This is a genomic window from Psychrobacter sp. UBA2769, assembly GCF_002352555.1.
Classification (GTDB): Bacteria; Pseudomonadota; Gammaproteobacteria; order Pseudomonadales; family Moraxellaceae; genus Psychrobacter; species Psychrobacter maritimus.
This window is the reverse complement of record NZ_DEIR01000022.1, coordinates 115,344-230,686: the sequence shown is the minus strand read 5'-3', so window position 1 is coordinate 230,686 and position 115,343 is coordinate 115,344. Positions and strand designations below refer to the sequence as shown.

The 115,343-nt window shown below is 43.5% G+C and carries 99 protein-coding genes, 2 tRNA genes and 1 riboswitch (2 of these 102 cut by a window edge); of the genes, 40 read left to right on the top strand and 61 right to left on the bottom strand.

From position 1 onward, the window contains the following. The 4 genes from B3Q63_RS11555 to ubiG all read right to left on the bottom strand — a co-directional run. On the bottom strand, positions 1-114 hold the 5' portion of the coding sequence (locus B3Q63_RS11555; protein ID WP_183619498.1) for a DksA/TraR family C4-type zinc finger protein. Its footprint begins 153 nt before the window's first position; the window shows 114 of its 267 coding nt (coding positions 1-114); the start codon lies at positions 112-114; the stop codon falls past the left edge of the window. 162 nt (positions 115-276) lie between these two features. Further along, positions 277-1,074 carry a YciK family oxidoreductase gene (locus B3Q63_RS11550; protein WP_296177053.1) on the bottom strand — a complete coding sequence of 266 codons (798 nt, stop codon included), beginning with the start codon at positions 1,072-1,074 and terminating at the stop codon, positions 277-279. Positions 1,075-1,202: 128 nt separating this feature from the next. Then, positions 1,203-1,913, bottom strand: a complete 711-nt coding sequence (locus B3Q63_RS11545; RefSeq protein WP_201629253.1) for an HAD family hydrolase — start codon at positions 1,911-1,913, stop codon at positions 1,203-1,205. Between the two features lie 74 nt (positions 1,914-1,987). Beyond that, positions 1,988-2,860 carry a bifunctional 2-polyprenyl-6-hydroxyphenol methylase/3-demethylubiquinol 3-O-methyltransferase UbiG gene (ubiG, locus tag B3Q63_RS11540; RefSeq protein WP_296176863.1) on the bottom strand — a complete coding sequence of 291 codons (873 nt, stop codon included), beginning with the start codon at positions 2,858-2,860 and terminating at the stop codon, positions 1,988-1,990. A 580-nt stretch (positions 2,861-3,440) separates the two neighbouring features. On the opposite strand from ubiG, the gene B3Q63_RS11535 reads away from it, so the two are divergent. Continuing rightward, positions 3,441-4,061 (top strand): thiol:disulfide interchange protein DsbA/DsbL, encoded by a 621-nt coding sequence (locus B3Q63_RS11535; RefSeq protein ID WP_183619492.1) that lies wholly within the window; start codon positions 3,441-3,443, stop codon positions 4,059-4,061. 132 nt (positions 4,062-4,193) lie between these two features. Here the strand turns inward: B3Q63_RS11535 and yjgA are convergent, their stop codons facing one another. The 8 genes from yjgA to mazG all read right to left on the bottom strand — a co-directional run bounded on the left by yjgA (position 4,194) and on the right by mazG (position 12,130). Continuing rightward, positions 4,194-4,706 (bottom strand): ribosome biogenesis factor YjgA, encoded by a 513-nt coding sequence (gene yjgA / locus B3Q63_RS11530; protein ID WP_201564375.1) that lies wholly within the window; start codon positions 4,704-4,706, stop codon positions 4,194-4,196. 111 nt (positions 4,707-4,817) lie between these two features. Beyond that, a complete protein-coding gene (gene rapZ, locus B3Q63_RS11525) occupies positions 4,818-5,795 on the bottom strand; it encodes an RNase adapter RapZ (RefSeq protein WP_227670385.1) in 978 nt (325 codons plus the stop codon). A 40-nt stretch (positions 5,796-5,835) separates the two neighbouring features. Further along, the gene (gene panC / locus B3Q63_RS11520) at positions 5,836-6,738 is read right to left on the bottom strand and encodes a pantoate--beta-alanine ligase (protein WP_296176854.1); all 903 of its coding nucleotides are present in this window, start codon (positions 6,736-6,738) and stop codon (positions 5,836-5,838) included. Between the two features lie 107 nt (positions 6,739-6,845). Further along, the gene (gene panB / locus B3Q63_RS11515; RefSeq protein ID WP_296176851.1) at positions 6,846-7,646 is read right to left on the bottom strand and encodes a 3-methyl-2-oxobutanoate hydroxymethyltransferase; all 801 of its coding nucleotides are present in this window, start codon (positions 7,644-7,646) and stop codon (positions 6,846-6,848) included. A 111-nt stretch (positions 7,647-7,757) separates the two neighbouring features. Then, positions 7,758-8,321 carry a 2-amino-4-hydroxy-6-hydroxymethyldihydropteridine diphosphokinase gene (folK, locus tag B3Q63_RS11510; RefSeq protein ID WP_296176848.1) on the bottom strand — a complete coding sequence of 188 codons (564 nt, stop codon included), beginning with the start codon at positions 8,319-8,321 and terminating at the stop codon, positions 7,758-7,760. A 34-nt stretch (positions 8,322-8,355) separates the two neighbouring features. Then, positions 8,356-10,671, bottom strand: coding sequence for a polynucleotide adenylyltransferase PcnB (gene pcnB / locus B3Q63_RS11505; RefSeq protein ID WP_296176845.1), 2,316 nt, complete (start codon positions 10,669-10,671; stop codon positions 8,356-8,358). 177 nt (positions 10,672-10,848) lie between these two features. Next, complete coding sequence (locus B3Q63_RS11500; RefSeq protein WP_296176842.1) at positions 10,849-11,157, bottom strand: ComEA family DNA-binding protein; 309 nt, start codon at positions 11,155-11,157, stop codon at positions 10,849-10,851. A 109-nt stretch (positions 11,158-11,266) separates the two neighbouring features. Further along, positions 11,267-12,130 carry a nucleoside triphosphate pyrophosphohydrolase gene (gene mazG / locus B3Q63_RS11495; protein ID WP_296176840.1) on the bottom strand — a complete coding sequence of 288 codons (864 nt, stop codon included), beginning with the start codon at positions 12,128-12,130 and terminating at the stop codon, positions 11,267-11,269. 155 nt (positions 12,131-12,285) lie between these two features. On the opposite strand from mazG, the gene B3Q63_RS11490 reads away from it, so the two are divergent. After that, positions 12,286-13,779 (top strand): phosphomannomutase CpsG, encoded by a 1,494-nt coding sequence (locus B3Q63_RS11490; RefSeq protein ID WP_296176838.1) that lies wholly within the window; start codon positions 12,286-12,288, stop codon positions 13,777-13,779. 145 nt (positions 13,780-13,924) lie between these two features. Here the strand turns inward: B3Q63_RS11490 and B3Q63_RS11485 are convergent, their stop codons facing one another. The 12 genes from B3Q63_RS11485 to sdhC all read right to left on the bottom strand — a co-directional run bounded on the left by B3Q63_RS11485 (position 13,925) and on the right by sdhC (position 31,359). Further along, on the bottom strand, positions 13,925-15,304 hold the full coding sequence (locus B3Q63_RS11485; RefSeq protein WP_296176836.1) for a UDP-glucose/GDP-mannose dehydrogenase family protein: 1,380 nt from the start codon (positions 15,302-15,304) through the stop codon (positions 13,925-13,927). A 58-nt stretch (positions 15,305-15,362) separates the two neighbouring features. Further along, a complete protein-coding gene (gene pgi, locus B3Q63_RS11480; RefSeq protein WP_296176834.1) occupies positions 15,363-17,030 on the bottom strand; it encodes a glucose-6-phosphate isomerase in 1,668 nt (555 codons plus the stop codon). A gap of 3 nt (positions 17,031-17,033) precedes the next feature. Then, positions 17,034-17,918 (bottom strand): UTP--glucose-1-phosphate uridylyltransferase, encoded by an 885-nt coding sequence (locus B3Q63_RS11475; RefSeq protein WP_296176832.1) that lies wholly within the window; start codon positions 17,916-17,918, stop codon positions 17,034-17,036. 233 nt (positions 17,919-18,151) lie between these two features. Continuing rightward, positions 18,152-19,027 carry a succinate--CoA ligase subunit alpha gene (sucD, locus tag B3Q63_RS11470; RefSeq protein WP_201629265.1) on the bottom strand — a complete coding sequence of 292 codons (876 nt, stop codon included), beginning with the start codon at positions 19,025-19,027 and terminating at the stop codon, positions 18,152-18,154. Between the two features lie 177 nt (positions 19,028-19,204). Further along, positions 19,205-20,371, bottom strand: a complete 1,167-nt coding sequence (sucC, locus tag B3Q63_RS11465; RefSeq protein ID WP_296176830.1) for an ADP-forming succinate--CoA ligase subunit beta — start codon at positions 20,369-20,371, stop codon at positions 19,205-19,207. 193 nt (positions 20,372-20,564) lie between these two features. Then, entirely contained in the window at positions 20,565-22,016 is a 1,452-nt protein-coding gene (lpdA, locus tag B3Q63_RS11460; RefSeq protein WP_296176827.1) for a dihydrolipoyl dehydrogenase, read from the bottom strand. Between the two features lie 199 nt (positions 22,017-22,215). After that, positions 22,216-23,478: a 2-oxoglutarate dehydrogenase complex dihydrolipoyllysine-residue succinyltransferase gene (gene odhB / locus B3Q63_RS11455; RefSeq protein ID WP_296176823.1), complete on the bottom strand. Its 1,263-nt coding sequence runs from the start codon at positions 23,476-23,478 to the stop codon at positions 22,216-22,218. Positions 23,479-23,634: 156 nt separating this feature from the next. Further along, complete coding sequence (locus B3Q63_RS11450; protein WP_296176820.1) at positions 23,635-26,520, bottom strand: 2-oxoglutarate dehydrogenase E1 component; 2,886 nt, start codon at positions 26,518-26,520, stop codon at positions 23,635-23,637. 850 nt (positions 26,521-27,370) lie between these two features. Then, positions 27,371-28,081 (bottom strand): succinate dehydrogenase iron-sulfur subunit, encoded by a 711-nt coding sequence (locus tag B3Q63_RS11445; RefSeq protein WP_183619461.1) that lies wholly within the window; start codon positions 28,079-28,081, stop codon positions 27,371-27,373. Between the two features lie 193 nt (positions 28,082-28,274). Further along, on the bottom strand, positions 28,275-30,125 hold the full coding sequence (sdhA, locus tag B3Q63_RS11440; RefSeq protein ID WP_201564341.1) for a succinate dehydrogenase flavoprotein subunit: 1,851 nt from the start codon (positions 30,123-30,125) through the stop codon (positions 28,275-28,277). A gap of 443 nt (positions 30,126-30,568) precedes the next feature. Next, positions 30,569-30,955, bottom strand: coding sequence for a succinate dehydrogenase, hydrophobic membrane anchor protein (gene sdhD / locus B3Q63_RS11435; protein ID WP_227670405.1), 387 nt, complete (start codon positions 30,953-30,955; stop codon positions 30,569-30,571). 17 nt (positions 30,956-30,972) lie between these two features. Then, entirely contained in the window at positions 30,973-31,359 is a 387-nt protein-coding gene (sdhC, locus tag B3Q63_RS11430) for a succinate dehydrogenase, cytochrome b556 subunit (RefSeq protein ID WP_191691306.1), read from the bottom strand. Between the two features lie 1,120 nt (positions 31,360-32,479). Here sdhC and gltA point away from each other — a divergent pair. Continuing rightward, positions 32,480-33,760 carry a citrate synthase gene (gene gltA / locus B3Q63_RS11425; RefSeq protein ID WP_201564339.1) on the top strand — a complete coding sequence of 427 codons (1,281 nt, stop codon included), beginning with the start codon at positions 32,480-32,482 and terminating at the stop codon, positions 33,758-33,760. Between the two features lie 122 nt (positions 33,761-33,882). On the opposite strand, the gene B3Q63_RS11420 is transcribed toward gltA, so the two are convergent. Further along, positions 33,883-34,887: a hypothetical protein gene (locus tag B3Q63_RS11420; protein ID WP_296176806.1), complete on the bottom strand. Its 1,005-nt coding sequence runs from the start codon at positions 34,885-34,887 to the stop codon at positions 33,883-33,885. 271 nt (positions 34,888-35,158) lie between these two features. Then, entirely contained in the window at positions 35,159-35,692 is a 534-nt protein-coding gene (locus B3Q63_RS11415; RefSeq protein WP_296176803.1) for a type IV secretion protein Rhs, read from the bottom strand. 271 nt (positions 35,693-35,963) lie between these two features. Between B3Q63_RS11415 and B3Q63_RS11410 the strand changes: the two genes are divergently transcribed. Together B3Q63_RS11410 and ribBA are read left to right on the top strand one after the other, a co-directional pair. Continuing rightward, complete coding sequence (locus B3Q63_RS11410) at positions 35,964-37,253, top strand: replication-associated recombination protein A (RefSeq protein WP_296176801.1); 1,290 nt, start codon at positions 35,964-35,966, stop codon at positions 37,251-37,253. A gap of 299 nt (positions 37,254-37,552) precedes the next feature. After that, on the top strand, positions 37,553-38,665 hold the full coding sequence (gene ribBA, locus B3Q63_RS11405) for a bifunctional 3,4-dihydroxy-2-butanone-4-phosphate synthase/GTP cyclohydrolase II (protein ID WP_201564333.1): 1,113 nt from the start codon (positions 37,553-37,555) through the stop codon (positions 38,663-38,665). Positions 38,666-38,814: 149 nt separating this feature from the next. On the opposite strand, the gene B3Q63_RS11400 is transcribed toward ribBA, so the two are convergent. The 6 genes from B3Q63_RS11400 to B3Q63_RS11375 form a co-directional block, all read right to left on the bottom strand. Further along, the gene (locus B3Q63_RS11400) at positions 38,815-39,306 is read right to left on the bottom strand and encodes an acyl-CoA thioesterase (protein ID WP_296176798.1); all 492 of its coding nucleotides are present in this window, start codon (positions 39,304-39,306) and stop codon (positions 38,815-38,817) included. Between the two features lie 47 nt (positions 39,307-39,353). Continuing rightward, complete coding sequence (locus tag B3Q63_RS11395) at positions 39,354-40,316, bottom strand: hypothetical protein (RefSeq protein ID WP_296176796.1); 963 nt, start codon at positions 40,314-40,316, stop codon at positions 39,354-39,356. A 93-nt stretch (positions 40,317-40,409) separates the two neighbouring features. Then, a complete protein-coding gene (locus B3Q63_RS11390) occupies positions 40,410-41,393 on the bottom strand; it encodes a uroporphyrinogen-III synthase (RefSeq protein ID WP_296176793.1) in 984 nt (327 codons plus the stop codon). A 117-nt stretch (positions 41,394-41,510) separates the two neighbouring features. After that, positions 41,511-42,560 (bottom strand): hydroxymethylbilane synthase, encoded by a 1,050-nt coding sequence (gene hemC, locus B3Q63_RS11385; RefSeq protein WP_296176791.1) that lies wholly within the window; start codon positions 42,558-42,560, stop codon positions 41,511-41,513. A 183-nt stretch (positions 42,561-42,743) separates the two neighbouring features. Continuing rightward, positions 42,744-43,481, bottom strand: a complete 738-nt coding sequence (locus B3Q63_RS11380) for a LytR/AlgR family response regulator transcription factor (RefSeq protein WP_296176788.1) — start codon at positions 43,479-43,481, stop codon at positions 42,744-42,746. A gap of 417 nt (positions 43,482-43,898) precedes the next feature. After that, a complete protein-coding gene (locus tag B3Q63_RS11375; RefSeq protein ID WP_296176786.1) occupies positions 43,899-44,945 on the bottom strand; it encodes a sensor histidine kinase in 1,047 nt (348 codons plus the stop codon). Positions 44,946-45,163: 218 nt separating this feature from the next. Between B3Q63_RS11375 and argH the strand changes: the two genes are divergently transcribed. The 3 genes from argH to thiC all read left to right on the top strand — a co-directional run bounded on the left by argH (position 45,164) and on the right by thiC (position 49,632). After that, on the top strand, positions 45,164-46,537 hold the full coding sequence (gene argH, locus B3Q63_RS11370; protein ID WP_201624014.1) for an argininosuccinate lyase: 1,374 nt from the start codon (positions 45,164-45,166) through the stop codon (positions 46,535-46,537). 253 nt (positions 46,538-46,790) lie between these two features. Next, on the top strand, positions 46,791-47,081 hold the full coding sequence (locus B3Q63_RS11365) for an oxidative damage protection protein (protein WP_201564319.1): 291 nt from the start codon (positions 46,791-46,793) through the stop codon (positions 47,079-47,081). Between the two features lie 81 nt (positions 47,082-47,162). Next, a riboswitch (TPP riboswitch) is annotated at positions 47,163-47,287 on the top strand. Positions 47,288-47,553: 266 nt separating this feature from the next. Next, positions 47,554-49,632 carry a phosphomethylpyrimidine synthase ThiC gene (gene thiC, locus B3Q63_RS11360; RefSeq protein WP_296176782.1) on the top strand — a complete coding sequence of 693 codons (2,079 nt, stop codon included), beginning with the start codon at positions 47,554-47,556 and terminating at the stop codon, positions 49,630-49,632. A 93-nt stretch (positions 49,633-49,725) separates the two neighbouring features. On the opposite strand, the gene B3Q63_RS11355 is transcribed toward thiC, so the two are convergent. After that, a complete protein-coding gene (locus tag B3Q63_RS11355; RefSeq protein WP_296176779.1) occupies positions 49,726-50,616 on the bottom strand; it encodes a fructose bisphosphate aldolase in 891 nt (296 codons plus the stop codon). 161 nt (positions 50,617-50,777) lie between these two features. After that, positions 50,778-51,626 carry a DMT family transporter gene (locus B3Q63_RS11350; protein ID WP_296176776.1) on the bottom strand — a complete coding sequence of 283 codons (849 nt, stop codon included), beginning with the start codon at positions 51,624-51,626 and terminating at the stop codon, positions 50,778-50,780. Between the two features lie 474 nt (positions 51,627-52,100). Here B3Q63_RS11350 and B3Q63_RS11345 point away from each other — a divergent pair, with 474 nt between their 5' ends. The 3 genes from B3Q63_RS11345 to B3Q63_RS11335 all read left to right on the top strand — a co-directional run bounded on the left by B3Q63_RS11345 (position 52,101) and on the right by B3Q63_RS11335 (position 55,661). Then, positions 52,101-54,038, top strand: coding sequence for an ABC transporter ATP-binding protein (locus B3Q63_RS11345; RefSeq protein WP_296176773.1), 1,938 nt, complete (start codon positions 52,101-52,103; stop codon positions 54,036-54,038). A gap of 78 nt (positions 54,039-54,116) precedes the next feature. Continuing rightward, the gene (locus B3Q63_RS11340; RefSeq protein ID WP_296176770.1) at positions 54,117-55,019 is read left to right on the top strand and encodes an alpha/beta fold hydrolase; all 903 of its coding nucleotides are present in this window, start codon (positions 54,117-54,119) and stop codon (positions 55,017-55,019) included. Positions 55,020-55,043: 24 nt separating this feature from the next. After that, complete coding sequence (locus B3Q63_RS11335; RefSeq protein ID WP_296176767.1) at positions 55,044-55,661, top strand: alpha-ketoglutarate-dependent dioxygenase AlkB family protein; 618 nt, start codon at positions 55,044-55,046, stop codon at positions 55,659-55,661. A gap of 31 nt (positions 55,662-55,692) precedes the next feature. Here the strand turns inward: B3Q63_RS11335 and B3Q63_RS11330 are convergent, their stop codons facing one another. From B3Q63_RS11330 to B3Q63_RS11320, 3 genes are all read right to left on the bottom strand, one after another. After that, a complete protein-coding gene (locus tag B3Q63_RS11330; protein ID WP_296176766.1) occupies positions 55,693-56,688 on the bottom strand; it encodes an NADP-dependent oxidoreductase in 996 nt (331 codons plus the stop codon). 140 nt (positions 56,689-56,828) lie between these two features. Next, positions 56,829-57,602, bottom strand: a complete 774-nt coding sequence (locus B3Q63_RS11325; RefSeq protein WP_414706350.1) for an endonuclease/exonuclease/phosphatase family protein — start codon at positions 57,600-57,602, stop codon at positions 56,829-56,831. A gap of 262 nt (positions 57,603-57,864) precedes the next feature. Further along, entirely contained in the window at positions 57,865-58,977 is a 1,113-nt protein-coding gene (locus B3Q63_RS11320; protein ID WP_201564308.1) for a hypothetical protein, read from the bottom strand. Between the two features lie 572 nt (positions 58,978-59,549). Between B3Q63_RS11320 and B3Q63_RS11315 the strand changes: the two genes are divergently transcribed. From B3Q63_RS11315 to B3Q63_RS11300, 4 genes are all read left to right on the top strand, one after another. Beyond that, a complete protein-coding gene (locus tag B3Q63_RS11315) occupies positions 59,550-61,727 on the top strand; it encodes a M3 family metallopeptidase (protein WP_296176762.1) in 2,178 nt (725 codons plus the stop codon). Then, positions 61,728-61,985, top strand: coding sequence for a YheV family putative metal-binding protein (locus tag B3Q63_RS11310; RefSeq protein ID WP_296176760.1), 258 nt, complete (start codon positions 61,728-61,730; stop codon positions 61,983-61,985). It begins immediately after the preceding gene. Positions 61,986-62,118: 133 nt separating this feature from the next. Beyond that, on the top strand, positions 62,119-62,643 hold the full coding sequence (locus B3Q63_RS11305) for a hypothetical protein (protein WP_296176757.1): 525 nt from the start codon (positions 62,119-62,121) through the stop codon (positions 62,641-62,643). 26 nt (positions 62,644-62,669) lie between these two features. After that, complete coding sequence (locus B3Q63_RS11300; protein ID WP_296176754.1) at positions 62,670-63,248, top strand: hypothetical protein; 579 nt, start codon at positions 62,670-62,672, stop codon at positions 63,246-63,248. A gap of 122 nt (positions 63,249-63,370) precedes the next feature. Here B3Q63_RS11300 and pnp read toward each other — a convergent pair whose 3' ends face one another. The 15 genes from pnp to tpiA all read right to left on the bottom strand — a co-directional run bounded on the left by pnp (position 63,371) and on the right by tpiA (position 78,307). Further along, a complete protein-coding gene (gene pnp / locus B3Q63_RS11295) occupies positions 63,371-65,473 on the bottom strand; it encodes a polyribonucleotide nucleotidyltransferase (RefSeq protein WP_296176751.1) in 2,103 nt (700 codons plus the stop codon). A gap of 774 nt (positions 65,474-66,247) precedes the next feature. Then, a complete protein-coding gene (rpsO, locus tag B3Q63_RS11290) occupies positions 66,248-66,514 on the bottom strand; it encodes a 30S ribosomal protein S15 (protein WP_045443035.1) in 267 nt (88 codons plus the stop codon). Between the two features lie 365 nt (positions 66,515-66,879). Continuing rightward, on the bottom strand, positions 66,880-67,053 hold the full coding sequence (locus B3Q63_RS11285) for a hypothetical protein (RefSeq protein ID WP_296176749.1): 174 nt from the start codon (positions 67,051-67,053) through the stop codon (positions 66,880-66,882). 43 nt (positions 67,054-67,096) lie between these two features. Further along, a complete protein-coding gene (locus tag B3Q63_RS11280) occupies positions 67,097-67,747 on the bottom strand; it encodes an IS1595 family transposase (RefSeq protein WP_068325289.1) in 651 nt (216 codons plus the stop codon). A 146-nt stretch (positions 67,748-67,893) separates the two neighbouring features. Further along, positions 67,894-68,055 (bottom strand): hypothetical protein, encoded by a 162-nt coding sequence (locus B3Q63_RS11275; RefSeq protein WP_201564294.1) that lies wholly within the window; start codon positions 68,053-68,055, stop codon positions 67,894-67,896. Positions 68,056-68,175: 120 nt separating this feature from the next. After that, the gene (locus B3Q63_RS11270; protein ID WP_296176744.1) at positions 68,176-68,700 is read right to left on the bottom strand and encodes a type 1 glutamine amidotransferase domain-containing protein; all 525 of its coding nucleotides are present in this window, start codon (positions 68,698-68,700) and stop codon (positions 68,176-68,178) included. 332 nt (positions 68,701-69,032) lie between these two features. Continuing rightward, positions 69,033-70,127 (bottom strand): tRNA pseudouridine(55) synthase TruB, encoded by a 1,095-nt coding sequence (gene truB, locus B3Q63_RS11265; RefSeq protein ID WP_296176742.1) that lies wholly within the window; start codon positions 70,125-70,127, stop codon positions 69,033-69,035. A gap of 8 nt (positions 70,128-70,135) precedes the next feature. After that, complete coding sequence (locus B3Q63_RS11260; RefSeq protein WP_201564288.1) at positions 70,136-70,540, bottom strand: ribosome-binding factor A; 405 nt, start codon at positions 70,538-70,540, stop codon at positions 70,136-70,138. Positions 70,541-70,790: 250 nt separating this feature from the next. Beyond that, on the bottom strand, positions 70,791-73,517 hold the full coding sequence (gene infB, locus B3Q63_RS11255; RefSeq protein WP_201564286.1) for a translation initiation factor IF-2: 2,727 nt from the start codon (positions 73,515-73,517) through the stop codon (positions 70,791-70,793). Positions 73,518-73,679: 162 nt separating this feature from the next. Continuing rightward, positions 73,680-75,164, bottom strand: a complete 1,485-nt coding sequence (gene nusA, locus B3Q63_RS11250; RefSeq protein WP_149490341.1) for a transcription termination factor NusA — start codon at positions 75,162-75,164, stop codon at positions 73,680-73,682. 157 nt (positions 75,165-75,321) lie between these two features. Further along, positions 75,322-75,822, bottom strand: coding sequence for a ribosome maturation factor RimP (gene rimP / locus B3Q63_RS11245; RefSeq protein ID WP_201564284.1), 501 nt, complete (start codon positions 75,820-75,822; stop codon positions 75,322-75,324). 572 nt (positions 75,823-76,394) lie between these two features. Then, positions 76,395-76,471, bottom strand: a tRNA-Met gene (locus tag B3Q63_RS11240). A 134-nt stretch (positions 76,472-76,605) separates the two neighbouring features. Further along, positions 76,606-76,690 (bottom strand) — tRNA-Leu (locus B3Q63_RS11235). A gap of 250 nt (positions 76,691-76,940) precedes the next feature. After that, positions 76,941-77,249: a preprotein translocase subunit SecG gene (gene secG, locus B3Q63_RS11230; protein ID WP_025652589.1), complete on the bottom strand. Its 309-nt coding sequence runs from the start codon at positions 77,247-77,249 to the stop codon at positions 76,941-76,943. Positions 77,250-77,506: 257 nt separating this feature from the next. Continuing rightward, entirely contained in the window at positions 77,507-78,307 is an 801-nt protein-coding gene (gene tpiA, locus B3Q63_RS11225; protein WP_296176732.1) for a triose-phosphate isomerase, read from the bottom strand. 516 nt (positions 78,308-78,823) lie between these two features. On the opposite strand from tpiA, the gene pilB reads away from it, so the two are divergent. The 4 genes from pilB to coaE all read left to right on the top strand — a co-directional run bounded on the left by pilB (position 78,824) and on the right by coaE (position 83,740). After that, positions 78,824-80,533: a type IV-A pilus assembly ATPase PilB gene (pilB, locus tag B3Q63_RS11220; protein WP_296176729.1), complete on the top strand. Its 1,710-nt coding sequence runs from the start codon at positions 78,824-78,826 to the stop codon at positions 80,531-80,533. A gap of 228 nt (positions 80,534-80,761) precedes the next feature. Further along, a complete protein-coding gene (locus B3Q63_RS11215) occupies positions 80,762-81,985 on the top strand; it encodes a type II secretion system F family protein (RefSeq protein ID WP_296176727.1) in 1,224 nt (407 codons plus the stop codon). Positions 81,986-82,010: 25 nt separating this feature from the next. Next, positions 82,011-82,910, top strand: coding sequence for a prepilin peptidase (locus B3Q63_RS11210; RefSeq protein WP_296176724.1), 900 nt, complete (start codon positions 82,011-82,013; stop codon positions 82,908-82,910). A 140-nt stretch (positions 82,911-83,050) separates the two neighbouring features. Further along, positions 83,051-83,740 (top strand): dephospho-CoA kinase, encoded by a 690-nt coding sequence (coaE, locus tag B3Q63_RS11205; protein ID WP_201620042.1) that lies wholly within the window; start codon positions 83,051-83,053, stop codon positions 83,738-83,740. Here the strand turns inward: coaE and rlmB are convergent. Both rlmB and B3Q63_RS11195 read right to left on the bottom strand, forming a co-directional pair. After that, the gene (gene rlmB, locus B3Q63_RS11200; protein ID WP_296176720.1) at positions 83,703-84,473 is read right to left on the bottom strand and encodes a 23S rRNA (guanosine(2251)-2'-O)-methyltransferase RlmB; all 771 of its coding nucleotides are present in this window, start codon (positions 84,471-84,473) and stop codon (positions 83,703-83,705) included. The genes coaE and rlmB overlap by 38 nt on opposite strands. 274 nt (positions 84,474-84,747) lie before the next feature. Next, positions 84,748-85,083 (bottom strand): pyrimidine/purine nucleoside phosphorylase, encoded by a 336-nt coding sequence (locus B3Q63_RS11195; protein WP_068407914.1) that lies wholly within the window; start codon positions 85,081-85,083, stop codon positions 84,748-84,750. Between the two features lie 457 nt (positions 85,084-85,540). Here B3Q63_RS11195 and recN point away from each other — a divergent pair, with 457 nt between their 5' ends. The 8 genes from recN (at position 85,541) to B3Q63_RS11155 (ending at position 92,180) form a co-directional block, all read left to right on the top strand. Next, positions 85,541-87,220: a DNA repair protein RecN gene (gene recN, locus B3Q63_RS11190; RefSeq protein ID WP_296176711.1), complete on the top strand. Its 1,680-nt coding sequence runs from the start codon at positions 85,541-85,543 to the stop codon at positions 87,218-87,220. Positions 87,221-87,352: 132 nt separating this feature from the next. Next, entirely contained in the window at positions 87,353-87,916 is a 564-nt protein-coding gene (locus B3Q63_RS11185; RefSeq protein WP_201620045.1) for a YqgE/AlgH family protein, read from the top strand. A gap of 72 nt (positions 87,917-87,988) precedes the next feature. Then, positions 87,989-88,501, top strand: a complete 513-nt coding sequence (gene ruvX, locus B3Q63_RS11180; RefSeq protein ID WP_201564270.1) for a Holliday junction resolvase RuvX — start codon at positions 87,989-87,991, stop codon at positions 88,499-88,501. Positions 88,502-88,575: 74 nt separating this feature from the next. Further along, the gene (locus tag B3Q63_RS11175; RefSeq protein ID WP_201564268.1) at positions 88,576-89,055 is read left to right on the top strand and encodes a hypothetical protein; all 480 of its coding nucleotides are present in this window, start codon (positions 88,576-88,578) and stop codon (positions 89,053-89,055) included. Positions 89,056-89,132: 77 nt separating this feature from the next. Beyond that, positions 89,133-89,459 carry a sulfurtransferase TusA gene (gene tusA / locus B3Q63_RS11170; RefSeq protein WP_296176705.1) on the top strand — a complete coding sequence of 109 codons (327 nt, stop codon included), beginning with the start codon at positions 89,133-89,135 and terminating at the stop codon, positions 89,457-89,459. Between the two features lie 140 nt (positions 89,460-89,599). Further along, positions 89,600-90,820, top strand: coding sequence for a class I SAM-dependent methyltransferase (locus B3Q63_RS11165; protein ID WP_296176702.1), 1,221 nt, complete (start codon positions 89,600-89,602; stop codon positions 90,818-90,820). 38 nt (positions 90,821-90,858) lie between these two features. After that, positions 90,859-91,797, top strand: a complete 939-nt coding sequence (gene xerD / locus B3Q63_RS11160; RefSeq protein WP_296176700.1) for a site-specific tyrosine recombinase XerD — start codon at positions 90,859-90,861, stop codon at positions 91,795-91,797. A gap of 44 nt (positions 91,798-91,841) precedes the next feature. After that, a complete protein-coding gene (locus tag B3Q63_RS11155; protein WP_296176697.1) occupies positions 91,842-92,180 on the top strand; it encodes a DUF3817 domain-containing protein in 339 nt (112 codons plus the stop codon). 104 nt (positions 92,181-92,284) lie between these two features. On the opposite strand, the gene B3Q63_RS11150 is transcribed toward B3Q63_RS11155, so the two are convergent. After that, positions 92,285-93,541 (bottom strand): ImmA/IrrE family metallo-endopeptidase, encoded by a 1,257-nt coding sequence (locus B3Q63_RS11150; protein ID WP_296176694.1) that lies wholly within the window; start codon positions 93,539-93,541, stop codon positions 92,285-92,287. A 269-nt stretch (positions 93,542-93,810) separates the two neighbouring features. Here B3Q63_RS11150 and B3Q63_RS11145 point away from each other — a divergent pair, with 269 nt between their 5' ends. Then, positions 93,811-94,419: a class I SAM-dependent methyltransferase gene (locus B3Q63_RS11145; RefSeq protein WP_296176692.1), complete on the top strand. Its 609-nt coding sequence runs from the start codon at positions 93,811-93,813 to the stop codon at positions 94,417-94,419. A 115-nt stretch (positions 94,420-94,534) separates the two neighbouring features. Here the strand turns inward: B3Q63_RS11145 and lptG are convergent, their stop codons facing one another. Next, positions 94,535-95,776, bottom strand: coding sequence for an LPS export ABC transporter permease LptG (lptG, locus tag B3Q63_RS11140; RefSeq protein WP_296176690.1), 1,242 nt, complete (start codon positions 95,774-95,776; stop codon positions 94,535-94,537). After that, a complete protein-coding gene (locus B3Q63_RS11135) occupies positions 95,776-97,065 on the bottom strand; it encodes an LPS export ABC transporter permease LptF (RefSeq protein WP_296176688.1) in 1,290 nt (429 codons plus the stop codon). Before B3Q63_RS11135 ends, lptG begins: the two co-directional genes overlap by 1 nt. A 514-nt stretch (positions 97,066-97,579) precedes the next feature. Between B3Q63_RS11135 and B3Q63_RS11130 the strand changes: the two genes are divergently transcribed. From B3Q63_RS11130 to sstT, 3 genes are all read left to right on the top strand, one after another. Next, positions 97,580-99,241 carry a leucyl aminopeptidase gene (locus B3Q63_RS11130; RefSeq protein WP_296176686.1) on the top strand — a complete coding sequence of 554 codons (1,662 nt, stop codon included), beginning with the start codon at positions 97,580-97,582 and terminating at the stop codon, positions 99,239-99,241. A gap of 35 nt (positions 99,242-99,276) precedes the next feature. Next, positions 99,277-99,771 carry a DNA polymerase III subunit chi gene (locus B3Q63_RS11125; protein ID WP_296176684.1) on the top strand — a complete coding sequence of 165 codons (495 nt, stop codon included), beginning with the start codon at positions 99,277-99,279 and terminating at the stop codon, positions 99,769-99,771. A gap of 193 nt (positions 99,772-99,964) precedes the next feature. Next, complete coding sequence (gene sstT / locus B3Q63_RS11120) at positions 99,965-101,167, top strand: serine/threonine transporter SstT (protein WP_296176681.1); 1,203 nt, start codon at positions 99,965-99,967, stop codon at positions 101,165-101,167. 100 nt (positions 101,168-101,267) lie between these two features. On the opposite strand, the gene B3Q63_RS11115 is transcribed toward sstT, so the two are convergent. From B3Q63_RS11115 to B3Q63_RS11105, 3 genes are all read right to left on the bottom strand, one after another. Continuing rightward, a complete protein-coding gene (locus tag B3Q63_RS11115) occupies positions 101,268-101,591 on the bottom strand; it encodes a chaperone modulator CbpM (protein WP_201564015.1) in 324 nt (107 codons plus the stop codon). Positions 101,592-101,709: 118 nt separating this feature from the next. Next, positions 101,710-102,690 carry a DnaJ C-terminal domain-containing protein gene (locus B3Q63_RS11110; protein ID WP_296176678.1) on the bottom strand — a complete coding sequence of 327 codons (981 nt, stop codon included), beginning with the start codon at positions 102,688-102,690 and terminating at the stop codon, positions 101,710-101,712. A gap of 37 nt (positions 102,691-102,727) precedes the next feature. Further along, on the bottom strand, positions 102,728-103,072 hold the full coding sequence (locus tag B3Q63_RS11105) for a hypothetical protein (RefSeq protein WP_296176675.1): 345 nt from the start codon (positions 103,070-103,072) through the stop codon (positions 102,728-102,730). Between the two features lie 680 nt (positions 103,073-103,752). On the opposite strand from B3Q63_RS11105, the gene B3Q63_RS11100 reads away from it, so the two are divergent. Then, positions 103,753-104,115, top strand: a complete 363-nt coding sequence (locus tag B3Q63_RS11100) for a septal ring lytic transglycosylase RlpA family protein (RefSeq protein WP_201564246.1) — start codon at positions 103,753-103,755, stop codon at positions 104,113-104,115. Between the two features lie 271 nt (positions 104,116-104,386). Here B3Q63_RS11100 and B3Q63_RS11095 read toward each other — a convergent pair whose 3' ends face one another. Beyond that, the gene (locus B3Q63_RS11095) at positions 104,387-106,414 is read right to left on the bottom strand and encodes an ATP-binding cassette domain-containing protein (RefSeq protein ID WP_296176672.1); all 2,028 of its coding nucleotides are present in this window, start codon (positions 106,412-106,414) and stop codon (positions 104,387-104,389) included. 567 nt (positions 106,415-106,981) lie between these two features. On the opposite strand from B3Q63_RS11095, the gene erpA reads away from it, so the two are divergent. The 8 genes from erpA to B3Q63_RS11055 form a co-directional block, all read left to right on the top strand. Further along, entirely contained in the window at positions 106,982-107,362 is a 381-nt protein-coding gene (erpA, locus tag B3Q63_RS11090; RefSeq protein WP_296176670.1) for an iron-sulfur cluster insertion protein ErpA, read from the top strand. Positions 107,363-107,750: 388 nt separating this feature from the next. Further along, positions 107,751-109,325, top strand: coding sequence for a glutamate--cysteine ligase (gene gshA / locus B3Q63_RS11085; protein ID WP_296176669.1), 1,575 nt, complete (start codon positions 107,751-107,753; stop codon positions 109,323-109,325). A gap of 53 nt (positions 109,326-109,378) precedes the next feature. Continuing rightward, positions 109,379-109,900: a disulfide bond formation protein B gene (locus tag B3Q63_RS11080; RefSeq protein ID WP_296176667.1), complete on the top strand. Its 522-nt coding sequence runs from the start codon at positions 109,379-109,381 to the stop codon at positions 109,898-109,900. A 483-nt stretch (positions 109,901-110,383) separates the two neighbouring features. Then, positions 110,384-111,007 (top strand): copper resistance protein NlpE N-terminal domain-containing protein, encoded by a 624-nt coding sequence (locus B3Q63_RS11075; protein ID WP_296176663.1) that lies wholly within the window; start codon positions 110,384-110,386, stop codon positions 111,005-111,007. Positions 111,008-111,306: 299 nt separating this feature from the next. Then, positions 111,307-112,794 (top strand): UDP-N-acetylmuramate:L-alanyl-gamma-D-glutamyl-meso-diaminopimelate ligase, encoded by a 1,488-nt coding sequence (mpl, locus tag B3Q63_RS11070; protein ID WP_296176660.1) that lies wholly within the window; start codon positions 111,307-111,309, stop codon positions 112,792-112,794. 437 nt (positions 112,795-113,231) lie between these two features. After that, positions 113,232-113,486, top strand: coding sequence for a GlsB/YeaQ/YmgE family stress response membrane protein (locus tag B3Q63_RS11065; RefSeq protein ID WP_201564232.1), 255 nt, complete (start codon positions 113,232-113,234; stop codon positions 113,484-113,486). 298 nt (positions 113,487-113,784) lie between these two features. Then, the gene (def, locus tag B3Q63_RS11060) at positions 113,785-114,339 is read left to right on the top strand and encodes a peptide deformylase (RefSeq protein WP_201629540.1); all 555 of its coding nucleotides are present in this window, start codon (positions 113,785-113,787) and stop codon (positions 114,337-114,339) included. Between the two features lie 198 nt (positions 114,340-114,537). Further along, positions 114,538-115,343, top strand: the 5' portion of a protein-coding gene (locus B3Q63_RS11055) for a type III PLP-dependent enzyme (RefSeq protein ID WP_201620081.1). 370 nt of this gene lie beyond the right edge of the window; 806 of the gene's 1,176 nt are visible here — the first part of the coding sequence; the start codon lies at positions 114,538-114,540; its stop codon lies beyond the right edge, outside the window.

The window sequence follows — 115,343 nt, the reverse complement described above, 5'->3', positions numbered from 1 at the left end:
GAACTCAGCACTTTTACCCGTTGGCAGCGCACGCCGTGCCCGCTCTAACGCATCGTTGACAGTCGCATCCATTTGCTCATGCTCTGCCCCATCTCTTGACCAGCCACCTGCCATAATCCCATCCTATTTTTTATTCATGATATTTAGATCATAATTTATAAAAGTCTTTAATAACAAATAGATGGGGTTATAAGTCGCTTATTTCAATAAATACGCAATTTTATAAATACTATTAAGAGTTATAAAAATTCTAAGCAATAGGAGTACAGGTGATTATTAGTCTTTTGGTTGGAGCTCAACCACTTGACCGCGCACACCGATGCTCTCATCACTCATTAAAAACACATAACCGCCCATAATATCTTCCGGGGTTTTTAGGCTCATCGGATTTTCACCGGGAAAGGCATGGGCGCGCATATTGGTACGGGTACCACCAGGATTGATACAGTTAAAGCGCAAGTTAGTGGTATTCTGCGTTTCTTGGGTAAAGATATCGCTCATGCCTTCTACCGCTTGCTTAGAGAGTGCATACGCGCCCCAAAACGCGCGAGGGTGAGTACCAACGCTACTAGAAGTAAAGACAATCGAACCATGTGCTGCGTCTTTAAGCAAAGGTAAGAGTGCTTGTGTGAGCATAAAGGTGGAGGTAAAGTTGACCTTCATCACTTGGGCAAACATATCGACATCGTACATTTCAAGGGGCGTCAAAGCCCCAAGCATGCCCGCATTATGCAAGATACCATCAAGCTGACCGACTTCTTTAGCAATCAAGTTCTCTAACTTTTGCATCTCAGCATAGGTTGCGCCCTCTAGATTCATCGGTAGCATCGCAGGCTGCTTACCGCCAAAGCTCTCAATTTCATCATAAACGTATTCAAGCTTACTGCTAGTACGCCCCAACAATAATACCGTCGCGCCATAGCGCGCATAGGTTAAGGCGGCGATACGCCCGATACCATCACCGGCACCCGTTACCAAGATAGTTTTACCATCTAAACAGTCAGCAGGCGGTATGAAATTACGAATATCGTCGTGCGATACAGCTGGCACAGAAGCTTGCGCAGCTGATGGCATCTGTTGTTGGCTAGTAGGCTGATTAGTATTGTCACTCATGGCATTACTCACTGCTTATTATTTAATAGGTAGGGTGCTTAATAGCTATTTCGTTAAATGGTGTATTCGCTTTATAAAGCTTATTTGCTTTATAAATAGTCAAACTTGCCAGAAGAAAGCAATAATTTATTCAAGTCTGCAGGAGTTTCGGTAATATAATCTGCACCCCATTTCTTCAGGTTTTTTTGATCTTCAGGCGGAATATAACCGTAAGCGGCTAAGATAGTCGGCATACCCGCAGCCTTGCCAGCTTCAATGTCGCGTATATGATCGCCGACATAAAGCACGCTTTCAGCGGCACCGCGCGGTATAGAGAGTCTTTCTAATGCTGCATACATTGGCTCTGGATCGGGTTTAGAGCGCGATACATCATCTGGACACACCAGTACCGAACAGCGCTCGTCTAACTGCATTTTTTCTAATAACTGCTCAGCGAGATAACGCGGCTTATTAGTCACAATACCCCATGGCACGCTTTTTTCTTCTAATGCGCGCAGCACCTCTTCAAGCTCATCAAAAACACAACTATCGACACAGATTTCCGCTTCATAATCGTCTAAGAACTGCTGACGAAACTCCAGTAACTCAGATTCGCTGACCTCAAGTTGATCGTTGTGGCGCAGCATCAGCTGTACCATCGCCGAGGCACCGGCAGAAACTTGCTCACGAATTTCGGCTTCAGGTGGCGCTTGCCAATCATTTTCGCCGCTCATTTTACCAATAATGCGGACAAAGTCAGCGGCAGTATCGATTAATGTGCCATCAAGGTCAAACAAGACAGCTTTTACAAATTGGCTCATAACAGGCGCTCTTAATATTAATTTAAAACATTGATTTAAAAAGTCGTCAAAAAGGAATACTTATAAAAGGCGATTTACGCCAGTGGCTTTTGTACCGCCATCATATAATTAACATCGACGTTTTGTGCCAACCAATAACGCTTGGTCAACGGATTATAATGCAGTCCGATGATGTCTTGACGGGTAAAGCCTGCCGTTATCGCCATTTTATCCAATTCAGCTGGGGTGATAAATTTGGCGTAATCATGGGTGCCGCGATCAAGCAGGCGCAATACATACTCTGCCCCAACGATGGCAAACAGGTAAGATTTAGGATTGCGGTTAATCGTCGATAGCACGCAAACGCCGCCCGGTGCCAATAGTGTAAAGCACGCCTCGACAATGGCAGCTGGGTCTGGCACATGCTCAAGCATCTCCATACACGTCACGACATCGAACTGACCAGCATGGGTAGCCGCTAACTGCTCAATAGGAATATGCTGATAACGCAAGGTATCATTTAAGTTGCTTTGCTCAGCATGTAAGGCTGCCGCTTTGAGGTTTTCTGTACCGAGATCGATACCGGTGACATCTGCACCGCGACGTGCCATTGATTCTGCCAAGATACCGCCGCCGCAACCGACATCAAGGACTTTTTTAGCCGCCAAGCCCATCTCTGCCGTTTTACTGCTATCAGCACTCATAAAGCCGCGCTTAACGTTTTCTTCTATCCAGTTAAGACGTAACGGATTAATTTCGTGCAAGGTAGCAAAAGCGCCAGTTTTATTCCACCACTCGCTTGCCAAGTTATTGAATTTTTCCACTTCGCTGGCATCGACATTGATAGCAGTATTTTGGTTAAAGTCACTAGTAGCAGTATTGGTAGCTGGCTCGTTATTTGCGTAATCGTTTGAATCGTTGTTTGACTGATGATTCACAGGCTGTGCAGAAGAGAAAGCTTGGCTCATAGGGTTTTTCCTTTATGGGTATTATAGTTATTATCGTTTATAGGCATGCTGACATGCTCAATAGCAGTATGCCCAATATTAGCATGAGAGCGGCGACTTTGTCGTGAGTACATCGTCACCGATTGTGAATCGCGGCAGTAAATACTTAAATTTTAATAAACACTTACGCGCTATGATTATTATTAAGCAGCAGACCTTTATACAAGCGAAAAATTTGAAACCGTTTTATAACTTTGAATGTTTTTAATAAGTCTTTCTTAACAAGCCTTAGTGAATAAATACCTTTCTCTGTGAAAAAAATTAATGGCTGTCAGCTTAAAACTAGCAGCTTAAAAATGATAAGTAAGATACCTTAAATAATAGCTCACAGCTTTACAACCGTTAGTTAAGAATCGGGTTCACAAGTGCGGGCATTTTACGCTATTATAGTCCGTACTCTATTATAGGTCGATTTAGCGAAGACAATTTAGATAATGCATTGTCGTTTATCTACTTTCAAACCTATATAAATGCGCTAAGCAACTTTTGATCTGAAAATTTGCACCAAACATTTTAAATTTTGACACCTCAAGGAACAAGTATGAAACGTATCATCGCATTGACTGGTCTGGCTTGTGCTATTGGGCTGGCCAATATGGGCGCACAAGCCGCCAATTATGTCGCAGGAAAAGATTACCGTGTGCTAGACAATCCAGAAAAAATCAGCGGTGATGCTATCATTGTGCGTGAATTTTTCTGGTATGGCTGCCCGCATTGTAACGTCCTAAATCCGCACATGGAAAAATGGGCAAAAACCAAAGATAAAGACGTGGCATTCTTTAAAACCCCAGCAGCGCTTAACCCAGTTTGGGAAGCCAGTGCCCGTGGTTTTTATGCCGCGCAATTATTAGGTTATGAAAACAAAACCCATGATGCGCTATTTGATGCGGTACATAAAGACGGCAAGCAATTATTTGACCAAGCGTCACTGAGCAAATGGTATGCCTCACAAGGCGTCAACGAAAAGAAATTTAACAGCCTATATAACTCATTTGCGGTTGGAACAAAAATTGGTCGCTCACAAGCAGGCGCTAAGCGTTATCAGCTCTCAGGTGTCCCAGCGGTTGTTGTCCATGGTAAATATGTGGTGACCGGCGAAAGCGCCACTGTCCCTAAAGTAGTAGATTATCTGGTCGATAAAGTACGTGCAGAGAAAAAATAAGTCAGTCTGTATGATTTATTTATTAATCAGTATTAGTTTATAGAAAAATATAAAAAGCCAATCATCACTGATTGGCTTTTTTATGGGTCGTTATTATGAACGGCAACGCCGCCTCATAGCCAGTATAATTGGCTACATTTTTAGCTGCGACAATATCGCCACTTCCCGAATATAACTGGCCAAATCCTCTTTAGACTCTGCCATCAGCTCATCGTCTTGCATATGCTTGGCATACTCAATCCAAAGCAACAGCTGATACATACTATTGCGCTCAGAGGCTTTGTACTGTTTAACAAACTGTTTAAGCGTGCCTTCATCATTGATATTTAAGCGCTCAAACCAACTCTCGATTTTAGAAACTTGCTCCTTTGGGAAAAAGGCATCAAACAAGGCTTTGACCAACTCATGGCGGTTTTCTTCACTGATAAGTTTACCGACACGCTTGGTTTGGCGATTACGCGCATTAGCACTGGTAATATCAGCAAGCGCCATCAGCTCTGCCATAAAATAATCACTTGCTGGCAGGTTTTTGAGCTGTTTTTTCGATAAGCTGGCAAGCGGTATCGACAATGCTTGCAAGCGCTCATGAGCTTTTTTGAGCTCTGTGCGCGAGACGCGCATATCATGTTCTGACCAGTCAATCATAAAAGCTTTCCATTTTTCGAGATAATAAATAATAGATAGTAAATAATAAAGTTAATCGCATTTTTGCCATTTATACTTTGCAGCTTATAAGTTTTAGCTACAAAAAAAGCATCACCAACGATTCTTTTCGCGGTGTTTAGCAACAACGGTCAAACCTTCAGGCAGGCCAGCGGTCAGCTTATCTTGCAAATGCTTGGTGATAAATACCGAGCGATGTTTGCCGCCCGTACATCCAATAGCGACCGTGACCGTATGGCGATTGTTATGCAGAAAATCAGGCAGCCAACGATTAAGAAATTTTGCGATATCTTCAGTCATTTCAGACACTTCTGGATAATCGGCAAAAAATTCAGCAACCTCAGCGTCAAGACCGGTCGCAGCTCGTAGCGTTGGGTTCCAATGCGGATTGGGCAAAATGCGCACGTCAAAAACAAAATCTGCATCAATTGGGCTGCCGTATTTAAAGCCAAACGATAGCAGGTTAATCACTATTTGATTATCAACCCCAACATAATCACGCAAGCGCTCTTTCAACTGATGGATATTCAGCATAGTGGTATCGATTTTGACATCCGCATGCTTAAATATCGGCTGCAAAAGCTGAATTTCTCTTTCAATCGCTGCTGGCAGATTATAAGTGGTATTTTCTATGCCTTTAGTATCTTGCACCATCAGTGGATGAATTCGGCGGGTAGCATTAAAGCGCGCAACCAACGTTTCTTCTTGCGCCGTCACATATACCACGGTGACCGCCTCTTCGCCATATCTCTGCTTTAACGCATCATGTGTTTCAGCAAAATTGGACAAATCCGCACGTGGCGTGCGAATATCGACACCCAGCGCGATGCGTTTAATCCCACTATCACAGACCAGTTTTTGCGCTGCTTCAGGAACCAATGACAAAGGCAAATTATCAATAGAATAATAGCCTAAATCTTCTAAGATATTAAGTACTGAAGTTTTACCCGAGCCTGAGCGCCCTGACACCACCAAGATACTTAGTCTATCTTTATTTTCTACTTTCGCGTTTATAGGCTTTGCTAAATTGTCATTTGCCTGTGCTTGCTTGTCATCCTTACTTGCACTCATGATCCGTCATCCTAATAATTGCGTCTGGCGAATTACTCTGTCAGCACGGCAGCTTGACCGTCACTAACTGATAGTCTAATAAACGTGCTCTACCCAACCAAGCCGCAACCAAAATCACCAAATCCTGCTGATTTGCATTGAAAGTTGCAGATGTAGCATCTGTCTCTAAAGAATCGAGCTGAGCCGTTTTAACTTCTAAATAATCAATCTTAAAGCCCGCCTCAGTGATGTGTGCCCGTGTTTCTGTTAATAAAGGCGCAAGACCTTGTTCGAGATGCTGACCCTGCATTAACTGCTCAGCTAAGCGGAGCAATTCTTTATGCAGCACAGGAGCAACATTACGCTCAGCTTCAGTTAGATACTGATTGCGCGAAGATAATGCTAAACCATCAGCAGCACGTACAATAGGCGCACCTATAATTTCAATTGGATAGCTTAAATCACGCACAATTTGCTGGATAATTGCCAATTGCTGATAGTCTTTTTGGCCAAATACGGCCACCTCAGGCTGGACGATATTAAAGAGCTTAGAGACAACGATGCCGACACCATCAAAGTGATTGGGGCGCGATTGACCACATAGCTGGGTGGTAATTTCTCCCGCTCGGACTGACGTTGGTGGCGGTAATACTGGATACATCTCATCAATACTTGGGGCAAATACATAATCAGCACCAACAGTAGCAAGCTTGGCAACATCTGCATCTAAGGTACGTGGATAGCTGTCAAAATCTTCACCGACGCCAAATTGGGTAGGATTGACAAAGATACTCACCACGACAATATCGGCATGCTGCTTGGCAAGCTTTACCAGCTCAAGATGACCGTCATGTAGATTGCCCATGGTTGGTACTAACGCAATACGCTGCTGGCTATCTTGCTGACCACGATAAGGGTTTAAGGCGGCGCGCAGTGTTGAGATATGATGGTGAATAATTGGCATGGTAAATACTCTTATCCTGATAGCTTTTTCTACTGATAATCGTCAAAGCATTAAATTTAAAGCGCTAAATACTAAGCACCAAATTCAAAGTTTTAAATTAAAGACCACTAGCTAAATTGGTGCTGCTCAGTCGGAAAGCTGCCATCGCGTACGGCTTGCTGATATAGGGCAAATGCGCCTTCAATACTACGCTCACTATTACGCTCATCGGTTAAAAAGTCATGAACAAAGCGTGGCACACGACCGTGCACCATACCAAGCATGTCATGCATGACTAAGACTTGACCATCAGTATCGGCACCAGCACCAATACCAATTACCGGCACGGCAACCGCTTGGGTCACAGCTTTTGCAAGTTCAGCAGGTACGCACTCTAGTACCAAAAGTGCCGCACTGGCAGCAACCACCGCTTTGGCATCAGTAAGCAGCTTATCCGCCGCTGCATCACCGCGTCCTTGGATTTTATAGCCGCCAAAGACATTAACCGACTGTGGGGTTAAGCCAAGATGTACGCAAGTGGGTGTACCTGCTTGCGCCAAAGTCGTGACTAAATCGCAAAGCTCACTACCGCCTTCAATCTTAATCACATGCGCGCCCGCCTGCATCAGCTTACGGCTATTGGCAACCGCTTCTGGGAGCGTCACATAACTCATAAACGGCAAGTCGGCTAAAATCAGTGCGTGCTTATTACTACGGGCAATATTGGCCGTATGATAAGCCATATCATCGACGCTGACCGGTAAGGTTGAATCATGACCTTGCACCACCATACCCAGACTATCACCAATCAATATCGTATCGATTTGTGCTTTATCCATCATGCGCGCAAACATCGCATCATAGCAGGTCAGACAGGTAAATTTGGTGCCGTCTTTTTTAAATTTATTTAAAGTCGATAACGTCGTCATATCGTTACATCATCCTCAATGCTTTCAATCATCAATACGTTTAACAATCAATGACTGAAAATGCTGCTAAATACCAATTTGCTGCTACTTTTTAGTAGTTAATAAATCTATTTAACGGTTAATACATCCATCATCTGATAGCAACTTTAACCCTGTCCAATCGTTACTAAGCGGATAATCCGTTATAGATTTACCTTTAACAATCAACTCTGGCGCTAGCTCTCGCAGCGGTATCAAAACAAAATTACGTTCAGGCAAGCCAGCATGCGGTATGGTTAATTGCGGCTCTGCTATTTGCGCGTCACCATATAATAAAATATCGACATCAAGGCTACGCTCGCCCCAACGGCGCAAACGGGCGCGTTTGGCTTGTTGCTCTAGCATTTGGCAAAAAGCAAGCAGCTCAGACGCAGTCAAAGTGGTCTCAAAACCTGCGACCGCATTGATAAAATCAGATTGGTCTTGCGGTCCCATCGGTACTGAAGCATAAAAGGAAGACACCCGTACCGCGCGTATCTGCTCGTGCTTTTGCATAGCTGCAACGGCTTGCTGCAAATGCTCGACAGGTGAACCTAACTCATTTGTCAGATTGCTACCTAAGCCCACATAGCAGGTAACCCAAGTTACATCGCCATGGCTCTCATTGTCATCGTTAGCATCAAAGTGCGTGTTCATAGTTATCACTTTACTCTATTGTCCGCTCATAAGCTTAAACGTTATTAACGCTTGGCTGACGGCGGCGACGCTTTGATGGTACAGGGCCTTTTTGCTCATTCATTTTACTAGCAGCTGTTTGATGCTTAGCTGACTGACTTTGACTGGTCTGGCTCTTAGTATCTTGACTGGTTTTAGTAGGTTTTGCTGCTGTAGCTTTGGTTGCCTTCTTAGCCTTACTTTCAACGTCACTAGTTTCAGTTTTACTAACAGCTTCAGTCGCTAACTTCGGCGCTTTTTTTGCGTATCTCGCCGCTTTTTGCGCTTTGCTATCGACTGCTTTAGCCTCTACGCTATTGCTATTAGCTGAGCTATTTCCATTGTCATTTTCTACAACAGTAGGCTGACGGCGGCGACGCTTATGCGGTATCGGCTCGTTATTCATACTGACTAGCGCCGGTGTTCTGGCTACCGTGCGCGTAGCATACTCTGTCGTATGCGCTTTAGCAGAAACTGAGTCAGTATTAGCCTCAACATTGGCATCAGCTTGCTTTGGTTTTGTATGATGCTTTGCTGCTTGATTGCCAGACTGCTCTTTAGGCGCTGCGTTGTCAGTAACGGTGTTTTTTTCTACAAACGCTTGGCTAGCCGGTTTAGATTTAGAAGGCGACTTAGATGACGATTGTGACTGTGGATCACTTGGCAATTGCTTGCGTAATGGCGGTACAACCTTCTCATGCTCTATGACAAATAACGGTGCAGGCTTGGCATTATGGCGTTTAGTTGCCGCTTGATGGCCTATGTTAGCAAGTGATAACTGCTGCAATTGCGCAAGCTCATTATTATCTTGTGTCGCTTGCTGCTTATCATAGCTATTATTACGACCATTCTCATTACGACTGAAATTGCTGCTACTATTACTGACACTGTTATTAGCATGCTGAGCCGACTGACTGGCAGCGCGGCGGCGGCGTGATGGCACGTTTGAGGCATCATTAACCACTTGCTTGGTATGACCATTGCCGTTTACTTTATCTTGCTGATCGTTTTGTATGTGATTCACCTTGCCATTATCGTTCGAGGTTTGCTGTTTTTGACGATTACGTCCGCGACCGCGCTGCGCTTGCTTATAAGCACCGCGACGAATATTTTCATCAAAGTCATCAATCGCCTGTTGCTGCTGCTGTTCGGTCAAGGTTTGATAGTTGTGCCACCACTCGCCCATACCATTGGTCGATTCTGATAGCGGATGTTCGGCATCGCCGCACTGCTCGCGCAATAACAAGAAATCAAAACCGGCGCGGAAACGTGGGTGCTCAGACAGCTGGACAATTTGTTTACTACGTGGCGCGGCCAATTTTGGCTGCAATATCCAAATATCACGAATAAACTGTTCGGCAAATTTTGGAATGGCGGTTTTGATACGCTGACGGTCGATGACTTTGCCCGCTGCATGCATTTGTGCATCCGCAAAAGGCATATTGCGCTTTTTGGCTTTTTCCAATTGATGTAGATAGTTTTCCCACAGCAACGCTGCGTAAAAGAAGGCAGGGTTAATGCTTTTGCCAGCGCCGATACGTTTGTCGGTATTAATAGCGACTTGTTTCACTAAAGCACTTGGCTCAGCAGGTGGGTAAATGATTAAACTATCAATCGCACCCGACTCAAATAATAGCGGCAATAATGGCACTAAATAGCCACCAGTAAACATCTTTTGCGTTTCATCATATAGACGATGCGGAGAGATTTGCTCAAGTAGCGCCCAATTACCATCATGGAACTGTGCGGCTAGTTCGCTATCAAAATCAAAGCCCAACTTGGCTTTAAAACGTAAGGCGCGCAGCAATCTGACCGGATCTTCTTCGATACGAGTCGGCGCATTGCCTAACAGGCGAATAATTTTATTATCAATATCTTCAAGTGCACCGCAAAAATCATGCACCACGCCTTTAAGCGGCTGATAATAAAGGGCATTGATAGAAAAGTCGCGACGGGCAAAGTCTTGTTTGATATCGCCCCAGACATTGTCGCGCAGAATCATACCATCTTGATTGGTATTGGAATCATTAAGCGGTGGTCCACGGAAAGTGGCCACTTCGATAAGCTCGCGCCCAGAGTAGACATGCGCCAATTGAAAACGGCGACCGATAATACGGCAGCGCTTGCCAAAGACGTCTTTAATCTCATGGGGCTTAGCGTCAGTGACCGCGTCGAAGTCTTTTGGACGCAGGCCTAGCAAGGTGTCGCGCACGCCGCCACCGACGATATAGGCATCAAACCCAGCTCGGGTTAGGGTTGCAATCACTTCGGTAATGGAATTTGGTAATTCAGATTTATTCAGTTCTAACTGCTTGGCGGCACGCTCGGCCATGCATCTACTCCTCGCCTTTATTCTTAACCACCCCTGACGAACACAGCGTCTATCAGGCGGATGTACCTGCTAGTTTAACAAATTTTGGCCATGGTGGGTGTGTTATGACATTTACTTACATGCTATTTTGTCAATATTGGGGTTAATTAATACAAAATATCCTGATTAATACCGTGATTAATCCTGCACGCTTAAACGTCTGCGATTCTTCTCAACGGTTTTTGCACCGATGCCTTTGACCTTGGTTAATTCATCAACACTCTTAAAGCCGCCAAACATCTCACGATATAAAATAACCGCCTGTGCTTTACTGCTGCCGATACCATCTAATCCCACCAGCTCGGCTTCCGTCGCCCGATTGATATTAATACTGGTCTGCGTACGGGCTTGGCTTTGCGCTGTTTCTTGCGTTAAGAGATAATTATAAGCACTTTGGGCGTTATCAAAACAAGGGGCGGCAAGGACAGAATGAGATAGCATAGCCATGATAGAAACTATGCCTACTAAAGAAATGGCTGCATTTTTAAACAAATTAACATGCTGCCATTTAATAAACGACCATTTGATGGCTAACCATTTAGTAAGCAAGCTTTTATTAGTCGCGTTCATGCTGTTTCGCCGCTTCCCATAACGCATCCATCTCATTGATATCGCTGTCTTCTAAACGCTTGCCAGCGGCAGCTAACTGGTCTTCAATATAGCCAAAGCGTGATTTAAATTTATGCACACAAGTTAACGTCGCAGTTTCAGCGTCGAGGTTTAGTTTACGGGCGACATTGACCAGCGCAAACATGCAATCGCCAAGCTCTTTTTCAACCTCTCTGATATTGGCTTTAATTTCAACTTGGGGCTTATCTAAAATCTCAGCCTTTAGCTCGGCAATTTCTTCATCGAGTTTATCAAAGGCGCCGCTGACGCCTTCCCAATCAAAACCCAATTTTGACGCTTGTTTTTGTACATCCTGCGCCTGCATCAGCGCGCTGCCTGCTTTGGTATTGTCCAAACGGTGCTGTGGTTTGCCACGTGCAGCGCGCGCTTGTTGCTCCTCCGCCTTAAGCTCATCCCAGCGTTCTTTTACCGCTGCTTCATCTTGTAGCGTTTCTGCTTCAAACACATGCGGATGCCGGCGAATCAGCTTTTCTTGCAAAGTGGTAATCACATCGCTCATATCAAAGCGTCCTTGCTCAGCGTACATCTGACAATGAAAAACTACTTGCAACAATACATCACCAAGTTCACCTTTGATGTCTTCATCATCATCACCTTGTACCGCCTCGCCAAGCTCATAGGCTTCTTCAATCGCATAAGGAATGAGACTATGGTTGCTTTGTTTTTTATCCCACGGACAATCTGCTCGCAGCCGTGCCATTAAGGACAGTAAATCCGCCAACTCGCCACTTGCTTCTGGCGTTCCTGATACCGGTGTAGGCGCTGTTATTTTCTTTTCTTGGCTATTCATAAAAAACACTCTTATACTTTTATTGGTTATTAAATAGAACCCTATTAAGTTTATAACGATTTTGTCGTTAGTGTAGCATTGAACACTGATTAGCTTATAATTGAGTAATCTACTTAATTATCATCTCACTGCTTAAACGCAAGGATTTTATCGTTATGCCCACATCCGATACCAATAATGCCAGCTATGCGACTCAAACCCAGTTCGCGCCGATTAACATTGATTCATTTAAAGCTTACGATATCCGCGGCGAGCTTGGCGTCAATCTCGATGAAGCTATCGCCTACCGTATCGGCCGTGCCTTTGCCCAAATTTTATTCGAGCGTTATCACAGTGCCGATAATGAGGCTACCGCTGAACTAAAAGACTTAAAGCCAGCTATCGTCATCGGTAGCGATATCCGCCACTCCAGTGAGCAGTTAAAACAAGCAACCATCAAAGGTATGCTCGATGCGGGTGTCGGTGTGATTGATTTGGGTATGACAGGCACAGAAGAGGTTTACTTTGCGACCAGTTATTATCAGGCGTTGGGCGGTATCGAAGTAACGGCTAGCCACAATCCGATTAATTATAATGGCTTAAAATTGGTCAAAGAGTATTCCAAGCCGATTAGCGCCGATGATGGCTTGGCAGAGATTCAAGCGTTGGCAGAATCGGGGCAATTTAGTACGGATAATCAACAAGGCGCATTACAATTACTAACGGATAAAAGCGCTTATATCAATCATGTCATGACGTTTATTGATGTTGATAAATTAAAACCGCTAAAACTGGTTATCAACTCCGGCAATGGTAGCGCAGGTCCCGTCGTTGATTTATTAATCGACAAGTTAGCACAAGCTGGCGCGCCAATTGAAGTGCTTAAATTGCACCATACGCCTGATGGTAGCTTTCCAAATGGCATTCCCAATCCAATGATTGAGACCAATCGAACCGCCACTCAGCAAGCGGTGCTGGAAAACAAAGCCGATCTTGGCATTGCCTTTGATGGCGATTTTGACCGCTGTTTTTTATTTGATGAATACGGCGAATTTATCGATGGTAGCTATGTCGTTGGCATGCTCGCGCAAGCGTTTTTAAATAAATATGCGGGCGAGTCAATCGTCTATGATCCGCGAGTGATTTATAACACCGAAGCCGTCATTGATGAGCATAACGGTAAGGCGGTTATTAGCAAGTCTGGGCACTCATTTATCAAGCAAGTGATGCGTAATTCTGGCGCAGTTTATGGCGGCGAGATGTCAGCGCATCATTATTTCCGCGATTTTTTCTACTGCGATAGCGGTATGATTCCTTGGCTACTGACCATTGAGCTATTATCGATTACCGGTAAAACCTTGTCAGAATTGGTCAGCGGTTATATTGCAGCCTATCCAAGCTCAGGCGAGCTGAACTTTCATCTGACCACGCATGATGCGCAGACGATTATTAGCGCTATCGAAGAAAAGTTTAGTACCGAAAACCCAACTAAATCGATGCTCGATGGTTTGAGTTTAAACTTTGGTGAATGGCGTTTTAACTTACGCGCCTCAAATACTGAACCATTAATTCGGTTAAATATTGAAAGTCGCGGTGATGAAGATTTACTACAGACCAAAACCCAAGCCATTCAACAATGGCTTGCCAGTCAAGGTGCGGTACCTGCTTAAATAGCTGCTGTGCTGAATAAAGACATTCTGAACTTATAAGAATAAAAAAAGCGCCGATTAATATAAAAATTAACCGGCGCTTTTGTTTGGCTTTAGTCTAATAATTGTTTGTCTACTGAGCTTATTTTATACCTGATAGAAAACCTTATTTAGCGCGACCAATCCCCATATAGTCGCCGACTAGACCATCAATCTGTGTCCGTGACAAGGCATTTTGCCCATCGAATATGGGCATCGCTTGCTCGTTAAGCTTGGCAATATCTAGTCGATTCTCTGACAACCAGCTGATAATAAAGATTGCCTGCGCCTCATTAAGCTGTTGATAAGGGTTGTTTATCAATTCAAGCAATGGCTGCTGCTTATAAAGCGCGGCAAGCTCCGTTTGCGCTTTATCGCTATAAACCAGCGTACGGATATTATAAGACCATAATAATGCCAATAAAGGATGAATCGCCGACTCTGCCGTCCGTCCCGAGCCTGCTTTATAACTACCGCCCCAAATCATGACCGTTTTATTATCGATAAAACCGTCAAAATATTGCCAAAACTTACGGAATATCAGCTCTTTTTGGTCTTCATTAATATGGATAACCGATTGCAATAGCGGCATGGCCAAACTTTGCGCCTCACTTGACTGCTGCAGCTGAAGCAATTCCGTCGGTAGCGTATTACCACCAAACCCCCAACCCGCTTGCAAGTAGCTACTGCCCACACGCTCATCGAGTCCCATAATGTGACTGACCTGCTGGATATCAACCTGATGACTATCAGCCAAGCGCGACATCTCATTCATAAAGCTGACCCGCGTTGCCAGCATCGCCATGATACTACTACGCGCAAATTCTATCGTCGCAATATCGGCATGATGCGTTGCACGCGCATGCTGCATTAATGGTTGGAGCATATGTAGATGGTGGCTGCTGTTTGGCGTTTTTTCACCGAGTAACCATAACGACGGATTTAACATCGAGCTATAAGCATCACCATCTTTTAAGAAGACGAACGGTAAATAATATACCCAAGCGCGCTGCAAAAGCTTGGATAATGCGGCAACCGCACCCAACTGTTTAATACCACTCATGATGAGCGGCAATGCTTGCTCATGACTATGATTAAAAGCAGTAATCCAGCTGTCCTCTAGCCATACTGAGCTAATACTATCTAAAAATAGCCAATATAGCGCAACTGATTTTCTCTCATCATTATCATTCGCCACTTCATAACACTGTATAAGCTCATCAGCACTCTTTGGTAGCCCATAGCTGACAATCTGTTGCTGCTGATCATACATCTGCCAAAGCGCTTGCAAATGATGCTCAAAGCCATACTGCTGCAACTGCTGCGCCAATATATCTTTATCGGCATAGAGATGAACCGCATGACCGAGGCTTGCCAGCACCACTGCACTGGTAATCGCTTCAATACTATGACCGACAAGGACAAAAACGTTAGTATTTATCGCCGTATTATGAAACGGATTGGGTGCAGGTTTATGCTTATGTGTATTTATGGCATCAGCGCTCATGAGTTTACCTTTGATTATTGGTGAATTAGCAGCATGAATAAATTAACAGCAGGCACTCTTAAGAAAGCAGCTTAATATGCTGTAATAGCTGATTGGTAGAGCTGTCGAACTGCTCACCACCCTCTTGCTGCATAGCGGCATGCACTGACTCTGCCATTTGCTTACCCATCTCGACACCCCACTGGTCAAACGGATTGATATCCCAAATGCTGGCCATCACATAAACCTTATGCTCATAAAGCGCGATTAATGCCCCCAAACTATGCGGGGTCAGCTCGTCAATCAGTAAAGTCGTTGATGGCTGATTACCGCGGTAATATTTATATTTATCAGCGTCAGAAGCGATTTGCATATCGGCATCAGCAATAGCCGCATTGCCAAAAGCCAGTACCCGACTTTGTGCTAGACAGTTAGCTAAAGACAATTCATGCTGCTGCTGTAGCGAGGCATTGGTCGCTTTATCACTATAACGACGCACACAGGCGATAAAATCACAAGAGACTTGCTGCGTCCCTTGATGCAAGAGCTGATAAAAAGCATGCTGGGCGTTTGAACCAATCTCACCCCATAAAATCGGACACGTATCATAATCAAGGCGCTCACCATGCAGCGTCACCGATTTACCATTACTTTCCATTTCAAGCTGGGTCAAGTAGCTTGGCAAATACTCTAAACGCCCATCGTAAGGCAATACCGTATGAGCATTTACCTGTAAAAAGGTACTGTTCCAAACGGCAAGCAAACCTAATAATACCGGTAAATTTTCTGCAAAATCCGCTTGCGCGAAGTGCTCATCCATACTATGAGCGCCTGCTAATAACGCTTTAAAGCCATCGATACCGATACGAATAGCAATAGCGAGACCAATCGCTGACCATAAAGAAAAACGCCCGCCAACCCATTCCCAAAGCTGTAGCTGATGCTCAGGATGAATACCCCACGCGCTCATTTTCTCGCTGTTGGCTGAAATACCGATAAAATGGCGACGTAATACACTGTCCTCCGTACCCGCCCGCAGTTTTGCAGTTGCAAGCAGCCATGAAAGCGCAGTTTTGGCATTGGATAGCGTATCAACGGTACCAAAAGATTTAGAGGAGATAATAAATAAGGTGGTTTCAGGATTTAAGTGCTTCAGCAAATTATCAAGCTGTGTGCCGTCCATATTGGAGACAAAATGCACTTCGATAGCGGTATCTGCCCACTCATCAAGCGCAGTGGTCGCCATCAGCGGACCCAAATCAGAACCACCAACGCCGATATTAACCACATCGGTAATTGCCTTGCCGGAAAATCCGCGCCATATACCACTGCGGACACGCTCGGATAATCTGGCAACGCGCGCCAAGCTCTGATGCACATCAGTAACAACATCTTGCGTGCCAACTTGCAATTTCGCGTTAACTGGTAAGCGCAGCGCTGTGTGCAACGCCGCACGCTCCTCACTGGTGTTTACCATAGCTCCTTGTAACAAGGACTCAATACGACCTGACAAATCACAACTATCCGCTAAGCTTAACAGGGCGGCTAATACCGTGTCGTCAATACACTGCTTGCTATAATCCATATATAGCGCGCCAGCTTGCGTGCTAAAACGGCTCGTACGCTCAGCATCTTGCGTAAATAGTTTGTCGAGCGACCATGGCTGTGCCGCCAACTCCTGTAACTGCTGCCAGTATTTAGAATTGCGCGCGCTGCTATAGCGGTTATTGCCTTTTATATCGTTCATGCATTACTCTTCATCTGCTAATTGCTGCTGAGCAAAATAAATAAAAGCCTGCATATAAGAGCGCATATCGCCGGCATCATAACTGGCACCGCGCATCGTCGTGACATTGACGCCATATTGACTAATCAAGGCATCGATAGCGTCGGTCAGCTGAATTTCACCGCCAACCGATGCTTTGGTATTGGCCAAATAATCAAAAATATGGTTGCTAAAGACATAGCGCCCAACGACGGCCAATTTTGAAGGTGCATCTGCTAAATTCGGTTTTTCTACAAAGCCTGCAACCTTAAAGCTCGTATTCGTATCTGCTTTATCATCTATATCGTGCGCACCGTTATCAGATTCACTCAACTGAGCGATACCGTATTTATGTACATCTTCATCGGCAACAGTATCGACCAATATCTGTGAATGCTTGTTTTTAGCAAAAGACTCAATCATAAAGGCTAAATTGTCAGCAGTCATATCTGTGGTAAAGGGATCAAGCACCACATCAGGCAACATCACAGCAAAATCATGATCGCCGATAATTGGGCGCGCAGCAAGCACCGCATGACCTAAACCTAACGGTTTACCTTGGCGTATCATTGATACTGTTACATCATCTGGTAACCAATTTAAGCTATCGGCTAGCTCATTTTTACCTTTCGCTCTAAGCTGATTATCCAGCTCGGCATTGATATCAAAGTAATTTTCAATGGCACTTTTTTGCGCATGACCGACTAACACAATATGCTTGATACCAGCCGCGATTGCCTCTTCAACGACATAATGAATAGCTGGACGATTACCAAGTGGCAAAAGCTCTTTTGGTACGGATTTAGATAATGGCAACATACGGGTGCCAAAGCCTGCAACAGGTATAACAGCATGGGTAATTTTTTTCATATCATTCTCAATTCATCCAAACTTATATTGTATAATCTATCTAATCAAATTTTTTAGGTCTAAGAGAATTGATATATCCAGCGCCGCCCGTAACCAATATCTTGTTTTTCATAATTGCTACATTTTAGTCGAAGAAAAGTTATTTTTAGAATAAAAAAAGACACCCCATTGTAGGGGTGCCTTGTATTTTTTTCAACGACGTTTCGGTATTAGATTATCGATTAATACCTAGACTACCAACCAGTAACTTCTTTTAGCTTGTCACCAATTTTTGATGGATCGCGAGTATAAGCAATACCAGCGTCTTCAAAGGCTTTAAATTTCTCTTCAGCAGTACCTTGACCACCAGAGATAATCGCACCAGCATGACCCATACGCTTACCGGCAGGCGCGGTAACACCAGCGATATAACCAACAACTGGCTTAGTCACGTGCTCTTTGATATAAGCAGCTGCTTCTTCTTCAGCAGTACCACCGATTTCACCGATTAGGATGATAGCTTCAGTTTGTGGATCGTCTTGGAACAGTTTTAATGCGTCAATCTGATTCATACCAGGGATAGGATCGCCACCGATACCGATACAAGTTGACTGACCAAAGCCAAGCTTAGTGGTCTGTGCAACTGCTTCATAAGTCAACGTACCAGAGCGTGAGATGATACCCACTTTACCTGGTAGATGGATATGACCTGGCATGATGCCAATTTTGCACTGACCTGGAGTGATAACGCCTGGGCAGTTTGGACCGACCATACGTACGCCGTCTGCTTCTTCGATGTAACGCTTAGCTTTTAGCATATCGATAGTCGGTACGCCTTCAGTGATCACAACGATCAACTTTACACCGGCATCAACCGCTTCAACGATAGAATCTAGTACAAATGGTGCTGGTACATAGATAACTGACGCATCAGCTTGAGTCGCTTCCATCGCTTCCGCCATGGTGTTAAATACTGGCAGACCTAGGTGCGTTTGACCGCCTTTACCTGGAGTTACGCCGCCAACAACTTTGGTACCGTATTCAATCGCTTGTTCAGAGTGGAATGTACCGTTCTTACCGGTAAAACCTTGTACCAATACTTTGGTATCTTTATCAATTAATACACTCATTATTTTTTCCTTATTCGGTTGTCTTGCAATAGCAGTTTACTAGCTCATCTGCCGTTAAATGTTAACGATTGATATTCATACTAAAAAACTGCCATCACGCTTTGACTATAATGCTTAATCGTTTTTTAGGCGCATATTAATAAAATAGCACCTATTTTAACGACTTATATTAAAGACTTACGCTTTAACCGCATCGACAATTTTTTGCGCCGCGTCTGCTAGGCCTTGGGCTGAAGTCAATTTCAGACCAGATTCTTCTAGAATCTGTAAGCCCAATTCAGCGTTGTTACCTTCTAAACGTACAACCACAGGTACTTTTACGTCGACTTCTTTAACCGCAGCGATAATGGCTTCGGCAATCATGTCACAACGTACGATACCGCCAAAGATGTTGATTAGAACACCTTCAACACTGCTGTCTTCTAGAATGATTTTGAACGCTTCAACAACGCGATCTTTAGTTGCACCGCCGCCAACGTCCAAGAAGTTAGCAGGTTTGCCGCCATACAATTTGATGATGTCCATGGTCGCCATTGCAAGACCAGCACCGTTGACCATACAACCGATGTTACCTTCTAGCGCAACATAGTTTAAGTCAAATTCAGCCGCTTTAAGCTCACGCTCGTTTTCTTGCGTTTTGTCTTGTAGCGCAGCTATTTTAGGCAAACGATATAGGGCGTTTGAGTCGATACCAATTTTGCCATCGACACAAACGATTTCGCCATTTTCGCGAACCGCTAATGGGTTAATCTCTAGTAACGCAAAATCATTGTCAATGAATGCTTGATAAGCACCGCTCATCAATTTTACAAACTGGTTGATTTGTTTGCCTTCAAGGCCCAGTTTAAATGCCACTTCACGTGCTTGATAAGGCATTAGACCGACTAATGGATCAACGCTTACTTTAAAGATTTTTTCTGGGGTTTCGCTTGCTACTTCTTCGATATCAACGCCGCCTTCGGTTGATGCCATAAAAGTCACGCGACGTGTAGAACGGTCAACAACCGCGCCAAGATATAGCTCAGTTTGTACTGGGTACATATCTTCTGCAACCAATACAAAGTTTACTGGTTGGCCATCAGCGTCAGTCTGGAATGTAACCAGATTGGTACCGATAAGCGCTTCAGTAACTTGCTTAGCTTCTTCACGAGTCTTAACCAATTTAACACCGCCCGCTTTACCACGGCCGCCAGCATGTACTTGCGCTTTGATAACCGCAATGTCTGTAGGCGTTTTATCAAAAGCAGCAGCAGCTTCGTCGCCGTTATAGGCGATGATGCCTTCTTGAATGGGCAAACCGTAGCTTTTTAATAGCTCTTTTGCTTGATACTCATGTAAATTCATTGATTGTATCCTTTATTTTTTACAATTAATAAAAAGTGAAATCAAGTGCGTAGAAGAATATATCTGAGCACTTATGATGATGGCGACCATTATCCCAATAATGATAGCGGTCGCCCCATCCGGTTAAACTTGATATTTACTTAAATTGTCTTAGCTTTAATCGTCTTAATTTTAATCATCTTAACTTTAAAAGCTACTTACGCTTTTTACGCTGGATGGCGTGAATAGCGCGACCATCTGCTGATAAAGCTGCTTCGTGAACCGCTTCAGAAATGGTTGGATGCGCAAAGGTCATTAACTGCAAGTCTTCGATACTAGAAACAAATTCCATCGCAATCATACCTTGATGGACGATATCGCCAGCACCAGCAGAGATAGCATGCATACCTAATAAACGGTCTGTTTTAGCATCAGCAACGACTTTGATAGAGCCTTGTGCTTCACTTTGCGCAAGTGCACGGCCGTTAGCTGCTAGGTTAAATGAACCGGTTTTTACTTCATAACCAGCTTCAGTCGCTGCTTGTTCAGTCAAACCAACCCATGCGATTTCTGGATGGGTATAAATGACGTTAATAATCGTGTCATAGTTAACTTGTGCTTTTTCGCCATGAATACGCTCAACTGCCATCATGCCTTCTTCCATTGCTTTATGTGCAAGCATAGGGCCACGGACCAAGTCACCGATAGCATAAACGCCATCAAGGTTGGTTTTACATTGGTCATCGACATCGATTAGACCGCGTTCAGTCAAGGTGATACCGCTGTCTGCGCTCAATAGTTTTTCAGAGTAGGCACGGCGACCGACGCAAACGATTAGCTTATCAAAGCTTTCCTCGCTCGACTCGCCTTTAGCTTCACTAGTAACGACAACTTGGTCGCCTTTCACTTCAGCATTGGTCACTTTGGTATCGACACGGATATCAAGGCCTTGCTTCTTCAGCATTTTGCCCGCTTCTTTAGCAATGTCTTTGTCAGCGGCGGCTAAGAAACTTGGTAGCGCTTCATAAACCACCACTTCTGAGCCCAAACGACGCCATACTGAGCCAAGCTCTAGACCGATAACACCGGCACCAATCACGCCTAAACGTTTGGGTACTTCAGTGAAATCAAGCGCGCCCGTAGAATCAACGATGCGATCGCCATCAGTTTTTGCCACAGGAATATCGATAGGAACAGAACCTGCTGCAAGAATCACGTTTTTAGCTGTGATAATGGTTTCTGCTTCGTCAGCAAGGGCGGTAAATTTAACTTTTTTGTCCGCGCCTTTACCATCTTCCAACGTGCCCCAACCTTGAAGCCAGTCAACGCCATTACCTTTTAACAATGCCGCAACGCCGCCGGTCAATTGCTTAACGATGCCTTCTTTACGGGCAATCATTTGCTCGACATCGATAGCAACGTCGCCGGTGCTGATACCATGTTCAGCAAGGTCATGCTTAGTCGCTTCATAACGATGTGATGAGTCAAGCAAGGCTTTTGATGGGATACAACCGACGTTTAAGCAAGTACCGCCAAGAGCTGGCTCGCCTTTATAAACGCGTTTTTCGATACAAGCAACGCTCATACCCAGTTGGCCTGCACGAATAGCGGCTTCATAACCACCAGGACCGCCGCCGATGACGACTAGATCATAATTGTCTTTCATAGTACGTTCCTATTTCTAATTCTAATTTCAGTTAGGATTTGAATGATTAATTAAGCTCATGATAAATAAAGGCACATTTTATTCTGTCGTTAATACACGCTAAGAACAAAGGTGTATCCAGCATTTATCAATAAACCACAATCACCTATTCCAAAGTTAAAAAGCTTGTATCAGTGGTTACCGATACAAGCTCATAGGCTTAAAGGTCTAATAGCAACATGGTTGGATCTTCGACCAACTCTTTGATAGTTACTAAGAACTGCACTGCCTCTTTACCATCAATCATACGGTGGTCATAAGAAAGTGCTAGGTACATCATTGGTAAAATCTCAACTTTACCATCGACTGCCATCGGGCGATCATTGATAGCATGCATACCTAAGATAGCAGTTTGCGGTGGATTCAAGATAGGCGTTGACATGAGTGAACCAAAGACGCCGCCGTTTGAAATAGTGAACGTACCGCCAGTCATGTCATCAAGACCAAGTTTACCTTGTTGTGCTTTACCACCAAACTCACGAATCTTAGCTTCAACATCAGACATGCTCATGCGGTCGGTATCACGCAATACAGGAACGACCAAACCACGATCTGAAGATACGGCAACACCGATATCATAGTAGCCGTGATAAACGATGTCATCGCCGTCTAGTGACGCGTTAACCGCTGGGAAGCGTTTTAGTGCTTCAGTCGCCGCTTTAATAAACAATGACATAAAGCCTAAACGTACGCCATGGCGCTTTTCAAATTGCTCTTTATACTTAGCACGCATATCCATCAACGGTTTCATGTTGACTTCATTAAACGTGGTTAGCATCGCTGTTTCTTGAGAGGCAGCCAGTAGACGGTTAGCAACTGTTTTACGTAGGCGTGTCATTGGGACGCGTTTTTCAGTACGCTCACCTGTTGACTCAGCGACTGGACGACCGCTATCAGATTTGATAGAGCTGTCAGCTTTTAGCGTTGGGTTCGCCATATCGGTTTTGGTCACACGACCGCCGCGGCCACTGCCTTCGACGTCTTTAGGATCAACGCCAGACTCTTTCGCTGCTTTACGTACTGCAGGGCTTTGATCTTTATGATCGGCTTCGTCTTTTTTATCTGTCGCTTGAACTGGCTCACCGCCATCAGTACCTTGCTTTGCTTGTACTGGCGCTGCTGGCTGGTCTGGATCAACTGCAGGAGCATCACCTTTATCAGCGCTACCACTATCTGTACTACCGCTGGCACCTGCTTCAAATTCTGCGATTAACTCGTCAGACAAAACAGTATCGTCAACTTGCTTAACGATTTTAGTCACAACACCGTTATCAGGTGCAACAACTTCTAATACCACTTTATCAGTTTCGATTTCAGCCAATAAGTCATCACGGCTAACTTCTTGACCTTCAGTGACATGCCATTCCACGATGGTGCCGTCGGCAACCGATTCTGGAAACACGGGGGCTTTAATTTCAGCCATCGATATACTCCTTAGATGTTGATATTACTATTTATTATTAAGTCGTGATAAGCAGTCAGTACCATTCTAAATTGTCTTGCTGAAATGGTCATACCGAGTACTGACTGTTATCGCCTGATTCATGTATCTTGAATAATCTGTTACGTAAACGAGTCGCTATTTAGACAGCTCATCCACACTGATGCCAAGGCTACCAGCAATCAAATCTTGTTGCTGTTTGACATGCAGTTTTGCCGAACCTGTCGCTGGTGCTGCACTAGCAGGACGCGCCACTGGCTCCATGACTTTCGCCTTGGTTGGGTGCGGCACGACAATGCGGAACATGTGCGGCGCTAAATAATACCAAGCACCTTGGTTCAATGGCTCTTCTTGCGTCCAAACAATCTCAGCCAAATTGCTATATTTCTCAATTTCAGCAATCAAACGTTTCTCTGGCAATGGATAAAGCTGCTCAATACGCACAATCGCAACATGGTCAAGACCTAGCGCACGGCGCTGCTCTAGCAAGTCATAATAAACTTTACCGCCACATAGCACCATACGAGTCACGTTGTCCGGATTTTGCTGATCCATCTCTGGCAATACCGTTTCAAACTTACCGTTTGCCAACTCTTCAAGGTTTGACGTCGCAAGCTTATGACGTAGCAAACTCTTCGGTGACATAACGATCAACGGCTTACGAATCGGACGTACCGCTTGACGGCGTAGCGCATGATAGATTTGCGCTGGTGTCGTTGGCGTAATGACTTGCATGTTGTCTTCAGCACATAGCTGTAAGAAGCGCTCAAGACGAGCAGATGAATGCTCAGGACCTTGACCTTCATAGCCGTGTGGTAACAACATGGTTAGACCACAAACACGCTGCCATTTGGTCTCGCCACTTGAGATAAATTGGTCAATAACCACTTGTGCGCCGTTGACGAAGTCACCGAACTGCGCTTCCCAAACGATTAGAGCATTTGGCACAGTCGTTGCGTAGCCATATTCAAAGGCCAATACCGCTTCTTCTGACAATAATGAGTTATAAGTGGCAAAACGCGCTTGTTTTTCACTGATATGTGACAGTGGCACATACATGCTGCCGTCATTAACGTTATAAATTTCGCTATGGCGATGCGAGAACGTACCACGACCAACGTCTTCACCAGTAATACGAACCAATACCCCATCATGATCAACCAATGAGGCATAAGCCAAGGTTTCAGCTGCGCCCCAGTTAAGAGGCTCTTCACCGGTTTGCATGGCTAAGCGCTGCTCGACCATTTTTTGTACTTGGCGTTGCAGATTGTAGCCTTCTGGCATCTCGGCCATACGGCGACCATAACCTTTTAGTATTTCGATATCGACACTGGTATCCCAGTCATCAACCAAGTCATGACCCAAATAAGGTTTCCAATCGACAAACAGCTCTTCGTTAGGCTGGCTAACTAAAGAGTTGGCAACATAATCACCACGGTCTAAGGATTCACGATATTCATCTTCGTAGCGTTTTTCATCTTCTTGGTTAAGCAGACCTTCTTCAATCAGCTTTTGCGCATAGATAGTACGCGTCGTTGGTAGCTTCTTAATAACGGCATACATTAATGGCTGAGTTGCAGATGGCTCATCGGCTTCGTTATGACCATTACGGCGATAGCAGAACAAGTCAATGATAATGTCTTTATCAAACTCATGACGATAATCTAATGCCAATTGAGCGGCAAATACCACTGACTCAGGATCATCACCGTTTACGTGTAAGATAGGTGCATGCACCATTTTTGCCACGTCAGTACAATATTCCGTTGAACGCGCATCTTCTTGACGGCTGGTGGTGAAACCAACTTGGTTATTGATAACAATATGAACCGTACCGCCCGTGGTATAAGCACGAGTCTGTGACATCTGGAAGGTTTCTTGTACTACGCCTTGACCAGCAAAAGCAGCGTCACCATGGATAACGATTGGCAGTACTGAGTTACCAGTTTTATTGTCTTGTAATGGCTGATCGTTACGACGAACTTGACGTGCGCGTACCGACCCTTGCAGTACAGGGGCAACAATCTCAAGATGCGATGGGTTAAACGCCAAGGCTAAATGCACCTCGCCACCTGGCGTCATCACGTTCGATGAAAAACCATTATGGTATTTAACGTCGCCTGAGCCTTTTTCTGGCTGTACTTTACCATCGAATTCATCGAACAAATCGGCAGGGTTTTTACCCAAGATATTAACCAGTAAGTTCAAGCGTCCACGGTGAGCCATACCAATGACCATCTCTTTAGTGCCATAACCGCCAGCACGTTGGATGATTTCATTGATAGCAGGGATAAAGCTCTCGCCGCCTTCTAGACCAAAACGCTTAACGCCCGTATATTTACGAGCCAAGTATTTCTCTAAGCCTTCAGCAGCAGTCAGACGCTCAAGAATTGATAAACGTTTTTCTTTATCAAACTCGATGTAACCTAAATTGGTTTCTAGATATTTTTCCATCCAGCGTTTTTCTGTGCTGGTGGTCACGTGCATATACTCGACACCCATGTAGCGACAGTAAACGCGCTCCATGATTTCGATAATTTCACGTAACGTCGCTTCATCCTTACCAATATTTAAATCATTGGTTGGGAATACCGTATCAAGGTCAGCTTCTGACAGGTTGTGATAAGCAAGGGTTAAATCTTCCACTTCTGCACGTGGATGCAGTTCTAAGGGATCAAGCTTAGCGCGGCGATGACCACGGCGACGGTACGCTGAAATCAGCTGCTGCACGCCCATTTGTTTCGGGTCAGCACAGTTACCTGGATCATTAGCGGTTACGCCAGACGTATCAGCACTCACTTTATTAGCAGTCTGATTACGTGCTAACAATAAGAACTGGTCTTTAATCGCATTATGCGCGGCATCGTTTGGTGATTTGTATTGTTCAAAATACGCTTGCCAATCGCTATCAACGCTACTAGGATCTTCTAGATATTGCTCATAGAGCGCTTCGATGTAACTGGCATTATCAGCGGCCAGTTCAGTATGATCTACGCTCACTGCTTCTTTAGTTATACTATTCATAATAATCGTCTATTTGATAGATAAATGAATGGAATCGTGCTTATTATTGTGTCATGCGTTGTAGATTGGCGATATTTACCATCAGTTTTTAATACTCTCTATTAGTTTTTAAAACTAAAGCGTTGACACTAAAAGCTATCTAACGATAAAAAAGCCTGATTGCAATACCAATCTTACAATTACAATTATTTGTGAACGGCCGGTTTTCTTAATCGTCTCGTTTCACAACATTAATTTATATATAATGCTGTCAGCTATAACCAAATTGTTAATCATAAGGTTTTTAGCCCAGCATTTTTCTTTCAGTTAGCCTATCAATTGGCTATTTTTACTGAAATGTCTTCCTATGGTAGAAAATTGGCGTATATTCCGCCAAACATACATTGCCGTATAGAGTAACATGCCTACCCTATGGGCCATAGTTTGTTTGTTCAATACTAGGTATTTACGTAATGAATATCTATTATCATTTTTCGCAACTTTGTTCTTAAAATTGCTTAGTATTTGCAACACCTTCGTCTTTGCAACACCTTCGTCATTGCAAATCTAAGTCTCTGTAACACTAAACAATATTACCATATTCAATTATATAGGGAGACGCGCGATATAGCATGTCTTCTTACATACAAGCAACGTATTGTTAATACAGCCTTACTTACCCTCACGGATTTGCCACTGGCCCTCAACAATACCGCTCACGATATCAATATGGTCGTGTTAATAAGAAAAACAATGGCTTATCACTTAAAAAATAGCTAACTGCTAATATTTTTTAATAAAAAACACCACCTAATGATAGGTGGTGTTTTTGATGGCGCTATTATAAAGCTAATTGACCATAAAAGGTAGACTAACCTGCATGATCAAGCAGTAAATTACGTAGGTGACCAATGGCTTTGGTTGGATTCAAACCTTTTGGACAGACTGAAACACAGTTCATAATACCACGGCAACGGAACAAGCTGAACGGATCGTCTAAACGTGCTAAACGCGCACGCGTATCAGTATCACGGCTGTCAGAAACGAAACGGTTGGCATTCAATAGTGCTGCTGGACCCAAGAACTTATCAGGGTTCCACCAGAACGATGGGCAGCTGGTTGAACAGCATGCACATAAAATACACTCATACAAACCGTTCAATTTTTCGCGTTGCTCAGGTGACTGCAAACGCTCTGTTGCTGGCGCTGGCTGGTCATTGATTAAGAACGGATGAACTTTTTCGTACTGCTCGTAAAATTGGTTCATGTCGACGACCAAATCACGAACAACCGGTAAACCTGGTAACGGACGAACCGTTACTTTTTCAGGCAAGGTATTCATGTTGATTAGACATGCAAGACCATTTTTACCATTGATGTTCATGCCGTCAGAACCGCAAATACCTTCACGGCATGAGCGACGGAAGGTGAGCGTCTCATCTTCCTTTTTTAGGCGTAATAACACGTCAAGCAACATACGATCTGAGTCTAACAACTCAACCGTATAAGTTTGCATGCGCGGCGCTGCGTCCACATCAGGATCGTAGCGATAGATTTCGATGGTGCGAGTACCTCGGCTCATAATGCTAAACTCCACACGTAGATGATGGCGGGCTGACAAACCATACAATCTAAAGACTGCAAACTATCAGCGCTGGTATGTCTAAATCTCAGCGCTGATAGCGGTCTGTCGCTGGCGGTCACCTTTTTAATAAATTAATAAGGGATAAAACGTTTTTTACAGTGCGTAAAAATCATGCGCACCCAGTCTAGAATTAATAGACGCGGACTTTTGGCTCGATATAATCGACGGTCAATGGCACTTTACGAACCGGCTTATAGATAATCTTATTGCCTTCAGAATACCATAAAGTATGCTTCATCCATTCTCTATCGTTACGGCCGTTTGGTGCGTATTCATCATCTTCTGGACGATCATAGTCAGACACACTGTGCGCGCCGCGACTTTCGTGACGCTTAGCCGCTGATATCATCGTTGCTTTTGCCACTTCATACAAGTTAGCAACTTCGAACGCTTCAATACGCGCAGTGTTAAAGACTTGTGATTTATCCGCCAAATGGATTTGATCGATTTTTTCACCTAGCGCTAAGATTTTCTCAACGCCTTCGTCCATCATCGCTTGCGTACGGAATACGCTGGCATGCGTTTGCATGGTTGCACGAATCTCGTCAGCGACGTCTTGCGCATTATAGCCCGAGGTTGATTGTTGCAGTTTGTCTAAACGACGCACGGTAAAATCAAGAACCCGAGGATCTAATGGCTTATAGTTGTGGTCAGCATGATGGAATTCATCAACGATATGCTTACCAGCAGCGCGACCAAAGACCAATAAATCAAGCAGTGAGTTGGTACCTAAACGGTTGGCACCATGAACACTCACACAAGCACACTCACCGATAGCATACAGACCTTTAACAACGTTGCCTTTAGCATATAAACCGTCTTCATCGGTACCCGCTTCTAGATCCGGAACAATCACTTGACCATGAATCGTGGTTGGAATACCACCCATCATGTAGTGAATGGTTGGGATAACTGGAATTGGCTCTTTAGTGATGTCAACGTTGGCGAAGTTCTTACCAATCTCAAATACTGATGGCAGACGCTTCATGATGGTTTCAACGCCTAAATGCGTCATATCCATTACGATATGGTCAGCATTTGGACCACAACCACGGCCTTCTTTGATTTCTTGGTCCATAGAGCGTGATACTAAATCACGTGGTGCCAAGTCTTTTACGGTTGGCGCATAACGCTCCATAAAGGCTTCGCCATCTTTATTACGTAAGATAGCGCCTTCACCGCGGCAACCTTCGGTCAATAGTACGCCGGCACCATGAACGCCGGTTGGGTGGAACTGCCAGAATTCCATGTCTTGTAGTGGAATACCTGCGCGAACCGCCATGCCAATACCGTCACCAGTATTGATATAAGCGTTGGTAGAGGCCGCAAAGATACGACCTGCGCCGCCTGTCGCTAATACAGTGATTGGCGACTGGAATACCGCAACAGTACCCGTTTCTTGCTCAATCGCGATGACGCCATTGATGTTACCGGCGTCGTCTTTGATCAAATCAAGGGCAATCCACTCGATAAAGAACTCAGTACCTTGCTGTAGGTTTTTTTGATATAGCGTATGTAGTAGCGCGTGACCGGTACGGTCAGCAGCAGCACAAGCACGCTGTACGGCTTTTTCGCCATAGTTTGAGGTATGACCACCGAATGGGCGCTGATAAATCGTGCCATCTTCGTTACGGTCAAACGGCATACCCATGTGCTCAAGCTCATACACTACTTTTGGCGCTTCACGGCACATGTATTCAATGGCGTCTTGGTCACCTAACCAATCTGACCCTTTAACGGTGTCATAAAAGTGAAAGTGCCAGTTATCATTGCTCATATTACCCAAACTTGCACCGATACCACCTTGAGCAGCAACGGTGTGCGAACGGGTTGGGAATACTTTGGTCAAGACTGCAACCTTCATGCCCGCTTCCGCTAAATGCAATGAAGCACGCATACCTGAGCCGCCGCCACCAACGATGACCGCGTCGTAGTTCAGGGTTTTAATATTACTAATGGTATTATCTTGTCTAGTTGCCATTACGGTTTTCCTAATGCCTGTTAATGCTTAGAAGTAAATAAAAAGGGTGGTCTGTATCTTATTGTGCGCTAAGGCTAGCGAATTTTTGCTCAACGCTACCGACAATAATCAAAATACAATACAAACAGCCTTCAACCACTTAATTTGCATATCTATCGTTATATTGGGCTTGCTCACTTTTTCACAGCTTTTTCTATTAAATAAGCATCATTTACCGTATCAGTAATTGTGAATTCAATGTGCGCCCAACGCTATGATTAGCTATGACTATTTTGGCTACTAACGGATGTCTATTACCTATAGCACTTTAAAGTACGTTATTTAAAATAAACGCTTTCAAATAAGCGAATCATCGCCAATGCTGTCAGCTTTATCCGTTGTTATGGTTAGATATTCAATTTATAAAAATCAGATAAATCAATATCTAAACCTATGATTAATGGTTAAACCGCAACAACACCGAAGCCGTTACCCCAAAAAATCATAATGCCCCAAAATAGGAAAACTAAAATAGCGATAATCATTAATGACTGTAGCACTAAACGTAGACCTGCTGCGCTTGAGCCCAGTTTGCCAGTGGTAATATAGTCAGTAAATACCGTCCACATACCAACCCAAGCATGACCAGCCAACGCCAAAACGGCCAATAAGCTGAACAGACGCATCGGTAAACTGGTCATAAATTCTGACCATTCAACGAAGCTTACATTGCCATGAGTTAAGAAGAAGCCCAGTAATACCACACTGTATACGGCTAAAACCACACCACTGATACGCTGGATAATCCAATCACGTGAACCTGAGCCGGTTAGACCAGTAGCGCTTTTGATTCCTGAATCATTTTTCATTAGAACATCACCCATACAAATGACGCGACAATTAAGATTGCTGCAATTACAAAGCTAATCATAGAAGCGGCACGGCCAGATTTTAGCTCCTCATTCATGCCCATATCAGCAAATAAATGCTTGATACCCATCACAAAGTGATAAGCGATGGCGGCGACAAAAATCCACGCCAAAAAGCGAACAAGGACATTGTCAAATATGGCTTCAAAACTCTCAGGCGACGCCAAAGAATTCTGTAATATCCATAACATGACAGGAATAAGTAGAAATAAAATAATGCCAGAGATACGATGCAAGATTGAAGCTATCGCAATCGGTGAGCGATTAACGCTAATCACTTGGCTTAAGGGCAGATCAATAGGTCGGTTGCTTTTCACAGCGGGCATCCTTTTTGCGGTTATACTCCTGTATCTGCTATCAACGCTTGGTACAAATACACTTCTATAAGCGGCGAGCAACACATGAGATGAATAAGGTAAGGAAGGGCTAGCTGACGTTATTTCATTTGCGGTAAATTTGATAGATAGATTTTATATAGGAAACACGCTCTCTATATATCGTTTCTATGAGACCTTTTTCTATAAGGCTTCTATAGATTTCTATAAGGACTCTATAGACGGCTCAACCTCGCTTGTGGAACAGATAATCCCTACCAATAACAAGCTGTCTGCGTGTTTTATAATAGTAAGCACGCAGCATGGGATAAATCGATTAACTAGTCTATTTTTACTGCTTGCCATCAACAAAAAAAGATAACGCCAGGGTGTCATCTCTATATTATCATTTTTTATTAAGGTAAACTTCACTGTTGGATATCTAAAAATAGAACAGTTAACAAGAATATTTAAGCGATAAGCTGGGTTCTGGTCTATAAAGCGAACGTCCAATCATAACAAAGCAGCAGTAAAGCTAGGCTTTATCAGCGACTTAATTACGTTGATCTATCAATTTGCGCAAAGCTAGTGCCAGTTAAATCCCTCTAATTATAAAATGACTGGCCGCTAATTACAAATTTATCCCCTAAATAGTGGTTATTAGAGATTAAATAACAAAAAGCTGGCTATTAGTAAGATGAATTCATTAGTATTACTGAATCAAAATAATTCATCGCATTAAGCCAATTTGTCGGTTACGCATACTCTGTCTGTTTTATAGTATAGCGCCTTACAGATTAAAATGGCTTATCTTAGCAAAAACACTGTAATATTATAATGTTAATGATAATCATTACTTTAGTATTAGCATGATGCTTTACAGCCAAATTACTAAGCAGACATATTTTGATACAAAGTTTACAGTCGCTAATGACGACTACAGCACCCCTATTACAGACATTACTGCTAAAAGTCTTTTCAAAACTTAGCTAATAACTGCTAATATAGCCTGCATCTTAAATGGGTTAAATTTATTTGACCATTTGGCTGTTTTACCGTTTGATTAGTGATGACGCGAGGGTGTGCGTCGATATATTTTTATTCTAACAAGTTAAAAAATGGAGAGCAATTTATGGCTGACAACAATGCCAAACTAACCGTAAATGGTGAAGAATACGAACTTCCTATTATTGAAGGTACTTTAGGGCCGTCAGTTATCGAAGTTGCTGCTTTTCAAAAAGCGGGCTACTGGACCTACGATCCAGGTTTTATGGCAACTGCGCCTGTTGAGTCAAAAATCACCTTCATTGATGGCGGTAAAGGCGAGCTGTTGCATCGCGGCTATCCTATCGATGAGCTTGCAAATAATGCTGAATACTTAGAAGTGGCGTATGCGCTGATTCATGGTGATTTACCAAACGCTGAGCAAAAAGCGGATTTCTATGAAAAAATCCGTAAGCATACTGGCGTTCATGACCAATTACGCAAATTCTTTGAAGGCTTCCGCCGTGATGCCCATCCTATGGCTATTATGGTTGGTGTCGTTGGTGCTTTATCAGCTTTCTATCATGAAAATCTAGATGTGAGCAATGAAGAGCATCGTGAAATCACCGCTATTCGCCTAATCGCTAAAATGCCAACGCTTGCGGCCATGAGTTATAAATACTCACAGGGCGAACCGTTCATGTATCCACGTAATGATTTCAATTATGCGGAAAACTTCTTATACATGATGTTTGCAACGCCTGCTGATGTTGACTACAAAACCAATGACGTTATCACCCGTGCAATGGATAAAATCTTTACCTTGCATGCTGATCACGAACAAAATGCTTCAACGTCTACCGTACGTCTAGCGGGTTCTACTGGCGCAAATCCTTACGCTTGTATCGCTGCTGGTATTGCGGCCCTTTGGGGACCATCGCATGGCGGCGCCAATGAAGCCGTACTCACTATGTTAGATGAAATTGGTACAGTTGAAAACGTACCAGCATTCATGGAAAAAGTGAAAAGCCGTGAAGTGAAATTGATGGGCTTTGGTCACCGTGTTTACAAAAACTTTGACCCACGCGCACAAGTGATGAAAGAGACTTGTGACGAAGTACTAGGCGCATTGGGTATCAATGATCCTAAGCTTGAGCTTGCCATGGCACTTGAGAAAATTGCTTTAGAAGACCCGTTCTTCGTTGAGCGTAACTTGTATCCAAACGTTGATTTTTACTCTGGCATTATCCTTAAAGCCATCGGTATCCCAACCTCAATGTTTACTGTTATCTTCTCATTGGCACGTACCTCTGGTTGGATTAGCCATTGGCTTGAGATGCACAGCGCACCGTTCAAAATCGGTCGTCCACGTCAGTTATATACTGGTGAGACAAAACGCGAATTCGTTAAAGTCGAAGACCGCAAGTAGTCAGTCTTTTCTTTTAAAAGTATAAAAATTAGACAGATAAAAATCCCGCTATCATAGCGGGATTTTTTTGGCCTGCCTTTAATAAGAGGCATTAAGCACATCAGCTCTAAATATCTAACGCTTTACTGAAACTCTTTTAACGTTTGCTCGTATTTGGCAATTTGTTCATCATAGCCTTTAATGGTTTCGTTAAATTTCGCCATCAGCGTTTCAAACTCTTGCTGCTGGGTGATTTTCATCTGCTGCATATCAAGGACTTGCTGAGCTTCTATTTGCTCCCAAACTTGATGCTGAATAATCAAACGCGCCAGCGCTGGACTTTTTGCACTCAGTCTACCGGCGATTTCTGCATGTTCAAAGACCTGCGGCACCAAAGTCGCGATATTGATTAGAGTATCAACATCTTCCGCACTAAGCGGCGTGGTCACAGGTTGATAAAGGGTTTCCATCGCTTGCTGATAACTGTCTATAATCTGCTCATCTGTCAACATTACCGGTTTACGCGGCTCAAGGCTAATACGCTTAAGCACGGTTAAATCGCGCTCGCCAACCTCGGTACTGGTATTGATATCAGTCTCTGCAGTAGCATCGATATCAGAGTTACTATTAGCATTAGACTCACTATTATTATTCGCCGTAGCGACTGCTACTGAATCCGTGGTGGCTGGTTTGGCTACTTGCTCAGAATCTGTATTATTTGCAACTGGATTAGCGGTATTAGACGGCTTAGCATTGTCTACTGACACAGCAGTTGTACTATCAGCTAACAAATCATTGCCACTGTCTGACGCATCTGCCGCTTGTAGCGATTCATACTCTGCTTGCAAACGCTGTTGCAGTCCTTTCGCTTGCGCAAGATACAAAGGCTGGAACTGCTCTATACGGGCAGCAGCCGAATCGCTTTTACGCATAGGTTGACTGTCTTCTGCAGTTGTTTGCTCGCTGGTCTGGTTGGTATCAGGTATTGGCTCTTCTGCTTGCTGCTGACAACCGCTCACTAACAATACGCCAGTCAATGCTGCCGCAAGCAATGTCGGTGCTTTATAAAGGCGAATCATCGCTTTATTGATAGAGCGACGACGGGTATCAGTGTCAATGTCAGGTTTTACTGGTAAAAGTTTAAACATCCGAATTCATATCCTTATTAAAAGCAGAAAGAGTAAAAGCCAACGTGATAACACTATCCATGAATGATGATATTTCTAGAAGCGCTATTGAGTCAATTGAGTCAATTGAGTCAATTGAGTGATAAAGTATCGAGCTTTTTATTAGCATGTTTTTTTATTATAATTCCTGTTGCTACTGTCCTCCCTCTCTACTTATTTTGTTGATATATTAACTGTCTATAATGAAAGAAAGCTAAAGCCATCATATAAATATTCCAGCATAATAGAAAGATTAAACTTTCAACGAGCGGTGACTGTCATGCTCGCTATCAAGCGTTTGTGCCTTTAAAAATGGAATACAAGTTTCAAAATCACGACAGTCGTGACCACGATGACGACGGACAAAATAGTCTTGCACCATACGTGCCTGCTGCTCAATCCCATAGTTAAAAAAGGACTTACCTGCTTCAAGTACATAATCATAACGGCGATTTATGATAGCGCCGCGTACAACTTTAAGACCTTGCTGCAATTGCCAAACGTGGGTCAATTCATGGATAAGCCAGCTCTGCTTACCCAAGGCACATTGGCTAAAATCCGTAACCCAGTCGGCCGGATGGAAATAAATATTGCCATTAGGACTGACAGCATAATGCTTTAGTACCCACCACGCGGTCTTAAGCTGCACACCATCAAGCTTAAGGCTGTCACCGAACACCGAGCGTGCCAATGCTAGCTCTCCATCAGTCAGCTGGCGTGACTGTTGCTTTGAGCTTTTAGCAGCTATAGAGTGCTTAAATAAGCGCTTGAAAGTCGACTGCGACATCATTAGTGTCTTACCTTATATTCAAAAACTGAGCATTTATAAATGCTATTTTATAAGTACGATTTTTATAGAGCTATAAGCCTTTAATAAGGGTAAAAACCTAAAAAATAAAGCCTATAAGACATAAGCTGTACACTTAGCTGACTTTTATTAACGTAAATCTGCGTTAGCCTAGCTAGAAGGACATGAGTCATTGTTTTTAGCGTTAAGCTTCAAATGAAGACACACCTTAACAAGAATTGAAAATATTTAATTGATAATAGAGACCTTTATGCCACCTAATTTTCATGCTGATACGCCCCTTGCTCAGCGTATGCGCCCTGCAACCCTTGATGCTATTATCGGTCAAGAGCACCTGTTAGCAGCGGGTGCACCGTTACGGCGCTTGGTCGAACAAGGACATTTGCCATCGATTATTTTGCATGGCGAAGCGGGCATCGGTAAAACCACCATCGCGATGCTGTTGGCTGATGCCGTTGGGCGACCCTTTCATGCGCTATCAGCATTGAATACCGGCGTTAAGCAATTACGTGAGGTGTTAGATACCAAAGATTCACTAAGCTTTGAGTCACCGGTTGTGTTTATCGATGAGATTCATCGTTTTAATAAAGCCCAGCAAGATGCCTTACTTGGAGCAGTAGAGTCAGGTGATATTACTTTGATTGGGGCGACAACCGAAAATCCGTCATTCAGCGTTAATAATGCGCTGCTATCGCGCTGCCAAGTTTATCGTCTAGAGCCGCTGACGCCTGAACAAATCAGTGCCGTATTACAGCGCGCACTTTTAGAAGATAACATTCTCAAAAATTTAACCGTTGATTTACAGGCGCAACAAACGATAAGCCAGTTGGCACATGGTGATGCTAGAAAAGCGCTCAATTTATTAGAGCTTGCTATTCAAACGGCGGATGCTAAGCAGTCGCCGCTTGTCATTGATGATGAATTGGTCGCCCGTGTCGCTCAGACGGCGCTCGTACGCTACGATAAAGATGGCGAGCAGCATTACGATATTATATCTGCCATGATAAAATCCGTACGCGGCTCCGACCCTGATGCAGCGCTATATTGGATGGCGCGGATGTTAGTTGGCGGCGAGCCTGCCGATTTTATCGCGCGGCGCTTGGTCATCTTGGCCAGCGAAGATATCGGTAATGCCAATCCTAATGCCCTACTTCTTGCGGATGCAGCATTGCGTAGCGTGCAATCCATCGGTATGCCAGAAGCGCGTATTATCTTAGGGCAAGTGGTGGTTTATTTGGCGACCAGCGCCAAAAGCAATAGTACTTATAAAGCCATTAATGCGGCGATGGCACTCGCTGAAAAAGACGCCTCGCCTGTGCCGCTACATTTGCGTAATGGCGTGACCAAATTGATGCGCAATCAAGGTTATGGTCAAGGCTACGCTTATCCGCACGATTATCCCAACCACTATTATCCGCAAAGCTATTTACCTGATAATTTAGTGGGGACAAGTCTTTATAAATTTGCTGACAATCAGCGCGAGCAACACAGTAAGCAGTTTATTGACTGGCTGAAGGGTCAAGCGGCCAGTAACGAATAAAGGCTATGCGTTTGCATCATTGATAATACTTATGATTATTTTTAACCTATTAACTGACATATTGGCAAGATGACGCAGCACGCTGGGGTGAAAAGCGTTAAAATGTCCTCATAATGATATATACAAACCAGTTGATCGGAACCTTTTATAGCACATTGCTTCTATTTATGTGGCTCTTATCAAAGCATGCTTTGCTTTACCGCAACAGTGTTTTTGTCAATCTACTGCTACAATAGGCATATAATGATGTATACCCCTAATTAAACCTATCTATAAATAATAAAATATTGAGACTTCCTATGAGTTTAAATACGATTCCTGAGATTATCGAAGATATTCGTGCCGGAAAAATGGTCATCTTAATGGATGACGAAGATCGCGAAAACGAAGGCGATATCATTATGGCAGCGACCCATGTGCGCCCTGATGACATTAACTTTATGATTACCCATGCCCGCGGTTTGGTTTGTTTAACCTTATCAGAAGCACGCTGCCAACAGTTGGCACTGCCACTGATGTCAGACCGCAATGAGGCAAAATTTAGCACCAACTTTACCGTGTCTATTGAAGCGGCTGAAGGTGTAACGACAGGTATTTCTGCCGCTGACCGTGCGCGCACCATTCAAGCAGCGGTGTCTTCTTCAGCAAAACCAGAAGATATCGTCCAGCCTGGGCATATTTTCCCAATTATGGCTCAAAATGGCGGTGTCCTTCATCGTGCCGGTCATACTGAAGCGGGTTGTGATTTGGCTCGCCTAGCAGGTTTGGAGCCAGCAGCGGTTATCGTTGAAATCATCAATGATGATGGGACGATGGCGCGCCGTGATGACCTTGAGATATTTGCCAAAGAGCATGGTATTAAAATCGGTACGATTGCAGACTTAATTAACTATCGCATTGCCAATGAGCAAACGGTGGAAGAGATTGAATCACATCCGTTTGAGACCGAATATGGTACTTTCACTCTGCATCGTTTCCGCGAGTTTGGCGCTGACGAAACTCATTTAGCCTTGGTAAAAGGCGATGTGAGCGAAGGCGTGAGTACCGTTCGTGTCCATGGTTTCCACCCATTACGCGACTTATTTGCCGCTAAAAATGACACCACTGGCCGTAGCGGCTGGAGCGTACGCTCAGCACTAGAAGAAATACAAGAGTCAGAACGCGGCGTGCTGGTTTGGATTGGCAACCATCAGCCGATTGATTTAGGAGAGGCGCTTGATAAAGCTGCTGAAAATCAATCAATCTCAACCATTGCTCAGCAGCCGTATCGCAGCATTGGGGTTGGCGCACAGATTTTACGCCATTTAGGGGTTCGTGATATGCGCTTACTGTCATCACCGATGAAGTTTTATGCCTTGTCAGGGTTTGAGTTGAACGTCGTTGACTTTGTTCACGCACCTAAGCAAAAATAGAGACCAACAGTAAAAGCTAGCAGTAGAAATAGGACAAAAAAGGCGCGCTAATCATTTAGCGTGCCTTTTTTTATAGATTTTTATTAATGAGGTTTATTTTATCGGTATCATTTTAGTAGCATTTATAACCTACTAAATAAGCCGATTTTTTAAAGCTCGGGCGTATGACCAACGCTTGCTTCTAATGCCACTAAGCGCTCACGCTCCTCGTTGGTCCACGGCAATTTATCCTTGCCATCACTGTCTAAACGGACAATCACCGCATCAGCGGTTGCAACAATCACCTTTTGAGCGCAGCTATAATAGCTATACTCGATTACTATGCTGGTATTGCCCAAACGCTGACAACGCACGCCTAATAATAAGGTATCGGGATAAGTCACAGGGCGTAGATATTGGCAACTTGATTGCGCCAATACCGTGACCATGCTGCCATCAAACATGCCAAGCGCCTGCAAATAGCCAATCCGTGCTGACTCCGCATAGCGATAAAACACTACGTTATTTAGATGGATAAAGGCATCCATCTCACCCCAATGTATCGGCTGATGATGAATAATTGGATAGTGCGCCAACTCGTCAGGACGGGTATTACTTAAACTTTCATTACTTAACGCTGTATTTTTCTCAAAACTATTCATCACTAGCTTTCTCTTTTTTTTATCTTATAGAGTTTTAAAAACCACCATTAACGTTTAGGCTTATCCAAAATTTGCTTGGTTAATAATGGCGTTGGTTTTGGCGCATTGGCAATCAGTCGATCTAGCCAGTCTATAACCTCGGTAATGTCATTAGGAGACGATTTGGTTTGTACCTTATTTTTATCTTTAGTAGCGGTCGTACTACTCGCTGTTGGAGAGGTTTTATTATCGGTAGATATTGTTTTTGGCGTTGGTGTCTGTGGCACTAGGGTTTGTAGCTGCTTGCGCGCTTGACGCAGATAACCGACCAGCTGCTCTTTTTCACGCATATTGCTGGCTTGGGTGGCAAGATTCAAGGTCATAATGACTTCGTGAATCATGAGCTGGCGGCGCGTTAAGCTCATATTATTATCAAGGTTTTGAGTCAAATCACTGCCATTAGCAGGATGTTCACGCTCGTAACTGTGCAAAAACTCTTGGATATTTTGAATGGCTATATTTTGTAGCTGCCACGGACTCGGCTGCGAGCTTCTTGCTTGCAGGCGCTCAATATCCTTTGCCAAGCTTTGTTTAATCACCACGGTCAGCGCTGGGGCAATCTCATTACTGCTTTGGGACAGCTGCCAATGCAGGCCACGCAATAATTCAATCGCCGCACTCTCGTTATTGTCTGCCAACAATCTATCAGCCGCTTGTATTTGAATACGCAATAAATCGAGCTGGTTTTGGGCTTGGCTACTGGCGGCGGTACGCGGTGCTGGCAAGGTTTGCTGACTCATCGCAAAGATGCGATCGTCCATCTCATTGAGGCGACTGACCACTTGCTCATTGCTTTGCAAACGCTCATTGACATTATGCTCAAAACGCTGCTGACTGATATAAAGCCACAGTAAAGCGGCGATAAGCAATAAAATCATTAACCATTGCAGGCGCACCAAAAACATATTTGCTTGCCGGCGCTGCTGAATAGCAGAAGGTTCCTGAGATAACGATTCAGAGTTCATGGACATAAGGCAGCACCGTTAGTGATTGATAGTTTTTAAGCAAATATAAAATAAGTAGATTAATAAAAGTCTGTGTTCTTGCTTACCCTTTTTTCTTACTTACATTGAACCCACTATTGGCGAATGGATTGCCGCAAGGATAGTGGCCGGCGCCAAATCTTCCACCCGCCAATAGCTTAACTGCTGACGCGCGACCATATTGGCTAAGCGCTCGCCTAATACCACGTAAGCAAAATCATTAAGCTTTAGTGGTGGATTGGCTATTTTGTCTTTATTTGACTCTACAACCTTCGCTGCAACTGCCTTAACAATCCCTTCCCAATGCTCAAACACCGTGCCACTACTGACAATCACGATGGGCTTTTGCGGCGCTACTACTGTTGCTTGCTGCAAAGACTGCTGCGCGAGAAACTGCATTTGCCATTGCTCATACTGCGTCATAGCATCGGCAGGCATTTTGCGCTCATACCAAGCGATGCTATCGATATGGACGCCGCGCGCCTGTAAGGTATCGACCAATAAGCGTCGCCCACCAAGCCCGCGCCATACCAAGAGCTTATCGCCAGCTTGAAGGCTGTCAATTTCAGGCATGGCTAGCATACCTTCGTTATTAGCAATTAACGGCTGCAATACTTGATAGCTTGATGCAGCCAACTTTGCATCATTTAACACTGCCGCAGTCGCTTCCCCAACCGCTATCAGATGGCTTGGCGCTTCTAAACCTGTAAACCCTGTCTCTTTTTGCTGACTAGCATTTTCGCTAGATTTTTGAGCTTGGCGTTCATGCTCAAGTGCTTGCCAAACAGCTAGCCCTGAAGCGGCGGCGGTCGGGCTCACGATAACAAGGGCTTGATAGTCACCGGCAAACCATTGGCGCATCAATCCCATATCTTGCTCGGTAGTTGGCCGCGCCTCTAAGGTCAACATCGGCATATCAATCACTGACATTCCTGCCGCTTGTAAATGCTCGGTCAGCGGCGCTGCACGCTCAACTGGGCGCGTATTGATGACGATTTGCGGCAGCAATACTGGTTTATCAATAGGTTGATTTGAATCAGTGGACTTCGGTGATGACCAAGACATAAACATACCGTGACAAAAGGCTTAGGAAGAAAGGACGCTTAATCATAGAGGCATCTAAGTAAAGATAGCGCTATGATTGAGATGACAATAATAGTTAAACATTATTAGATATAGGTACTATTTAGGATTATAAATGGCTGATAAAATATCACCAGCACCAATAGCTAGTAGCATTTCAGCGACGTCAATACCCAGCTGGTTGGCTTGCGCTTCTTGCTCAGCTTGGCTGCCGCTTAAAGTCAGGCGTTTATCAGCTTTGAGCAGCTCGCTACCGTCTTCTTGACCGACGCGGCCACGTAGCCACAAGCTATCACCGGCATCATTATTACCGTTTTGGCCATTATTTTTGCTACTGTTTTGGCTATCGCTATCATCGTCTGCATCAGCCATTTGTAAGACTGCATAAGCAGCAATCGGTACTTGGCAGCCACCTTGTAAATGACGGTTTAGCGCGCGCTCAGCGATGAGGCGGATACGAGCTTTGTCATCATTTAACGGTGCTAGTAATTTTAGAACCTCATCATCGCCTTCGCGACATTCAATCGCTAGCGCACCTTGGCCGACCGCTGGCAAGCAAATATCAATATCCAACTCACTGCGAATGCGCTCATCAAGCTCAATACGCTGCAAACCACTGGTGGCCAAAATAATGGCGTCATACTCACCCGCATCAAGCTTCCCTAAGCGCGTACCGACGTTGCCGCGCAGGGTCTTAATTTGCAAATCGGGACGATAAGCCTTGATTTGGCATTGGCGACGTAAGCTTGCGGTACCGACTACCGCACCTTGTGGCAACTCATCGATACTATGATAGGTGTTAGAGACAAAGGCATCGGTTGGCGAGGCACGTTTACAGTAGACACCCAGCGTCAAACCTTCTGGCAATTCCATCGGTACGTCTTTTAAAGAATGCACCGCAATATCGGCCTGCTTGTCATACAATGCTTGCTCAAGCTCTTTAACGAACAAACCCTTGCCGCCAATTTTCGCCAGCGGCGTATCTAAAATCTTATCCCCTTTAGTGACAATCTTTAGCAGGTTAATCGTCAGCTCAGGATATAGCGCCAGTAGGCGGTCACGGATATGCTCAGCTTGCCATAATGCCAATGGGCTTTGGCGGGTGGCGATATTTAAGGTAGTCAAAGCAGGTGGCTGCATGGTGCTCATAAAAGGCCTCAATAAGTTCGATACTAGAATGTCAGTGCGCAACAATAATGCAAATTTGGTACCCAAAACGGGGGCTACCAACGATATATAAAGCAGAATGATGCAAAAAAATACCCCTATTTAAGCATAAATAAGGGTTTGATGATATGGCATGATTATGTCAACAGCATGAAGCCCTTATCATTACATGCTTTGAATCTTTTCACGGAGTGCCGGTAGATGGCGACGACTGACTGCTAGCGTCTCATCAATCCCTTTAAAGTGCAGTTGAAACTGTCCTGCATCTAAGGCTTCTAAAAAATCTAGATATTTGATATTGATAATCGCGTTACGATGCACGCGAAAAAGCCTGTCTTCAAATTCTTGCTCAAGCTCTTTTAGGGTGTCATCAATAAGGACAACGCCTTCTTTATGGCGTACTTTGACGTATTTTTGATCGGCGGTAAAGTAGTAGATATCTTTGAGCTCAATCAGCTCAACCCCGCGATGGGTACGCGCTGCGATATGTTCACGCACTGGACGGGCGGTTGGGTTTTCGAGTTTGCGAATCTCATTTAATTGCGCGGCATTGAGATTGGTGGCTTTATGCAGTGCTTCTAGTAGCTCATCTTTATTGGCTGGTTTTAATAAATAACCGATGGCATTGGCTTTTAACGCCGCAATTGCATAATGGTCGTAAGCCGTTACAAAGATGATGGCCGGTGGATGGTTCAGCTTCGCAAGCTCTTGGGCACACTCAATCCCATCCATCTCAGGCATGCGAATATCGAGCAGTATGATGTCCGGCTGCTGAGATTTTACGGCAATAATGGCCTCGATGCCCGTCTTTGCTTGGGCAACCACCTCATGACCCGATTCTTGGACAATCCTAACCAAACGTTCACGGGCTAATGGCTCATCATCACAAACAACGATCCGCATGCAAACTCCTTTATAAGTGCAGACTTAACAATCTTTAATAGTATTTATCATATATCAGCATTTATTAGGATTTATCATCATTTAAAGCTCACCACTTAGCAAAAAATACCATACGCCTTTTAGCAAAGGCAATGCACCTTACTTCAGTTATAAACCAAGCGTCCCATTTCTGCAAGCCACCAATAGCGATTGAGCGTTTCAACGCCATTTTTAGCATTTAAGCACTGTTAATATTTAAACAGTAGTAATATTTAAGCATTGGTAAGCGTTAAGTACTGTTGATTTTAAAAACTGCTAATTTTATAAACTGATAATCATCAACAATATGATAAACAGTGCAATAAATATGCCACGCTACCCGCCTACGATTGCTGGTTTATTATGACCAACCAAAGAAAGCGCTTTCAAAAGCAAAGATTATAAACTGACATCTTGGAGCGGGTAATGAATAATAGTAATAATTTGTTTACTCGTCACGCGGCTTTGGATATCAGCACTGTCGCCAAAATAAGCTCGCAGACGTTCCGCCTGAATATAAAAATCCATATGCTGGCGTAAGTCATGGTTAATCATCAAGGTTTTTTTAGGCAGTTGCACACTAATGGTAATCTCGACGCGATGCTGCAGCCAACTGACTTTAATATCGATATAAATGGTATCAGTGGTCATCTCAACCACATTGAGCAGCATTTTTTCAATCACGCTTTGTAAAGTCAAAGCAGTGATGACCATGTCATACATCACATCTTCGTCAGGTAGCCGCCAGTTTACTGCCAGTTTGTCCTCCAAGCGGATGGACTCGATGGCCAGATAATGCTCGCAAAGGGCAATCTCTTCCTCAAAGCTAATCTCACGCGCGCCATTAAAACTGGCACGAAATAACGCTGAAACGTGCTGTAATAAGTAAGCGGCGCGGGTTGGGTTGGTTTCAATCAGCGACATCAGGGTATTGATGGTGTTAAAAAAGAAATGCGGCGCTAAGCGAGCTTTTAATATATCGTTTTGGGCGCTCAATTTTTGCTCAAATGATTGCTTCAGCGCATTCAGCTCACGGTAGCGCCGTAAAAAAATTAGCAAAGTGGCAATAGTAAAACCGGCGGTAATAACGGTATTAAATACAACCGTTGAGACAAAGACGCGAATACTATAATCAAACCAACCAAAATTTATCATAATCAGCAGGACCAACATCATGGTCACTGCTGTGGCGCTCGTTAAGATAAGTAAGACATACATGCTGGCTGTTGAGACGCTTAAACGCTTTAATATAGGGCGCAGATAATCAATTAAATAAAAAGAAGGTATCAAGGTTAAGCTGGTCTGGATAAACCTTGCGATAAATTTGATGATAAATTGGGATTGGTTGGCCACACTATGGCGATCGACTATCGCTACAAACAGCGACCAAAAAAAGATTGCCAGCAGCCACTGCCAAGCCTTCATGATTTCCATGAGCTTGGGCATAAAAAACTCTAAGCGCTCCGCTAGTAAGGCAACCTCATCATTTGCTATACTTGAGTTCTTATTCTCTTGACTTGTCTTGTACCGATATGAACGCCAATTCTTCAAATAGTAATAATCCCGATTCAAATAAAAATTCAGCTGTTTCTGATTCTAGCACAGAAGCTTCTCCAACAAATACTGCCGCAGCGCAAAGCCCTACCAGTAGTCAGGGTCAGCAGATGTGGGGCGGTCGCTTTAGTGAAGCGACGGACAGCTTTGTCGCCGCCTTTACCGCTTCTGTCGGCTTTGATCAACGCTTCGCCCGCCACGATATTCAAGGCTCGATTGCGCATGCGACCATGCTTAAAGAGTGTGGCATCTTAAGCGCTGATGACGTTGCAACCATCATTGAAGGTTTGCAACAAGTACTACGCGAGATTGAAGCCGGCGAGTTTAACTGGTCTATCGCGCTTGAAGACGTGCACATGAACGTCGAATCACGCCTAACTGATATTGTCGGCGCGGTAGGGAAAAAATTGCATACTGGCCGTAGCCGTAATGATCAGGTTGCGACCGATATTCGTCTGTGGTTGCGTGAAGAAACCGACAATATCATTGCGCTATTGGTACGTTTGCAAAGCGGCTTGTTAGATTTGGCGGAACAGCATACCGATACCATCATGCCAGGTTTTACCCATCTGCAAACCGCGCAGCCCGTCAGCTTCGGTCATCACGTGATGGCATGGTTTGAGATGTTATACCGCGATACCGAGCGTCTTGTCGATGCGCGCCGCCGTATCAATCAGATGCCACTTGGTAGCGCTGCCCTTGCTGGTACGACTTTCCCTATCGATCGCACCATCACTGCCAAATTACTAGGTTTCGAAGGTATTTGCCAAAACTCACTCGATGCCGTCTCAGACCGTGATTTTGCTATTGAGTTTACCTCAGCGGCTTCTATCTTGATGATGCATATGTCACGTATGAGCGAAGAGATTATCCTATGGATGTCAGCGCAATTTAACTTTGTGCAAATACCAGATCGCTTCTGTACTGGCTCATCTATTATGCCGCAAAAGAAAAACCCTGATGTACCAGAACTGGTACGCGGTAAAGCGGCGCGTGTCTTTGGGCAATTGATGACATTGTTAAGCCTGATGAAAAGTCAGCCGCTTGCTTATAATAAAGACAATCAAGAAGACAAAGAGCCGCTATTTGATTGCGTTGACACCTTAACGGGTTCGCTATTAGCATTTGCTGATATGCTACCGAACATCACACCAAATAAAGAAAATATGCGTGCAGCCACCATGAAAGGCTATGCGACAGCCACCGATTTGGCTGATTATTTGGTTCGCCGCGGTGTGGCTTTCCGTGATGCCCATGAAGTGGTCGGCAATGCCGTCGCTTTAGGTATCAAAGAAGGCGTTGATTTAAGTGACTTATCACTGGCGCAGCTGCAGCAGTTTAGCGATGCCATTGGCGATGATGTCTTTGAGTATCTAACGCTAGAAGGCTCATTAGCAGCCCGTGACCACTTAGGTGGTACTGCGCCAAATCAGGTTAAACAAGCAGTCGTTAATGGTCGTGCGCGCTTAAAAGTATTTGCGTAAAGCTAGCAGCGCCATACAAGGTTTAATAGTATTAGCCCATTCATAGAAATACCCGCATCAATCGCGGGTATTTTTATGCAGATAGTTTTAGAAATATGGTTTTATAAATATCGTTATGAACATCAGTAGCTATATGGGCTGTTACCTTCTCTACACCTGATATCCTTGGCTAAATCTTCGAAGACCGTTATCATAGGTCAATACCAATATTGCACTTAATAATTTAATACCATTAACCAATAAGGATTGCTTTATGACTGAGACTTTTAATCCGCAAGCCAATACCGTTTTTTGCCGCAAATATAAGCAAGAATTACCAAAAATGCCGCATCCACCTTTTCCTAATAAAAAAGGTCAAGAGCTGCAAGAAACTGTCTCGGACAAAGCATGGAAAGAATGGCTTGAACAGCAAACCATGCTGATTAACGAAAACCATCTCAGCATGCTAGACCCTGCAGCCAAAAAATTCTTAACCGAGCAACGTGAGAAGTTCTTAGATAACGAAGACTATGAGCGTGCGCAGGGCTGGACACCAGAAAAATAATGCGATTGCATCTCAACTAACAAATGGCAAATGACTAGGCAGCACCCTTATAGTTTGTTAGTATGAGACTGATTTACAACACTGACAGACTCGGGGTGCGGTGTATGACAAGCTTACTTTCTAAGCTTTTTAATACATTCGCTGAGAGATCACCCGCCGAACCTGATGCGGTTAGTACCGACGCAGGGAAGTCTTAAGCCTATGTTATATATGAACAAAGGGCGCGCAGAAATGCCTTTTTATTATTGCCGATATCTTATGTCTGACAGCGTTTTTACGCTGCTGTATGGCAATCAATAAAAAGCTGCGCCTACCAATCATTTAAAAACGGCATTAGATTGAGTTTCAATGAAAGTTGAATTTAATCATAGTGCACGCGTTTGATGATTGAATTTGTCTGTCTTGCATAGTCTTGCCCCGCAGCTACTGGCGGTGTTGCTTTTATTCAAAAACCAACACGCTAGGACAGCATATGACTACTTCAGATTTACAAACAGCCCAAACCTCTTCGACCCCTGTTACTAAAACTGTCGATAAAAAAGCCGACGCTCTAAAAACGCCTGCCCATCGCAACCAAAAAGATGCGCGTTTCGAAGAAGACGCTCGCGACTTACACCGTATATTACCCGCTTCTAGAAAAGTCTATATCGAAGGTTCAAGACCCGATATCCAAGTGCCGATGCGTGAGATTAGCTTAGCAGATACCCCTGTTGGCGGCGCTGGCGCTAATGAAGGCGAGCACAATCCTCCATTTTATGTCTATGACACCTCGGGCGTTTATACCGATCCCAATGTCGATATCGACTTGACCAAAGGTTTGCCTAAATTGCGCGAAGGTTGGATAGCTGAGCGCGGTGATACCGAACAGTTAGATGGTTTATCAAGCTCATATGGACAAGCACGCGCTCGTGATATTAGTACTGCTAACTTAAGATTTGCTCATATTGATAAGCCCCGCCGTGCTAAAGATATCAATGGCAAAGCTGGTAACGTCACACAAATGTACTATGCACGCCGCGGTATTATCACTCCTGAGATGGAATATATCGCCATTCGCGAAACACAAAAGCAGCATGCACTGACCGATATGCGCCAACACGAAGGCGAAAGCTTTGGTGCCAATACGCCAAAAATTATCACCCCTGAATTTGTCCGTGATGAAGTGGCTGCTGGGCGCGCAATTATTCCTAATAACATCAATCATCCTGAATCCGAGCCGATGATTATTGGACGTGATTTTTTGGTCAAAATTAATGCCAATATCGGTAACTCAGCGCTGGGTTCTTCTATCGACGAAGAAGTATCAAAAATGACGTGGGCAACGCGCTGGGGCGCAGATACCATTATGGATTTATCCACGGGCAATCATATCCATGAAACCCGTGAATGGTTGATTCGCAACTCGCCAGTACCAATCGGTACCGTACCGATTTATCAAGCACTAGAAAAAGTCGATGGCGTTGCAGAAGACCTGACATGGGAGATATTCCGCGACACGCTTATCGAGCAAGCGGAACAAGGCGTTGATTACTTTACTATTCACGCCGGCGTGCTCCTCCGTTATGTACCGCTAACGGCTGGACGCCTAACTGGTATTGTCTCGCGTGGCGGCTCTATCATGGCGCAGTGGTGCCTTGCCCACCATAAAGAAAGCTTTTTATACACCCACTTTGAAGATATCTGCGAGATTATGAAGCAGTATGACGTAGCGTTTAGCTTAGGTGATGGTCTGCGTCCGGGTTGTTTGCAAGACGCCAATGACGAAGCGCAATTTGGTGAATTGCGTACCCTTGGTGAGCTAACCAAAGTCGCTTGGAAGCACGATGTACAGGTGATGATTGAAGGTCCTGGACATGTAGCGATGAACCGTATTAAAGAAAATATGGACTTGCAGCTTGAGCTATGTGCCGACGCGCCGTTTTATACCTTAGGACCTTTGACGACTGATATCGCTCCCGGTTATGACCATATCACCAGCGCGATTGGCGCGGCGATGATTGGCTGGTTTGGTACGGCAATGCTTTGCTATGTCACACCAAAAGAGCATTTAGGTCTGCCAAATAAAAAGGACGTCAAAGACGGCATTATCACTTATAAAATTGCTGCTCATGCTGCCGACCTTGCCAAAGGTCATCCGGGTGCACAGGCGCGTGATAATGCTTTGTCTAAAGCCCGTTTTGAGTTCCGCTGGGATGATCAATTTAATCTGGCCCTTGATCCTGATACCGCCCGTGAATATCATGACGAAACCTTGCCAAAAGACGCCCATAAGTCGGCGCACTTTTGCTCGATGTGCGGACCGAAGTTTTGCTCAATGAAAATCACCCAAAACGTGCGTGAATATGCAGCAGGATTAGATAAAGATGCTGCTAATAAACAAGTCACCCCGCAATCGGGCGATTTAACTAATGCAGGTCATGTCATCAAAGAAGTGGATACTGAGCTAGTTGGACAAGTAGGCGAAGCCAGCCTCGATGAGATTCATAAAGGTATGGCAGAAATGAGCGAAAAATATCATAAAGAAGGTCGTCAGCTATATAAAGAAGTGTAACCACTTAGCATTAACCTTTAGCCTATAAAAAAAGCGCTACTCATTGGTAGCGCTTTTTTATTTTAAACATACCCTGTCTTGTAGAAGATTGAGCTAAATCTTTGACGCCTCGTAAATCTCTTCAATAGAAGCGTTAATAGTATTAGCAAACTCTTCGTCACTTTGTTGCTTACTTAAACCTTCGGTAAAGGCACGTGAGAAACTGGCAATCATACCGGGGTTTTGTTTCAATTTTTCGCAGGCATCATGACGGCTGTAACCGCCAGATAGCGCCACCACTTTTAGTACTTTTGGATGGTCAACCAACTCTTGATAAAAGCCCTTTTCTTCTGGCAAGGTCAGTTTTAGCATCACTTGATGACCGTCGTTTAAGCGCTCAAGATTATGCAAAATACTGGTTTTAAGAATGATTTCGCAATCATGTTTTTTGCTACTGTTGATATCTACTTCAGGTTCAACAATAGGCATCAAACCTTTGGAGATAATCTGCTTCGCGACATCAAACTGCTGCTGCACGACTAGCTCAATACCATCGACACTTGGCTCATAAATGACTGAACGCATCTTAGTGCCAAATACCGGATAGTTTTTTGCTTTATCTAATAACGAGTTCAGATTGGGCATCGGGCGCATCACTTGCACGCCATCCATGTGCTCAGCCAAACCCTTATCTACCTTTAAAAACGGTACAATATTTTTATCTTCCCATAGATAATTAGCCGTCGGCTTGCCATTGACCTCGCGCTCCATCGTATCTTCAAATAAAATCGCGCCAAGGACACGCTCATTATCAAAAGCATCGCAAGTCATGATACGGGCGCGCATCTCATGTACCAAGTCAAACATGGCTTCATCGTTGTCATAAGCATCGCCGCTAACGCCGTAATTTTCTAGCGCTTTTGGCGTACTGCCACCGCTTTGATCAAGGGCGGCGATAAAACCTGAACCATTTTTGATACGCTGTAGTTGTTTTTCGTATTCCATTGAGTAGATATCCTATCCTAATTAATAAGGGTCAAACATTATTATAATAAGTCAATCAGCCCGCAGCTAACGTGAGCTTGACTATAAATAACCTTAACATAGGACATCGCGCGTGCCTATCGTTGATAAATTAAAATTTTGCTCACTTACGAGCGGTGAAGTTAAGCCAAAAACAATACTGCCACACAGCAAACTGCCAATAATAAACCAACGATATTGATACGATTAAGCTGCTCTTTAAATATGCCGACGCCTATCAACGTTGCCACCGCAATCACACCGACATTCATACCCGTAAAGACGATGCTTGGCGACTCAGACAATACTTGATGGGCACGGACATAAGCATAGATATTGCCCATATTTAGCACGCCAAGTAATAATCCTGCGCTAAGGGCATGACCCTGCCAGCGGACGCGGGTGACAAGCAGGTAAACGAGTAGCAGTAATCCCGCCAGCCCAAACGTCACAAATAAGGTCAAAGGAAAAGCCGCCCCTTGCTTGGCAACTTGCTTAAATAAGATATCAATAACGCCATAACCTAACCAAACGCCAAACAGCCACAGCGGCGTCTGCTTTGCTTGGGTATTTATAATTCCATGCTGCGGGCGATAGACCAAAGCAGCAAGTGCCAAAAACCCTAACACTAGCCCAAGGACTCGCGTACCTGTCAGTACTTCGCCAAATAATAAAAAAGCGGCAACAATAGGAATAATAAGCGATAAACGCTGAGCGGCATCGGTTGCGACCATACCGACCGATTCAATCGCGCGCCCAAGGATGATAAATACCGCCGGCAATAACACCCCAAGGGCAATAATGATGCCCCATGCCTCACCAAGTGCGCCGATGCTACTGACATCTGGTTTTAATAACACCCAAGTTAATAAAAATGCCACGGGATATCCCGCCACGATGGTTTGGCGAATATCGATATTTTTTTGGCGTAGTATTTTTAAAAGTACGGAAACAGCGACGCTACAGAGCACCGCTATTATGAGATACATCATTAAGGTCATCCTTGTTAAATTATAATCTGGCGTGTTTATTATTGGTATTTAAAACAGCTATCAGTATAGACTTTACCTTGTACTCTATTACTGTTTAAGCTTTCGTTAGCTTTAACTATTAGATAGTGCTTAGAAAAAAACTGCTAAATCAAATAAAACCCTAGAATGTAACAAAATATTTCTTATACAGCAATCTATTTATTTTTCTAGTTACTTAGTATTGTTTATTTAACATGGATGACTCATGCTCGATACAGTCATAAAGAATCGGCAAAACCGTCAAGACAAATCACCATGTCAATAATTAAAATAGAGTTGAGTATGAGCGATACCCTGCAGCTTACAATTAGCATGCAGCCATTAGAGTGAAGTTTGTTAAAATAACAAACAATCCTAATCACAAAAGTAAAGATTCAAGATAGCACCTTATCGTGCTTATTTTGGCGTACTGCTATTGATGCTTTATCACTGCCTATGAATGCTCTATTTCGTTTCTTTGAAACTCGTCTGCCCGCCTTTCCCGATACGCCTATGCCGCTGCCATCCCCAAGTGATGGCATGCTCAAGTTTTTGTGGGCCTGTACCAAAGGTCTGCGCGGTTGGCTATTGTTGTTTATGATTTTGTCTGCCGGTATCGGTATCTACGAGGCCATGCTATTTGCCTGGATTGGCAATATCGTCGATTGGCTTGGGGTATATACCCCGCAAAATCTGTGGGCAGAAAAAGGCGATGTGCTGCTCATGATGTTGGCCGTGATGATTGTCAGCCCACTCTGGATTGCATTGTCATCGTTTATTCATTTTCAAACCTTGCAAGGCGTTTTTCCGATGCAAATGCGCTGGCGTTTTCATCAGCGCATGCTTGGGCAGTCGATGCAGTTTTATCAAGACGAATTCTCTGGTCGCGTATCGGCTAAGGTAATGCAAACGGCGTTGGCGGTGCGTGATACCGTGATGACAGTTACCGATATGTTTATGTATGTCGCCGTCTACTTTATTACCACCGGTGTGATTTTATTTAATTTAGACAGCTTGTTATTAATCCCATTTATCGCTTGGTTCGTCTTAGTGTGGCTGGCGATGTGGTACTTTATTCCCAAACTGAAACAAACGGCGATTGTACAAGCCGATGCCCGCGCTTTAATGACGGGACGCATAACCGATGCTTATGCCAATATCATGACCGTGAAGCTATTTAGTCATTCACGCCGCGAGCTTGGTTATGCCAAAAACGCCATGGGGCAGTTTTTAGGTACGGTCCATGCACAAATGCGCTGGGTCAGTTATTTAGAAGTATCGACCCATTTAATTAGTGTGGTTCTAGTCAGCTCGACTGCTGGTATCAGCTTGTATTTATGGCAACAAGGCGCGGTCGGCGTTGGGGCGATTGCTGCAGCGACAGCGATGGCTCTGCGTTTAAACGGTCTAACGCGCTGGATTATGTGGCAAACTGCCAGTTTGTTTGAAAGTATCGGTACGGTACAAGACGGTATGCGCACTTTATCAGCGCCGCAAACCATCGTTGATAAACCAAACGCGCCCGCACTTAAAGTCACTGAGGGTCGTATCGTCTTTGACCATGTTGATTTTAGTTATGAAGGCGAAGACGATGACACAGGTTTAAATACCAATACATCAGGCAAACGTTTTGATGATGTTAATAGCAATGACACCGACTTAGCGAATAATACTTCATACGCCAAGCTACTCGATAATTTCTACTTAGATATCAAACCGGGTGAGAAAATCGGTTTGGTTGGGCGTTCTGGTGCGGGTAAATCAACCTTGGTTAACCTTCTCTTACGCTTTTTTGATGTTGATAAAGGTAAAGTCTATATCGATGGGCAAGCCATTGATGAAGTTACCCAAGAATCGTTACGTCAGCAAATCGGTATGGTTACCCAAGATACCTCTTTACTGCATCGTACCGTCCGTGAAAATATCGCTTATGGTCGTCCTGACGCAACCGATGAGGAAATCATTACGGCTGCTCAGCAAGCACAGGCATGGGACTTTATCGAAGGCTTGTATGACGATAAAGGCAATACCGGTCTTGATACCCAAGTCGGCGAGCGTGGCGTTAAGCTGTCTGGCGGTCAACGTCAGCGCATTGCTATCTCGCGCGTGATGCTCAAAAATGCACCGATTTTATTGTTAGATGAGGCGACCAGTGCGCTTGATTCTGAGATTGAATTTGCCATTACTGAAAGCTTAAACGACATCATGACGGGTAAAACGGTTATTGCGATTGCCCATAGATTATCGACCATTGCCGCCCTTGATAGATTGGTGGTTATGGATAAAGGGCATATCATCGAGCAAGGCAGTCATGATGAGCTATTGGCATTAAATGGCGTTTATGCACGCTTATGGCAGCGTCAAAGTGGTGGCTTCTTAGGCGAAGACAGCTAATAAGAATTCTATGACAAAAGCTAATGATAGAAGTTAATAATAAAGGTTAAAAAACCGTCACAAGGAAGTTTTATTCTTATGGAAGCATTTACCAAGCGTATTAATATAGATGGCAAACAAGCGCGCTACTATGATTTGCAGCCGCTGAATCATTTAGCGAATCAAGCAGAAAAATCGAACGACCTTAAACGCCAGTCTGCCCATTTTTATGGCGGCAATAGTTTTACCGTTGGTACTTATGCGCCCTTATTAAATGAATTGGCAACGGACTTTGATTTATCGGCGCTGGCGCTACGTGGTTATTGGTATGACAAACCGCAAGCGCCGCGTCTGACCCGTGAGCAAGATGCCGATATACTGATTGAGTTTTTAGAGAAAACCCAAGACGCGCCTATCGTTGGTATTGGGCATTCACAAGGAGCGACCGCCACCGCCATAGCAGCAGCCAAACGCCCTGACCTCTTCTCTCAGCTATACCTTATCGAGCCTGTCACCTTTACGAGAAAGCAAGCGACACTTTATAACTTGCTGCCACGTCAATTCTTGCTAAGCCGTGAACCCTTTAAAAGTACGCTTACCAAGCAATCTACTTGGGCAAGTATCGATGATTACTATGAGAGTTTACGCGCGCAACGGGCTTATAAACGTATCAATAATGAGCATTTAAAAGTGTTTGCTGAGCAAAGCTTGTCTGCTAACGATGATGGCAGCTATAGCTTGATGTTCGCCCCCGAGCAAGAGCTTGCCAATTATTTTGGTGCGCCCCATATCGATGCAGCATTAAAAAAACTTAGCTGTCCTTATACCCTTATCACGGGCAAACCGACCTTATTTATCAATGATAAAGTACGCAAACAATGGCAGAAATTTGTCCCTGATGGCAGCGTTATCTCCTTGCCAGACTACGGTCATCTATTACCGATGGAAGCGCCTGAATTGTGTGCGCAGATTATCAATGAACATTATAAGAGCGCTAAATAAGCTGAGCGATGTGAGATGTGAGTTATGACTGACCTTTTTGCGCCTGCGCCGACTGATAATTTATTACCTTATGATGGCAAGGTAAATGATTTAGGCATCGTGATTGATTACCCAAGTGCCTTATATTATGCCTTATTAACGACGCTACCTTGGCAGCCTGATATCGTAATGCTATTTGGCAAAACGCATGTCACCACTCGTCAGATAGTATGGATGGGCGATAGTGATGCCAGTTATCAATACTCGGGGCACACGCGTCAAGCCATTGCATGGACAGATTCAGTGTTTCATGTGAAACATCATCTTGAGCAGCAATTATCCAAAATCGGTATTAACGCTGAGTTTAATTCTTGTTTGCTCAACTACTATCCATCTGGCGATGACGGTATGGGCTATCATGCAGACGATGAAAAAGAGCTTGGTCATCAGCCCGTTATTGCCTCTTTGTCACTGGGTGCCACGCGCAAGTTTGTCTTTAAGCATAAAAAAACTCAAGATAAAGTCGAGCTTTATCTTGAGTCCGGTCAGCTTATCGTCATGCATGGTGCTACGCAACAATATTGGAAGCATAGCATTACTAAAACCAAAACAGTCGATGAAGGGCGTATTAGCTTAACCTTCCGGCAACTGGCATTAAATTAAGCAAGGTTCGCTTAATTTAAGTAAGCTCGGCTTAGCTTGCTTTTAGCACAATCTTACCAAAGGTATTACCTTTTTCTAGCTCACGGTGAGCAGCCACTACTTCAGATAATGGATACGTTTGCTGAATTTGTAAGGTCAGCTTGCCATCGGCAACAAGCTGTAAAACCCGTGCCATGTCCTCCCCACTACGCTGCGCTTTATAACCTGCCACCTTTAAGCTTTTTTGACTACCCGCTGCTTTTAGTTTATCAACCCAAATCGTCGGTAAGACATAGACGCGGCCGCCAGATTTTATAACGCTCAGGGCGCGCACGCCCGCATCATCACCAACCAAATCTAGGAGCACATCGGCTTGTAAGTCAGGAAAAGCGTCATCTTTGGTATAATCAATCCAACCAGCCAGCTTATTTTTATCTATCAAACCACCCAGTTTGTCGTACTTCTCAGGTGAGCAAATAACGGTTACTTTTACATCATCTTGCGTCACTTTATCCATCAATAGCTGAATAGCCAAATGTCCAACACCGCCAGCTGGGGCATTGATAACGACATGCTCACCGTTTTTAATATCAGCAAACTCGACAAATTGTAGCGCCGTTTGTCCAATACAAGGTAGCGTGCCTGCTTGCTGCAAAGTGACTGACTCAGGTACTTTTGCCAATAAGTTGGCATCGACTGCGACATACTCTGCATAACCGCCACCGTCAAAGGTCAATGCCGCGACTTGCTCACCGACAGCAAACTTATCACTAGTACTTTTAACCACGATACCGGCGACATCACAACCTAAAATAGCCGGCTCGTTCTTATCGAACTTGTCTTTTTGAATCGCCTCAGCGCCCCAACCTTTACCTTGACGGGTTTTGTAATCGACGGGATTGATACCGGCATAAGCGATTTTTATCAATACTTGATTGTCCGTTAATTCAGGAATAGCCACGCCATCTTGATATATCATGACTTCAGGCTCGCCAAATTCACGTATAAGAGCGGCATGTTGCGTCGTTGGTATTTTTTTATCAGACATGATTGATCTTCCTTGTATTATTTTCAGCTTTCTTTTTTGATTGGTTTACAGCTTTTTTTAGCGAATAGTTTTCTTAGATAACAGCTTTTTAGATAATAGCTGCTTTGGTTACTGATTTCTTTACTTACCGATTCATGATGCTAAGGCAATGCCAACTCGGCACTAAGCGGCAGATGATCCGATAACGTAGACCAAGGCTTGCCGGTATGTACCCAAGCATCCTTCACCCTTAGGTTACGCACGTAAATACGGTCCAAGCTTAGCACCGGCAGTTTGGCAGGAAAGGTCGGTAATAACTTACCATGACAATGTTTAAATGCTTCGGTCATACCTAAGCTCGATGCGAGTCGGTCGCAAGACATTTTCTTCCAGTCATTAAAATCACCTGCCAATATCAAAGGTTGGTCAGGCGCAATCTCATTACGCACATAGTTGGAAATGGATTCATATTGTTTGATACGATCGCGCTCAAAAAGGTTTAGATGAGCGCATAACACCACAACTGGCATCTCCCACCCTATCGGCTGCACCTCGCAGTGCAGAACACCACGCTGCTCAAGCTTATTAACCGTGATATTGACATTATGTTTAGGATCAAGCGGAAAACGACTTAGGACGGCATTACCATGATGACCATTTTCATATTCTGAATTTTTACCATAACTGTTTTGCAGTTGCAGATATTCACCAAACCATTCATGTTGGGATTGGTCAGGGTATTCGTTATATTGCATATTGCGCTTCAGATTTTGACCTTGTACTTCTTGAAGACAGAGTATATCGGAGCCAATGATATCAAGCGCTTGGGCGATACCTTGTATTTTGACCTCCCGATTCATCGGCGACATGCCTTTGTGAATGTTATAGCTGGTCAAAACAAAAGAGGCGGTGTTATTCATAAATTTATCAGTCATAGACTCATGGTTCATAGAGTAAAGGTTAAAAACGATGTTAAGCAAACACATCATTAAGTCAAAAAGAATAGCTCTTATAAAGCAGCTCTTATTTAATGGTTAATTATAGTAATTAAGAAATAAAAGCTTATTAAAGATAGTTATGGTACTAATAATTATAGCGATTCATGCAAAAAGAGCATTGATTCATATCGAACCAATGCTCCCATATTATACCTATGTTGTAACGATGGCTAATTCATTAACGAATATCAGTAACCGATTAATAGCGCGTTACCAGAGCAATTGGTTGATCTGCACCCATAATATCTTGTGGCATAAAGACCGCTTTACCACCATTATGAATGACATGCTCGATGATCTCACCAATCGCATCATCGGTAACACCTTCTGCCGTCGCATCATCTGCCATACTCAAGGTTTGCGCTTTTTCATCAATTTTCGCAGGTTGCATATAACCGCGACGGATATATAACGTCTCGCCTACACCCTGAAATGCACTGCGATAGACTTCTTGTAAATCCGTCTGCAGCATATTTGCACCGCGCGCTTTATCAATCTCACCCAAGGCAGCTTGATGTAATGAGGTGCGATAGCCCTCTACCGCTTCTTGTACGCTATCAACGATATGCTGGGCACTGCCTTCTTCTAACTTGGTCGCGTTTGAAACCGTAGCGATGATATTTTCTGGACGGTCACAGATATCTTTATAGTAACCGATATTTTTGGCATCACCAACGATGACAAGTGGCATTTTATTTTCGCCCCATATCTCTTGCACACTTTTATCTACTTGGTTAAAGAAGGCTTTTAGATAGCTGCTTTCGTTGTTCGCTGAGCGATCTGAACCGCCGTCACTGGTATTATAAAGACCGTTATTTTCGATAGGGAATGGGATATTTTCCATATTATTTTGTGCATCATCGTCTTTATCAAATTCTTTGATAACACGGTCATTAGACGCTTCAATCAAACGGGCATTATCACGGGTCAATACCACCGTATAATAATGAACCGCACTTGCCATATCTCGCACCAAGTCGCGCGTGGCAAAACGGTCTGAAATAATGACACGCTCTTTGGTATCAATCGGCATACGGATAACTTGGACATCGTCAGTACTGGCAAATATCGCCAACGTATCTAAATTATAATTGTGGTTAAAATCGCTGGTTTTATTTTTGATATTTTCTAATATAGTGGTCGCGGTACGCTTATCATACTCATTGGTTAAGCGCTCTTCGACGACTTTTAATTGGTTTTTTAGGGCGATAGGGTCTTTTTCATTATCAGGATGCTCACGGTGCGTTTTGACAAAAATACTCACGGCTGGATTGGCTTTTGTCTCACGTAAACTTTTTAGAGTTGCTTTCATAAATACTGCTCCTTGTTTTATTATCATTGGTTTGCGCGTTAAAATAGATTTTTTATATTTATTGGTTATCTTAGAAACTGCTTTTATTAAAAATTGCTTTTAAAAGTCATCAATCTATATTTATTCTTAAAATCCGTTTGAGCGGTTTAAACAATACCTATTAATACCCTTTTCAATCAATTTACTCAAGTATTTCAGGTAGTAGAAAAATCCATTTTTGCTATTCCCTTACTATGATGCTAACAATTTAACCCCACTGCCTATAGGGTTAATTTGCAAGCAAATGATGGCGCTTTGTAAGTGAAGCTTAATTAACTTTAAGTATAGGCGATAATTAAAGTAGTGAAATAATGATAGTTATCAATAATGACAGTGACAGTGACAGTGACAGTGACAGTCAAGATATCGCTATCTACCATAATCTCATAAGCGCACGACTTTAAAACGATATCTGCCGAATTGGGTTGTATTCCAAGCGATTGATACCCATCTTTTAGATACCCTATATAACAACCCTTGTATAACAATACTCGCCATTAATAATAATTCTCTCATTACTATTGGATACCTTTATGACCTCTATTTCTGCAAATTTACGCCTTGTCGATTTTGACAATGTCGCACCAGACACCTTACAAAACCAAGTTATCAGTGCCATCGATACTGCCAATGCCTTTTTAGATAATATGAGCGCAACTACTGATGATATTACAGCTAAGCAAGCATTAGCCGATATCATGACCTTTGACCATATTAATCTTGCTTTAGATCGCAGTTGGGGGATTTTGTCGCACCTCAATAGCGTGATGAGTAATGATGAAATCCGTCATGTCCATCACGAGCTGCTACCTAAACTGTCCGCTTATGGCACACGGGTAGGACAGCATCAACCGTTATTTAGTCGTTATCAAACTATCGTTAATGATACAGCGTTTTTTGCTGACCTAGAGCCAGCGCGAGCGCGTGCTATCGAGCTTGCGCTACGTAGCTTTGAGCTATCAGGTGTCGCACTGCCAAAAGCTGAACAGGAAAAGTTTGCTGCTATCCAAAGTGAGCTGTCAACCTTATCGGCAACATTCTCAGACCATATATTGGACGCCACCCAAGCGTATGCTCTAGCGCTTAAACCAGAGCAATTAGCCGGTCTAACCGAAAGTGGACTGGCGCTCTTGGCTGATGCTGGCGAACAATATAAAGCTCGCGAGCTTGCCAGCGCTGCGCTCACCCAAGCAGAAATCGATGCTTTGCCGACGCCTTATTATGTTGCCAGCTTAAACATCCCTGTTTACCTTGCTGTCATGACCCATGCCGATGACCGCAATCTGCGTGAAACGCTTTACCGCGCTTATGTTACTCGCGCTTCTGAGTTTGATAAGCACAGCAACGCCAAAGGTGAGTCGCTTAATAATGCCGACATCATGAGTCAAATCCTACAATTACGGGTGCAAAAGGCCAAGCTATTAGGTTTTGTTAATTATGCAGAAGTTTCGCTATCGACCAAAATGGCAGATAGCGTAACGGAAGTTGAAACCTTTTTACGGGATTTGGCTGAGCAAGCGACTCCAGCGGCTAAGCAAGATTTAGCACAGCTGCAAAAGTATGCGCAGGATTATGGCATTACTGAGCTACAGCCGTGGGACAGCGCTTATGTCGCTGAAAAAGTAAAACAAAGCGAGTTCAGCTTATCGCAAGAAGAAATCCGCCCGTATTTCCCACTGCCAAAAGTGATTAGCGGATTATTTGCTATCGTTGAGCGTTTATACGGTATCAAGGTACAAGAGCACAGTGAATCTGTATCACGCTGGCACGATGATGTCCGTTTTTATCAGTTATTTGATGCTGATGACAACTTGCTTGGTGGTTTTTACTTTGACTTGTTTGCCCGTAGTGGCAAACGTGGCGGCGCGTGGATGAGTGGTTTTCAGTCGCGTTATACCTATGCTGAACAAAACCATGAGCAGCTGCCCGTATGCTTTATGGTCGGTAACTTCACCCCTGCCCTCGATGGCAAACCAAGCTTATTGACCCACGATGAAGTATTAACCTTGTTCCACGAGTTTGGTCATGGTCTACATCATTTATTAACCCAAGTAACCGTTAGTGATGTCGCTGGCGTTAATGGCGTTGAATGGGATGCAGTTGAGCTACCTAGTCAATTTATGGAAAACTGGGCATGGGATGCCGAAGGGATTGCGCTGATTAGTAGTCATGTCGAAACTGGCGAGCCATTACCAAAAGACAAACTTGCAGCCTTACTGGCGGTCAAAAACTTCCAAAGCGGCATGCAAACCTTACGTCAAATAGAATTTGCCCTCTTTGACTTATTGATTCATGCGCAGACGCCAGCGCTTGATTATGATGGTATCCTTGCGACGCTAAATACCGTGCGCGATGATATTGCTATCATGCAGACACCTGACTATAACCGCTTTGCTAATGGCTTTAGTCATATTTTTGCCGGTGGTTATGCGGCAGGTTATTACTCGTATAAATGGGCAGAGCTGTTATCAGCAGATGCCTTTAGTAAGTTTGAAGAAGACGGTATTTTTAACCCAATAACGGGTAAAGCTTTCCGTGAGACCATCTTATCAGTGGGTGGTAGTTTCCCTGCCAAGGCCAACTTTGAGAACTTCCGTGGTCGCAGCGCCAGCATTGATGCGTTATTACGTCATAGCGGTTTTGATAACGCTAAAAATGACGATGCTGCCAATACTGAAAGCAATGCCCAAACGACGCGCGAGGTTATCTAAATGCGCTATCAATCATCAACCCCAAAACGTCGGTTTTTAGCGGGCGTTCGTTGCCCTAAATGTCAGGCGATGGATGCGGTGGTGCAAGTCAATATCCTCGAGCCTGCGCCAGATGAGTATATCGAATGTACTAAGTGCGGACATACGGAGCATCGCCCCGACCCTGATGTAATCAGTGCCAAAAATCATGCAGAAGACCAAATCGCTCGTGATGCGATGGTGACCGGCACCAGCGGTACGGTCAAGTTCAAACCATAAGTAACAAAATCCGTATCGTCAAGCCTTAATAGCTACTAGCCTATCTAATGATATATATCCAGTTAGATAGGCTTTTTATTTTGAGTTTGTTATAGTATGCCTACTTATACTTTTAACATAAATCGACCCTTGTATGAATAAAAAACAAATACGTCCTTTACCCGTTAAGACACTAAAAAAACAACCTAATAAATCACGGCAAAAATGGTTGCCAATCATTATCTTGGCAGCACTATTAATTGGTTATTTGGTTTGGAAAAATAGTTCGCCTGACGCTAATACCTCACCTATCGAAAGCACGCCAACGCCTACCGAGCAAAATAGCGCTGCGCAATCAGATACTACGTCCTTAGATAATAATGCGTTAGATACGAGTGCGTCGATTTTAGATACCGATGCTGCTAGCACAGATAGTCAGACGCCTGATCCCGACGCTATCTTAAACGCGCCTTTACCAGAAACAGATAGCTTAGCGAAAGAAGAAATTGATCGCTTAGCGGACGAGCGTAAACGCTTAGCAGAACAAGAAAAACTAGCCAAAGAGCAAGTCATCATGTCAAAAGACTTAGTAGATCTAAACGATGAACGTATAAAGTTGCTTGAGCAACAAATCGCTCAGTTAGAAGCCGCTGAAGGGGCTAAAACCAGCGCGAAATAATATCACTTTTATAAAGGGGCAGATAAATGGCAAATCTACAACTCACCCATGCCCCTATTTTAAATAGCAGCGCCCAGTTGCTGATACTGCCTGTGAATAACGCCGGTATCCTTTTAGACCCTATCCTTACACGTAGCAAAAACCTATATCCAGACAACTACCAACGCTACTATCGTGCTTGCCGTGATGGTAGCCTAATGGTTGGTAGCTGCTTAGTGCATAAACGCTCACGCGAGCAAGCGGGACTTGGCGTCAGCAGTAATGGCAATCAGCCAAGTTATATCGCCAATCTTGTGATATCAGACCACCCCTATCATCCAACCAGAGCTCGTTGGCTGACCACAGCTTTAGTCGATTTACAACAGCAGCTGATACCTTTAATACGTTATCAAGGGATTCGTAGGGTTGCGCTATTAGCGCGTCCGCTTATTACTAGTCATGCGCAAAACGGTTCTGCTCAAAATAACACTATTAATAACGCCGAATTAGCAAAATCAATTGCTCTAGATTGGTCTAGCGATATCTTGCCACTTGTCATCAATCATCTGCAAGATTTGCCCAAGCTGCGTATTGATATTCACCTTCCTAAACACATCAACATATAAATTACTTTCTCATTGTCATTATTTTTTTGAGCGCATAAAAAAACCGCCTTGATTGCTAATTATCAGCAACCAAAGCGGTTTTTTAGGTTTTGACTATATTAAATTACGTCAAATATCGAGGATTAGCTTTGCTCGATACCTTTCATGGTCAGTTTGATACGACCACGGTTATCAACGTCTTGTACCAATACTTTAACGGTTTGACCTTCTTTTAGATAGTCAGATACGTTTTCTACGCGCTCGTCTGCGATTTGCGAGATATGCACGAGGCCGTCAGTGTTTGGCAGTACGTTAACGAATGCGCCGAAGTCGACGATACGAGCAACTGTACCTTCATAAGTTTTACCAACTTCAACTTCTGCGGTGATTGCTTCGATTTTACCGATAGCCGCTTTGGTTGCTGCTTTGTTTTCACCAAAGATACGAATCGTACCAGCGTCATCGATATCGATAACCGCGCCAGTTTCTTCGGTTAGCTGACGAATCGTTGCGCCGCCTTTACCGATGACATCACGGATTTTGTCTGGGTTGATTTCGATAACGGCATAGTTAGGTGCATGGGCGTTGATTTCAGTACGGCTTGCAGGCAATACTTTGTTCATCGCATCTAAGATATGGATACGGCCAGCATGGGCTTGCTTAAGCGCTTGCTCCATGATATCGGCGGTAATACCTTCGATTTTGATATCCATCTGTAGTGCTGTGATACCGTCTTTTGAACCCGCCACTTTAAAGTCCATATCGCCAAGATGATCTTCATCACCTAGGATGTCAGACAATACCGCAAAGCGCTCGCCTTCTTTAACCAGACCCATCGCGATACCAGCAACCGGTGCTTTTAATGGTACGCCAGCGTCCATCAATGCCAAGCTTGCGCCGCAAACCGAAGCCATTGAAGATGAACCGTTTGATTCAGTGATTTCTGATACCACACGAATCACATACGGGAAGCGTTCGCTATCTGGAAGCATCGCTTCAACACCGCGGCGCGCTAGGCGACCATGACCGATTTCACGACGTTTTGGAATGCCTTCACGACCGGTTTCACCGACTGAGAAATGTGGGAAGTTATAATGCAACATGAAATGGTCACGAATCGTACCAGCTAATGAATCAATCATGTTTACGTCGCGCGTGTTACCAAGCGTGGTGGTCACTAATGCTTGTGTTTCACCGCGGGTAAATAGCGCTGAACCATGGGTAAATGGCAATACGCCTACTTGTACATCAAGGGCACGAACGGTTTCAAGATCACGACCATCAATACGTGGCTTACCTGACAAGATATTATCACGAACAGTGCGGTATTTTAGGTCATTGTAAATCTCTTTTAGCTCAGAAACAGTATCATTATAAGTTTCTGCTTCCGTATCGCCCGCCAATGCATCGATAATGGCTTGTTTGATTTCATCAAGCTTGGTGTAGCGTTCCTGCTTATCGGTGATGGTATAAGCGTCAGCCACTTGCTCACCAAACTGCGCTTTCATGCTGGTCTCTAACGCTTGGTCGCGAACAGGTACAGTATACTCTTGCTTAGCAGTACCAATTTCTGCGGCCATTGACGCAATGTTATCGATAACAATTTGTTGTTGCTGATGACCGTATAAAACCGCGCCTAGCATTTGGTCTTCAGACAACTCTTTCGCTTCTGACTCAACCATCAAAACGGCAGATTTAGTACCAGCTACCACTAAATCAAGGTCGCTCTCTTTAAGCTGCTCAAGCGTTGGGTTAAGAACGTATTCGCCATTGATAAAGCCAACACGGGCAGCAGCCACAGGGCCATTAAAGGGCGCATCAGAGATAGCGAGTGCTGCTGAAGCACCGATTAGTGCAGCAATATCTGCAGACTGGCTCTTGTCTGATGAAACAACCGTTGCCGTGATTTGAATCTCGTTCACATAGCCTTCAGGGAACAATGGACGAATCGGACGGTCAATCAGGCGCGAGGTTAGCGTTTCAGCTTCGCTGGCACGGCCTTCACGTTTGCCATAAGCACCAGGGATTTTACCGGCTGCATACATTTTTTCTTGATAGTTGACGGTCAATGGAAAGAAGTTTTGACCTTCTTTAGCATCAGACTTTACCACGGCTGCTACTAGTACAGATACGCCGCCCATGTGGACTAAAATAGAGTTTGCTTGACGAGCGATACGGCCCGTTTCGATAACGACCTGCTGGTCGCCGTATTGGAATTCACGCTTAATGGTATTAAACATTGTCATATAATTTTCCTAATATTGACTGACGAAAGTGATATCAGCGCTATAACAAGCTGATATCTGTCATTTAAAATTCTTTGGATGTAGCCGCTAATTTAGCTACTAACTGGCAGTGATTCAGTTAAAAACTGCGTCAATTAGCGCGGGTTTCATCATCTATATATCTGCTGCATCTGCAATTTATTTAAAATAGAGCACGTACTTCTGATATGTTGCTTGTTTACATTCGGTCTTGTGCCAATCTGGTCTTGTTTAATTCTGGTTTTTTATACTTACAATTAAAGGGGTTACCAAATCAAAATACCTTAGCATCCGATACGGCACTGTTTGCTGCCTATCTTTAGTAAAATACTTACAGTGTCTTCCATGCCGTCTAAACAGTCATCAGCTAATGGTAAGTTATACAAATATTTGCGCGCGCCAGTATGTCTCTAAAATGCACAAGGCATTATTTTACAGTGATTTATAACCATTGACCAATGAAATACAAAACCGTCTGTTTACTCATAATGAGCACTCAATAGCTGCTCATAAATCATTTTTACGCTGTAATCATCGTATGGCATACGCTTTTAGTATTTAAGCCCAGCGCGCAAGCCAATGCACCATCCTAATAAGCATAAAAAAACGGCGTGAAACTATTCCACACCGTCTTTAGAAAAAATCTATTTTATCGAGTTCAACAAGCAAGTTCCAAATGGTTTGGCAAAAAATCTAAAATCCTGCCACATTCTGGCATATTCTATATTAGCGACCACTCGTACTATTGTCGCCAAATTAACGACGTAGACCTAATTGGCTAATAAGGGTGGTATAGCGACCAAGATCTTTACCTTTTAGGTAGTCAAGTAGTTTACGACGCGTGTTAACCATACGGATAAGACCGCGACGGCTATGATGGTCAGCTTTGTGTGCTTTAAAATGGTTTTGTAAATCATTAATACGCGCACTTAACAAAGCTACTTGAACTTCTGGTGAGCCTGTGTCGTTTTCGCCACGTTGGTACTGAGCAATGATTTGTTCGCGATCGGTATTAGTTAGCATAAATCTCTCCGGCAATGCTATAAGCGCCAAGATGTACTTAACATTTAAGCATCAAGGTGCAATAGAATAATAAATAAAATAGTTTGACCGTCATTCAGGACAACCCTGCATTACTAGAGTTGACCTAGTGTACGACAAACTTATCAATGATAACGTTTATTTAAATACGGCTTAAAATAAGATAAAACATCCGTTAACTTAGAATTGCGTCCAAGCAAAGATAAGCTCTATCTAAAACGATATTTAAATATGACAGCGATTATAACAAAAAACTGCTGAACTAGCAGCAGTTTTTTATAGGAGATTTACAGTTTAACTTTTAAAGATGCAGAGGCTAGCAGTGATAGCTATGAACTTATAATAGCTTACTTTTTAACGTCATCTTGCGTGGCAGTACCACCAAGGGCATCGTCATCAAGCGGCGCTGTCGTTGCTTCTGCTAGGCTATCAGGACTAGTACTCTCACTAGGATTGATATCTTCCGCCTGCTCTTTAATTTTCCGCTCTTGTGCATCTAAATGTTTTTCTGAATCAGTCATAGTAACTCCTAATTATAATTATTCTTGGGGCTGTCCTAGATAACTAGTTCAGTTCCTTTTTAACCCATTGTTTTAGCTGACGTAATTGACGTTTCGGATCACTGTAGTTAAAACGCCACTCACATTCCTTTAAAAACAGATGGAAATGCTCTTTTGGGATGCCATTATATTTACGCATATGACGCTTTGCTTGACTCCAAAAGTTCTCTATTCCGTTAATATGATTACTGTCTTGTACAAACTCTTTTGAATGGTTAATGCGGTAATGGGTAAACTCACTGACATCAAGTGCGTTGTAACTTCTAAAGGAGTCTGTGTAAACGATACTATCAGGCTTTACTTTCTCTCTTATAATAGGGATTAAGGTATCAGCTCTGGCATTAGGGATGATACAAGCATAGACGCTACCATTGCGCTTAAGCAGTCCAAAAACAGGAACTTTGTTACCAGCACCGCGACCACGTTTGCCTTTGCGTCTGCCGCCAAAGTAGCTCTCATCAACTTCTATTTCGCCTTCTAGAAGGCCTGGCTCCTGACTATTTTCATAAATCAATAGTCTTAGCCTGTGAAAGTAATAGCTGGCTGTTGTTTTATTAACACCCACTAAGCTTGCTGCTGTTCTTGCGGTAGAACCGGCAACAAATAGTTCGATAAGCTTAGTTTGTTTGTACCAACTTAATCTACTCTTTCTCATATGACTATCCTAGATTATTTTACTTATCTAGGACAGCCCCTTATTCTTTGTATTTACTAAGCATTTACGGTTATTAATATTTACGGTTACTAATATAGCTACTAAAGTAATAGCCCTTTGCTAACGCTAAAGCATTAGCAAATTAACTATTTTTCTTCTTTAGCATCTTTTAAATTATCGGCAATACGCTCGGCAGCGGCTTCTGAATCTTCGGTATGATTATCTTCAGTTTGACCTTTTAATGCCGCTTTTGCTGATTCAGAACGTTGTTGCTCAAATTTGGTATCGTTTGGGTTAGAGTTTGACATAATAGCTTCCTTTTTATGATTGTCATTGATGATAGAAATTAATTTATATTTATATTTGCAGCATTTACTGTGACGCAATGACTTGCTACTTCACTGACTGCTAGCTGCTAAATCTCGTGACTAAGACAATGCCTTATCAATAGCGGCAACGAAGTCTGTGATATCGTCTGGATTACGTGAAGTAATCAGATTACCGTCTACTTGCACGCTTTTATCTACGAAAGTTGCGCCAGCGTTTTCTAAATCTAGCTGTAATGTCTGATAGGCGGTCAGCGTTTTACCTTTAGCTATGCCAGTATTAATCAGCGCCCAAGGTGCATGACAGATTACCGCTAAGGGCTTACCAGCCTCGTTGATGGCATTGATAATAGTATGTGCTTGTTTATTGCCGCGTATAGTATCGGCATTGACCGTCCCACCTGGCAGCACTAACGCATCATAATCAGCAACTTCGGCGTCTTTAGCAAATATATCAGCGCTAAAGGTAGCGCCTTTATTAACATCCTGCTGCATCGCTTGGACTTGTTTATCTTTATTGGTAGTAATTAAAAGGGTTTTATAGCCTTTTTCTTTTAGCTGGTTATTTACCTCTTCGTATTCTGCTTGTTCGAAGTTATTGTGTAATAAAAAGGCAATGGTTTTCATAATAATCCTTATACTTTAATTCGTTAATTTTATAAATGGATTTTTATTGTTATCTTTAATTTAAAATCTAAAATTTATATTAGTTAATGTCTTTTTATTTTTATAGAGACAGCTTTTTATAATTATATTTCAATAAATAATGATTTTAATTATTATAAGAATCCTATTATTTTTATATCCTTGTCGTGCTTTCCTTAGCTGACTTAACTAAGGTACAAAAAAAGCAGGTTTCACTATAGGTGAAACCTGCAATTAAATGTGACGATATGTGATTAGTGTAAACTCTTAGTAAGCTTTACCTAGTTTCAGTTAAGCTGCTTTGAAAAGCTACATCATAACTGAATCAGCTTTTTAGGTTGTAGTCGACCGTTTAAACTTACCGCGCCTAGGCCAATAAACTGCCCTTGCTCATTTACTAGACGGATATCTACCGGTATTTCATAAGGCAACAAAGCCTCACTATCACCTTGACTATCACCACCTTGACGATCATCACCTTTAACATCATCGCCATTTTGTTGAGCAACGCTATTCTCATCATGGCTATGCTGTTGCTCGACGGTAGCTGAAATATAGTTTCGTAAATCGTCGGTTAGCTGCTCGATAACATTTAGGCGCTGACCCATTTGTACACGGGCGCACTGTTCAGCGGTCAATGCAAGCTCAGCCTCAAGATTGATGCAGGCATCTACGGGCAATAAATGCGCCTGACGTCCATCCAAAGCCAACGATTCTAAATCCGCCAAAGCAATCGCCGCGTCAATATGAAAGTCGCCGACTTGGACACGTCGTAGAGCGGTTAGATGTCCTAAGGTGCCTAGCACTTTAGCAATATCTTCTGCTAATACGCGTACGTATGTACCCTTAGAACAAGTCACCGTTAACTGGAGTTGCTTAGCGTCTATCTCTGTTAAGTCGATTGCTTTAATGACAATATCTCGTGACGGGCGATCAATCTCAATACCCGCGCGCGCGTACTCATATAGCTTTTTGCCATCTTTTTTTAACGCCGAATACATCGGTGGAATCTGCTGCTGAGCACCCAAAAACTGCTGCGCAACCTCTTCTAACCTCGCTGCATCAAATGATGGAATGACTTCTTGAGCGACAACCTGCCCATCGGCATCACCCGTATCTGTCTGGCTACCCAATAGAATGGTTGCTTGATAAGATTTATCGGCATCAAGTTGGTAGTGACTAAACTTAGTGGCTTCACCTAGGCAAATAGGTAATAAACCGGTTGCCATCGGATCAAGCGTCCCCGTATGACCGGCTTTTTTACTGTCATGATTGGGCGACTTAAACAGGTACTTTACCTTTGACACCACTTGCTGTGAGGTCATACCTTGAGGTTTATCCACTAAAATCACGCCATTGACTTTTATCTTATCAGGCATCTTATTGGTCTTGGTAGCAGCTATCGACATAATGGCTCTTACTCTTGTATTTCTTGCTCATCAGATTCATTTTGCTCAGTTTTAATGACGGCTTTACTAATCAAATCCATCATATAGTTACCACGAGCAGTGACTTCATCATAATGAAAACGTAGGCGCGGCGTGGTGCGAGTTTTTAGACTGTGGCTGAGCTCAGTACGCAAAAAGCCAGCAGCTTTGTTAAGGACTTTAATACTGTCTTCATGGTTAGATTTAGTCATGGCATCGTTGAGCTCAGGCTCCATGATGGTGACATAAATATCAGCGTAGCCCAAGTCTGGGCTGACTTTAACACTAGAGATAGTGACAAAACCCGTCAAACGCGGGTCATTGACGGCATCACGGATAAGGACAGCAAGTTCACGCTGAATCTGATCTGCTAAGCGTTGTAAACGTTGGTTCATGTTATTACCCTGTTGGTCATACGACTTATTTTTATTGATTAAAATACGATTTTTGATTAAAAACTATCGTTCAAAAACACAGGTCTTTATGGCTAATAAACTTTTATAAAAAGACGCAGTTTTTGATAAAAAAGGCCTAGCAGGGTGTACCTGTTAGGCCTAAGTACAGCTGAATAGTAACAAGCTATCCAATTGACTCTATTATTTAAATCATAGAACAATTGGATAACTTTATTATCATGCAACCAATTTAGATTGTACGTTCGAACTCTTGGATTTCAAAGACTTCGATTTTATCGCCAGCTTCGACGTCATAACCACGAACGGCCAGACCACATTCCATACCGGTACGTACTTCATTGACGTCTTCTTTATAGCGACGTAATGATTGCAATTGACCAGTAAAGATAACTTGGTCATCACGCAATACACGGATAGGTTTGTTGCGATAAATAGTACCTTCAACCACCATACAACCAGCAGCTGCACCAAATTTACTAGAGCGGAACACTTCACGAACGTCTGCAACACCCAGGATTTTCTCACGATGTTCAGGTGCAAGCATACCGCTCATCGCTGCTTTAACATCATCAATCAAGCCATAGATAACACTATAATAGCGGATATCCATTTTAGCAGCGTCAGCTTTACGGCGTGCGGTTGCATCTGCACGGACGTTGAAACCTAACAATACCGCTTCACTAGATTCTGCTAATGTCACATCAGACTCAGAGATTGGACCAACCCCTGAGCTAATAACTCGGACTTTAACTTCATCAGTTGATAGCTCATTTAATGCAGCAAGTAACGCTTCAAGCGAACCACGAACATCAGTTTTTAGTACGATATTCAAGAATGACACATCGCCTTGTTCCATCTGATCGAACATGCTCTCTAGACGCATGGCGTTCTGACGCTCAAGCTGACGTTCACGCTCACGATTGGTTCTAAAGTCAGCCACTTCACGGGCTTTTTTCTCGTCAGTTAAGACTAAGAATTCGCTACCAGCGGCTGGCGTTTCAGGCAATCCTAATATTTCTACTGGAATAGAAGGACCTGCTGATTGAATACGCTTGCCATGTTCATCGGTCATCGCACGAACTTTACCGTAATGCTCGCCTGCTAATACTAAGTCGCCTTGTTTCAAGGTACCTTTTTTGACAAGGACACTAACAACTGGACCGCGACCTTTTTCAAGTCTTGACTCAATAACCACACCTTGAGCTGCCCCATCTAATGGCGCTTCTAGCTCCATCAGTTCAGCTTGCAGGCTAATAAGCTCTAATAGCTCATCAATACCATCGCCTGTTTTGGCTGAGATACGAGCCATTGGAGTATCGCCGCCCCACTCTTCTGAAACCACTTCTTTAGCAGTCAATTCATTAAGGACGCGATCAGGATCGGCACTTGGCTTATCCATCTTGTTGATAGCAACAATGATAGGTGTACCAGCAGCGCGCGCATGATCAATCGCTTCTTCCGTTTGTGGCATCATGCCATCATCAGCAGCGACCACAACTACAACGATATCCGTCGCTTGGGCACCGCGTGAACGCATGGCACTAAAGGCTGCGTGACCCGGGGTATCAAGGAAGGTAATAACACCGCGACCAGTTTTCACATGATAAGCACCGATATGCTGGGTAATACCACCGGCTTCGCCAGTTGCAACCTTAGTTTCACGGATTTTATCTAATAGTGAAGTTTTACCATGGTCAACGTGACCCATAATAGTAACAACTGGTGGACGCGTTTGCACGTTACTGCTGCGCTCATCAACCGCATCTTGTAGATCGTCTTCAACTTTCGTATCACTAACCGGTACTGGGTTGTGACCCATTTCTTCAACGATCAGACTGGCTGTCGCTTGATCAATGGTATCTTCTTCGCGAGCAATTTCACCCATTTTCATGAGTAATTTGGTCACTTCGCGAGCTTTAACCGCCATACGCTGCGCCAAATCAGAAACAGTAATGTGTTCACTGATTTCGACATCATAAATGATTTTATCGAGTGGCTTTTCAAACTTATGCTGTGAGGCTTGCGTTGAACGTAAACCGTTTTTGCGGTTTTTAATTTCACGCTCGTCTTGATTTTTACGACGACCACGACCACGAGCACTAGTGCTACTAGTACCGCGTTTGATTTCACGACGTTCTTTTTCAAATGACTCTTCTAAAGCGTCACCGACCAAACCTTCAGCTAATGGCTCATCTTTACGAACTTCAGTAGCAGGCTGATCGGTATATTTACCAGCCATTTTGCGCATTTGCTCAAGCGTACGCTTTTGCGCTTCTTCGGCTTGCGCGCGGCGTGTTTCGGTTTCGATTTCACGTAGACGTGCTTCTTCTTTCTCACGCGCTTCGCGAGCTTTACGCTCAACAGCCGTTTCGACTTTTGGTTTCGTCGCTGCAACTTTTTTCTTCGGTTGGTCTTTTGGCTTAACTTCTACCGCCGTTTTACCACCTTTTTTCACAACCACTGAGGTTGAGATATCGTCATTCTTATCGTCTGACTTTTTGCTAGAGCCCAAGCTTGCACGCATCGCTGCTAAGGTCGCTGCTTGACGTTCTTCAGCTTTTTTCTTAGTAGCCGCACGTTCTTCAGCGTCTTTAGTAGCACGCTCTTGTGCCTCAATCATTGCTTGCTCGCGAGCAGCCAACTCTTCAGCCATTTTTTCTGGGTCAGGTTTTTCGAATACTTTCTTTTTACGCACTTCCACATTGACGCTCTTAGATTTACCTGAAGAGCCAGTCACGCGCGCGGTGCTAGTCGTTTTAGATTTAAGACTAATACGACGCTTCTCTTGCTGACCATGACTTTGCTTTAAATACGTCACCAACTTCTCTTGCTCAAGCTCGGTGACTAGGTCACCCTCTGCGCGAGCAGGCAGTCCAGCGTCTACCAGTTGCTGTTGTACAGCACTTGCGGTTTTGCCTACCATATCTGCCAGTTCTTTGACGGTCTTATCTGCCATTTATTATCACCTACTGTCTATTATTTGCTATATGTTCAATTCAGTTGTTGGCTACAAATGATTGGGTTAAGGCTGGTATGTATTGAATTTGACTATGTTACGTCGCACCAGCCCTTATTATCGATAGCATATCACTAAAAGACAGCGATATGCAGTTACCGCTTATTCATTGAACCAAGATTCCCGAGCTTTCATGATGAGTTTTCCTGCGGTTTCAGAGTCTAAACCTTCGATATCTTCTAAATCGAAGACGGCTTGTTCTGCCAAGTCATCCACGGTAATGATGTCTTTTTGCGCCATTTTATAAGCCCAACTGACCGTCATTCCTTCAAGATCTTGTAGTTCTTGACTTGGCTCTTTCATGTTCTGTTGTTTGACCAATTCATCGGCGATGACAACTTCTTTCGCACGCTCTTGAATCATGTCAATCGCTTCGTCGTCTAACCCTTCGATATCATAGAAAGTTTCGACAGGTACATAAGCGACTTCTTCAATACTGGTAAAACCGATATCGACAAGCGCTTGTGCTAAGTCTTTATCGACTTCTAAGCGCTCATAAAATAATTCAATAAAGGCTTTCGATTCGTTTGCTTGACGCTGCTGATACTCTTCTTCTAGCATCATGTTTAGCTTATAGCCTGTTAGCTCAGAAGCTAGGCGAACGTTTTGACCTTGTGAGCCAATCGCGCGCGCCAACTGATCATTGGTGCTAAAGATAATATCGGCAGTTTTAGTGTCTTCATCTAAGATGATACTGCTAACGTCAGCTGGCTCTAAAGCGCTGATAATAAATTGGGCAGGATCATCTGACCATACCACCACATCAATACGCTCGCCATCAAGCTCTTGCTGTACGGCTTGGATACGTGTACCACGCATACCGATACAAGCACCAACGGGATCGATACGATGATCGTTGGTCTTCACGGCTATTTTAGCACGCGTACCCGGCAAGCGAGCAACGTTACGAATTTCAATAATTTGTTCTGCAATCTCAGGCACTTCTTTTTGCATTAAGGCTGAGAGCATTTCAGGATGGGTACGTGATAACAATAACTGGGCACCGCGATTTTCACGGTTAACATGATATAAAATGGCATTGATGCGCGATTTTGCGCGTAATTGCTCACGTGGCAGCATCTGATCACGTGATAAATAACCTTCAGCGTTATCACCTAAATCAATGATATAACCATCGCGTGTCTGTTTTTTGACTTCGCCATACATCATCTCGCCAACACGTGGCTCAAACGCGTCTGCTACTAAATTGCGCTCCGCTTCACGAATTTTTTGGATGATGACTTGTTTGGCTTGAGTGGCAGCAATACGACCAAATTCAATCGATTCGATCTGCTCTTCTTTGATATCACCAATTGACCATTCATCTTGGTCAAGATCCGTAATCGCCAGCTGACACGCAGGCATCTCATGGTCTTCATCTGCAACCACTGTCCAGTAACGATAAGTATCGTAATCGCCGGTTGCACGGTCAATTGACACCCGCACTTCTACTTCCGGCTGATCGGTATATACTTTTTTCTTAGTGGATACCACCAAAGCATCTTCGATTGCTTCAAAGATATCTTCAGGATTTAAGCCCTTTTCATTACTGACAGTTTCTACTACCGTTAAGATTTCACGACTCATGCTATACCTGTCCTATCGTTTTATAATTGACTTAAACTTTATCGTTAGTGTGTTGACGCTATATTTTCACCGTCAGCCATAAGCTGCTTGGAGATTAAAATACCAATTTATAAGGAGGCTATTTTAAGAAAAGCTGTTTTAAAACCAGTCTTTAAGACTAAGCATCTTCATAAATCAGGTTGGCTTTATCAATATTGCTTAACGCAATCTCAAACTGCTCACCATCGGTAGCAGTCAGTTTTAACGTGGTCGCATCGATACTGTCTAAAGTACCAGTTGCTTTGCGGCGTTTTTTATCGCCTTCGCCAATCGCTTGTATCAAACGTAAGCTCACTGTTTGACCCACATAGGCATGCATTTGCTCATCTGAGAAGAACGCACGGTCAAAACCCGGTGACGACACTTCTAAAATATATTCACCAGCAATCGGATCGTGAACCTCAAGAATACCGCTCACTTGATGATTGACCGCTGCACAGTCCTCAATCGTTACTTGTTTATCTTGCGCTTGCTCTTCTGGCAATGCCTCAATATAAATGCGTAATAATGAGCGACGGCCTTGAGGCGCAAATTCAATACCCCATAGCGCCACATCACAAGCAGCAACTGCAGGAGCAATAATATTGGTCAGTTCTGTAACTTTTGTCGAAAGCTTCATAATCTATTTATCTTTTCCTATTCACTTCTCGAGCGTAGCGAGTTAAGTGTTTTTAATTTTATGCATCGAACTTTTATAAGTTCAAAATTTATTAACAGCGCTTTATTAATCAAAATCTTATTAATCAGAGTTTTATCAATCAAAGCTTTGTTAAGCATTGTCTTATATAGACAAGAATATTACTTCAGCCATGATTATCATTCTATTCTTAAAACGTAAACACGTCACTATTATGCGTGGCCTTATATGCTAGGCGTTTATGACTCGTGCTTTTATATAGGGATGAGCATAAAAAACATCAAGCTCAACCAGACAATGCCTTTATTATTTATAAAGCAGAACTATCGATAAAAGCGTGAGGAATAAAGGATAGTATGCTTACCAAGCATCGCGCCGGTCGCGGCAGATGATGGTTAGTAACGAATAGCATCGCACTCTATAGAGATAGAGCTTAGCATAAGTAGGATAGATATCGCGATAACACCGACCATCAGATACAAAAAAACCCACAAACATAATGGTGGGCTAATCGTTACTGACAAATTTAGTGTACAAAACATCAGTATAAAAAGTGGTAGCGGGGGCTGGATTTGAACCAACGACCTTCGGGTTATGAGCCCGACGAGCTACCAGACTGCTCCACCCCGCATCAATCTAGAACGCGTATTATAGGGAGGTTTTATAGAAGTGTCAATACTTATTTTAAATAAATACTAAATTAAGTATTGTCGACGATAATTCCAATCTTATACCGTTCAAGTAAAACATCGTACAAATAAAGCTTGGTGCGATTGGGGGGACTTGAACCCCCACAGCTTGCGCCACCACCCCCTCAAGATGGCGTGTCTACCAATTCCACCACAATCGCATCTTTCTCACTGTGCTGTTTTTCACCTTTAACCCTTTATAACAGATGCTTAAGGAGGGCATCGAAAGTTAAAGACTGCTAAAAACAGAGAAGCATTGTAAAACTAACCTCTTAAAATAGCAAGTACTGCCTGCAGCAAAAGCCACTTAACAACCACTCTATTCAAAATCAGCTATTATTAACTTATAAACAGTCAATAATGATAGCCAATAAATACTGACTATAAACCATCAATAACTATTAAAAACAGCTACTGAGGATTTTGCGTCAAAGGGCGCGGCGTTTGCGGTGCTGACACTGGCGCATCTAAACGGAACTGGTCTTCTGCCTGTTTACGCGCATGCACGGCAAGCGTCATACTGGTGATAAAAAATATCACGGTTAATACGGCGGTCGCACGCGTTAGAAAGTTTGCAGTCCCTGCGGCGCCAAATACTGTGCCCGATGAGCCAGCACCAAAAGAAGCCCCAGCATCTGCCCCTTTACCATGCTGTATCAAAATCAAGCCAATCATGGCAATCGCCACGATAATGTGCAGGGCTAATATAAACGTAAACATGGTGGCCTCTTTTGCCGCGTAATGACGACTGATAACGAAAAATAAATCGTAGGGATTAATAGTAAAAATGAGTGATGTTTAACAATTGACATCTAATATTGCCAAACCAGTTGTATAAACAGAGCGATTATATAAATAAGGCGCATTGTACACGATTGCAAGGGCACTGTTAAAGCCACTTTTGCCAACTGCTAAAGACATTTTTTGAATAAAGTAGCCATTCAGTATTTATTAAACGGCTGTTTTATTTGATTTTATTAAGCCATAGCACGGCTAAAGGCCTCGGCAATAGCTAAAAAGCTTTCTGCTTTTAATGATGCACCGCCGACTAATGCACCATCAATCATGCTATCGGCGGCAAAGCTATCGGCATTGTCGGCATTGACACTACCACCATATAAAACAGTCATGTTGTCTAATGCAGCATTAAAGCTCGCAAGCGTTTGCTTAATATGCTGATGCGTTGCACTCACCTCTGCCACGGTCGGTACTTTGCCAGTGCCAATCGCCCAAACTGGCTCGTACGCGATGATTAAACGCGCTGGTAAACCTGCAATAAGTTCGGGTTGCTGAGTAAGCAAGTCCTTAATAACGGCTAATTGTGCATCAATGACGGCCAGTGTTTGCTTTGCATCGTACTGCGCTTGGGTTTCGCCAATACAAAATATCACGCCTAAACTTTGCGTGAGCGCATGAGTTATTTTTTGCAATAAGCAGTCATGCGATTCTTGATGGTACTGGCGGCGCTCAGAGTGACCCAATATCGTCCATGTTGCGCCAGCATCTGCAATTTGCTGCGCTGAACAATCGCCTGTATAAGCGCCTGTGCTTGCACTATGCGCGCTGATATCTTGTGCGGCGCACAACACCGAGCTGCCTTTTAGGCGCTCATTGACAGCTGTTAAATGAATAAAACTTGGTGCGACCATTAATTGACAGGCAGCGATATCAGATTGCTCTTTGGTGCTAACAGCAGTTAATAAGTCGTCTAATAGCGCCTTGACGTCATGGCTCGTTGCTGGATTCTGCTTCCAATTTCCAATTACCCAAGCTTGCATACTTATATACCTTGTCTTATCTATTGCTGCCAATATGGCTCATATGCGCGCAAGTATAACAAATATTTCCCAAGTGCTATAGTATAGTGCGGTCAGAATCGAAACTGATGTTTTGCCGACTTTTACATTATATTTTTTCTAAGTGGTTATTTCTTATAGACTAACAATCTCATACCCTATATAAAGTCTTTTGACAGCAGTAAATTTAGATATCATTCTATTTATAATAAATAAAACCAAGACAATCAATCATCTGTATGATTGACTAGAAGTAATTGCCACAAGTTAGATACAACTGATTGGCACTCACTTATTAGACATAACTATATATGTCATGGTCGATCGTTGGTTATTAACTATATATAGTTGGTTTAAAATAAAATCGATACGCTATATATGCTAATAGTTGTGTGCGAGTTCAAAGTGAATGCGCTATAAACATTATGATAATGCGGTTTCGGTAAAATTCAGTCTAAAAAATTCAGCCTATTTGATATCAAGCAAAGAGAGGTCTTAATGTCTATTACAGCCAGTAAATACGGCGGTTTAGCACAGCAGTTGATTAGTGAAGGTATTGTGAGCGAAGCGCATATGAAAACTGCGCAAACGGAGTCACAACAACAGCAAATAGGGCTAGTGCCTTATTTGGTCGACCACAAGCTTGCCAATGCTTATCAGTTGGCACAGATGTTGTCACAAGCGTTTGGCGACCCGCTTTTTGATCTCGATGCGCTCAGCTCAGACGTCATACCAAAAGACTTGGTCGATGAAAAAATTGTGCGCAAGTTTAATGCCTTACCGCTTTTTAAGCGCGGACAGCGCTTGTTTGTGGCATTGAGTGACCCGACACGTATTGATGCCATCGATGCTATTGCCTTTAACTCACGCCTATCTATTGAAACCGTCGTCGTTGAAGAAGATAAGTTAAAAAAGCGTATTGAAAACCTTTACGCCGATACCATGCAGCATTTTGATAGCTTTTCTGATAATGATTTAAATATTGGATTTGATGAAAGCGAAGAAGACGAAGGTGAAACCAAGCTTAGTGACGGTGTCGATGAAGCACCGGTTGTAAAGTTCGTCAATAAAATGCTGGTTGACGCCATTCGTATGGGCGCATCAGACTTACATTTTGAGCCCTACGAGAAAACATTTCGAGTGCGCTTCCGTGTCGATGGTGTGATGCAAAAAATGGCCAGCCCGCCGGTACAACTGGCGAGTAAGATTGCGGCACGCTTAAAAGTGATGTCGCAGATGGACATCTCCGAGCGCCGTATACCGCAGGATGGCCGTATTAAGCTTAAAATCTCTAAAGATAAAGCCATCGACTTCCGGGTAAACTCCTTACCTACCTTATTTGGCGAAAAACTGGTTTTACGTATCTTGGATCCTTCATCAGCCATGCTTGGTATTGAAGCATTAGGTTATGAGCCCGATCAAAAAGAGATGTTTTTAGAAGCCTTACATAAGCCGCAAGGCATGTTACTTATCACCGGTCCTACCGGCTCTGGTAAAACCGTCTCGCTCTACACCGGTATTAATATTTTAAATACCGGCGAAACCAATATTTCCACTGCCGAAGATCCGGTCGAGATTAACCTTGAAGGTATCAATCAGGTCAACGTCAACCCGAAGGTGGGTTTGACCTTTGCCAATGCGCTTAAATCATTCTTACGGCAAGATCCTGATATCGTCATGGTTGGTGAGATTCGTGACCTTGAAACCGCTGAAATTGCAATCAAAGCGGCACAAACAGGACATATGGTGCTGTCGACCCTGCATACAAACTCTGCACCTGAAACCTTAACCCGTTTACGTAATATGGGTGTTGCCTCATTTAATATCGCAACGTCAGTAAACTTGGTCATTGCTCAGCGGTTGGCACGGCGCTTATGTAAAAACTGTAAAAAACCAATCAATATCCCGCGTCAAAGCCTGCTTGAACTGGGCTTTACCGATGCTGATTTAGACAATCCAGACAATATTATTTATGAGCCTGTCGGCTGTAACGAATGCCGTGAAGGTTATAAAGGGCGTGTTGGTATTTACGAAGTGATGAAAGTCAGCCCTGATATCTCCCGTATTATTATGGAAGATGGTAACGCGATAGATATTAAAGATGCGGCGCTAAGAAACGGCTTTAGAGACTTACGCCGCTCTGGTGTTTTAAAGGTGTTACAAGGGGTGACCAGTATTCAGGAAATGGTGCGCGTCACCTCTGAATAACTGTCGTCGAACATAAAAACGCCACTATTGATAGTTTTAAGCATGGATTTTTGTAAACCAGCAATATTACCTAACAGATGTACTTAAATATAAAACAGATATATACTGGCTTTTTATGCTAAAACAAAGTATGCCACATCCAAAATGAGGATCAGGTATCTTTTTATAGTTTGGCAATTTTTTATAGCTTGGCAGTATCTCTATTAGACAATTTTTGAGGGTAGTAACATGGCAAAAGCTAAAACCGACATGCTGTTAGACTTTGTCTATGATGGGGTAAACCGGCGCGGACAAAAAATAAAAGGCGAGACCACCAGTCGTAGCTTGGAGCTGGCGAAAGCCACCTTGCGCAAACAAGGTATCACGGTTAAAGGCATCAAGAAAAAGCCAAAGCCGCTCTATACCTTTAAAAAGTCTATCAAACCTATTGATATTGCCATTTTTGCCCGTCAATTGGCCACTATGATGAAAGCCGGTGTGCCACTGACCCAGTCTTTTGAGATTGTCGCCGACTCACTTGATAATCCAAGCATGAAAGACTTGGTTCTGCAAATCAAAGCTGATATTGAAGCAGGTGGTACTTTTGCGTCGGCACTGCGCAAGCATCCACGCTACTTCGATGATCTGTTTTGTTCTCTTGTCGACTCTGGTGAGCAATCAGGTGCACTTGAGACCATGTTAGAGCGCGTTGCGACCTATAAAGAAAAAAGTGAGCTGTTAAAAGCCAAAATTAAAAAAGCAATGAAATATCCGATTGCGGTTGTTGTCGTTGCCATTATCGTCACCATTATTCTACTAGTTAAAGTAGTTCCTGTATTTGCTGATTTGTTCAGCTCTTTTGGTGCTGAACTACCTGCATTTACTCAAATGGTAGTAGGGATGTCTGAGTGGATGCAGGCATGGTGGTTTATTTTAATCGTGGTTATTGGCGGTGCTATTATTGGCTTTTCAGAAGCAAAAAAACGGTCTAAGAAATTCCGTGATTTTTTAGACCGTGCAGTGTTAAAAGCGCCGATATTCGGCAATATTGCTTATCAAGCGGTTATCGCCCGTTTCGCCCGTACGCTATCGACGACCTTTGCCGCTGGTGTCCCACTTATTGATGCCTTGGACTCTACCGCTGGAGCAGCAAATAACGTGGTGTTTTATAATGCCATTCAGCAAATCAAAAACGATGTCTCAACAGGTCAGCAACTACAGTTTGCCATACGCTCAACCAATATCTTTCCAAGTATGGCGATTCAAATGGTCGGTATCGGTGAAGAGTCAGGTAGCTTAGAAGAGATGCTCGATAAAGTGGCTGTTTATTACGAAAATGAAGTCGATAATGCGGTTGATGGGTTGACCAGCTTGATGGAACCTATGATTATGGCAGTGCTAGGCGTACTAGTCGGCGGCTTAGTGATTGCCATGTACTTACCAATCTTCCAAATGGGCTCAGTGGTAGGCTAAAATCTACTACAAGGACAACGACTTCATGCAATTTATTCAGTTATTACAAGAAAATATGACTCTTGCTTTAGTCGTATTTGGCCTACTCGGTCTTTGTGTCGGCAGTTTTCTAAATGTCGTCATTCATCGTATACCGCTAATGATGGTAGCGGCTTGGCGACAAGAGTGTAGCCAGTTTATGGCTGAGCAAGCGGACATGCCGCGTGAACATACGCAGCCACTAGCAGATATGGTTGCCACCGATACCCCTATCACATTAAGCACACCTGCTTCACGCTGTCCTCATTGCGCCCATAAAATAAAGTGGTATGAGAATATCCCTTTAATAAGTTGGCTTGCATTACGTGGACGCTGCTCAGACTGTAAAGCCCCTATTGGACTGCGTTATCCTATTGTTGAGCTGGCGTCCGCCCTACTATCTATCTTGGTCATTTACCAGTTTGGCGTCAGCGCCGCTGGATTATCTGCCCTAATTTTGGTCTGGACGCTGGTAGCATTGACCGGTATCGACTTTGATACCCAGCTACTGCCTGACCGCCTGACTTTTCCATTAGCAGGATTAGGCTTGGCGGTAAACTCTCAAGGCTGGTTTGTATCCCCTACTCAGTCCATTTGGGGGCTATTGCTTGGGTTTCTATCTTTGTGGGTTGTGGTCAAAGTCTTTTATCTCATCACTAAAAAACATGGCATGGGACAAGGTGACTTTAAATTATTGGCGGTGTTAGGTGCTTGGCTTGGCCCTATGATGTTGCCGTTAATTATTTTACTGTCGTCACTGCTTGGTTCAATCGTTGGGCTTATTCTGATGAAAAAACAAGGGGAAAGTCGTCCTTTTGCCTTTGGTCCTTATATCGCGATTGCCGGTATCATAGCTTTACTATACGGCTCAGACATCGTCAATTGGTACCTAGGGATGTATACTTAGCCATCTATACTATGCAAGTAGACCCGCCATACTATGGCAAGTAGACCCGCAATTTCTAAAAACAGGGGCTTTAACCTGCTAGAATAGGCTATTGCTGTATTACGGTCATCCCTCTTTTATCGGTTAAATAAGTCATCATTATGTCAAATTATGCCTCATCTTCGTCTTATTCCTTTCAACCACAGCCTCACCAAGCCAAAAGTAAGACATTGGTCATCGGTTTAACCGGTGGTATCGGCAGCGGCAAGTCGGCGGCAAGCGACTGGTTTGCCCAGCAAGGGATTGATATTATCGATGCGGATGTGATTGCTCATCAAGTTGTCGCTAAAGGTAGTACCACTTTACGCAAAATTAAGAGAAAATTTGGTGATTGGGTATTAAAGGCCGATGGTGAAATGGATCGCGCTGCTGTGCGCACCCATGTCTTTACTCATCCTGAAGCCTTAATTGAGCTTGAAGCAATCACCCATCCAGCGATACGTGAAGCGGCGAAACTGCAACTAGCAGCCAGCACGTCACCGTACGTGGTGCTATCAGCGCCGCTGCTCATTGAAGGTGCTGAAGCGGGGCTTGCCAATTTATGCCACCGTATTTTGGTAATGGATGCCACCGAGGACACCCAACTTGCGCGTGCCAGCCAGCGTGACGAGCAAAGCGTGCAGAAGATTAAAGCCATTATGGTCAATCAGCTAAGCCGCGAAGAGCGTAATCGTTATGCAGATGATGTGGTACTCAACGAGAGCGATCTTGCGGCATTATATGTACAGCTTGAGCCTTTACACCAAGACTATCTTACGCTTGCCCAGCAGCTAAAGTTCGCTGCCGATTAATCTCATAGAGCGCCATACCGGTAGCAACACTCACATTTAAACTCTGTAAGTTACCATGCTCGTTGCCTGACATCGGAATATAAACCAGCTCATCGCAGCTCTCTGTTGTCAGGCGACGCATGCCCTCGCCCTCTGATCCCATAATAATCGCGGTTTTTCCCGTCAAATCTGCCTCATGTATTGGCTTAGCCTCTGCATTTAAGGCAGTACCAAAGACAAATACACCAGCGTTTTTAATTTTGCTTAGCGTACGTGCCAAATTGGTCACACTGATGATAGGCATCATCTCTGCTGCCCCTACCGATACTTTAGCAACGGTTGGCGTCAAGCTTGCGGCATGGTGTTTTGGACAAATGACCGCATCAACGCCCATGGCCACTGCGGTACGTAAACACGCACCAAAGTTATGCGCATCGGTAATTTGATCGAGCACCAATAATAAACACTGCTCACGTCCAGCAATGGTATCGAGCAAGCCTTCGTCAGCGAACCCTAACGGACGCGCATTAAGCACCACGCCTTGGTGCTGCGGGCTGCCGCACAGTTGCGTAAGCTTGTCTTTTTGCGTCGGTTGAATACTAATGCCATTATCACGTGCTTGCGCCATAATCGCTTGTACGTGGCTGTCAGTCTCACGTCCTTGCTGCACAAATAAGCTGAGTCCATCAAGCGGACGGTGTTCGAGTAAGGCATCAATTGCATGAATGCCATAGAAATAGCTAGGTTTTGCCATAATAGGCCTATTGATTATAAAGTGGGTATCACGCGCAGCGATAAAGAAGAAAAATATAACGATAATTGTAGCAACTAATCAGCGGCTAAACGAAATATTATTATTAAAAAATCGTCAAAAAAAAAGAAACAAACCTTATTATAAGATTTATCTCTTTTTAAGTGCTTCGTTTTAGGTGTCAGAAGTAGTCTTTTAACACCCTTATCCGCATTGACTTTTGATAGTATGAATTTTTAAGAGCTTTATCTTTTAATAGAAGCAAGCTTAAATAGCATTAACCTTCTAAATGACAGATATACTGCACGATTTCTTCCGTGCGTAAGTTAAAGCCACTATTGCCTTCGACCACGAATGATTGTCCTGCGCGGTAGTAGCTGAATTCTTCTTCACCGTTTATTTTGACTTCACACTCACCGCTGATGATTTCGATACGTTCAGAGGTATTGGTGCTAAAGTGATAGTGTTCGACCAAATTGTCGCAAGGCAAAATAACTCCTAACGTTTTATGGCGACCGTCCTCAAACATAATGGTATGGCTTGAGCAACGACCATCGTAGGATATCGTGGCTTGAGCATTGACTGTTACATTGGTAAATTGCGCCGCTGTCATAGTGGCTTCCTTATCAAATAATTATTGCCAAACTAAAAAACCAAATTGAAAAATCGAATTGAAAAACTAGAGATTAATTCACTGCCTAAATGACAGTTAAACAACCTCTTTTTAACGACTAATACTATATTTCATTATATATAAGACCAACCTTGTAGCACAGATTGTATGAAAATCTGGTGGTAAGAGTTTATCATTATGTGAGATTATGCTACCACATTATATCTATAAAGTTTGTTACAGCGACTAGGAAAGTTTGCTTTATTATTAAATGCACGACCATACTTTGATTACCTTTAAAATTTGTATTTACTGTCTTTTGCCACCATAATATTTGCCAATCCCCTTTATCTCATTAGCACCATTAACCAAAGCCATTTATTTCCTTATTTACCTATTTTAGACATGAATTATCAGCATAATTGGTGAAGTTCATTGTCTGCCATGAGAGGCGTTGATGCTCGTATCATTAACTTTACATCAGTTTGCATTGATTGCTCAGCATGAGCTGAGTGTGGCTGAAGGCTTCAATGTCATCACCGGTGAGACGGGTGCTGGCAAGTCGTTATTATTGGATGCACTATCCTTATGCGCAGGCGAGCGCGCCGACAGTGCGATGGTCAGACACGGGGCTGCGCACGCCGATATTTATGCCCAGTTTGATGTAGAAAATAATGACGTCGTTGCCGAATGGTTTGCCAAAAACGACCGACCCTTAGAAGAACCTGAAGTGTTGATTCGCCGTCAGCTTAGTAATACAGGGCGCTCAAAAGCGTGGTTAAATGGCACACCGGTCAGCTTGGCGGAGCTTAAAAGTTTGGGCGCCTTACTGGTTAATATCCATAGTCAACATGCCCAGCAAGCATTACTTAAGCCGCAGTTTGTGGTGCAATGGCTGGACGAGATGGCACAAATCACGCCACTTGCAGAACAAACGGCCAGCAGCTACCAAGCTTATCAGCAGCTCAAACGCCGTGCTGCTGATATCGCAAGCCGCGAAGCCCAGCGCCAAGACCGTATGCAGTTGTTGCAAAGCCAGCTTGCCGACATTGAGCCACTACTCGCCGTTGATTATGCAGAAGTTGAAGCGGAGCACGAAGAGTTATCCAATATTGAAGCATTAATGCAAGAGGCGAGTCACGGCTTGCACCTACTCGATAATGATAGCGATGAGCCAGATGTCATGACCTTGCTCGGGCAAGCGATTAAGCTTTGTGACAACCAAATGGGTGTCAGTCAAACCTTTGAGCAGGCTTCCGAACAATTGCATTTAGCCCAGCAGCAAATCACTGAGGTCACAGGCTTACTATCGGATTATGCTGAGCAACAACTACCTGACCCTGAGCGTTTGCAAACACTCGATAGCTTAATCAGTCTCGGGCATCGTTTGTCACGTAAGCATGGCTTGCCAGCAAATGATTTAATCAATGAAGCAAAAGGTTGGGAAGCACAATTAGAACAATTAGAAAACGAGCCAAGCAGCGATGCGATGGCGGCGCAGATTGAGCAAGCATGGCAAGACTATCTCACGCTCGCAACTGAGTTAAATAAAGAGCGTTCAAAAGCGGCGCCGACTGTCAGCAAACAACTTATAAAGCAATTACAGCCACTTGCCCTACCCAACGCCCGCTGCGAGTTTGTCTTTACCAAAAAGGCCGATACGAGCCAGTATAGTGCGCAAGGCTGCTATGATATTGATTTATTATTTAGCGCCAACGTCGGTATGCCCATGCAGCCGCTACACAAGATTGCCTCGGGCGGTGAGCTGTCACGAATGGCACTGGTGATGCAAGTATTGCAAGCGACCAATGCTGATAATAATGCCGCCAAGCCGATGCTCGTCTTTGATGAAGTCGATGTCGGTATCAGTGGCGGCACCGCGCAAGTGGTCGGTGAGTTATTACGCGCGCTTGGACAGACGCAGCAGCTGCTTGCTATTACCCACCAAGCACAAGTTGCGGCACAAGCACATCAACATATCTTGGTACAAAAACATCATGATGAACAAACCGAAAGCGAGCTATTAATATTGACCGATAGTGCGCAAGTCGATGAGCTGGCACGTATGTCTGGCGGTGTGACCATTACTGATGTCACCCGTGACCATGCCCGTAGTTTATTGACCGATGTTAAATAAACATTTATGGTGCACCATTAACGTCGAATAAGCGCTAAATATTTGCTTTGGTTGATTTTTTACTCAGTATCGCCATATAGTGGTGTGTCATCTCTGTTATTTTACCATTCACATTAGGTTGCGTTTTTTGCTATGTCCAAAGCCAATTTGACCCATCATTTCTTAATCGCGGCACCCGAGCTGTCAGACCCACGGTTTGAGCAGGCGCTGATTTATATCTGTCGTCACGATAAACATGGCGCACTCGGTCTGATGGTCAATCGGCCATTAGAGCAGTCGCGCGTGGGCAAACTACTAGAGGATTTAGACATTGAAGTCACTAATCCGCAAGTGATGGAAGATGTGGCGCTAGAAGGTGGTCCTATGTATCCAGAAGTCGGCTTTGTCCTGCATACGGGTCAGCCAGAATGGGCATCGTCTTTTGCAATATCAGAAAACGTCTGTATCACTACCAGTCAAGATATCCTAAAACGTATCGCCGCCGGCCAAGGCGTTGGGCATTATCAGCTGTGCTTAGGTCATGCCAGTTGGGGTAAAAAACAGCTCGACCAAGAGCTCAATAATGGCGACTGGCTCGTCTGCCCTGCTGATTTAAACTTATTGTTTGATACGCCATTTGAAGAACGTTGGCAAATCGCTGCCGATAAGATTGGCGTTAATTTTGACTATTTAAGCAGCGATATTGGTCATGCCTAGCGTTATATATTGAGTGCTATATACTTAGCAGCATTTGCTTAATGAAGACAGAAATAGGAAGTACCCCTGATTATGGTAGATAGCACGCTTATAACAGATACGACAGCTGTCGAACCAGCCATTAAGCCGCATCTTATCTTGGCACTCGATTATGGCGTCAAAAAGATGGGCATGGCCTTAGGTAATACCATTACCGAGACTGCGCGTGCCTTTGATATCTTGGCGATGAATAACGGTCAGCCTGATTGGGATAATCTGCTCGGTATTATCAAAGTTTGGGGCGTGGCAAAAGTGGTGGTCGGATTGCCACTGAATATGGATGGTAGCAGCTCAATGCTGTCTAAGCGGGCGCATAAATTTGCCCGTCGCTTAGCACATAGAGTTATGGAGCAGCATCTGCCGGTAGTTGTGAGTCTTTGCGATGAGCGTCTAACTTCAGTCGCAGCACGCGAAATTGCGTGGGAAAACGGCTGGATTAAAAACGAGCGCGACCCAATTGATGATATCTCCGCCTGTATCCTGATGTCGACTTACTTTGCTGATCCCAGTAGCAGTATCGCCATCGACGCGATTAAAGCGGATTAAGATAGCAGTAAGTCCATTGCTAATATACCGCCCCTCTTTGCTATATCATCTAAACAAATAAATGACTGATTAATATGACCACTGTCTCAGACCAATCTTTGCAAAACAAGTCGCAACGTGGCTTTGCGCCGCTAGCGATTGCGCGTATCAAAGGCGCTCAGCGAGCAAACCAAATAGCGATTTATCTTATTTATGCCGCTATTCTCGCCTTTATGGTCTTTGGCACCATTGCCAGTATCAAAGCCTTTCATGACAATCAGCTGCTTTATCAACTCTTCTATAACTTGCCCTATGCCTTGGTTGCGTTGACCATTCCTATTACCATTTATGATGCGTTGGTTATTTATCGTTATCGCTTAAATCAGCCATCGATGATTGCTATGAGTATTGGCGTATCAACGATCATATTGGTTGGCGGGCTATTATTTGCCGATACTGCTTGGTTGGGGTTATCTTGTTGGCTTGGGGTGGCATTTTTATTCAAAGTTAGCTTTAAGCGCTTTTTTAACTTTTTAGAAACTGAAGAAGACACTGAAATCGCTGAAGAAGTGTAAAACAGCTGAACAGAAAATAATGCTAAGCAATAGATAGCAAAAAAAATTTAACCTTTTATTAATTTAAAACGACGACTATGACAACTTCAATATCTGATAGCACGATTCAACATCATCTAGATACCCAAGGGCTTATTTGCCCTGAGCCAGTGATGATGCTGCATCGAATCATTCGTAAAGCCGAAGCCGGTGCGGTGATTGAGATACTCGCCACTGACCCTGCAACCACTCGCGATATTCCTAATTTTTGCCGTCATTTGGGCCATGAACTTGTGCAGCAAGAAACGCTTGCTGAAAATGTACCTTTAAATGTTGATCCGGATGAAATCACAGTTGCTGGCGATAATAACGTGCCTATCAGTGCTACGCTTTATCGGTATTTGGTCAAGAAAAAGAATGCTTAAATGCATTTGATTGGCCCTAAAGCATTAGTCACTTAAGAGCACTAAGAACGTTAGTACATTAATAAAGTAACAGCAGTAATAGCATCAAGATATCTTTGCTTTGTACGAAACATATCATTCACAAATTAAAGGTAGATAGCGTGTTAGCAACCCAAAAGCAGTATGTGCAGTGGCAGGAAAACAAAGACGGAAACGAAACCTTACATCAAGCCCGCTGGTTGTCGGAAAGCAATCATATGCCGCCTGCCCGTATTGTATTGATTGATGATAACACGACCGCAGATGAGGCTTACCGTTTGGCTTGCGAAGGCACTTCATTACTATGGCGCGGTGACTTTCATAATGCCAAGCAATTGCTACAAGCGCTCAACCGACGTATCGAGCGTACCAATGAGCGCTCTGAGCAGCGTAAAATAAAAAAAGCAGCAAATCAGTCTGCTAAGTCTAATAAAACTGCAGTTGAATCTTCAGAGTTATCCAAAGACATTCCAAACTTATTTCATCAGCAGCGCCAAATCCAAGCGCAGCGTGCGCGCATATTAAGCCGCTTGCTATTAGAACTTGATGCCAATTATGTCAGCCAGTTACGCCGCGCTCCTGATGTCAGTGCAGCTTGTATGGCAGCATTTGGCCAGCTAGATGATTCTTGCGTATTATCATTTCGTGATTTGCAAGGGGCGCTTGGTGCAGCACAGTGGCGCGAAAAAGGCGTCCCAATTGAAAGTTTAGGTCTATCGATATTCCCGCATTATGGCGTTTTTGCGCCAACTCGCCATGAGTATGTGCAGCTATTGCTCGATGCGCCATTGCCAAAAATTCATGATGTCGCCTATGATATCGGTACGGGTACTGGCTTGCTGGCTATTATCTTAGCGCAGCGCGGTGTAAATCAGGTAATTGCCACCGACTTAAATCCGCGTGCTTTGTCCTGCGCCAGAGAAAACTTTACGCGCCAAGGGCTAGCTAACGTGCAGTTACAGCAAGCAGACCTTTATCCGACTGATGCGCCACTTGCCAATTTAATTGTCTGTAATCCGCCTTGGTTGCCTGCTAAGCCCAGCTCGCCGTTAGAGTACGCCGTTTATGATGCCAACAGTGCAATGCTGCGTGGATTTTTGCAGGGCGCGAAATCTCATTTAGCTAAGCAAGGAGAAGTCTGGTTGATTCTGTCGGATTTGGCTGAGCATTTACAACTACGTACTCGTGAGGAATTATTAGGCTGGTTTGCTGATAGTGGTTTGAAAGTAAAATATCGCCTCGATACCAAACCTAAGCATGGTCGCAGCCAAGATAATACCGATCCTCTATTTGTGGCGAGGAGTAGCGAGGTTACTTCTTTATGGTGCTTAGAACCTGCCTAATCTTTAATAATTGATAATTAATAATTGAGCATCGAATTATGAGCCGCGACCGTGCTGTGCAACAGCGCCAACCTAAAGCGCTAGCCGTTGATGACGAGCCAACTTATATCACTGAGTTTCGTCAAGCAATGCTTGCCCGTGGACTTGCAACGCGGACGCGTAACGCTTATGTGCGCGATTTGCGTTCTTGCGAGTTGACCAATCCTATTGCGCTGACGAAGTGGCAACCTAATGACGTGCTGCACTGCTTATCAACGCTTACCCAAGACGGCAAAACGCCGCGCACGCAAGCACGTATGCTCTCAAGCTTGCGCCAGTTCTACCTTTGGATGATTGCTAGTAATCTGCGCGAGGACAATCCGTGCGAGCGTATCAAAAGCCCCAAATTAGGCCGTCCACTGCCTAAAGATTTAAGTGAGGCAGATGTCGATAATCTCCTCGCCGCGCCTGATACTAGCACCGCACTCGGACTGCGTGATAAAGCCATGCTAGAGGTGCTCTATGCGTGCGGTCTGCGCGTCAGTGAGTTGATTAACCTATCGCTTGAGCAAGTGAACCTAAACTCTGGTTGGCTACAAATTACCGGTAAAGGTAATAAGACCCGACTGGTGCCACTCGGCGAATATGCAGCAGAGGCGCTAGAAGATTATCTAACGCATGCCCGTGGCGATTTGATTGCGCATTTGAAATCGGGTAATTGCCAAGCGGTGTTTTTAACCGCGCAAGGTGGTTATATGACACGGCAGAACTTTTGGTATCTATTAAAGAAATACGCCAAAGTTGCCAGCATTGATAAAGAATTATCACCGCATACCTTACGTCATGCCTTTGCTACGCATTTATTAAATCATGGTGCGGACTTGCGTAGCGTGCAGTTATTACTGGGGCACAGTGATTTATCAACGACACAGATTTATACCCATGTGGCGACGGCGAGATTGCAGAAGTTGCATGCCGAGCATCATCCGCGCGGCTAGAATTGAAATTAAAGATTTATTGATGATTGTAAAAGGAATATAACGTGTTGCAAGCTCAGCCATCTACTCTGCCTACCCTAACAAAAGGGCAAAATTCTGCCCTCAAAAACCTGACCATCATGGGTTACTTAGAAGGCACTTCTTTTTTATTATTGCTTGGTATCGCCATGCCACTAAAATATATGATGGGTATTCCTGAGGCAGTGAAATATGTCGGTATGGCACATGGGGCTTTGTTTATCGCCTATATTTTGATGCTGTTTATTGCAACTAGCAAAATAAAAATGCCGCTATGGGCAATGCCTGCAGGTGTGCTCGGCTCATTTTTACCATTTGGTCCGTTTATATTTGATCATTTATTAAAGAAGAGTTTGAGAAAATAGGATTAAAGGTTTTTCGGTATCGGTTGCGCTTAGACTTTTGAGGATAGTGATTTATTAACGACGACAAGATTATAGAAGCTGCATGCGGTGCATCATCTAAGAGGTTAAAATATTTTCGATCTTTCGTCATGAAGTAAACCAAAACCTATTAATCTAATTCTAATAACACTTTTTGAAACATCAAAGTAACGAGCTAGCTTACTAACAATATTATTCGCTATCATTTTATTTTCAGGCTGGTTATCTAAATAGATCCAGAACACACCTCTTCGTTTTAATCCTGAATTAGAATATATCTTGGAAAATTCTTTTGCTAATTGGTCATTAGGAACCAACAAACAGCTTGCTAAGTAATTTGCTTGAAATTCAAGCTTTGCAACCATAGAGTTGTCTAAAATTTCCAGATTATCTAAGTCACCCTCTTCAAGTGAATCTTTATCCAAATATTGACTGTGCCCTAGTAGGATATGTGAGATTTCATGTGCAAGAGTGAATCTATCTCTTTTTTCGTCATCAATTTCTTTTTTGTACATAAAAATTTCATTACTTTTAAAATCAACTCTGCCAAGTAGACTCTTCTCATGTACAGATGGAATAACGTTTTGATATAACTTTACGCTACTTAATACCTCGTAAGATAGTAAGTCAGATAAGCAAACAGCACCGTCTAAATAATCAACTTTTATAAGTATGTCTTTAGCCATATCTTCCAAAGTATCTTTAGAAAAATATTTTACTTGAGATTTAGTGACCTCATCTTTATGTCCAGTGATATCTCTTAGGTATTCCTTCAGACTACTAAACCATCTATTATGAGCATAAAAAAACCAACTAGAGTTATAGTAGTTTGGTTGGTCGCTATTCACGAATATGCCCTCTGAACTAAGAGCTTGATTGATACCATATTTTTCAAAGCTTCTATTTAATACCCATTTCAGCCCATCGCTTTCATTGATTTTGATGAGTCCTACATTCCTTTCTAATGCTATATTATAAGCTGACTTCGCTAATCTAGAGCTAATCGCCATTATTGGCTTCAAACCATGTGTAAAACTGCCCTCACTAAGATCTCTAACATCTTGTAGAAACTTATTTATTTGATCAACGCCAACCGCTTTTTTATAATCTTTACACTCAACAAGTATTAATGATGAATAATTTGGAATGTTTTTATCTCTGTATACTTCTATAGCAATATCAAACTCTATATCCCCTTTACGAAACCTTGAATAATATTTTTTCTTTTTAAAAACCTTTATATGACTCTCATGACCCATAGATAGGCTGAAACTTTGGATATCCTTCATAAGAAGTGATAAGACTTTGTCCTCAAATTTATCGCCTTTTTCTGTCGTATTCATAATAATCTCATAGGCTATATCGTTATAAACTAATCTTACACTACAAAATAGATGTAGGGTTCGCCCAGCGCACCGATATTAGATATTATCTTGATTAAGATACGGAGGGTATACCTTACTTTTCTTCAACCCTTACTACAATTCTCACCATAGGATGCTGCAAACCTATCCTTTTCTCGTTACAATAGCTCCAATAAAGTGCATTATGATATGCACGCTGTTCGTTTGAGCAGCGCACCCCTTTTACTTATCTAATATCCGAGAATCCCATGAGCCATAGACCCCCTGCTGACCTATTAAAAAGCGCTGAACACTGGCGTGAAGATATTAATTTTCGCCAAGATGTGCTTGGCAAGCCGTTTGATTTTTCGACCACGTGGGGTATTTTTTCACCGCAAAAGCTCGATGATGGTAGCTTGATGCTGCTTGATTATGTGGATTTTCAAGTGGATGATGATTCAATCGATTTGGGCTGTGGCTATGGCGTGCTTGGTATGACGGCAGCGCGTGAATGTCCGAATGGTCTGCATACGTTGATTGATAAAGACTTTATGGCGGTAGAATATGCGCGCCGTAATTGCGAGAAAAACGGTCTGAAAAATGTTGATGTGCATTTGTCTAACGGCTTTAATCATGTGGCAAAAGACAAAGACTTTAGCCTTGTGATGTCGAACTTGCCCGCCAAGGTAGGCAAAGAGCAGCACTATCTATATTTCCTCGATGCTTATGCACGTATGCGTCAAGGTGGGCGTTTTTATGTGGTGACCATTAATGGCCTACGCCAATTTATGAAGCGCTCGTTTACCGAAGTATTTGGCAATAGCGAAAAGATCAAACAAGGTAAAACCTATACCATTACCATGGCGACCAAAGACTAAGCTTAAGCAACTTAAAAACTGAGCCATAAAAAATCCCGCTAACACATCATCGTATTAGCGGGATTTTTTAGAACTATATTTTTAGAACTATATTTTTAGAATTACATTTTTAAGGTTACATTTGCCGCTTAAGTAAATATCCACCCAAAACCGCACTGGCGATAATTGGCAATAGCACCATTAATAATGGCGAAAAACCAGTCGCCAATGAGACAAAGCCAACCAAATCTTGTACATAACTAAATAGCAAGCCGAATAGTAATGCCACGACGATACGTAAACCCAAGCTATGCGTACGTAGTGAGCCAAAGACGAACGAGCAAGCAACAATCACTAGCGATAAAATCGATAACGGTGACAGTAGCTTTTGCCAAAATGCCAACTCATGACTTAACGAGCGCGTGCCTTGTTGGCGCATAAATTGGCGATGCTCGTATAACTGGGTCAATGATAAATCTTCGGCCTTACGAGTGAGTAAATACACCGACTCAGGGGCAAAGGGCAAACTCAAGGTATCTGACGGTGCAATAGCTTGGCTACTCTCAAAGCCCTGACCAATCATCAGCTTGGTCATATTATTCAGCTGCCACTCGTAGCGATATTGCTCGCTCGGCTTGCTGCTATCGGTATCTATCGCTTCGCGGCCGATATATTTGCCGCCCTCAGCATGAATAGCAGTTTGCAGATTGCCATTATTATCCAAATGCCAACGTTTAACTTCGCCGATATTGCCTTGCACATCGGCATAATCGATATACAAAATATCGCTACCATCGGGCTTGGCACTGCCGTCTTTTGTACTCTCAAAGCGCGGCTGTACCGTCCAATAACCGCGTACCGAGGTGACAAGCGAGCTGTTATCTTCATCGTTAATCTCTTGCGCCAATTGATTCGAATACGGCAGGACAAACTGATTAATCACCAATGCCAATAGCACAAAAATCAAGGCAGGCTGCAACACCCAACCGACGATACGATAAACACTGACGCCCGCGGCGCGCATGACGACCAGCTCACTTTTATTGGCCAATAAACCTAAGCCGACCACCGCGCCAAGTAACGCGCCCGTTGGGATAAACTGCTCCAAGAAATAAGGCGAGCGATAAAAAATATATTTAATCGCCTCGCCCATCGTATAGTTATCATCTAGTGAATCTAACTCAGACAAATAAGAAAATACTAGCTGCAATGCCCACAAACCTATAACCGCGCCGATGATGGCAAGCAAAGCATTGAGCTTGACGTAACGGCTGAGCACTTTTAGATTGGTCGGTTTTGGCGCAAGTTTTAGCTTATGGCTTGGCGAATTTGGCTTTGATGAATTAGACGATGATGATTTAGAGAATAAAGCGCTCATTAGGATTGTCCTCCTTGTGAGCCATTGCTTTTATGGTCAATATTGCCTTGATGCTCGCTGACGGTTAACAGCTCATCTGGTTTGCGAAAGCGCAAACGATGTTGGACGCGGCTGCCCCAATTCATATAAAGCGCCAATGCCATAAAGCCTAATACCAACCATGCATACGCCCAAACGCTAACACTGCCTTTACTCACCGCATTTTTGAGAGAAATAATACCCAATGCACAGCTGACAAATAATAAAATCGATGGGAACAAGCGCAACCAGCGACCTTGACGCGGACGTACTTGCGCCAGTGGCACGGCGAGCATCGGTGCAATAATCATGAGCCAAGGCAATGCCAGACGATAGCCAAGCTCACCTTGTGCCGCTCGAAGTGCATTTTCACTATTCACTGCTGTACTGCCCGTTGCGGCTTGCCATAATGGACCAATTGCTTGGGTTTCGATATTGGCTTCGGTGATAACTTCTTTGGAGGATTCGGTCAAGGTGATACGGTAGCGATCAAAGCCCACTTGATTGTATTTTAGGCTGCCCGCGCCGACTTCATAGCGGCGACCTTGGAACAAATCTAGTTGAGTAACGCCGCTACTGCCGGTATCTACTTGCTGAGCGCGTTTAGCAAGGGTAATGGTATCCTTACTGATACTATTATCGCTTATAAGCGCATTTGGCAGCTCTGGGATATTGAGTTGCTCAGCGGTTTCTGGGTCGATATTGTTATTAACATCAACGGCCGCATTTTTTGCCGCACTGCCTTTAGGCTTAGGCTCAGATTGAATCAATATCACATCTTGCAATTGTTTTTTATCATCACTCAAGCTGCCGACATACAAATGATAATTGCCACTACTGATAAACTGATTGGGTCGAATCAAATCAAAAGCACTGGTCAACGCTTGCTGTTGCCACACGCTCTCTGATGAGCGTACGCCCCACGGTTTACCAACGATAGATAAGGCTGCCTCTCCAACAAATAATGCCAATATCAGTGGCGTCATCAAACGTCCAAGCTTACCACGCGACACGCCGCTGGCGTTAATCACCGCCATCTCTTGGTCGACGTATAAGCGCCCAAATACCAACATCAGCGCGATAAAAAATGCCAATGGCAGGATTAGCTCTAAAAAGTAAGGCAAGTTATAACCAATGATGGTAAATAATAGGCTGATGTCCAGATTGCCTTCTGCAGCAATGCCAAAGTAACGGATTAAGCGGCCGCCGAGCATCATCACCACTAAAAACCCCAAGACCAAGGCGGTCGTTGAGGCAACTTGTTGAGTCATATAGCGGCGTAATATCACAATAGGCACTCTTTAGAAAAAGGTTGGTATGCGCACAATTTATCGCCGTTCGACTGACGATACTCTATAAATAGTAGCGATAAAGATAACCGTTAATCCTAGCATATTTTGCTCAAAAATGGCTGTGAAATGTGTTGGAAAACATTGCCTCTATCTTGCTATAACGCTAGATTATTTAGTGGATAATAGCTAAAACCAAAAAGGCGTATAGTGTATATGAGTTATAAGCCTCACTTAATATCAGAGCAACTCTATTAAGTATTTGCAGTATAGGCTTGCTTTATGCCTAATACTTGCTCACTGCGCACTTAGCGTGCAATATGCTACACTAGGGTGATGGTTAGTGAGTTCTAAGCATTAATAAAGTCTAAAGCTTTAACAAATCCACTAATAGATAATAGCGCTTGAACAGGTATCAGCAATTTAAATGAAACCTGTCGTTGTTATCATGCCAATTTCATAACGCTAATTTCATAACTCTAATAAGGATAATTATATGAATATTAAATTAACCCAAACGCTACCAAAAACGCATACACAAAAAATACTTAAAAAAGAAGCCAAAAGTAAAGATGCCGCCTGCCTGGTGGTGCTCATCGATGATAAGAAAAACATCTTAGCTGAAGCGCAATTGAGCGATTATCAAAGCCGGATTGAGCAATTAATTGAGGTATCGCATTTTAATGGTAAAGCTTGCGAAACTGTGGCAGATTATGCCTTAGCGGGCGACAAGAAAACCACGAAACAAAACCCAGTACAGCTATTACTTGTCGGTGTGGGTAATCTTGATAAGCTTGGTCACAGCGGTTTGCAAAAAATCGCCAATACCATTTATCAAAGCACGCAAAAACGTGTTGACTCTATTACCGTTGCTTTAGGTGATGCTCTAGAAGAAAATCATTTCAGCCAGTTTGCCCTTAATTTATTGGCAGCAAGCTACCGTTTTGATAAATACAAATCTGAGCAAAGCACGCCTGTTTTAACCGACATCTATTTATTGGCTGACAAGTCATTAGAAGCTGCGTTAACATTTGCCGAAGCGGTATTCGCTGGTCAAAGCCTAACCCGTGATGTCGCCAATGAGCCGGGCAATATCTGCTTCCCAGCTTACATGGCTGAACAAGCCGAAGCGCTTGCTAAAGCTTATCCTGACTTATTAAAAGTCACCGTCTTAGGTGAAGATGAGATGTCAGCGCTGGGTATGGACTGCTTCTTAGCGGTTTCTCAAGGCTCTGCCAAAGAAGGTAAATTGGTATTGTTAGAGTACCGCGGTAAATCTAACTTTAGCGCTAAAGCCGGCGCTAGCAAAATTGCCAATAGTGGTGCAAAAGTAACGGGCGGTCTAAAAGCCTTGGCGGATAAACTACCAACCAAACTGCCTAAGAAATCATCTAAAAACGCTGATACAAATAACGATGTACAAGTTGCCAATGATGACGCGCCTATCGTCTTAGTCGGTAAAGGCGTCACCTTTGATTCAGGCGGTATCTCAATCAAACCGGGTGCGGCAATGGATGAGATGAAGTTTGATATGGGCGGTTCAGCATCGGTACTCGGTACGATTAAAGCTTTATGTGAAGCGCGTCTACCGATTAACGTCGTTGGTGCCCTTGCTTGTGCGGAAAATATGCCATCAGGTGATGCCACGCGCCCTGGTGATATCGTGAAAGCTATGAACGGCAAATCGGTTGAAATCTTAAATACTGATGCGGAAGGTCGTTTGGTATTAGCAGATACTTTATGCTATGTACAACGCTATAATCCAAAAGCGATTATCGATGTAGCAACTTTGACCGGCGCTTGTGTGGTTGCCTTAGGTCATGTACGCTCAGCGGTATTTAGTAATGATGAAGACGTGTTGTTTGAGTTAGAAAACGCCAGTCACTTATCGGGCGATTTAATCTGGCATATGCCAATGGATGACGACTATCAAGCGCAGCTTGACTCGCCTATTGCTGATATGCAAAACATCGGTGGTAAAGGCGCTGGTGCTGTGACTGCGGCTTGCTTCTTATCGCGCTTCGTCGAAGAAGGTCAAGCATGGGCGCATTTGGATATCGCTGGTACGGCATGGAATTCAGGTAAAGACAAAGCGGCAACCGGTCGTCCTGTACCATTGTTTATGCAATACCTCAAAAACAGCGCAAACATGGCTTAATCAGTTGTGAATAATTCATTGATGAAGACCAGTTTATGAAAGTTAGTTTTTATGTTTTAAGTGAGAGTAAAGCCCAAGATTTCTTGGGCTTTATTTGTCAGTTGACCCAAACGGCGCTTAATAAAAGCAGCCAGTCGTTACTGATTCTTATCGACAAACAAGATGCCTTGCTATCGACGCTTGATGAAGCACTATGGGCACATGATGCCACAAGCTTTATACCGCATCAGCGGCTTTTGGACGCTACTATTGCTGACACTGATGATGTTAATAAGACTGTTGACGCACACGCTAACAATGAAACATTAGCACCCGTTTTATTGGGCAGTTATATGCCAGCTGATTTTAAAGGTATTGTCCTTAATACCACCATCCATCCTGTTAATGACTTTATGGCAGCAACCAATAATGCCCAGCCTACTCGGGTACTTGAGCTGATAAAACCTGATGCCAATAGCGTGCAAGAAGGTCGTCACAAATATAAAAGTTATAAACAATTAGGCTATGAGCTCACGCACTTTAAAGTTTAATTTATTGATTTTTATCTTTATTTTCTCACCTCGCTAGCGCCCTTTATTTACCTACCGTGCCACGCTTTTTTGCTACCCTATAACCCCATGTCTACGTGGGTTAGAGGTAGGCGCTTATCGCAAAAAATGCTACCATCCTTCGATTACTTTTCCGTTCTATTATAAATTTATTGACAAAGTCGAGGGTGTATAGATGCGTTCATTGATTGCGATGTATCAGCGTATAGGGCTGGTGCCGCTCATTATTATTGGTTTAATATTGGGGGTTTTGATTGGCTGGCTGGCACCAAATATCGGTATTGCGTTAGGATTACTAGGGACGCTATTTGTCGGGGCGCTAAAAGCGGTCGCGCCGATACTGGTATTTATCTTGGTCATGGCAGCCATTAGCCAACACCGTAGCGGCAATGAAGTGTATGTCAAACCTGTGCTTATTATGTATATGTTCGGCACTTTTTTGGCTGCATTAACGGCGGTTGCGGCAAGTTTTTTATTCCCGACAGAGCTGATATTGGTCAATGCCACCATTGAGCAAGTACCACCTGCCAACCTTCAAGAAGTATTGACCAACTTGCTGATGAATTTGGTCGCCAACCCCGTTCAGGCCATCGCTGAAGCCAATTATATTGGTATCTTAGCGTGGGCAATTATTATTGGTTTTGCCCTGCGTCAAGCCAGCGATACCGCGCGTACCGTGGTCAGTGATTTTTCTGACGCCATCTCACAAGTGGTCAAATGGGTCATCGCCCTAGCGCCTTTTGGTATTTTAGGCTTGGTTGCCAATACCGTCGCTGAGACGGGCTTTGCCGCGTTGGCGGGCTATGCTCATATCTTGATGGTATTGGTCGGCTGTATGCTATTTATCGCTTTAATCGTCAACCCGCTGATTGTATTGGTTAAAACCGGTAAAAATCCTTATCCGTTGGTATTTGCCTGCTTACGTGAGTCAGGGATTACGGCATTCTTTACCCGTAGTTCAGCGGCCAATATTCCTGTTAATATGAACCTTGCGCGCAAATTGGGTCTACACGAAGACACTTATTCGGTCACCATTCCACTCGGTGCAACCATTAATATGGCAGGCGCTGCTATCACGATTAACGTCTTAACCCTTGCGGCAGCGCATACGCTTGGTATCGAAGTATCGTTTGCATCAGCGCTATTATTAAGTTTGGTTGCGACGATTAGTGCTTGCGGCGCCTCAGGTGTTGCTGGTGGCTCATTACTCTTGATTCCATTAGCAGCAAGCTTATTTAGTATTCCAAACGATATTGCCATGCAAGTGGTGGCGATTGGCTTTATCATCGGTGTGGTACAGGACTCTGCCGAAACTGCCTTGAACTCATCAACCGACGTTTTATTTACTGCCGCTGCTGATCCAAAATATGCGCGCTAGTTTTTAAAACGATACTTGCAAATAATAAATTGTATTTGCAAACCATAAAGGGTCTCATTATAGAGACCCTTTTTTTATGTGTTAAATAATCAATTACTTATTATTTTAAATGATCGACATCTACTTCAATCACTGGTGTCTGCATGTCTAGCTGGCGTTTAAATTGACGCAATTGTTCCACCTCATCTAATAGTTCAAGTATCAGTCCAATTGCCGGCACGCTCGCTTCAAAGTCGCGACTTAGGCGTGAAGCACGGCGCACAGTCGTCAATTGATAACCGGTAAATTGCTGACGTTCTGGTACATCATATTCGATGATATTTTCCTCAATCAATTCGATGACCCATTGGCGCTCTTGACCACAGGCAGATACAAGCTCATCTAAGCTCAAGATAATGTCGGTAAATTCAGGCGAGTGTTTCATGGCGATTATCCTCGTTTGCTCTTTATTTTATCGTTATCGTATGGTCTTCATCTCTGCTGTTTTCTTTGTTGTATTGCTACTATTCGCATAGCTTTTGGCATTTTTAAATGCGATTTAATTAACGGCTGATATTGGTCTCAGCAAAGGCTTCTTTAAGCTGCTCGTAGGCTTTGGTAGCGGACTCGCTGCTGATATCAGGGTTAACGATGTTTAAGGTTAAATATAAATCGCCCGCTTGCTTAGCAGGAATACCTTTACCCCTTAAACGTAAATTGCTCCCCGATTTACTGTTTTTAGGAATCGTCACGCCAAGCGTTCCTGCTGGGGTACTGACGTTAATTTTTTCGCCCAGTGCCGCTTCCCATGGCGCTACATTGACCGTCTGATAGACATCAGCGCCTTCGATACGGATATTATCCGCATGACGGATTTTCACCTTTAAAAACAAATCACCGTTTTTACCGCCACCAACACCGGCCGCACCTTGCCCTGCTAAACGAATTTGCTTGCCATCAGTAATGCCTTTTGGAATTTTAATTTTTAGGGTTTTATTTTCGTAATCGACGCTGCCATTTGGCTGGCGAACGGGAACGTTTAATTTAATACTGTAGTCATCGCCACTGTAGACCGAGGACAAATCGACGGTAATCTCTGCATGTTGGTCTTGACCTTGGCTATTTTGCGACCTAAAACCACCCTGCTGCGATTGTCCGCGCGCGCCGCCGCCACCAAAAGCGGAGAAAATATCGTCGAAGCGAAAACCGCCATCGCCATAAGCTTGGCCTTCGCCAAACTGATCTTTGATATCTTCCCAGCGGAAACCGCCTTGTCCGCCGCTCGCTGATTGCCCGCCGAAGCCACCTGCACCGCCCTGACCGGCAAAGGGATTGTTGAGCATGGCATCGTATTCCGCCCGCTTGTCTTTATCTCTAATGGTTTCGTAAGCGTTGTTAATTTCCGCGATTTTATTATCAGCGTCTGGATCGTCGCTGACATCAGGGTGGTATTGCCGCACAAGCTTACGATATTTCTTTTTAATCTCAGCATCTGTGGCGTCTTTTTTGACCCCTAAAATGTCATAGTAATTTTTCTCTGCCATGTTGTTTTTCCTTCTTATAGTATTTATTACTGATCATTTATTTAATACATAATATGGGGGCAATGAATGAATATTTCATTTTTAGCATACGGTTGTCATCATCAAAGTTTGACCAGTAATGATGCCAAGCGACACTAGCATTTATATTATCTGCATTGCTTAAAGCATCGTTATTAGCATGCGTCACTGTAGTAGCGTTTGTCACTATATCAGCGTTTTTCACTCTGATTCTGGCATCATTATTCTTTGACAGCTGTTGCCGTAATGTCAATTTGGTGAGGGCAATGGCTGCATGACCCTCTCGTTTAGAAGCAACATGAGACAACACAGTACTTTGTTTGTCACGCTTAGCGCAAACCAAACTTGATGGCTTTATGTGCATGTTTATCTGTATGTCTATCTGCATATCGTTTTTGATTCATAAGCGGTCGCATTTACCATAGCATAGCTAAGTATGTGCTTGCCAAACTTTGCGCGCGCCTGCCTAAACATAAGAGCTATGTCAATCTTCTAGATGGTTAACTAATTACAAACTTATTATTCTCACAAAACGCCAAATACTGTGATTTCTGCAGAATTAGTAAGAATGTAGCAAGATTTTATTACATTATTTTCAATATTATCTCATTTTACTTTTTTAAATATTAAAATTATTAAATATAACGCTTTAGCCCTTATATAGTGCATCTTTCCGACAGTCCTAACTACATAGGCAGAATTAGTTTTTACATTTACTAAGGCGCTATTGCTAAATTCTCTGATGTAAAAACCACTTTATCAGCACAGGCAGTGTTTATCTATTCGCTTAGCCTAATAAACAAGTTTCACAGAATTGGTCATATATACCAAGGTCTACAGGATTAGTAGCAAGACTTAATAATGATCATAAAAACATCTTCTACTTCTCTATTATGAGATATTTGAACTGGGGCGTTTTTTACAGAGCCGTAAGAACGAAGTAAGCTCCTTATTGTAAAATACCCATATTATTCAAGCTGATAGGGGCATGGATAACATAGGCAAGAGTATCTGTCTATCTCATCAATAGAAAAAAGGTATTAAATGTCTTATTTAATCAAGTCTTTAGTCATCACTTTATCGCTGCTGCTCAGTACCACCGTTTTTGCCGGTAACACCAGTTACTATGGTAGTAAGTTTCACGGCAAACGTACCGCAAGTGGCAGTATCTTCAATATGAACTCGCTAACCGCCGCGCATAAGACGCTGCCGTTTGGTACGAAGGTGCAAGTGACCAATAAAAAGACAAAGCAGAGCGTGATCGTAAAAATTACCGATAGAGGACCTTTTATTAGAGGTCGCATTTTGGATTTATCGAAAGCTGCTGCTGGTAAAATAAACTGTGAACTTTGTACCACCACTATGAAGATACTATCTTATGGTGATGGTAAATACCGTATGGAATAATGTAATAAAAAAGGGAGAGCTCACGCTCTCCCTTTTTCATGTTCAATGGTTTTAAAACACTGGTTTGTATCGCTGAATAATTTTTCAATAGCCTATATAGTCAGTTTAAAATAAAAAGTTACGGCAGAAATAGTATTCTGCTGGTATAAATCTTCCTCGCTTGCTGTGCGCTTTGGACTCCAGAGGTTACGGAAAATTCATACCCGCAGTGTGTCCTTTTAAAATGAACCTACTACTTCAAAATAATTAATGTTTGCCAACTGACTGCCGCCTATTTCACAGCCGCTTCCATTTCTTCTAGCGTCGTCATCGCGAGCAATAATTTCTCTTCATTATCGCTATGCTGCTGTTGTAGCGCCGTCTGCTCATTGAGCAACACCAGCAAATCAGCCTTACGGCTTTCTTCATATAGCTCAGTATCGGCAAGCTTGGTCTCTAAACTGGCCAATTTTTCCGTAATCTTAGCCAAGGCTTTTTCTGTGTCTTCAATCTCACGGCGAACAGGCGCGGTAAGTTTGCGTTGCTCAGCGGCCAATTTACGCTGTTCTTCTTTGCTAAGCGCAGACTGAGCGGCTTTTGCTGGTGCAGTAGCAGCTTTATTACTAATTTGATTACTAGCTAAACTGGTATTTGTTTCACGTGAAACAAACTTCTTATTGTCCTTTTTGCTCTTTTTCTTACTATTGCTTTTATCGGGCGTATTTTCTTGCTTACGCTTTTCGGCAAGCCACTTACCATAGTCGCTGATATCACCATCAAACTCTTCGATTATACCGTCATGGACCAAAAACAGCTCGTCACAGACGTTGGCAATCAGCTCGCGGTCATGCGATACCAATACCACTGCCCCTTCAAAACCCTGTAAAGCGATGGTCAAAGCTTGACGCATTTGTAAGTCTAAATGGTTGGTTGGCTCATCGAGCACCAGCACGTTTGGACGTTGCCAGACGATTAATGCCAAGGTTAAACGTGCACGCTCGCCACCAGAAAACAGCTCGCTTGGCGTGTCGATACGCTCACCGCGAAAGTCAAAGCTGCCGAGGAACGAGCGCAACTCTGCATCAGAAGTTTTGCCCGCTAGGCGGCGTAGCATTTGCATCGGCGTTGCTGCTGCATCCAAAGCATCCATTTGATGCTGGTTAAAATAACCGAGCTTTAGGGTATCAGAAACGCGATAGCTGCCTGATAAAATACCAAGCTCACCGACCAAGGCTTTAATCAAGGTCGATTTACCAGCGCCATTCATCCCAAGCAAACCGATGCGCGTATCCGGCGTCACTTGGATATTGGCATTATGCAGTAGCGCAGTATCGGTATAACCAATATCGGCATTGCTCAGCTCAATCAATGGCGAGCTCATATTTGCCGGCTCATAAAAGCGGAATGAGAACGGGTTGTCCGCCATCATCGGTGACAGCTCCGCCATACGCTCAAGCTGCTTAATACGGCTTTGCGCCTGTTTGGCTTTACTGGCCTTGGCACGGAAACGACGAATAAAGTCATCCAAATGCGCTTTGGTCGCTTGCTGCTTTTCAAACGCTTGCTGCTGCTGCGCCATGCGCTCATGACGGGTACGAATAAACTGCTGATAGTTACCGGTATAAAGGGTGATTTTTTGTTGCTCGACGTGCAGAATATGACCGACGGTGGCGTCCAAAAACGCTTGGTCATGCGAGATGACGATAACCAAACCGCTAAAGGCATTAATCCACGTTTCAAGCCAAAGAATGGCATCCAAATCCAAATGGTTGGTTGGCTCATCAAGGAGCATTAAATCTGCGCGGCTCATCAAGGTCTTGGCAAGGTTTAAACGCATACGCCAACCACCAGAAAAGCCTTCGACGGGTAACTCATGCTGGCTGGTATTAAAACCAAGACCCGCCATGATTTGTGCCGCTTTGGTCGGAGTACGATAGCCATCAATCTCATCAAACTGCTGATGTAATACGCCAATTTGGTCGTCACTGACACTGCTCAAATCATTTAACGCCGCATTAATCTCATACCACTGCTCATCGCCACTTAAGACGTAATCAATCGCCGTTTGGGTACTGGCGCCCACTTCCTGCGCCATGTGCGCCACATGCCAGCTATCAGGAATACTGATTTCGCCTTTATCAAGCGTCACTTCGGTATCACCGGTGCCCATACGTGTCAATAATAAGGCAAACAAGGTCGATTTGCCTGTGCCGTTATTGCCCGTTAAGCCAACTTTATGGCCCGGATGTAGCTGGAAGCTTGCCCCTGCAAACAACTCACGACCATCACGGCGAACACCAACGTCTTTAAATTCGATCATATAATTTCTTCATCTCAACAATAATGTAAAACTTAAGGCAATAAAAAACACACGTCTGGCATGTTTACTGGCGGCTATTATTTCAAACGCTTGCCGCATAGGCAAACAATTAAATAAGTATTTTAAATTCAAACCTTTATACTGCTAAAAACCGCTTATTATGATAATGAGGCGTAGACTATTTAAAAGTTTGCAGTTTCAATCACTTTTTTGGTCGTGAACGCTGTTGTTACCCTTGACAAATCAATCATTAGCCCAATTATGCTATACTAGTAAAACACTATTGACATCATGCAGTTAAGTGCTAATAGCCATGATAGTATGGGCTTCAGCGTATGCCACCATGACAGCTCGATATGAGCGTCTAAAGTCTTAAGCCAAATATGCATACCCCAAACTATGAATGTCTATATGAATGTCTAAATGTCTAATAGTGACCCAATCTCATTAATGTTACCGTAGCCTATGCGTATCAGCCGCTACGGATCAGTCGCCCTATCCAGTATAAATAGACGACCTCGCATCAATAAAAAACAATATCATTTGATTTTAGCAACTGAGGTAGATATGAACGAATCAACCAACCAATTTAACCCAAGCGCTAGCCAGCCCTTCGACCCGACTGCCTTGAGCTTAACTGACAGTGCGGCTCAAAAAGTACGTCGTCTGCGTGAAGAAGAAGGTGACAGCGAGCTTATGCTACGCGTCTATGTGACCGGCGGCGGTTGTTCTGGTTTCTCTTACGGATTTAGATTTGACAGCGACTTAGGCGAAGACGATGCCAACTTCGATAATGGCGATGTGACTTTAGTGGTCGATTCGCTGAGCTATCAGTATCTACAAGGCTCTACAGTTGACTATACCGAAGGCTTAGAAGGTGCGCGCTTTGTGGTTGCCAACCCCAATGCCACCACTTCTTGTGGTTGTGGTTCATCGTTTTCTATCTAAATCAATGATTTTTGAATCATTTTTCTTTATTTTATTGAGGCACCTATCTTATCGTTAGGTGCTTTTTAGTCTACCGCTTTATGAGTAATAGATAATATTAGATAGTTTGATATTGATAAAGCGGTCATGACGCACCATACAAGCTATAAGAAAGTAAAGCCCAAGAAGTACAACCGACCCTCTTTATCTTAGGTTTTTGCGGCTATTTTATCGCCAGTTTTTGCATCAAAACTGCTCGAATTGAACACCGGCAAAGCTTACTGTATTTGTAATTGCACGTGGTTTTTAGGGTCGCTTTGGGCTAAACTGACCTGATTCTCTAACCCCTTTTTGCGGTCGGACCGCCTGTGTTTCGACCGAACATAACTAATAACAACAGATGACTATTATGAGTAATTTTGCGAGCAGCTTTGTCAATTTTGAAATTCCAAACTGGTTTGACAGTCAGCACCTAGCGGGTATGCTCCGCGGTATCGAAAAAGAAGGGCTGCGTGTTAAACCTGATGGTTATTTGGCACAAACGCCGCATCCGACTAAGCTTGGGTCCAAACTTACCCATCCGTTTATCACCACGGATTATTCAGAAAGCCTGCTTGAGCTTATCACTGACCCCAAGACCTCGCCAAAAGAAACCTTAAATATGCTGCGCCAACTGCATTTATTGGTCTATCAAGGTATGCCTGAAGGTGAGTTGATGTGGCCACTATCCATGCCTTGTATGCTGTCATCCAATGATGAAGATATCCCACTGGCCGATTATGGCAGCTCTAATACCGGTAAGCTTAAGACGCTATATCGTAGTGGACTTGGCATCCGTTATGGTCGCCGTATGCAGACGATTGCTGGTTTACATTATAACCTATCGTTTGGCGATGATTTATTTGCCGCGTGGCAAGCGCAAACGCCAAATGCACAAGACCTGACCCTGACAGAATTTAGAAACGATAAGTATCTGGGATTGATTCGTAACTTTAAACGTCTGACCAGTTTGGTGCTGTATTTATTGGGCGCCAGTCCCAGTGTTTGCCCTTGCTTTGTGTCAGGGGTTGAGCATGACCTTGAGCTGCTCAATGATTCGACCTATTATAAGCCGACTGCGACCAGCCTGCGCATGGGCAAGCTTGGTTATACCAACAGCGTGCAAGAACATCTCGATATCCGCTATAACAATTTACCCGAGTATATCAAGGGGCTACGCCGCGCGATTCAAACCCCGCATGCAAGCTTTGAGAAACTGGGTTTAAATGATGCTGATGGCAATCCGATTCAAATCAATGATCATATTCTACAAATAGAAAATGAATACTATAGCCCTATCCGCCCAAAACAAATCGCCGAAAGTGGCGAGAGCCCAACCGAAGCGCTTGAGCGTCGCGGGATTGCTTACGTTGAGTTTCGTGCCATTGACCTTGACCCGTATAGCGATATTGGTATTCGCTTATCTAGCGCCTGCTTTTTAGAAGTGATGGCGCTATATTGCTTGCTGAGTGATTCGCCAGAGCTGCTGCCTGCAGAAGAAGAAGCCTTGGCTGTTAATCTTGAGCGCGTGGTCAATGAAGGTCGCCGTGAAAACTTACAGATTATTAATAACGGCGCTGAGCAAACCCTAGAAAGCTGGATGCTCACCCATTTAAGCCGTATGCAACCATTGGCAGCCCTGCTTGATGCACATTATGGTGGTAATGACTATCGGGCGGCGGTTGCGTTGATGCAAGGTAAAGCTGGACATTCTGAGTCCACCATCTCAGCGCAAGTTAACTCTGATAGTAAGCGTTTGGGCAGTTTATGGCAGCTTGGCTTTACTTTAGCGCAGCAGCATCGTGAGTCGTTATTACAGCAGACTTTGAGTCCAAACACCCAAGCAAAATATGAAGTACTTGCCGAAAAATCTATCTTGCAGCAAGCTGAGCTTGAAGCCGCTGAAACCGAAGATTTTATGGATTTCTTACAGCAATATCGCTAAATTTTTATAACTTTACCTTTCATCAATAAGCACTTTATAAGAGTATGCGCCCCATGCGACAGCTGACCACTTACCGTAATCTGCAAGTGTTTTTAGTGATAATGACCGTAATAGGCATGAGTTTTGCGCTGTTTTTTCTACAGCGTTATATGGGGTTTTCGCCTTGTCCGCTGTGTATTTTTCAGCGTATTGGGCTGATGGTGATGGGCGGCTTTGCGCTCATCGCGGCGGTATTTAATCCAAAATCAATGGTGACACGCTTGCTACTATGGTTGGGTAGCTTGGCAGGTATTGGCTGGGCCGCGACAGTAGCAGGGCGTCATGTTTGGCTACAGCATCTACCGGCTGACCAAGTACCGTCATGTGGCCCAGGTTTAGATTATTGGCTCGATACCCTCCCTATGCAGCAGGTATTAAAAGAAGTGTTTGCCGGTTCTGGTGAATGTGCTTCTATCGACTGGACGTTTATGGGGCTAAGCATTCCCGAGCAATCTTTGATTTTATTTAGTATTTTGATATTAACGCATGTGCTTATATTGTGGCGCATTGTTCGTCCTGCGCGTCCTGTGCGCTAGAGTACTCATAAGCCATTTTGCTTTAGCTATTTGCTTTAATGAATAATCAAATAAAACCGTCATGCTTAATCACGCTGACGGTTTTTATTTTTGCGCTTTTTTTATATCTTATTTTGCCGCTGATAAAGGCATTTATTCGCCCTTATGATTATAGAGTTTACCTAAAGAGCCTCCTTAGTCACTTTTACACTTTGATATCTTTGCAGGGTTTATTTACCCTATTGGAATAACAGATGGCTTTATAACGCTTTAATCGTATATAGAAAGCGTTGTAATGCGAGTGTTTATGGTGCTGAAACGCGCTACTATTTATCTACTCGCTTACTCTTCTCACATAAATTAACGAAGTCAAGGTCGCACACTTTAGCTATTGCCGTTAAGCTTGTTGTTCTTATCTTCTTTGATTTCTCTCAAAGCTTTAGCTCATTTATTATACTGATAGCGTCTGACCATACTATTTAAAAAACTGTTTTTGGTAATACTATGATAACTTTTTGGTCTACTTCCTTCTCTGCTATTACAGCTATCAGACGCTGTATGCGCCCATTATTGGCGTTGCCTGTCTGTTTGCTGCTGATGAGCTGTGACAGTGCGTCCTCTTCTACCAATAATAAAACGACGCAAGGTGCGCCGATTAACGCTACGCAGCAAGCTGAGGTGCCAAACGATGAGTCTCAAAAGAGCAGTGCGAACAAGGTAGCAGATAAGGCAAGTAGCGAAGAAGGCACCTCGCTTATTGCAGCGGCCAATATAAATGATAATGCTCGCCGTACGCCGATGATTTCTGCATCAAATAAAGAAAGCACGCTACAGGCAACCTTAATGGGTGATTATGGCGGCATCGTGCCATGCGAATCTTGCGCTAATATCGATATTACCCTAAACCTGTTTTCTGATGGCTCCGTACTAAAAACCAGTATCTTTAATCACGCAGAACCTGCGCGCGCGCCTTTGCTAGAATCTGGCGTCTATCGCCAAGATGACGATATGATTACGATTGTCTATGAGAGAAAAAACATCGAAACCTATCATATCAAAGACAACCTTTTGATTAGGTTGGACGCAGATAAAAATCCTGATGATGACTATAGCTTGGCGCGCAAATAAACGTGTCAATGTATAAGCACATAACGCCTACTTGCTAGGCGTTTTTTATTGGTCATCTTCTGGTGTTTACTTTACAATGAGGGCATGATTTATTGCTTGGTTGCCACGCTAATATTAGGCAGACCACTGGAATTTATCGATAAAAAATATTGTCATGGAAAATAACAGCATACAAAACAGAACCATTACTCATGATACTTAGCTTGAGTGCCTTCTAAAATTAATCGTGACGCATACGCTAACTTTTAGAAAGACTCGAAACCCTTTACCCTTCTCATTTAAGCTCGTACGGAACGTCTATGCATATTCATATTCTTGGTATTTGTGGTACTTTTATGGGCTCGCTGGCATTACTGGCACGCGCGCTCGGGCATACGGTCACGGGCTCTGATGCCAATGTTTATCCGCCGATGTCTACCCAACTTGAAAATGCAGGCGTCACGATTGCCGAAGGCTATCTGGTCGAACATTTGCAGCCAGCGCCTGATTTGGTGGTGGTTGGTAATGCCATGAAACGTGGCATGGATGTCATCGAGTATATGCTAGATAGCGGCCTGCGCTACACCTCAGGCCCACAATTTTTATCTGAGCAAGTGCTGCAATCGCGCCACGTCATCGCGGTGGCAGGTACGCATGGTAAGACCACAACGACGACCATGCTGGCATGGATACTACATTATGCAGGTATTGATGCAGGGTTCTTGATTGGCGGCGTACCATTGGTCGATACCACTGATGCGCACTTACAGCAAGTCTTTGCCCATAGCAGCTACTTGGGCGCTGAAAAAAATAATGATGACGCAGAAAAAACGGGTTACTTTGTTATCGAAGCCGATGAATACGATTCAGCGTTTTTTGATAAGCGCTCAAAGTTCGTCCATTATCGTCCGCGTACGGCGATTTTAAACAATCTTGAATTTGATCATGCCGATATTTTCGCCGACCTAAATGCCATCCAAACCCAGTTTCACCATATGGTGCGCATGATTCCAAGCACGGGCAAAATTATCATGCCAGCGGCGACTATCAGTTTAGAAGACACCTTGGCAAAAGGCGTTTGGACACCGATTTGGCGGACAGCTGTGCTGGATTCAGCGGCAGATAATACCAATACAGAAGAGCAGACGTTAAAAAATAGCAGCGACTGGCAAGCTGAGCTTATCAGCGCCGATGGTGGTCAATTCAATATTAGTTTCACGGCTGATAAAGAAGCCGCGGGAATCATCGAATGGTCAATGAGCGGCATTCATAATGTCAATAATGCCTTGGTTGCGGTCGCCGCCGCTTATAACGTTGGTGTTGATGTCAAAACCGCCTGCGCCGCATTGTCAGCCTTTGCCGGTATCAAACGCCGTATGGAGCTGATTGGCGATATAAATGACATCTTGGTGTTTGATGATTTTGCCCATCATCCGACTGCCATTACCACCACCTTAGATGGTGCAAAAAAGAAACTGGCAGACAGACGCATTTGGGCAATTATTGAGCCGCGCAGCAACACCATGAAAATGGGCGTCCATCAAGACAGCTTGGCTGAGTCCGCTGCCCTCGCCGACCATACGTTATGGTATGAGCCGACGGGACTTGAATGGGGCTTAAGAGAAGTTATCGAAAATGCCAATATGGTAAATCCAAATATGGGCAACCAACAGGTACTTTCTAGCGTCGATGCTATTATCGAGCATATCAGCACTCATGCAAAAGCGGGTGATGCTATTGTGATTATGTCAAACGGTGGCTTTGAAGGTATTCATCAGCGTCTATTAACGGCTCTGCGTAATCAATAAGACTTTGTCGAAAAACTAAACATATTAACAATGCTTAAAAGCGCGGTTCGTTAAACGAGCGGCGCTTTTTTTATGTCTGATTATCTCCAATAAAAATCCTACCTCGCTTCTATCACTTCTATCGCTTAATTTTCCCTAACTTGTCCCCCTAACTTACCTACGTTACTGCGTTCCATTAAATAAAACCTCCCTCTTAGCACGCTGTACATTAGCACTACTAACTATTAATTCTGTTAGCGACTTTACTACCTTTGTAACCTACTGTTTACCTATCTCATCTGCTTAATAGCAAATATGGCTTTTTCCTCACATAGCCCGTACACAGATAACATTTTGTCCTTACTTTTTGGTTTCAGGAATGACTACAATGAATTCATTAAAAGAAAGCAATATAAATAAGTAACACATTATAAATGGCAACATATTAGGAGAATAAAATGAGCTTTATTTGGATGATTATTGTAGGTCTGGTCGCAGGTTTATTGGCACGTGCTATCAAGCCAGGTAGCGACCCTATGGGTTGGATTATGACCATCGTTTTGGGTATCGTTGGTGCGATGCTGGGTGGTTTTGTTGCAGGCTTAATCGGTATCAATGCTGATGGCGGCTTTATCGGTCTTATCTTCTCAGTAATCGGTGCGATTATCTTACTATTTATCTATGAGATGATTATGAGTAAGCGCAACGTATAATATTATTTTAGTTTTGATGTATTTCAATTTAGATGTCAGTTTACTTATCAATTAATTCAATTGAACATTTAACAATGTTATATCGTAAAGAAATAATAAAGAAAAGGTCTTGCTATATGCAGGACCTTTTTTATGGCGCGGGTTTTATTTTTTACATTCTGTCTTAACGATTAATCATAAGTTTAGCTTATGTTATCAAACAAGGATATAAAGCGTCATGTATTGATAAGCATTACTTTTGCCCCCATTTATCTTATAATATCAGACCTATTTTATCTTTATCATTGAGGTGAGCCCTATGGCGTTACTCCCTATTTTAAGTTATCCCGATCCGCGCTTGCGCACGATTGCCAAGCCTGTCAAGGAAGTCACGGCTGAAATCAAAACCTTAATCGCCGATATGATTGAGACGATGTATGATGCCCAAGGTATTGGTTTGGCAGCAAGCCAAGTCGATCGCCATATTCAGCTTATCGTGATGGATTTATCTGAAGATAAAGACAGCCCAAGGGTATTTATTAATCCTAAAGTCACGCCATTGGTAGAAGAAAAGCAGCCATACGAAGAGGGTTGTTTGTCGGTACCTGAAGTCTATGATAAGGTTGAGCGTCCTAATAAGGTGCGTATCGAAGCCTTAGATGAGAATGGCAATAAGATTGATGAAGAAGTCGAAGGCTTACTTGCCGTTTGCATTCAACATGAAATGGACCACTTAAATGGGGTCATCTTCGTCGATTATTTATCGCGTCTTAAGCAAACTCGTGCGCGTGATAAAGTCCGTAAGGTGCTTAAAATACGCGAAAAACAGGGTGAACAAATCGCGGATAAACAGCCACAAACGACCAGCTCTTAATTTATTCATTTTTTAAGCCGTGTTTGCTGTTATTTTATTATCATTAAGAAATATCGTTAATAAAGTACGATGGTCGTTAAGCGTTATTAATAACAAGACTTACGATAATAAGCTTATGACGTTTATATTGGCTTTTACTCCCTGACGTTTTTATCCTCTGACATCTAGTGTCTTCATTAAAGGTTTCCAACCATGACCATGATCAAAATTGACCAATATTTTGACCCTGCCGGCTGGCAGAAATTCACCAAAGCTGCCGAAGGTCGCGAAACCCCGTTTTTGGTCGTCGACCTTAGCCGTATTAAAACCAAATATGCGGAAATGGTCGGTTTTTTCCCAAAGGCGAAAATTCATTATGCAATGAAGGCAAGTCCTGCGGTTGAAGTCATTAACTTGCTTGCTGAGCTTGGTTCAAACTTTGACTGTGCGTCAATCTACGAGCTTGATCGTGTGCTTGATTGCGGCGTTGAGCCATCACGTATCTCTTATGGCAACACCATTAAAAAAGCGCAGCATGTGAAGTATGCTTTTGAGAAAGGTATTGATTTATATGCGACCGACTCAGAAGCGGATTTAAAAAATATCGCTAAGCACGCGCCTGGTTCCAGAATATTTGTACGTATTTTAGTACAAGGGTCTGAAACCGCAGAATGGCCGCTATCACGCAAATTTGGTTGCCATCCAAATATGGCAATCGACCTGTTGATACAAGCACGCGATTTGGGCTTAGTGCCGTATGGCATCTCGTTCCACGTCGGTAGCCAGCAAAAAGACGTTGCTGCTTGGGATGATGCGCTTGCCAAGGTCAAATATATGTTTGACTGGATGAAAAATGAAGAAGGCATTAAGCTGCAAATGATTAATTTGGGCGGCGGCTTTCCAGCGAACTATATCAGCGAAGTCAATCCGGTAAAAGTTTATGCGGAAGAGATTACCCGTTATCTGACCGATGATTATAATGAAGATGAGATGCCTGATATTATTTTAGAACCCGGTCGTTCATT

Bases quoted from the DNA above. Each gene is read 5' to 3' on its own strand.
- lpdA (WP_296176827.1), bottom strand. From the start codon at position 22,016: ATGAAAGACAATTATGATCTAGTCGTCATCGGCGGCGGTCCTGGTGGT.
- rpsO (WP_045443035.1), bottom strand. From the start codon at position 66,514: ATGCTAACTAATACCGATCGCGAACAAATCATTGCTCAGTACCAACGT.
- B3Q63_RS11380 (WP_296176788.1), bottom strand. From the start codon at position 43,481: ATGCGGATCGTTGTTTGTGATGATGAGCCATTAGCCCGTGAACGTTTG.
- B3Q63_RS11410 (WP_296176801.1), top strand. From the start codon at position 35,964: ATGCCACCTAATTTTCATGCTGATACGCCCCTTGCTCAGCGTATGCGC.
- gltA (WP_201564339.1), top strand. From the start codon at position 32,480: ATGGCTGACAACAATGCCAAACTAACCGTAAATGGTGAAGAATACGAA.
- sdhC (WP_191691306.1), bottom strand. From the start codon at position 31,359: ATGCCCGCTGTGAAAAGCAACCGACCTATTGATCTGCCCTTAAGCCAA.
- B3Q63_RS11195 (WP_068407914.1), bottom strand. From the start codon at position 85,083: ATGACAGCGGCGCAATTTACCAATGTAACAGTCAATGCTCAAGCCACG.
- folK (WP_296176848.1), bottom strand. From the start codon at position 8,321: ATGAACACGCACTTTGATGCTAACGATGACAATGAGAGCCATGGCGAT.
- B3Q63_RS11110 (WP_296176678.1), bottom strand. From the start codon at position 102,690: ATGGCAGAGAAAAATTACTATGACATTTTAGGGGTCAAAAAAGACGCC.
- sstT (WP_296176681.1), top strand. From the start codon at position 99,965: ATGCGTTCATTGATTGCGATGTATCAGCGTATAGGGCTGGTGCCGCTC.
- infB (WP_201564286.1), bottom strand. From the start codon at position 73,517: ATGGCAGATAAGACCGTCAAAGAACTGGCAGATATGGTAGGCAAAACC.
- odhB (WP_296176823.1), bottom strand. From the start codon at position 23,478: ATGGCTGAAATTAAAGCCCCCGTGTTTCCAGAATCGGTTGCCGACGGC.
- ruvX (WP_201564270.1), top strand. From the start codon at position 87,989: ATGGTAGATAGCACGCTTATAACAGATACGACAGCTGTCGAACCAGCC.
- B3Q63_RS11125 (WP_296176684.1), top strand. From the start codon at position 99,277: ATGAAAGTTAGTTTTTATGTTTTAAGTGAGAGTAAAGCCCAAGATTTC.
- B3Q63_RS11275 (WP_201564294.1), bottom strand. From the start codon at position 68,055: ATGTCAAACTCTAACCCAAACGATACCAAATTTGAGCAACAACGTTCT.
- thiC (WP_296176782.1), top strand. From the start codon at position 47,554: ATGACTACTTCAGATTTACAAACAGCCCAAACCTCTTCGACCCCTGTT.
- B3Q63_RS11260 (WP_201564288.1), bottom strand. From the start codon at position 70,540: ATGAACCAACGTTTACAACGCTTAGCAGATCAGATTCAGCGTGAACTT.
- sucC (WP_296176830.1), bottom strand. From the start codon at position 20,371: ATGAATTTACATGAGTATCAAGCAAAAGAGCTATTAAAAAGCTACGGT.
- mpl (WP_296176660.1), top strand. From the start codon at position 111,307: ATGCATATTCATATTCTTGGTATTTGTGGTACTTTTATGGGCTCGCTG.
- B3Q63_RS11100 (WP_201564246.1), top strand. From the start codon at position 103,753: ATGTCTTATTTAATCAAGTCTTTAGTCATCACTTTATCGCTGCTGCTC.
- B3Q63_RS11355 (WP_296176779.1), bottom strand. From the start codon at position 50,616: ATGGAATACGAAAAACAACTACAGCGTATCAAAAATGGTTCAGGTTTT.
- argH (WP_201624014.1), top strand. From the start codon at position 45,164: ATGTGGGGCGGTCGCTTTAGTGAAGCGACGGACAGCTTTGTCGCCGCC.
- B3Q63_RS11075 (WP_296176663.1), top strand. From the start codon at position 110,384: ATGATAACTTTTTGGTCTACTTCCTTCTCTGCTATTACAGCTATCAGA.
- B3Q63_RS11490 (WP_296176838.1), top strand. From the start codon at position 12,286: ATGCCCACATCCGATACCAATAATGCCAGCTATGCGACTCAAACCCAG.
- B3Q63_RS11375 (WP_296176786.1), bottom strand. From the start codon at position 44,945: ATGCCCAAGCTCATGGAAATCATGAAGGCTTGGCAGTGGCTGCTGGCA.
- B3Q63_RS11340 (WP_296176770.1), top strand. From the start codon at position 54,117: ATGGAAGCATTTACCAAGCGTATTAATATAGATGGCAAACAAGCGCGC.
- hemC (WP_296176791.1), bottom strand. From the start codon at position 42,560: ATGAGCACCATGCAGCCACCTGCTTTGACTACCTTAAATATCGCCACC.
- B3Q63_RS11065 (WP_201564232.1), top strand. From the start codon at position 113,232: ATGAGCTTTATTTGGATGATTATTGTAGGTCTGGTCGCAGGTTTATTG.
- B3Q63_RS11450 (WP_296176820.1), bottom strand. From the start codon at position 26,520: ATGAATAGTATAACTAAAGAAGCAGTGAGCGTAGATCATACTGAACTG.
- B3Q63_RS11215 (WP_296176727.1), top strand. From the start codon at position 80,762: ATGGCAAAAGCTAAAACCGACATGCTGTTAGACTTTGTCTATGATGGG.
- panC (WP_296176854.1), bottom strand. From the start codon at position 6,738: ATGCCAATTATTCACCATCATATCTCAACACTGCGCGCCGCCTTAAAC.
- tpiA (WP_296176732.1), bottom strand. From the start codon at position 78,307: ATGCAAGCTTGGGTAATTGGAAATTGGAAGCAGAATCCAGCAACGAGC.
- B3Q63_RS11130 (WP_296176686.1), top strand. From the start codon at position 97,580: ATGAATATTAAATTAACCCAAACGCTACCAAAAACGCATACACAAAAA.
- B3Q63_RS11485 (WP_296176836.1), bottom strand. From the start codon at position 15,304: ATGAGCGCTGATGCCATAAATACACATAAGCATAAACCTGCACCCAAT.
- B3Q63_RS11545 (WP_201629253.1), bottom strand. From the start codon at position 1,913: ATGAGCCAATTTGTAAAAGCTGTCTTGTTTGACCTTGATGGCACATTA.
- def (WP_201629540.1), top strand. From the start codon at position 113,785: ATGGCGTTACTCCCTATTTTAAGTTATCCCGATCCGCGCTTGCGCACG.
- B3Q63_RS11210 (WP_296176724.1), top strand. From the start codon at position 82,011: ATGCAATTTATTCAGTTATTACAAGAAAATATGACTCTTGCTTTAGTC.
- B3Q63_RS11320 (WP_201564308.1), bottom strand. From the start codon at position 58,977: ATGAAAGCAACTCTAAAAAGTTTACGTGAGACAAAAGCCAATCCAGCC.
- B3Q63_RS11390 (WP_296176793.1), bottom strand. From the start codon at position 41,393: ATGTCTTGGTCATCACCGAAGTCCACTGATTCAAATCAACCTATTGAT.
- coaE (WP_201620042.1), top strand. From the start codon at position 83,051: ATGTCAAATTATGCCTCATCTTCGTCTTATTCCTTTCAACCACAGCCT.
- B3Q63_RS11105 (WP_296176675.1), bottom strand. From the start codon at position 103,072: ATGCACATAAAGCCATCAAGTTTGGTTTGCGCTAAGCGTGACAAACAA.
- B3Q63_RS11315 (WP_296176762.1), top strand. From the start codon at position 59,550: ATGACCTCTATTTCTGCAAATTTACGCCTTGTCGATTTTGACAATGTC.
- recN (WP_296176711.1), top strand. From the start codon at position 85,541: ATGCTCGTATCATTAACTTTACATCAGTTTGCATTGATTGCTCAGCAT.
- B3Q63_RS11475 (WP_296176832.1), bottom strand. From the start codon at position 17,918: ATGAAAAAAATTACCCATGCTGTTATACCTGTTGCAGGCTTTGGCACC.
- ubiG (WP_296176863.1), bottom strand. From the start codon at position 2,860: ATGAGCCAAGCTTTCTCTTCTGCACAGCCTGTGAATCATCAGTCAAAC.
- sdhA (WP_201564341.1), bottom strand. From the start codon at position 30,125: ATGGCAACTAGACAAGATAATACCATTAGTAATATTAAAACCCTGAAC.
- pnp (WP_296176751.1), bottom strand. From the start codon at position 65,473: ATGACAATGTTTAATACCATTAAGCGTGAATTCCAATACGGCGACCAG.
- rlmB (WP_296176720.1), bottom strand. From the start codon at position 84,473: ATGGCAAAACCTAGCTATTTCTATGGCATTCATGCAATTGATGCCTTA.
- B3Q63_RS11145 (WP_296176692.1), top strand. From the start codon at position 93,811: ATGAGCCATAGACCCCCTGCTGACCTATTAAAAAGCGCTGAACACTGG.
- B3Q63_RS11095 (WP_296176672.1), bottom strand. From the start codon at position 106,414: ATGATCGAATTTAAAGACGTTGGTGTTCGCCGTGATGGTCGTGAGTTG.
- B3Q63_RS11185 (WP_201620045.1), top strand. From the start codon at position 87,353: ATGTCCAAAGCCAATTTGACCCATCATTTCTTAATCGCGGCACCCGAG.
- secG (WP_025652589.1), bottom strand. From the start codon at position 77,249: ATGTTTACGTTTATATTAGCCCTGCACATTATCGTGGCGATTGCCATG.
- B3Q63_RS11285 (WP_296176749.1), bottom strand. From the start codon at position 67,053: ATGACTGATTCAGAAAAACATTTAGATGCACAAGAGCGGAAAATTAAA.
- B3Q63_RS11175 (WP_201564268.1), top strand. From the start codon at position 88,576: ATGACCACTGTCTCAGACCAATCTTTGCAAAACAAGTCGCAACGTGGC.
- B3Q63_RS11115 (WP_201564015.1), bottom strand. From the start codon at position 101,591: ATGAAACACTCGCCTGAATTTACCGACATTATCTTGAGCTTAGATGAG.
- pgi (WP_296176834.1), bottom strand. From the start codon at position 17,030: ATGAACGATATAAAAGGCAATAACCGCTATAGCAGCGCGCGCAATTCT.
- erpA (WP_296176670.1), top strand. From the start codon at position 106,982: ATGAACGAATCAACCAACCAATTTAACCCAAGCGCTAGCCAGCCCTTC.
- sucD (WP_201629265.1), bottom strand. From the start codon at position 19,027: ATGAGTGTATTAATTGATAAAGATACCAAAGTATTGGTACAAGGTTTT.
- tusA (WP_296176705.1), top strand. From the start codon at position 89,133: ATGACAACTTCAATATCTGATAGCACGATTCAACATCATCTAGATACC.
- B3Q63_RS11305 (WP_296176757.1), top strand. From the start codon at position 62,119: ATGAATAAAAAACAAATACGTCCTTTACCCGTTAAGACACTAAAAAAA.
- B3Q63_RS11310 (WP_296176760.1), top strand. From the start codon at position 61,728: ATGCGCTATCAATCATCAACCCCAAAACGTCGGTTTTTAGCGGGCGTT.
- rimP (WP_201564284.1), bottom strand. From the start codon at position 75,822: ATGAAGCTTTCGACAAAAGTTACAGAACTGACCAATATTATTGCTCCT.
- B3Q63_RS11325 (WP_414706350.1), bottom strand. From the start codon at position 57,602: ATGACTGATAAATTTATGAATAACACCGCCTCTTTTGTTTTGACCAGC.
- nusA (WP_149490341.1), bottom strand. From the start codon at position 75,164: ATGAGTCGTGAAATCTTAACGGTAGTAGAAACTGTCAGTAATGAAAAG.
- pilB (WP_296176729.1), top strand. From the start codon at position 78,824: ATGTCTATTACAGCCAGTAAATACGGCGGTTTAGCACAGCAGTTGATT.
- pcnB (WP_296176845.1), bottom strand. From the start codon at position 10,671: ATGGCCGAGCGTGCCGCCAAGCAGTTAGAACTGAATAAATCTGAATTA.
- B3Q63_RS11550 (WP_296177053.1), bottom strand. From the start codon at position 1,074: ATGCCATCAGCTGCGCAAGCTTCTGTGCCAGCTGTATCGCACGACGAT.
- B3Q63_RS11445 (WP_183619461.1), bottom strand. From the start codon at position 28,081: ATGAGCCGAGGTACTCGCACCATCGAAATCTATCGCTACGATCCTGAT.
- B3Q63_RS11345 (WP_296176773.1), top strand. From the start codon at position 52,101: ATGAATGCTCTATTTCGTTTCTTTGAAACTCGTCTGCCCGCCTTTCCC.
- B3Q63_RS11150 (WP_296176694.1), bottom strand. From the start codon at position 93,541: ATGAATACGACAGAAAAAGGCGATAAATTTGAGGACAAAGTCTTATCA.
- B3Q63_RS11420 (WP_296176806.1), bottom strand. From the start codon at position 34,887: ATGTTTAAACTTTTACCAGTAAAACCTGACATTGACACTGATACCCGT.
- gshA (WP_296176669.1), top strand. From the start codon at position 107,751: ATGAGTAATTTTGCGAGCAGCTTTGTCAATTTTGAAATTCCAAACTGG.
- B3Q63_RS11080 (WP_296176667.1), top strand. From the start codon at position 109,379: ATGCGACAGCTGACCACTTACCGTAATCTGCAAGTGTTTTTAGTGATA.
- B3Q63_RS11270 (WP_296176744.1), bottom strand. From the start codon at position 68,700: ATGAAAACCATTGCCTTTTTATTACACAATAACTTCGAACAAGCAGAA.
- B3Q63_RS11365 (WP_201564319.1), top strand. From the start codon at position 46,791: ATGACTGAGACTTTTAATCCGCAAGCCAATACCGTTTTTTGCCGCAAA.
- yjgA (WP_201564375.1), bottom strand. From the start codon at position 4,706: ATGATTGACTGGTCAGAACATGATATGCGCGTCTCGCGCACAGAGCTC.
- mazG (WP_296176840.1), bottom strand. From the start codon at position 12,130: ATGAATAGCCAAGAAAAGAAAATAACAGCGCCTACACCGGTATCAGGA.
- B3Q63_RS11300 (WP_296176754.1), top strand. From the start codon at position 62,670: ATGGCAAATCTACAACTCACCCATGCCCCTATTTTAAATAGCAGCGCC.
- xerD (WP_296176700.1), top strand. From the start codon at position 90,859: ATGAGCCGCGACCGTGCTGTGCAACAGCGCCAACCTAAAGCGCTAGCC.
- B3Q63_RS11280 (WP_068325289.1), bottom strand. From the start codon at position 67,747: ATGAGAAAGAGTAGATTAAGTTGGTACAAACAAACTAAGCTTATCGAA.
- lptG (WP_296176690.1), bottom strand. From the start codon at position 95,776: ATGAGCGCTTTATTCTCTAAATCATCATCGTCTAATTCATCAAAGCCA.
- panB (WP_296176851.1), bottom strand. From the start codon at position 7,646: ATGACGACGTTATCGACTTTAAATAAATTTAAAAAAGACGGCACCAAA.
- B3Q63_RS11330 (WP_296176766.1), bottom strand. From the start codon at position 56,688: ATGTCTGATAAAAAAATACCAACGACGCAACATGCCGCTCTTATACGT.
- B3Q63_RS11135 (WP_296176688.1), bottom strand. From the start codon at position 97,065: ATGACTCAACAAGTTGCCTCAACGACCGCCTTGGTCTTGGGGTTTTTA.
- B3Q63_RS11395 (WP_296176796.1), bottom strand. From the start codon at position 40,316: ATGTCCATGAACTCTGAATCGTTATCTCAGGAACCTTCTGCTATTCAG.
- B3Q63_RS11400 (WP_296176798.1), bottom strand. From the start codon at position 39,306: ATGAATAGTTTTGAGAAAAATACAGCGTTAAGTAATGAAAGTTTAAGT.
- B3Q63_RS11535 (WP_183619492.1), top strand. From the start codon at position 3,441: ATGAAACGTATCATCGCATTGACTGGTCTGGCTTGTGCTATTGGGCTG.
- rapZ (WP_227670385.1), bottom strand. From the start codon at position 5,795: ATGAGTGCAAGTAAGGATGACAAGCAAGCACAGGCAAATGACAATTTA.
- B3Q63_RS11415 (WP_296176803.1), bottom strand. From the start codon at position 35,692: ATGTCGCAGTCGACTTTCAAGCGCTTATTTAAGCACTCTATAGCTGCT.
- ribBA (WP_201564333.1), top strand. From the start codon at position 37,553: ATGAGTTTAAATACGATTCCTGAGATTATCGAAGATATTCGTGCCGGA.
- B3Q63_RS11335 (WP_296176767.1), top strand. From the start codon at position 55,044: ATGACTGACCTTTTTGCGCCTGCGCCGACTGATAATTTATTACCTTAT.
- B3Q63_RS11350 (WP_296176776.1), bottom strand. From the start codon at position 51,626: ATGATGTATCTCATAATAGCGGTGCTCTGTAGCGTCGCTGTTTCCGTA.
- truB (WP_296176742.1), bottom strand. From the start codon at position 70,127: ATGTCGATAGCTGCTACCAAGACCAATAAGATGCCTGATAAGATAAAA.
- B3Q63_RS11500 (WP_296176842.1), bottom strand. From the start codon at position 11,157: ATGGCTATGCTATCTCATTCTGTCCTTGCCGCCCCTTGTTTTGATAAC.